This window comes from Leisingera sp. F5, assembly GCF_001593695.1.
The window spans coordinates 1-95,852 of record NZ_LUKH01000020.1 but is presented as its reverse complement, the minus strand read 5'-3'; the positions used below and the strand labels follow the sequence as shown (position 1 = coordinate 95,852).

At 62.7% G+C, this 95,852-nt stretch carries 92 protein-coding genes, 1 tRNA gene, 1 other RNA gene, 4 pseudogenes and 1 riboswitch; of the genes and pseudogenes, 39 read left to right on the top strand and 59 right to left on the bottom strand.

What is annotated here, in order from left to right:
* The 6 genes and pseudogenes from A2I95_RS15240 to ihfB all read right to left on the bottom strand — a co-directional run.
* A pseudogene (locus A2I95_RS15240) lies at positions 1–145 on the bottom strand (transposase); the annotation flags it as partial.
* Between the two features lie 297 nt (positions 146–442).
* Positions 443–595, bottom strand: a complete 153-nt coding sequence (locus A2I95_RS15235; protein ID WP_291730726.1) for a hypothetical protein — start codon at positions 593–595, stop codon at positions 443–445.
* Positions 596–619: 24 nt separating this feature from the next.
* Complete coding sequence (locus A2I95_RS15230; RefSeq protein ID WP_291730725.1) at positions 620–1,177, bottom strand: transposase; 558 nt, start codon at positions 1,175–1,177, stop codon at positions 620–622.
* A 372-nt stretch (positions 1,178–1,549) separates the two neighbouring features.
* On the bottom strand, positions 1,550–2,203 hold the full coding sequence (locus A2I95_RS15225) for a phosphoribosylanthranilate isomerase (RefSeq protein ID WP_291730724.1): 654 nt from the start codon (positions 2,201–2,203) through the stop codon (positions 1,550–1,552).
* 7 nt (positions 2,204–2,210) lie between these two features.
* Entirely contained in the window at positions 2,211–2,561 is a 351-nt protein-coding gene (locus A2I95_RS15220; RefSeq protein WP_291730723.1) for a LapA family protein, read from the bottom strand.
* Positions 2,561–2,845 (bottom strand): integration host factor subunit beta, encoded by a 285-nt coding sequence (gene ihfB / locus A2I95_RS15215; RefSeq protein ID WP_024091416.1) that lies wholly within the window; start codon positions 2,843–2,845, stop codon positions 2,561–2,563. The genes A2I95_RS15220 and ihfB overlap by 1 nt, the downstream gene beginning before the upstream one ends.
* A gap of 618 nt (positions 2,846–3,463) precedes the next feature.
* On the opposite strand from ihfB, the gene A2I95_RS15210 reads away from it, so the two are divergent.
* Positions 3,464–4,837: an ammonium transporter gene (locus A2I95_RS15210; RefSeq protein WP_291730722.1), complete on the top strand. Its 1,374-nt coding sequence runs from the start codon at positions 3,464–3,466 to the stop codon at positions 4,835–4,837.
* Positions 4,838–4,953: 116 nt separating this feature from the next.
* On the top strand, positions 4,954–5,151 hold the full coding sequence (locus A2I95_RS15205; protein WP_291730720.1) for a hypothetical protein: 198 nt from the start codon (positions 4,954–4,956) through the stop codon (positions 5,149–5,151).
* Between the two features lie 69 nt (positions 5,152–5,220).
* Here the strand turns inward: A2I95_RS15205 and A2I95_RS15200 are convergent.
* Positions 5,221–5,966, bottom strand: a pseudogene (locus A2I95_RS15200) (transposase); the annotation flags it as partial.
* A 154-nt stretch (positions 5,967–6,120) separates the two neighbouring features.
* On the opposite strand from A2I95_RS15200, the gene A2I95_RS15195 reads away from it, so the two are divergent.
* Positions 6,121–7,497 (top strand): tyrosine-type recombinase/integrase, encoded by a 1,377-nt coding sequence (locus tag A2I95_RS15195; RefSeq protein ID WP_291730719.1) that lies wholly within the window; start codon positions 6,121–6,123, stop codon positions 7,495–7,497.
* 272 nt (positions 7,498–7,769) lie between these two features.
* On the opposite strand, the gene A2I95_RS15190 is transcribed toward A2I95_RS15195, so the two are convergent.
* Positions 7,770–8,465 (bottom strand): Crp/Fnr family transcriptional regulator, encoded by a 696-nt coding sequence (locus A2I95_RS15190; protein ID WP_291730718.1) that lies wholly within the window; start codon positions 8,463–8,465, stop codon positions 7,770–7,772.
* 241 nt (positions 8,466–8,706) lie between these two features.
* Here A2I95_RS15190 and A2I95_RS15185 point away from each other — a divergent pair, with 241 nt between their 5' ends.
* From A2I95_RS15185 to A2I95_RS42565, 7 genes and pseudogenes are all read left to right on the top strand, one after another.
* The gene (locus tag A2I95_RS15185) at positions 8,707–9,915 is read left to right on the top strand and encodes an NnrS family protein (protein ID WP_291730717.1); all 1,209 of its coding nucleotides are present in this window, start codon (positions 8,707–8,709) and stop codon (positions 9,913–9,915) included.
* Positions 9,916–10,022: 107 nt separating this feature from the next.
* Positions 10,023–11,018 (top strand): cytochrome c peroxidase, encoded by a 996-nt coding sequence (locus A2I95_RS15180; RefSeq protein WP_291730715.1) that lies wholly within the window; start codon positions 10,023–10,025, stop codon positions 11,016–11,018.
* A gap of 25 nt (positions 11,019–11,043) precedes the next feature.
* On the top strand, positions 11,044–13,422 hold the full coding sequence (locus tag A2I95_RS15175; RefSeq protein ID WP_291730714.1) for a response regulator: 2,379 nt from the start codon (positions 11,044–11,046) through the stop codon (positions 13,420–13,422).
* Positions 13,423–13,658: 236 nt separating this feature from the next.
* Positions 13,659–15,743 carry a peroxidase family protein gene (locus tag A2I95_RS15170; protein WP_291730713.1) on the top strand — a complete coding sequence of 695 codons (2,085 nt, stop codon included), beginning with the start codon at positions 13,659–13,661 and terminating at the stop codon, positions 15,741–15,743.
* 240 nt (positions 15,744–15,983) lie between these two features.
* Positions 15,984–17,915, top strand: a complete 1,932-nt coding sequence (locus A2I95_RS15165) for an acyl CoA:acetate/3-ketoacid CoA transferase (RefSeq protein ID WP_291730712.1) — start codon at positions 15,984–15,986, stop codon at positions 17,913–17,915.
* 298 nt (positions 17,916–18,213) lie between these two features.
* Positions 18,214–18,288: transfer RNA gene (locus tag A2I95_RS15160), tRNA-Gln, on the top strand.
* A gap of 6 nt (positions 18,289–18,294) precedes the next feature.
* Positions 18,295–18,597 (top strand): annotated as a pseudogene (locus tag A2I95_RS42565) (DUF6538 domain-containing protein); the annotation flags it as partial.
* Here A2I95_RS42565 and A2I95_RS15155 read toward each other — a convergent pair.
* The 8 genes and pseudogenes from A2I95_RS15155 to clpS form a co-directional block, all read right to left on the bottom strand.
* On the bottom strand, positions 18,596–18,967 hold the full coding sequence (locus A2I95_RS15155) for a hypothetical protein (protein WP_291730728.1): 372 nt from the start codon (positions 18,965–18,967) through the stop codon (positions 18,596–18,598). The pseudogene A2I95_RS42565 and the gene A2I95_RS15155 overlap by 2 nt on opposite strands.
* A 112-nt stretch (positions 18,968–19,079) precedes the next feature.
* Positions 19,080–19,283 (bottom strand): annotated as a pseudogene (locus A2I95_RS15150) (tyrosine-type recombinase/integrase); the annotation flags it as partial.
* A gap of 146 nt (positions 19,284–19,429) precedes the next feature.
* On the bottom strand, positions 19,430–19,669 hold the full coding sequence (locus tag A2I95_RS15145) for a phage integrase N-terminal SAM-like domain-containing protein (protein ID WP_291730711.1): 240 nt from the start codon (positions 19,667–19,669) through the stop codon (positions 19,430–19,432).
* 684 nt (positions 19,670–20,353) lie between these two features.
* Positions 20,354–21,169 carry a GH25 family lysozyme gene (locus tag A2I95_RS15140; RefSeq protein WP_291730710.1) on the bottom strand — a complete coding sequence of 272 codons (816 nt, stop codon included), beginning with the start codon at positions 21,167–21,169 and terminating at the stop codon, positions 20,354–20,356.
* A gap of 179 nt (positions 21,170–21,348) precedes the next feature.
* On the bottom strand, positions 21,349–22,242 hold the full coding sequence (gene hemF / locus A2I95_RS15135) for an oxygen-dependent coproporphyrinogen oxidase (RefSeq protein WP_291730709.1): 894 nt from the start codon (positions 22,240–22,242) through the stop codon (positions 21,349–21,351).
* Between the two features lie 15 nt (positions 22,243–22,257).
* Positions 22,258–23,064, bottom strand: a complete 807-nt coding sequence (locus tag A2I95_RS15130) for an SDR family NAD(P)-dependent oxidoreductase (protein WP_291730707.1) — start codon at positions 23,062–23,064, stop codon at positions 22,258–22,260.
* Between the two features lie 114 nt (positions 23,065–23,178).
* Positions 23,179–24,168 carry a methyltransferase gene (locus A2I95_RS15125; RefSeq protein WP_291730706.1) on the bottom strand — a complete coding sequence of 330 codons (990 nt, stop codon included), beginning with the start codon at positions 24,166–24,168 and terminating at the stop codon, positions 23,179–23,181.
* Between the two features lie 12 nt (positions 24,169–24,180).
* A complete protein-coding gene (gene clpS, locus A2I95_RS15120; protein ID WP_035920320.1) occupies positions 24,181–24,504 on the bottom strand; it encodes an ATP-dependent Clp protease adapter ClpS in 324 nt (107 codons plus the stop codon).
* A 106-nt stretch (positions 24,505–24,610) separates the two neighbouring features.
* Here clpS and A2I95_RS15115 point away from each other — a divergent pair, with 106 nt between their 5' ends.
* From A2I95_RS15115 to A2I95_RS15105, 3 genes are all read left to right on the top strand, one after another.
* Positions 24,611–25,324 carry an HAD family hydrolase gene (locus tag A2I95_RS15115; protein ID WP_291730705.1) on the top strand — a complete coding sequence of 238 codons (714 nt, stop codon included), beginning with the start codon at positions 24,611–24,613 and terminating at the stop codon, positions 25,322–25,324.
* Between the two features lie 79 nt (positions 25,325–25,403).
* Positions 25,404–25,730, top strand: coding sequence for a hypothetical protein (locus A2I95_RS15110; protein ID WP_291730704.1), 327 nt, complete (start codon positions 25,404–25,406; stop codon positions 25,728–25,730).
* Between the two features lie 262 nt (positions 25,731–25,992).
* Positions 25,993–27,609 carry a D-alanyl-D-alanine carboxypeptidase family protein gene (locus A2I95_RS15105; RefSeq protein ID WP_291730703.1) on the top strand — a complete coding sequence of 539 codons (1,617 nt, stop codon included), beginning with the start codon at positions 25,993–25,995 and terminating at the stop codon, positions 27,607–27,609.
* 257 nt (positions 27,610–27,866) lie between these two features.
* On the opposite strand, the gene ccoS is transcribed toward A2I95_RS15105, so the two are convergent.
* The 4 genes from ccoS to ccoG are packed head-to-tail and all read right to left on the bottom strand — an operon-like array spanning position 27,867 to position 32,140.
* Positions 27,867–28,025 (bottom strand): cbb3-type cytochrome oxidase assembly protein CcoS, encoded by a 159-nt coding sequence (gene ccoS, locus A2I95_RS15100; protein ID WP_027257996.1) that lies wholly within the window; start codon positions 28,023–28,025, stop codon positions 27,867–27,869.
* A 30-nt stretch (positions 28,026–28,055) separates the two neighbouring features.
* The gene (locus tag A2I95_RS15095) at positions 28,056–30,233 is read right to left on the bottom strand and encodes a heavy metal translocating P-type ATPase (protein ID WP_291730702.1); all 2,178 of its coding nucleotides are present in this window, start codon (positions 30,231–30,233) and stop codon (positions 28,056–28,058) included.
* A 5-nt stretch (positions 30,234–30,238) separates the two neighbouring features.
* Positions 30,239–30,703: a FixH family protein gene (locus A2I95_RS15090; protein WP_291730701.1), complete on the bottom strand. Its 465-nt coding sequence runs from the start codon at positions 30,701–30,703 to the stop codon at positions 30,239–30,241.
* A gap of 3 nt (positions 30,704–30,706) precedes the next feature.
* A complete protein-coding gene (gene ccoG / locus A2I95_RS15085; protein ID WP_291730700.1) occupies positions 30,707–32,140 on the bottom strand; it encodes a cytochrome c oxidase accessory protein CcoG in 1,434 nt (477 codons plus the stop codon).
* Positions 32,141–32,453: 313 nt separating this feature from the next.
* Between ccoG and A2I95_RS15080 the strand changes: the two genes are divergently transcribed.
* Entirely contained in the window at positions 32,454–33,863 is a 1,410-nt protein-coding gene (locus A2I95_RS15080) for a calcium-binding protein (RefSeq protein ID WP_291730699.1), read from the top strand.
* A gap of 389 nt (positions 33,864–34,252) precedes the next feature.
* Positions 34,253–34,945 (top strand): DUF2270 domain-containing protein, encoded by a 693-nt coding sequence (locus tag A2I95_RS15075; protein WP_291730698.1) that lies wholly within the window; start codon positions 34,253–34,255, stop codon positions 34,943–34,945.
* 22 nt (positions 34,946–34,967) lie between these two features.
* On the opposite strand, the gene A2I95_RS15070 is transcribed toward A2I95_RS15075, so the two are convergent.
* The 5 genes from A2I95_RS15070 to ccoN all read right to left on the bottom strand — a co-directional run bounded on the left by A2I95_RS15070 (position 34,968) and on the right by ccoN (position 39,373).
* Complete coding sequence (locus tag A2I95_RS15070) at positions 34,968–35,786, bottom strand: class I SAM-dependent methyltransferase (protein WP_291730696.1); 819 nt, start codon at positions 35,784–35,786, stop codon at positions 34,968–34,970.
* A gap of 144 nt (positions 35,787–35,930) precedes the next feature.
* Complete coding sequence (ccoP, locus tag A2I95_RS15065; RefSeq protein WP_291730695.1) at positions 35,931–36,800, bottom strand: cytochrome-c oxidase, cbb3-type subunit III; 870 nt, start codon at positions 36,798–36,800, stop codon at positions 35,931–35,933.
* Positions 36,797–37,009, bottom strand: a complete 213-nt coding sequence (locus A2I95_RS15060) for a CcoQ/FixQ family Cbb3-type cytochrome c oxidase assembly chaperone (protein WP_027257987.1) — start codon at positions 37,007–37,009, stop codon at positions 36,797–36,799. Before A2I95_RS15060 ends, ccoP begins: the two co-directional genes overlap by 4 nt.
* Positions 37,010–37,019: 10 nt before the next feature.
* The gene (gene ccoO, locus A2I95_RS15055; protein WP_027257986.1) at positions 37,020–37,748 is read right to left on the bottom strand and encodes a cytochrome-c oxidase, cbb3-type subunit II; all 729 of its coding nucleotides are present in this window, start codon (positions 37,746–37,748) and stop codon (positions 37,020–37,022) included.
* A gap of 14 nt (positions 37,749–37,762) precedes the next feature.
* Complete coding sequence (gene ccoN / locus A2I95_RS15050; RefSeq protein WP_291730694.1) at positions 37,763–39,373, bottom strand: cytochrome-c oxidase, cbb3-type subunit I; 1,611 nt, start codon at positions 39,371–39,373, stop codon at positions 37,763–37,765.
* A 204-nt stretch (positions 39,374–39,577) separates the two neighbouring features.
* On the opposite strand from ccoN, the gene A2I95_RS15045 reads away from it, so the two are divergent.
* On the top strand, positions 39,578–40,417 hold the full coding sequence (locus A2I95_RS15045; RefSeq protein ID WP_291730693.1) for a universal stress protein: 840 nt from the start codon (positions 39,578–39,580) through the stop codon (positions 40,415–40,417).
* Between the two features lie 79 nt (positions 40,418–40,496).
* Here the strand turns inward: A2I95_RS15045 and A2I95_RS15040 are convergent, their stop codons facing one another.
* A complete protein-coding gene (locus tag A2I95_RS15040) occupies positions 40,497–40,754 on the bottom strand; it encodes a GlsB/YeaQ/YmgE family stress response membrane protein (protein ID WP_027257983.1) in 258 nt (85 codons plus the stop codon).
* A 189-nt stretch (positions 40,755–40,943) separates the two neighbouring features.
* Positions 40,944–42,269, bottom strand: coding sequence for an aminotransferase class I/II-fold pyridoxal phosphate-dependent enzyme (glyA, locus tag A2I95_RS15035; RefSeq protein ID WP_291730691.1), 1,326 nt, complete (start codon positions 42,267–42,269; stop codon positions 40,944–40,946).
* 116 nt (positions 42,270–42,385) lie between these two features.
* Here glyA and A2I95_RS15030 point away from each other — a divergent pair, with 116 nt between their 5' ends.
* Positions 42,386–43,258: a LysR family transcriptional regulator gene (locus A2I95_RS15030; protein WP_291730690.1), complete on the top strand. Its 873-nt coding sequence runs from the start codon at positions 42,386–42,388 to the stop codon at positions 43,256–43,258.
* A gap of 20 nt (positions 43,259–43,278) precedes the next feature.
* Here A2I95_RS15030 and fnrL read toward each other — a convergent pair whose 3' ends face one another.
* Positions 43,279–44,019, bottom strand: a complete 741-nt coding sequence (gene fnrL / locus A2I95_RS15025) for a transcriptional regulator FnrL (protein ID WP_291730689.1) — start codon at positions 44,017–44,019, stop codon at positions 43,279–43,281.
* A gap of 62 nt (positions 44,020–44,081) precedes the next feature.
* Here fnrL and hemN point away from each other — a divergent pair, with 62 nt between their 5' ends.
* A complete protein-coding gene (hemN, locus tag A2I95_RS15020) occupies positions 44,082–45,437 on the top strand; it encodes an oxygen-independent coproporphyrinogen III oxidase (RefSeq protein ID WP_291730688.1) in 1,356 nt (451 codons plus the stop codon).
* A 304-nt stretch (positions 45,438–45,741) separates the two neighbouring features.
* On the opposite strand, the gene A2I95_RS15015 is transcribed toward hemN, so the two are convergent.
* The 4 genes from A2I95_RS15015 to A2I95_RS15000 form a co-directional block, all read right to left on the bottom strand.
* Positions 45,742–47,337, bottom strand: coding sequence for an ABC transporter ATP-binding protein (locus A2I95_RS15015; RefSeq protein WP_291730687.1), 1,596 nt, complete (start codon positions 47,335–47,337; stop codon positions 45,742–45,744).
* A 133-nt stretch (positions 47,338–47,470) separates the two neighbouring features.
* Positions 47,471–48,577: an ABC transporter permease gene (locus A2I95_RS15010; protein ID WP_291730686.1), complete on the bottom strand. Its 1,107-nt coding sequence runs from the start codon at positions 48,575–48,577 to the stop codon at positions 47,471–47,473.
* A 3-nt stretch (positions 48,578–48,580) separates the two neighbouring features.
* On the bottom strand, positions 48,581–49,666 hold the full coding sequence (locus A2I95_RS15005; protein ID WP_291730685.1) for a microcin C ABC transporter permease YejB: 1,086 nt from the start codon (positions 49,664–49,666) through the stop codon (positions 48,581–48,583).
* A gap of 9 nt (positions 49,667–49,675) precedes the next feature.
* Entirely contained in the window at positions 49,676–51,589 is a 1,914-nt protein-coding gene (locus tag A2I95_RS15000) for an extracellular solute-binding protein (protein ID WP_291730684.1), read from the bottom strand.
* Between the two features lie 217 nt (positions 51,590–51,806).
* Between A2I95_RS15000 and A2I95_RS14995 the strand changes: the two genes are divergently transcribed.
* Complete coding sequence (locus A2I95_RS14995) at positions 51,807–52,043, top strand: DUF333 domain-containing protein (protein WP_291730683.1); 237 nt, start codon at positions 51,807–51,809, stop codon at positions 52,041–52,043.
* Positions 52,044–52,126: 83 nt separating this feature from the next.
* Here the strand turns inward: A2I95_RS14995 and A2I95_RS14990 are convergent, their stop codons facing one another.
* Positions 52,127–52,633: a cytochrome c family protein gene (locus tag A2I95_RS14990; protein ID WP_291730727.1), complete on the bottom strand. Its 507-nt coding sequence runs from the start codon at positions 52,631–52,633 to the stop codon at positions 52,127–52,129.
* A 119-nt stretch (positions 52,634–52,752) separates the two neighbouring features.
* Between A2I95_RS14990 and A2I95_RS14985 the strand changes: the two genes are divergently transcribed.
* A complete protein-coding gene (locus tag A2I95_RS14985; RefSeq protein WP_291730682.1) occupies positions 52,753–53,586 on the top strand; it encodes a prephenate dehydratase in 834 nt (277 codons plus the stop codon).
* A gap of 187 nt (positions 53,587–53,773) precedes the next feature.
* Here A2I95_RS14985 and ffs read toward each other — a convergent pair.
* Both ffs and A2I95_RS14975 read right to left on the bottom strand, forming a co-directional pair.
* Positions 53,774–53,872: signal recognition particle sRNA small type (gene ffs, locus A2I95_RS14980), an RNA gene on the bottom strand.
* Between the two features lie 63 nt (positions 53,873–53,935).
* Positions 53,936–55,795 carry a 5'-nucleotidase C-terminal domain-containing protein gene (locus A2I95_RS14975; protein WP_291730681.1) on the bottom strand — a complete coding sequence of 620 codons (1,860 nt, stop codon included), beginning with the start codon at positions 55,793–55,795 and terminating at the stop codon, positions 53,936–53,938.
* A 333-nt stretch (positions 55,796–56,128) separates the two neighbouring features.
* On the opposite strand from A2I95_RS14975, the gene nudC reads away from it, so the two are divergent.
* Both nudC and A2I95_RS14965 read left to right on the top strand, forming a co-directional pair.
* Positions 56,129–57,112 (top strand): NAD(+) diphosphatase, encoded by a 984-nt coding sequence (gene nudC, locus A2I95_RS14970; RefSeq protein ID WP_291730680.1) that lies wholly within the window; start codon positions 56,129–56,131, stop codon positions 57,110–57,112.
* 57 nt (positions 57,113–57,169) lie between these two features.
* Positions 57,170–57,637, top strand: coding sequence for an SRPBCC family protein (locus A2I95_RS14965; RefSeq protein WP_291730679.1), 468 nt, complete (start codon positions 57,170–57,172; stop codon positions 57,635–57,637).
* Between the two features lie 25 nt (positions 57,638–57,662).
* Here the strand turns inward: A2I95_RS14965 and A2I95_RS14960 are convergent, their stop codons facing one another.
* Entirely contained in the window at positions 57,663–58,541 is an 879-nt protein-coding gene (locus A2I95_RS14960; RefSeq protein WP_291730678.1) for an alpha/beta hydrolase, read from the bottom strand.
* A gap of 70 nt (positions 58,542–58,611) precedes the next feature.
* On the opposite strand from A2I95_RS14960, the gene A2I95_RS14955 reads away from it, so the two are divergent.
* Both A2I95_RS14955 and A2I95_RS14950 read left to right on the top strand, forming a co-directional pair.
* Positions 58,612–59,202, top strand: a complete 591-nt coding sequence (locus A2I95_RS14955) for a TetR/AcrR family transcriptional regulator (protein ID WP_291730677.1) — start codon at positions 58,612–58,614, stop codon at positions 59,200–59,202.
* Positions 59,203–59,220: 18 nt separating this feature from the next.
* Positions 59,221–59,443: riboswitch (cobalamin riboswitch) on the top strand.
* Positions 59,444–59,552: 109 nt separating this feature from the next.
* On the top strand, positions 59,553–59,957 hold the full coding sequence (locus A2I95_RS14950) for a hypothetical protein (protein WP_291730676.1): 405 nt from the start codon (positions 59,553–59,555) through the stop codon (positions 59,955–59,957).
* 106 nt (positions 59,958–60,063) lie between these two features.
* On the opposite strand, the gene A2I95_RS14945 is transcribed toward A2I95_RS14950, so the two are convergent.
* Entirely contained in the window at positions 60,064–60,609 is a 546-nt protein-coding gene (locus A2I95_RS14945) for a protein-tyrosine phosphatase family protein (protein ID WP_291730675.1), read from the bottom strand.
* 194 nt (positions 60,610–60,803) lie between these two features.
* On the opposite strand from A2I95_RS14945, the gene A2I95_RS14940 reads away from it, so the two are divergent.
* Both A2I95_RS14940 and A2I95_RS14935 read left to right on the top strand, forming a co-directional pair.
* Positions 60,804–62,612, top strand: a complete 1,809-nt coding sequence (locus A2I95_RS14940; protein WP_291730674.1) for a DNA polymerase III subunit gamma/tau — start codon at positions 60,804–60,806, stop codon at positions 62,610–62,612.
* Between the two features lie 192 nt (positions 62,613–62,804).
* Positions 62,805–63,149: a YbaB/EbfC family nucleoid-associated protein gene (locus tag A2I95_RS14935; RefSeq protein WP_291730673.1), complete on the top strand. Its 345-nt coding sequence runs from the start codon at positions 62,805–62,807 to the stop codon at positions 63,147–63,149.
* A gap of 78 nt (positions 63,150–63,227) precedes the next feature.
* Here A2I95_RS14935 and A2I95_RS14930 read toward each other — a convergent pair whose 3' ends face one another.
* The gene (locus A2I95_RS14930) at positions 63,228–63,719 is read right to left on the bottom strand and encodes a GNAT family N-acetyltransferase (RefSeq protein WP_291730672.1); all 492 of its coding nucleotides are present in this window, start codon (positions 63,717–63,719) and stop codon (positions 63,228–63,230) included.
* A 183-nt stretch (positions 63,720–63,902) separates the two neighbouring features.
* On the opposite strand from A2I95_RS14930, the gene recR reads away from it, so the two are divergent.
* The gene (gene recR, locus A2I95_RS14925; RefSeq protein ID WP_291730671.1) at positions 63,903–64,502 is read left to right on the top strand and encodes a recombination mediator RecR; all 600 of its coding nucleotides are present in this window, start codon (positions 63,903–63,905) and stop codon (positions 64,500–64,502) included.
* A gap of 103 nt (positions 64,503–64,605) precedes the next feature.
* Here the strand turns inward: recR and ltaE are convergent, their stop codons facing one another.
* The gene (ltaE, locus tag A2I95_RS14920) at positions 64,606–65,655 is read right to left on the bottom strand and encodes a low-specificity L-threonine aldolase (RefSeq protein ID WP_291730670.1); all 1,050 of its coding nucleotides are present in this window, start codon (positions 65,653–65,655) and stop codon (positions 64,606–64,608) included.
* A complete protein-coding gene (locus A2I95_RS14915; protein WP_291730669.1) occupies positions 65,652–66,329 on the bottom strand; it encodes a hypothetical protein in 678 nt (225 codons plus the stop codon). The genes ltaE and A2I95_RS14915 overlap by 4 nt, the downstream gene beginning before the upstream one ends.
* Before the next feature lie 138 nt (positions 66,330–66,467).
* Between A2I95_RS14915 and A2I95_RS14910 the strand changes: the two genes are divergently transcribed.
* Positions 66,468–67,364 carry a LysR substrate-binding domain-containing protein gene (locus A2I95_RS14910; RefSeq protein WP_291730667.1) on the top strand — a complete coding sequence of 299 codons (897 nt, stop codon included), beginning with the start codon at positions 66,468–66,470 and terminating at the stop codon, positions 67,362–67,364.
* A 149-nt stretch (positions 67,365–67,513) separates the two neighbouring features.
* Here A2I95_RS14910 and A2I95_RS14905 read toward each other — a convergent pair whose 3' ends face one another.
* Positions 67,514–69,661 (bottom strand): ATP-binding protein, encoded by a 2,148-nt coding sequence (locus A2I95_RS14905; protein ID WP_291730666.1) that lies wholly within the window; start codon positions 69,659–69,661, stop codon positions 67,514–67,516.
* Between the two features lie 309 nt (positions 69,662–69,970).
* A complete protein-coding gene (locus A2I95_RS14900) occupies positions 69,971–70,738 on the bottom strand; it encodes a DUF1013 domain-containing protein (RefSeq protein ID WP_291730664.1) in 768 nt (255 codons plus the stop codon).
* Between the two features lie 130 nt (positions 70,739–70,868).
* Between A2I95_RS14900 and A2I95_RS14895 the strand changes: the two genes are divergently transcribed.
* Together A2I95_RS14895 and A2I95_RS14890 are read left to right on the top strand one after the other, a co-directional pair.
* A complete protein-coding gene (locus A2I95_RS14895) occupies positions 70,869–71,513 on the top strand; it encodes a ribonuclease T2 (protein WP_291730662.1) in 645 nt (214 codons plus the stop codon).
* A 357-nt stretch (positions 71,514–71,870) separates the two neighbouring features.
* The gene (locus A2I95_RS14890; protein WP_291730661.1) at positions 71,871–72,728 is read left to right on the top strand and encodes a DUF2189 domain-containing protein; all 858 of its coding nucleotides are present in this window, start codon (positions 71,871–71,873) and stop codon (positions 72,726–72,728) included.
* A 68-nt stretch (positions 72,729–72,796) separates the two neighbouring features.
* On the opposite strand, the gene A2I95_RS14885 is transcribed toward A2I95_RS14890, so the two are convergent.
* Together A2I95_RS14885 and A2I95_RS14880 are read right to left on the bottom strand one after the other, a co-directional pair.
* Entirely contained in the window at positions 72,797–73,780 is a 984-nt protein-coding gene (locus tag A2I95_RS14885; protein WP_291730660.1) for an NAD(P)H-quinone oxidoreductase, read from the bottom strand.
* Positions 73,781–73,906: 126 nt separating this feature from the next.
* Positions 73,907–74,608: a COQ9 family protein gene (locus A2I95_RS14880; protein ID WP_291730659.1), complete on the bottom strand. Its 702-nt coding sequence runs from the start codon at positions 74,606–74,608 to the stop codon at positions 73,907–73,909.
* 118 nt (positions 74,609–74,726) lie between these two features.
* Here A2I95_RS14880 and rpsU point away from each other — a divergent pair, with 118 nt between their 5' ends.
* Both rpsU and A2I95_RS14870 read left to right on the top strand, forming a co-directional pair.
* Complete coding sequence (rpsU, locus tag A2I95_RS14875) at positions 74,727–74,933, top strand: 30S ribosomal protein S21 (RefSeq protein WP_024088814.1); 207 nt, start codon at positions 74,727–74,729, stop codon at positions 74,931–74,933.
* 723 nt (positions 74,934–75,656) lie between these two features.
* Positions 75,657–76,709 carry a CAP domain-containing protein gene (locus A2I95_RS14870; protein ID WP_291730656.1) on the top strand — a complete coding sequence of 351 codons (1,053 nt, stop codon included), beginning with the start codon at positions 75,657–75,659 and terminating at the stop codon, positions 76,707–76,709.
* An 85-nt stretch (positions 76,710–76,794) separates the two neighbouring features.
* Here A2I95_RS14870 and ppk2 read toward each other — a convergent pair whose 3' ends face one another.
* Together ppk2 and A2I95_RS14860 are read right to left on the bottom strand one after the other, a co-directional pair.
* Complete coding sequence (gene ppk2 / locus A2I95_RS14865; protein WP_291730655.1) at positions 76,795–77,712, bottom strand: polyphosphate kinase 2; 918 nt, start codon at positions 77,710–77,712, stop codon at positions 76,795–76,797.
* Between the two features lie 214 nt (positions 77,713–77,926).
* Positions 77,927–78,385 (bottom strand): Lrp/AsnC family transcriptional regulator, encoded by a 459-nt coding sequence (locus A2I95_RS14860; RefSeq protein WP_291730654.1) that lies wholly within the window; start codon positions 78,383–78,385, stop codon positions 77,927–77,929.
* A gap of 140 nt (positions 78,386–78,525) precedes the next feature.
* Between A2I95_RS14860 and ald the strand changes: the two genes are divergently transcribed.
* Complete coding sequence (gene ald, locus A2I95_RS14855; RefSeq protein WP_291730653.1) at positions 78,526–79,644, top strand: alanine dehydrogenase; 1,119 nt, start codon at positions 78,526–78,528, stop codon at positions 79,642–79,644.
* A gap of 127 nt (positions 79,645–79,771) precedes the next feature.
* Here the strand turns inward: ald and A2I95_RS14850 are convergent, their stop codons facing one another.
* A complete protein-coding gene (locus A2I95_RS14850; protein WP_291730652.1) occupies positions 79,772–80,176 on the bottom strand; it encodes a RidA family protein in 405 nt (134 codons plus the stop codon).
* A 65-nt stretch (positions 80,177–80,241) separates the two neighbouring features.
* On the opposite strand from A2I95_RS14850, the gene A2I95_RS14845 reads away from it, so the two are divergent.
* Entirely contained in the window at positions 80,242–81,039 is a 798-nt protein-coding gene (locus A2I95_RS14845; RefSeq protein ID WP_291730651.1) for a class I SAM-dependent methyltransferase, read from the top strand.
* A 197-nt stretch (positions 81,040–81,236) separates the two neighbouring features.
* Positions 81,237–82,043: a mechanosensitive ion channel domain-containing protein gene (locus tag A2I95_RS14840; protein WP_291730650.1), complete on the top strand. Its 807-nt coding sequence runs from the start codon at positions 81,237–81,239 to the stop codon at positions 82,041–82,043.
* A 33-nt stretch (positions 82,044–82,076) separates the two neighbouring features.
* Here A2I95_RS14840 and A2I95_RS14835 read toward each other — a convergent pair whose 3' ends face one another.
* The 5 genes from A2I95_RS14835 to A2I95_RS14815 form a co-directional block, all read right to left on the bottom strand.
* The gene (locus A2I95_RS14835; protein ID WP_291730648.1) at positions 82,077–82,676 is read right to left on the bottom strand and encodes a hypothetical protein; all 600 of its coding nucleotides are present in this window, start codon (positions 82,674–82,676) and stop codon (positions 82,077–82,079) included.
* A gap of 284 nt (positions 82,677–82,960) precedes the next feature.
* Positions 82,961–83,491, bottom strand: a complete 531-nt coding sequence (locus A2I95_RS14830; RefSeq protein WP_291730647.1) for a GNAT family N-acetyltransferase — start codon at positions 83,489–83,491, stop codon at positions 82,961–82,963.
* Positions 83,488–83,937 carry a YtoQ family protein gene (locus tag A2I95_RS14825; RefSeq protein ID WP_291730646.1) on the bottom strand — a complete coding sequence of 150 codons (450 nt, stop codon included), beginning with the start codon at positions 83,935–83,937 and terminating at the stop codon, positions 83,488–83,490. Before A2I95_RS14825 ends, A2I95_RS14830 begins: the two co-directional genes overlap by 4 nt.
* Entirely contained in the window at positions 83,928–84,590 is a 663-nt protein-coding gene (locus A2I95_RS14820; RefSeq protein ID WP_291730645.1) for a phosphoribosyltransferase, read from the bottom strand. Before A2I95_RS14820 ends, A2I95_RS14825 begins: the two co-directional genes overlap by 10 nt.
* A 48-nt stretch (positions 84,591–84,638) precedes the next feature.
* Positions 84,639–85,274, bottom strand: coding sequence for a class I SAM-dependent methyltransferase (locus A2I95_RS14815; RefSeq protein WP_291730644.1), 636 nt, complete (start codon positions 85,272–85,274; stop codon positions 84,639–84,641).
* Positions 85,275–85,361: 87 nt separating this feature from the next.
* Here A2I95_RS14815 and A2I95_RS14810 point away from each other — a divergent pair, with 87 nt between their 5' ends.
* Positions 85,362–86,240: a LysR family transcriptional regulator gene (locus A2I95_RS14810; protein ID WP_291730643.1), complete on the top strand. Its 879-nt coding sequence runs from the start codon at positions 85,362–85,364 to the stop codon at positions 86,238–86,240.
* A gap of 93 nt (positions 86,241–86,333) precedes the next feature.
* Here A2I95_RS14810 and pheT read toward each other — a convergent pair whose 3' ends face one another.
* The 4 genes from pheT to pheS form a co-directional block, all read right to left on the bottom strand.
* On the bottom strand, positions 86,334–88,730 hold the full coding sequence (pheT, locus tag A2I95_RS14805) for a phenylalanine--tRNA ligase subunit beta (RefSeq protein WP_291730641.1): 2,397 nt from the start codon (positions 88,728–88,730) through the stop codon (positions 86,334–86,336).
* An 87-nt stretch (positions 88,731–88,817) separates the two neighbouring features.
* A complete protein-coding gene (locus A2I95_RS14800) occupies positions 88,818–89,573 on the bottom strand; it encodes a polyhydroxybutyrate depolymerase (RefSeq protein WP_291730640.1) in 756 nt (251 codons plus the stop codon).
* 441 nt (positions 89,574–90,014) lie between these two features.
* Positions 90,015–90,464 (bottom strand): hypothetical protein, encoded by a 450-nt coding sequence (locus A2I95_RS14795; protein ID WP_291730639.1) that lies wholly within the window; start codon positions 90,462–90,464, stop codon positions 90,015–90,017.
* The gene (gene pheS / locus A2I95_RS14790; protein ID WP_291730638.1) at positions 90,461–91,534 is read right to left on the bottom strand and encodes a phenylalanine--tRNA ligase subunit alpha; all 1,074 of its coding nucleotides are present in this window, start codon (positions 91,532–91,534) and stop codon (positions 90,461–90,463) included. The genes A2I95_RS14795 and pheS overlap by 4 nt, the downstream gene beginning before the upstream one ends.
* Positions 91,535–91,708: 174 nt before the next feature.
* On the opposite strand from pheS, the gene A2I95_RS14785 reads away from it, so the two are divergent.
* Complete coding sequence (locus A2I95_RS14785) at positions 91,709–92,344, top strand: DUF1326 domain-containing protein (protein WP_291730637.1); 636 nt, start codon at positions 91,709–91,711, stop codon at positions 92,342–92,344.
* Here the strand turns inward: A2I95_RS14785 and A2I95_RS14780 are convergent.
* The 3 genes from A2I95_RS14780 to A2I95_RS14770 all read right to left on the bottom strand — a co-directional run bounded on the left by A2I95_RS14780 (position 92,341) and on the right by A2I95_RS14770 (position 94,918).
* On the bottom strand, positions 92,341–93,507 hold the full coding sequence (locus A2I95_RS14780; protein WP_291730636.1) for a sterol desaturase family protein: 1,167 nt from the start codon (positions 93,505–93,507) through the stop codon (positions 92,341–92,343). The genes A2I95_RS14785 and A2I95_RS14780 overlap by 4 nt on opposite strands.
* 154 nt (positions 93,508–93,661) lie before the next feature.
* A complete protein-coding gene (locus tag A2I95_RS14775; RefSeq protein WP_291730635.1) occupies positions 93,662–94,048 on the bottom strand; it encodes a hypothetical protein in 387 nt (128 codons plus the stop codon).
* Positions 94,049–94,201: 153 nt separating this feature from the next.
* The gene (locus A2I95_RS14770) at positions 94,202–94,918 is read right to left on the bottom strand and encodes a helix-turn-helix transcriptional regulator (protein ID WP_291730634.1); all 717 of its coding nucleotides are present in this window, start codon (positions 94,916–94,918) and stop codon (positions 94,202–94,204) included.
* Positions 94,919–95,036: 118 nt separating this feature from the next.
* Between A2I95_RS14770 and A2I95_RS14765 the strand changes: the two genes are divergently transcribed.
* Both A2I95_RS14765 and A2I95_RS14760 read left to right on the top strand, forming a co-directional pair.
* On the top strand, positions 95,037–95,639 hold the full coding sequence (locus A2I95_RS14765; protein WP_291730633.1) for a pyridoxamine 5'-phosphate oxidase family protein: 603 nt from the start codon (positions 95,037–95,039) through the stop codon (positions 95,637–95,639).
* Positions 95,640–95,657: 18 nt separating this feature from the next.
* A partial coding sequence (locus tag A2I95_RS14760) for a hypothetical protein (protein WP_291730632.1) occupies positions 95,658–95,852 on the top strand: 195 nt, incomplete at its 3' end.

Here is a 95,852-nt window from a genome sequence, read left to right as displayed (position 1 = left end):
TCTGGCCTGTTCGCTCCCGGAACCGGGCAACCTGCGCGGCACCGGGCTGGCAGCGCAGCCAGAGCCACGCCAGTTCGGCCATCGCCGTTCTAAGCCGCCTGTTTCCGGCTTTCCCGATCCCTTGCTCCCGTTCCACTCCGCCGCTGTTGCATGGCGCAGCCTATCCGCTCTGCGCCCCTAATCATGGGATCTGTTTGCGCGGTATTCGACCGCTGGCACTGATGGGGTCCGCAAACCAGGTCCCATTCGGCTTAGCGGGCAAGGGCGCCCGGGACATTCGGCGGGGTGTCCTGATTGTTGCGGCTGACCGTTGCACCATCATCTCGCAGGTCTTGCTAACTCGTGTTTCTCAATTGGGTTCAGACAGCCCTTGGCGAATAAGGCTCTTTCCTTGTCAGAACAGCCCGGACCTTGTCAGAACAGCCCGGACGATGCGGGCCGTCTAGTTCGCCATCGCCACGGCCGCCACGCGGGCTGGTTTACGCTCGAGCAGCGCTGTCAGCCACTTGCTGGCACGATTGGGATGGGACCGTGTCTGCCGGACCAGAGAGGCCATGCCAACAACCAGCAACTGCCGCAGATACTGGCCGCCCATTTTGGTGATCCTGCCCGATCGCTCCTATCCGCCGCTCGGCTTGCTGGCAAGCGTCAGGCCGAGCCACGCGGCGAATTCGCGGCCGTTTCTGAACTGATGGCCATCACCAATGGTTGCGGCAATCGCCGGTGCCGTCACCGCGCCGGCACCCGGGGCGGTCTGCAACAACTGAACCCGCGCATCGCGTTTGGCTTCCAGCCGCAGCCCTGCCTCCTGCCAGCGAACCTGACTATGAAGGATTCTCAATTCCCGGGACAGGTTACGGATCACACCCTGCGCGGCGGAAGGCAGCCCAAGGTCTGTACCTTCAACCACGCCTTCGGCAAAACTGATCACCCGCGCCAGTCCGCGCGCCCAGTGATGACTGGTGCCGCAGGCTTCGATTCCGATCAGGCATGGCTCCAAACGCTCAAAAAAGGACAGAACCTGCGGGCACCGAAGCGGCCGATTGAAGACCGTGTTCCCTTCTGAGGTAATCCCGTGAACCTGAAAGATGTTCTTGGCCAGATCAAGGCCGGCTGTTGCAACCTGCATTGGGCGGCCCCTCTTGTAGCAGTCAACGGCAACTGCATCATGGCGCATTGCGGCGCCGGTTGGAGCAGGGGCCATCAACCCCATCGGTTTGTTACTGCTTGCTGCCGGTCCTGAACATCAGGAGGAAAATATTGGCGGCGCCGCCAACAGGCGGGGGCGGGCGGGCGTATCCGCCCGCGTGCTAAACGTTGTCTCTGCACGGCACAAGGTGTCAGGGCCCTGTTCCAAAGTGCCGGGGGTGTCAGCCCCGGTGGTGACCGCGATCAGAGAGAACATTGGCAGTTCGGGTTTAATATGCGGTGAGACCCGCGTGCGCCGGCTGCGCAACACCTCTGGCGGTGCGTCCAGCGGCAACATCCGCGCAAATACTCAAATTGCGCGACTGCCGCCACACGCAGGCATGACCGGGATGCGCGCCTGTCAGCCCCGGGCGGCCAAAGCGGCCACTGTGAAACGTTCGATCAGCCCGGCGTCCTTTCTGCCTGGCGCGCTTTCGACCCCGGAAGATACATCAACCTGGCGCGCACCGGTCATGCGGATCGCCTCACCGACGTTGTCCGGGGTCAGACCGCCGGCCAGCATCCAGGGTTTCTGCCAGTATTTCCGGCCCGCCAGCAGCCGCCAGTCAAAGGCAAGGCCGTTGCCGCCGGGCAGCGCGGCCTCCTTGGGCGGTTTGGCGTCGATCAGCAGCTGATCGGCCACCTGTTCGTAGAGAGCAATCTGCGGCAGGTCGGCGGCATCGGCGATGCCCACCGCCTTCATCACCGGCAGGCCGTACCGTGCGCGCACCTCGGCCACCCGCTGCAGGCTTTCCTTGCCGTGAAGCTGCAACATATCTAGCGGCACCGCGGCTGTGATCGCATCAAGCTCTGCATCTGTGGCGTTTACTGTCAGCGCCACCTTGCACAGGCCGACGGGGGCCTCGACAGCCAAAGCTGCGGCTTGTTCGATGCTGACGTTGCGCGGGGATTTAGGGAAAAACACAAAACCGGCATAGGCCGCCCCTGCCCCGGCAACGGCCGCAACATCCTGCGGTGCGCTGAGCCCGCAGATCTTGACCCGGATCTCTGTCATGGCGGTGTCAGCCTGCGTCTTCCAAAAGCGCCAGAACTTCGTCTTTGCCTTCGTTCTTCTGCTTTTTCAGCTTGCTCACTTCGCGGTTCAGCCTGCGCGCCTCGCGCGTCTTCTGTGCGGCTTCGCTGCGGTGCTTGTGCTCGCGCAACCATTCCCACAGGAAGCCGATCACCAGCCCGGCGCCAACCCCGCCCAGCACCACCGCAAACAGCGGCAGCGCAATGGCGAAGTTAAAGCCGAACAGCTCGGCCAGGGCCGAGGGCATCAGTTTCAGCTCGACAACAGAGCGGTTTGCAAGGGCAACCGACACCAGCGCAATGGCCAGAGGTCCCAGAACCGCGTAGCGAATGTAACGCATCAGGCTTTCCCGTTCAGGCGGTCCCTCAAGAGCTTGCCAGTCTTGAAGAACGGCACATGTTTTTCCTCGACATGGACCGTTTCACCGGTGCGGGGATTGCGGCCGGTCCGCGAGTCCCGCTTTTTGACCGAAAAGGCGCCAAAGCCGCGCAGCTCAACCCGGTCACCGCGGGACATCGCATCGGTCACTTCCTCGAACACCGTGTTCACGATCCTCTCCACATCCCGCTGATACAGGTGCGGGTTTTCGTCTGCAATCATCTGAATCAACTCAGAGCGGATCATGTTCTTTTTCCTCCCAGGCTGCCGGTATGTTCTGGCTATTATTTTGAGAGTATAGGAAAAATTCTGGCATGGGGGAACAAAATGCCGCGGGTCCGACGGGTAAATCAGCGGGAGTTCACCGGAAATTCCGCCCCCAGGCTGTCATTTCGGGGCAGCAAACTGCCGCCGCAGCGCGGCATCTGCGCTGCCGCACGCGCCGCGCCGGTTTGATTCGGGGCGTCAGGCATCCCCCTGGAACACACAGACAGCCGGGCCGGCCCAGCGGCGCGAAAGCCGCGGCGGCGCAATTTTCCTGCGCCACGGCATCCGCTGGAACCGGTTGATTCCGCCCCCCGGCCGTTGAACGCCATACCGCGCATCTGCCCGGCAACGCGGGATGCGGCATGCAGCCGCCGCACATGCCGCAAATGAAACTTTATTTCCACAAGGTAAAATTTTTTATTGTAAAGCGCCCCGTATCCGCCATCCTTTCCTTGAACCAGACGCGTCAGAGGACCTGACCGGCCTGGTGTGTTTCGAACCGGCATGCTCAGCCCATTGGCGGCAGCATAGGCCGGCCTGTCAAAGCTGGTGGCAAACAACCGGCAGGAAGACAAACCAACTTGGAGAAAACTGGAAATGCCATTGGACGTGAGCACGATACACGCTCAGCAAGTTACGCTGAATTCACTGGTGCAGAATATTCTGTACGCTTCTGGGATCGTCGGAGCCATTCTGGTCGTCGTCGGCCTGCTGATGATAGACGCAGGCACTGCACGGCGCAGAAATCTGTTCAACTCGACGATTGAAAAGACGCTGGGGTTCTTCCTGGGGTTTGCGACCTATTACATCATCGGCTTTGGCCTGTGGGCCGGGCAGTATTACATCATGGAAGGCGCGACCATGATGGATTCCATCAAGGACTGGTGGCTGGGCGGCGCCTTGACCAATGCGATGGCGCATCATACGGATCCGGGGACCTTTCCGGGGCTGAACACCTTCCAGATCTTCATCTTTTTCCTGGCGGTGTTTGCCGGGATCATTAACATCCTGTTGCATTTCGCGGTGTCGGAACGGATGAAGGCCTCGGCCTATTTCATCACCTGCATCGTCGCCGCGGTGGTGTCCTCGGGCCTGAGCTGGGCAACCTGGGGGTCGGTCGGCCCGCTGACCAATGCCGGCTTCCACGATTTCTTCGGCGTCGGTTTCGTTTACCTGTTCCCGGCCGGCATGGCGCTGGTATTCACGCCCAAACTGGGCGCGCGCCCCGGCATGATGGCGCCGCATCCGCGGATCTCGGCCTATCTGGCGCCCAGCATCGGGTTGTGCGCGCCGGGCCTATTGCTGATCTTTGCCGGCCTGCCGATGGTGATCCTGTCCTGCCTGTTCTTCTTTGACCCTGAAGCGCTGGCCGTCAGTATCACCATGGCCGACACCAGCGTCGGCATCGCTATCAACAACTATGCGCTGGTCTGGGCCGGCGGCGCGGTCACCGGCCTGCTGATCGCCTATGCCACGGGCAAATACGCCTATACGCTGCTGGGGCCGCTGGCGGGCTATGTTGCAGGCGCGTCCGGCTTTGATGTCTACCTGCCCTGGCAGGCCTTTGTTGTCGGGCTGGTGGCGCCCTTTGCGGCCTATGCGGTTTATGAGTTCACGCTGAAGCGCGGCATCGACGAGCACAAGCTGTTCCCGCTGTTCCTGGGCTCCGGCATCTTCGGCCTGGTCATGCTGGGCCTGTTCAAGGCCGGCACCCCGCGCGGCGGCTATTTCGGCATCGAAGAAGGCGCCTATGCGTTCCAGCACGGGGAAATCTCGCTGGTGATGCAGTTGGCGGGCACCGCGGTCTGCATCGGCACCGGTGTTGTCACCGCGCTGGTTCTGTCCTTCATCCTGGAGCGGACCGTGGGGCTGCGGGTGCCGGAAGACGATCAGATCGACGGGCTGGACGGCAAGATCTGGGACCTGGAGCCGGATGTTGTCACCCACGCGGACAGCACGCAGCGCGCCTGATCGCACCTGGACCGAGAGAGAGGCCCTGGCGGAAGCCGGGGCCTTTTTCGTTCCGCGCAGGTCTGAGCAAGAAAGAATCGGTTATAGTCGAACTCACCAACAGAGAGGAGACCACCATGCTTTACCCGCTTGCCTCGCTTGAGGCCGATAAACTGGACGCGATCAAGAGCCTGGAAAAGGACATCGGCAGCCCGGTGGTGGCGCTGGCGGGTGTCGAGGCAAACACCGCCGCCCTGCCCGAAGACCAGCTGAAGAAACTTCAGGAGCTGGAAGAGGAACTGGGTGTCGTGCTGGTGGCCATGCGGCCGAACTAGGCGCCAATGGGCGTTGTTGCGTAACTCCCTCCTGAAACGTGACTGCCCCTTTTCCCGTTGATGCCAGACGACGCGTTCGATCTCGGCTTGGCCGCGCGCGTTGAAGCGGTTCATGAGTGCAATGCGGATGTGGATTTCGGCGGTTTGGCGGTCGGAGTCTCGCGATGCGGTCCTCTCGCCAGAGGATTTGAGACCGCGCATCCATTGCCCGGCAGTGCATTGCGCGGCAATGTCACGAGAGGGTTCGCCTCGACCCGGCGTCGGACGCAGCCGCCAGACCACCGCTTCCAAATTGGCCGCCCAAGCCGCCGGGCTGCCCGGAGGATGTCATTGCGGGCCATTGCGGCGGCGCAGTCCTCCTTCCAGAGGCGCCCGTTCTTACGGATGGGTATGATGGCTGGTGCCGCCACGCTCGAGGAGGGCTGCATGACAGGCGTGTGCCGCAGGCGCCATCGCCTGTTACGGTGCCGGTCATTTGATCCGGCGGGATTAGGGTCAGCAGGCCCGGAAAAACCGGGCTGTCCACTGCGCGGCAGCGGTTTGCTTACAAACCATGAGAGCGGCCCTCGCGGCTTGAGGTAAATTCCACCGCCCGGATGCCGCCGGTGCTGGTGCCTATCGCCAAATGGACCCTGCGGTACTGGCGTCTGCGATGGGTGCCATGCTCGCGAGACAGCCCTTCTCCATCGCCCAGGAACTTGATCCCCGTGCTGTCCTCTGCCCGGCAGGCGGCCATGCCGCCGGGAGGGGACCAGCAGATACAGGGGACCTGGCGCCTGGCGGCCCGATATTCTGACAGAGATGCTCTTTTGCCTGCGGTTCAAGGCGGAAAAGCCGAAAGGAGGAATCCGCTTGCGCGGCGGTGGCATTTGTTGCTGGCGTTCTGAACCGGCCTTTATGCTGCACGTTTTGCGGTTTTTGCGACCTGTCCGACGATTGGGGCTTTCTCAGCCGACAAAGGAGGTTGCAATGACAGAGGAGAGAACGGCCCCGCTTCGCGAGCGGATGATCGAAGACATGCGCATCCGTGGCATGGGTGCCAAGCCCCAGCAAGGTCATATCCGGGCGGTAAAGCACTTTGCATGGTTCATTGGCCGCTCACCGGACGCAGCGGCACCAGACGAGTTGCGGGCCTGCCAGCTTCACATGACCGGTACCGGGGTGACGACCGGCACCTTTAACGCTCGGATCGTCTCGCGAGGGTTCTTCTTCGGCGCGGCCTGCGGGCGGGAGGAGATGAAGCGGTATATGCAGTTCCGGCGCAAGCCGAAGAAGCTGCCGGCCGTATTGAGCGTGCAAGAAGCTGGGGATCTGCTGGCGGCTGTTCCAGGACCCGGGCTCAAATGCCGTGCGGCTCTGGGGATCAGCTATGGCGCGGAGCTCCGGGCATCCGAAGTTTGCAACCTCAAGATCGCAGATATCGACAGCGACCGGACGCGGCTGCATGCCGATGAAGGCAACAACAGCAAAGATCGCAAAGCGATGCTATCGCCGGGGCTGTTGGATCTGCTGCGGGATTATTGGCGTGAGCCGCGGCCTGAGGGTTGGTTGTTTCCGGGCAAGCCAAAGATCATGGCCCGGTCAGCACGCCAGTTGAACAGAGCATTCACCTCTGCCAAGCATATGGCGGGCATCAACAAACCCGCCACGCTGCATATCTTGCGCCGCAGCTTCGCCATGCACCTGCTCGAGGCCGGAACGGATGTTCGGATGATCCAGCTGCTTCCGGGGCATTCAAAGCTCGGCACGGCAGCGCGCTATACCCATGCCGCAACCAAGACCATTCGCGGCACCGTTGGCCCGTACGAGATGCTGGAGAAGCTGCAGGATCACACCGTCAGGCGGGGAGTGGAGCAGCAGCACGCGCACTTGGCGCGTCCACGGCTGGAGACCGCTGACATCTTTCGGAAGTATGCGCGGCTGTACCGGCGCCTGTTTCTGGATGGGCTGATGGATTTGCACCGCGCAGGCCAGCTCATTTTCTTCAGCGGTCTCGATCGCTTGGCACAGGCGAATGCCTTCGCGAAATGGCGCGCCTCGTTCCGCAGATCCGAATGGGTTGCCTATGCCAAACCGCCCTTCGGCGGGCCGGAGGCGGTTCTGGCCTGCCTGAGCCGTTACCCCCACCGGGCCGCCCTCTCGAACGCCCGTCTGATCACCGCCGATGCCGGTACCGTGGCCTTCCGCTGGAAGGGCTGCCGCATCAAATCCGGTGATCGCCAAAAGGTCAAAGGAGCAGGCCGCATGACACGATGCTTGCCCATCCAATCCAACGAGCACTGGCCGCTCCCGGCCGGCCCAAGCCCGCTGCGCCCGCCATTCCGGATGATCGCTGCAAATATCTGACGCTCCTTCACTCAATGAGATATCCGCTGCGAATGGCTGCTGCTGACGCACGCAAATAGATCAGCGGTGCGCCGGTGGCAGTGTGGCCATCAACCGCAATTCCTCTGCCCCATAGACAACGCCCAGCCCCCGCGGCTTCCTCCTTCCGAGGTTTGTCAACCCCGGCCGCAGGCCGCGCCAGAAAGCAATGCAGCACCCCGGCCCGCATCGAAAAACCTTCAGGAAAGCTGACCTTAACCGTTGTGCCGACGACCCGAGCCTTCACTATGTTTTTAGCCCTGCACCCCGCTCAGGACCACCAGCCGATGCGGGTCCGTGACCACGATGTGCTTGCGGGTGGAATGCACGATGCCGTCCTTCTCCCAGGCCGACAGCAGCCGGCTGACGGTGTGCAGCGTGGTGCCGGTCATCTCGGAGATATTGCGGCGGGTCACCGGGAAGGCGATCTCGATCCCCTCCTCCACCTTGCGGCCCGATTGGGTCACCATCCGCAACAGCGCCGCCGCCACCCGCTGCTCTACCGCTTGCGTCGCCAGTTCAGTGATCCGGGTCTGCATTTCGCCCAGCCGCTGGCCCAGCGTGTTATAGCTTTCCGTGGCGAAGCCTTCGTATTTCGCGGTGAACTCCGGCCACAACCGCACCGGCCAGGACAGTGCCAGCGATTCCGAAGCCGCCACAGCCGTCGCCGGATAGGTGTCGCGGTTCAGCGCCGGCGCGATGCCGAACAGTTGGCCCGGCGAGATATGCAGCGCGATGATCTGCTCGCCGCCCTCGGTGGTCTTTACCACCCGGATATAGCCGTCCAGCAGCAGGTGGAAGCGATCTGCGTCATGGCCCTCGTGAAAGACCTCATTGCCCTCGTCATACCGTTTGGGCAGCGCCTGATCGAGGATTTCGCGGATCTGGCCGCGTTCCAGGAGGCTGAAGGGCGGCAGCCCGGTCAGGAGGCTTTCGTCGAGCTTGGACAAGAATGCACCGCAAGTTTGCTGAAGGACAAAGAGATGACCCCGCCGTTATCGCATAGTGATACCAGAGGAAACAACCGTGCGGGAAAAACGGGAATCCGGAATTGGGGGAGCCTCCCTCTTCCCAGCCCGCCGGTGCTGATCCACGGGGTTCGGCGAAAGATTGCGTCCCTTGCGCCGGACCGGCGGGCGGCACCTGACCAGTGCCGCCCGCCATTCTTTGACTGGGCGCATGGAGGCCGGCATGGCTGCGCGAACCGAATATACCGGACCTGTTCTGTTTTCCTTCGGCTTCAGGCCGTTTTTTCTGGGCGCCTGCCTGTTTGCGCTGGCCGTGATCCCGGCCTGGCTGCTGATCTGGCGGGGCGATCTGGAATACAGCGGCCCGTTTCTGCCAACCGATTGGCACATCCACGAGATGATCTTTGGTTACGGTGCGGCTGTAGTTGCGGGTTTCCTGTTCACCGCGGTTCCCAACTGGACCGGGCGGATGCCCGCCCGCGGCTGGCCGCTGGCGCTGCTCTCGGGCCTTTGGCTGCTGGGCCGGATCGCCGCTGCCGGCTGGCTGGGGCTGCCGGCGCTTGGGGTGATGGCGGTGGATTGCGTCTTTCTGGCCGCTGTGGTTGTGATGATCGCACGCGAAATCATCGCGGGGGAAAACTGGCGCAACCTCAAGGTTCTGGTGCCGATCACCCTGCTGGGCCTGGCCAATGCCTGCTTCCATATTGAGGCAATGACCGAGGGGGCCGCTGATATCTCGCGCCGATTGGGAATTGCTGTGCTGATCTTTCTGATCATGCTGATCGGCGGGCGGATCATCCCCAGTTTCACCCGCAACTGGCTGGCCAAACAGGGTGCGGAGAAGATGCCGGTTCCATTTGGCAAATTCGATGCCGTGACCCTCGCGTCGGGTGCTGCTGCTTTACTCGCCTGGACCGCAGCGCCCTGGGCTGCTGTCAGCGGTGCGCTGCTATTGGCAGCCGGGTTGCTGCACGCCCTGCGGCTGGTGCGCTGGTGCGGGCTGGCCAGCCTGGGCGAGCCGCTGCTGTTCATGCTGCATGCGGCCTATGCGCTGGTGCCTGCAGGGCTGATTGCCGCTGCGGCAGTGCCATTTGGCTTGCTCGGCCCCGCCGCGGCCGCGCATATCCTGGGTATCGGCGCCGTTGGAGGCATGACACTGGCCGTCATGATGCGCGCCACCATGGGCCACAGCGGCCGCCCGCTGGTTGCAGGCCCGGCCCTGACCACGGCCTTTGCGCTGATCATTGCTTCTGCCGCGTTGCGGATTGCAGGCACCACCGAGCTCGCTGCGGGCTGGAACGGCATCACCGTTTCCGGAGGTTTATGGACCGCAGGATTTGCACTGATGGTGCTGAAAACCGGTCCCTGGCTGGCAACCCGGCGTGCGGGTCCCAAGAAAGTGTCAGGAGTGCAGGCCCAGCACCGGACCTAGTGCGCAAATGAGGCAGCAAGGAGGGTAAAGCTCACGCAATCTTAACGGCCTTCTCAGAGAGTGCTATTCCGGGTAACTAGGCTTTGGATAGTGCGAGGAGGTCAAAAATGCAGTGGAAAGCTGCTGCCGTAGTGCCGCTGCTTCTATGGGCCTTCCAAAGCCTGGCGCAACCCGCCGGGCTTGAAGCATTCAAACGGCCCGCTGCCGTGCCGTTCCCGGAGACTGCGCCCTACAGCCGCGAGATTGCCACCTTAGGCAAAATGCTGTTTTTCGATCCGCGCCTGTCCGGCGGCCAGAACATCAGCTGCTCAAGCTGCCACAACCCTTCTTTCGGCTGGGAAACCCCGGTTCCCAAAGCCATTGGGGCTGCAAATAAGCCGGTGCGCCGCCATGCGCCGACACTCCTGAACGCGGCCTGGATCACACCGCTGTTCTGGGACGGACGCGCGGACAGCCTGGAACAGCAGGCTATTGGACCGATTACCGCTCCGGATGAGATGAACGCGACCTTTGACGGCATCACCGCCCGCCTGACTGCGGTGCATGAATACAATTTCTGGTTCGAGCGCCTGTTCCCTGGGCGCGGGATCCGCAAGGAGACCGTCCTGACCGCACTCGCCACCTATCAGCGCACGATTGTCAGCGGCGTGGCCAGTTTCGACCGCTGGGTAAGCGGGGATGCAACTGCTGTGCCGGAGGCCGCCAAACGCGGCTTTGCACTGTTTAATGGGCGGGCGAATTGCGTGTCTTGTCATTCCGGCTGGATGTTCACGGACAACCAGCTGCATGACATCGGGATGCAAACAACCGATCTGGGCGGTGGCGGCGTAGCACCGGCGGACCCTGAGCAGAACTACCGCTTTAAAACCTCTGGACTGCGCAACATCGCTCTGCGGGCGCCGTACATGCACGACGGTTCGCTCACTTCGTTGCGGGAGGTGGTTCGCCATTATGCCGAAGGCGGCGCTGCCAAGGCAACCCGGACGCCGGATATCGAGGGTTTTGCGGCCACCGAAGCGGACATCACCGACCTGATCGCCTTTTTGCAAACGCTGACGGATACCGGAACCAATGTGCCAACCCCTATTCTGCCGGCGAACTGAAGCGCATGGCTGAGGGTTCCCGCTTATGAATATCAAACGCTCCACCGTGCTGCCGGTTCTGGTGATTGCGGTTGCGGCACTGCTCGCGGCAGTGCTGATCGGCAGCATGGCGATGTATGCCTCCAGCCGGAAAGACGCGGTGCTGGAAGCCTCGCTTGAGGTGACCCGGCGCGCCAGCGGCGTCAGCACTGGCATCACTGCCGCCGAAGTCTATGCCCAAGACGTTCTGGCGATGACGCGGTTGGTCCCGCAGGAAGAAGTGGCCAGCCGGTTTCAAAACCACCTTAAGGAAATCAACAACGATCTCGGCGCCTTGCTGAAGCAGCCGCTGCCCGGGCCATTGCGGGCCGAGGCTGAAGCCCTGAACCATGCGCTGTCGGAGTGGTGCGAGTTGGCGGTTGTGCTTTTGGGCATCAAACCTGCACAGGAAATCCCCACTTTAAGCACATTGATGATGAGCAGCGAGGCCGTTACCCGGCAAGCTGCCACCGTGACCGGCCTGGCGGCTGTGCATGCGGAACAGGCCGTCACGGCGGCGAACCGGGCGTTGTCCCGTATATTTGTTCTGGGGCTGACCGGCACTGCTCTGCTTATGCTTGCGGCACTGATTTTTGCCATTCGCAAGGCACATGCCATCTCCGGCGCAATGCAGATGGCGGCGTCCAAGCTGCGGCGCCTGGCGAGCCGGGAGCAATCCGCCCCGTCACAGGAAACGGATGAGATTTCCGCCGTATTCGCCGCATTGAACACGCTGGAGACCAGTCTGGAGGAAAAGAAACGGATCGCCGAGCGGCTGCAGCAGGAAAAAGCCCGGGCAGAAGCGGCCACCGAGACCAAATCCCGCTTCCTGGCAACGATGAGCCACGAAATCCGCACGCCTATCAACGGGGTTCTGGGGATGGCGGAAGTGCTGAATGAAACCAGCCTGACATCTGAACAGCAATCCTGCACCGGCACCATTCTGGCATCGTCCGAGGCACTGCTGCGCATCGTCAACGACATTCTCGACTTCTCCAAGCTGGAGGCCGGAAAAGAGCAGATGCTGGAGCAGCCCTTTAATCTGCGCGACGTGATTTATGACGTCGCCACGCTGATGTCGCCCAGCGCATCCGCCAAGGGGCTGGAAATCTGTATCGACATCCCGGAAAACACGCCTGCCGTCTTTACCGGCGACAGCGGCCGGGTGCGGCAGATTCTGATGAACCTGGTGGGCAACGCGGTAAAGTTCACCCTGGAAGGTTTTATCAGCATCACCCTTAACTACGACGCCAGCCACGCTATTCCACTGTGCATTGATGTGCGCGACACCGGGGTCGGTATCCCCGAAGACAGCATCGGCCTGATCTTTCATGCCTTCGAGCAGGTCGAAAGCACCACCGCCCGGCGTTTTGAGGGCACTGGTCTGGGCCTGGCCATCTCGTCGCGTCTGGCGCAGGCTATGGGCGGGCGGATCGATGTGGACTCGGAGGCCGGCACAGGGTCCTGCTTCACTGTTTGCCTGACGCTGCCGGTTGCCGCTCCAGTGCCGTCTCCTTCCCGGCCGCTTGCAGGCAAATCGGTGGCTGTGGCTGCGGATCTAGCCTTTGCCCGCGACGTGCGGCTGCGCCAGCTGGCTCTCTGGGGGGCAGACACAATCGCGCTTCACGGCATGGACGGCCTGCTGGAAAAAGTGGCCTCAATGGCTGCAGACCAGCAGCAACCGGATCTGGTGCTGGTTGAAACCAGCCTGCCGCTCGATCAAGCCAGAAGCCTGTGCAGGAACCTGCACAGCTTGCCCGGGTGCCGCAACATGCCGATCGTTTTCTGCACCGGCGGTCAGATGCTGGCAGAATATGAAGTTCTGAAGGAGTGCAAGACATTGCGTGTGCTGATGAAACCGGCGCGCAACAAACTGCTTCTGCAAACCCTGAAGGAGGTCCTGAACACCGGTGCCTCTGTGGCTGCCACCGCGATGCTGCCCAGCGCCGGACAAACAGCCGGCCAATTCAGCCACTTGCGCCTTCTGGCGGCTGAGGACAATCGCACCAACCAGCTGGTTTTACAGAAAATGCTGGCCCCTTCCGGCATTCAGCTGACCATTTGCAACAATGGGCAGGAGGCCGTGGACACCTATACCGCACAAGGTTTTGATCTGGTACTGATGGATATGTCGATGCCGGTGATGGATGGCCTTGAAGCCACCCGCCGCCTGCGGGCCTGGGAGCAGGAGAACGGCCGGGCGCCCTGCCCGGTCCTTGCGCTCACCGCCAATGTGCTGAGCACCGACGAAGCGGCCTGCCGCGCCGCAGGCATGGTTGAATTCCTGTCCAAGCCGATGCGGAAGCAGCAGCTGCTTGAGCAAATCGCCAAATGGACCAATACCCCGGCCGCCACCGGGACGGCGCCGCGGGCCCGTCAAGCCTGACACGCAGGGTCCCGGCCTTTTGCTTCACCTGTGACGCAATGGCGCTGATCCGCCATAAAAATCACGACAATACACAAAATCACACTAATTCGTGATGTAATGGGCGCCTGTTTGTGTCCCGGTTTGAGTGCGTTTCCGGAACTTGGGAAGGCGTTTGCCGGCACCGCGCGCACGGGGATTGCGAGCCGCACACAATGGCAGATTTGGTAAAAGTTAATGAGTGATTGGGGGATCACATGTCCAATTTACAGATCGGGGCCGCACGCCCCGCCGATGGCTATGCCGCACATTCCGAAAATCCGGATTGGGGGGCAACCGGTACCGGATTGCTGCATCTGGCGCCCAGCGGCCTGACCTCTGATGGCGGCATGGCCGGGGCAGACCGGCCCAACCCGCGTGAGATTTCCAATATCCTTTCCGCGCAAGACGGCAGCACTCTGAACGCTGCCGGCGCATCGGATTTCCTGTGGATCTGGGGGCAGTTCCTGGACCATGACCTGTCGCTGACCGGAGCCGAAAGCGAGACCGGGGCAGATATCGAAGTACCGGCGGGAGATCCGTTTTTCGATCCTTTCGGCACCGGTGACGCCGTCATTCCCTTTACCCGCGTGGCACAGCAGGACGGTGAGTACCTCAATGAGATCACCGCATTTATCGATGCCTCCATGATCTATGGCTCGACGGTGGAAACTGTCGCAGCAATGCGGGACGAAGGCGGCAGGCTGCAGATGACCAAGGACGGGTATCTGGACCGGGATGGCGACGGTTTCCTGACCGGGGACGTCCGCGCCGCAGAAAATGTGGCCCTGTCCTCGATGCACACGATTTTCACCCGCGAGCACAACCGGCTGGTTGAGGAACTGGCCGCAAGGGATCCCGATCTGACAGATGACCAGTTGTTTGAGGCCGCCCGCGCCAGGGTCGAAGCGCTGGTGCAGAGTGTCACCTTCAAGGAGTTTCTCCCCATTTTGATCGGCCAGGACGCGCTTGGGGCCTATCAGCGCTATGACCCGGACGTGAACCCTGGCATTGCAATCGAATTTTCTACCGCCGTGTTCCGGCTGGGGCATACGCTTTTGCCGGCCAACCTGCAGCTGGTGGCAGCTGACGGAGCCGCCGGCCTGCTGGCATTGCGGGACGCTTTCTTTCAGCCGCACCTGCTGAAGGAACCGGACATGATCGAAAACGTCATGCGCGGTGCAGCAACCCAAGCGTCCGAAGCAGTTGACACCCTGGTCGTCGAGGATGTGCGTTCGTTCCTGTTCGGGCCGCCCGGCGCGGGCGGGCTTGACCTGGCGGCGCTGAACATTCAACGCGGGCGCGATCTGGGGGTTGCCAGCTATAACGGCCTGCGGGAAGCGCTTGGCCTTGACCGGGCAGAAAGCTTTACTGATATCACGCAGGATGCCGGTCTGGCAGCCAGGCTGGAAGAGGCCTACGGCGAGACCGATCTGGTCGACGCTTGGGTTGGCGGGCTGGCCGAAGACCCGTCCGGCGGCGGGCTGCTTGGGGAAACCTTTACCACGGTGATGGTGGACCAGTTCACCCGCCTGCGCGACGGCGATCCATTCTGGAGTGAAGGACGCGAAGGCATTCCACCCAGCGAGTTGAAAGCATTATGGGAAACAAACCTGTCCGAAGTCATTTTGCGCAACACCGATATCAGCGCCATTCAAAAAGACATCTTTACGGCCATGGACAGAACTGCCGGCACAAAGGGCGATGACACCCTTGAAGGCGGTGCCGGACGCGATTTCCTGTTCGGCAACGATGGCGCAGACAGCCTGGCTGGCCGGGCCGGCGGCGATGACCTTCAGGGGGGCCGCGGCAAGGACACGCTTGCTGGCAACCAAGGAGATGATTGCCTGAACGGCGGCGCTGGCCGGGACTATTTGAATGGCGGATCCGGGGAAGACTTCATCTTTGGCGGCACTGGCAAAGATCATCTCACAGGGGGGCAGGACAACGACGACCTGTCAGGCGGGCGCGGCATGGACAGGCTGTCCGGGAACAAAGGCAACGACACGCTTGACGGCGGCCTGCACGCCGACACTGTGACCGGCGGCACTGGTAATGATCTGCTGACCGGCGGCGCAGGCGGCGACTGTTTTCTGTTCAGGACCCGGCACCACGGAGAGGACACCATTACGGATTTTGAACTTGGCCTTGATGAAATCAAAGTGACGGGTCCAATGCGCCGTGCATTGTTTATTGAGGACACAGAAGACGGTCTGAAGTTCTCGGATGGTGCAAACTGGTCCGTGTTGCTGGAGGGCATCAGCATGGGCGACTGGTTTCAATCCGGCGACAGCCTGCTCTGACTGCAACCGGGCTGATGCACGGCCACCTGGATGAGACACGCCGCCCGCCGCATCGGCAACAGCCGGCCGCCGATCGGAAACTTCGCCCCAGCCCGCGGGGCGTGATGTCGTATGTCCCCCATCCGCTGACGCAATCAAAGGACAGGCGCCGCCCGGCCCGCGGCTAGAATGCCCGATCAGTTTCCGCAAGGCCGCAAAGCCCTGGCGGAAGGCGACAGGCATCGGGGAGGACGCGCCGCCATGAAAGACAAGACAACCACCACCGAACAGGCCATGGCACTGATCCGGGACGGGGATGTCGTGACCACCACCGGGTTTGTGCAAAGCTGCATCCCGGAAATGCTGCACGCGGCCTTGGAAAAGCGGTTCATCGAGGAGGGCGCGCCCCGCGACCTGACCCTGATCATGTGCGCAGGCGCCGGTGACAGCAAGGGTTTGGGAACCGGACGGCTGCACCACGACGGACTGCTGCGCAGGGTGATTGCCGGCAACTTCGGACGGATGCCCAAGGTTGCGCAGGCAGCACAAGAAAACAAGATCTGCGGCTACAACCTGCCGCAGGGGGTGATCTCGCAGCTTTACCGCGCCTGTGCTGCGGGCCAGCCGGGGCTGTTCTCCAAGGTCGGCCTGCACACCTATGTCGATCCCCGCCACGGCGGCGGCAAGGTCAACAAAGTGACCGAGGAAGACATCGTCCGCTACCACGAAGTCGATGGCGAGGAATGGCTGTTCTACAAGGCCACCAAGATCGACGTCGCCTTCATCCGCGGCACCAGCGCCGACCGCTCCGGCAATATCAGCATGGAGCGCGAGGCGCTGACACTGGACTGTCTGGCCCAGGCGATGGCCGCGCATAACAATGGCGGCATCGTCATCGCCCAGGTCGAGCGCATCGTCGAAGACGGCTCGATCAAACCCAAGGACGTCAAGATCCCCGGCCTGCTGGTGGACTGCGTCTGCTTGGCCGATGACCCCGAGATGCACCGGATGAACTATGGCGTGCAGCATAACCCTGCCCTGTCCGGTGAAATCCGGGTGCCGGTGGAAGGCATCGCCAAGATGCCGCTGGACCAGCGCAAGATCATCGCCCGCCGCGCCGCCTTTGAACTGCCGCCCAACGGGGCTGTCAATCTGGGCGTCGGCGCCCCCGACGGCGTCGGCGCCGTTGCAAACGAAGAAAAGGCCACCCCCTATATCACCCTCACAACCGAGGCCGGCGCGGTTGGCGGTGTGCTGGCAGGCGGCTCCAGCTTCGGCTCCTCCGCCAACGCCGACGCCATCATCGACCAGAACCAGATGTTCGATTTCTACGACGGCGGCGGGTTGGACCTCACCTGCCTCGGCATGGCCGAATGCGACGCCGAGGGCAGCGTCAACGCCTCCCGCTTCGGCGGCCGCCTGAATGGCTGCGGCGGCTTCATCAACATCTCGCAAAATTCCCGCGCCGTGGTCTTTGCCGGCACCTTCACCGCGGGCGGCCTGAAGGTCGCGGTTGAAGATGGCAACCTGCGCATCGTCCAGGAGGGCCGCAACAAGAAGTTCGTCCGCCTGATTGAACAGATCACCTTCTCAGGCCCTTACGCGTCCAAACGTTCACAGCCGGTGCTCTACGTCACCGAACGCTGCGTGCTGCAGCTGACGCCCAAGGGGCTGGAACTGATCGAGATTGCGCCCGGCATCGACCTGCAGCGCGATATTCTGGACCAGATGGAGTTCAAGCCGATCATCGAGAATGTCACCCAGATGGACCCGCGCATCTTCCGGGATGAGCAGATGGGACTGATGAACGACCTGCTGAACCTGAACCTGTCGGAGCGGGTCACTTATGATGCCGCGCGGCACACCATGTTCCTCAACCTCGAAGGCTGGAGCGTCAAGAAGAAGCGCGACATCGAGGATCTGACCCGGGTCCTTCAAGATGCCTTTGCCAAAAGCGGCCAGGATGTGAACATGGTGATGAACCAGAACGGCTTCCGCATTGCCGAGGATCTGCAGGATGCCTATGCGGCGGCAGTCGGGCAGACACTGGAGCGCCACAGCGCCTCGATTGCCCACTACACCACCAGCGCCTTCATGCGCCTGAAGATGCAAGGCACCCTCGCCAGCCGCAGTGTGCAGCCGCATATTTTCGAGAGCGGTGAAGAGGCGCATCAGGCCATTTGGGGGTCCTGAAGCGGACACAAACCCGCGCCAGCCCGTTTCGGGCTGGCCACATCCTCCGCACCCGTCGGCGCGCGCCGGAAAAGGGGCTGCCCCCTCTTTTCTGAACTTGGCAGGCGCTCAAACCGTTTCATGCAAAAGATCCGTAAACCCTTAAGGTGAATACGGTTTCCAAGGGCACCGGCTTGCAGTCAGCTGATGAAAGCTCGGGCCCATGCAGATTTCCTAACGAGAGCGGGACAGGAACTGAATTTTTTTTAAATACCCTCTTGCACCCTTCTGCAACAAACTTTAGACAGCGCCTCACCGATGGGGTGTAGCCAAGTGGTAAGGCAGCAGTTTTTGGTACTGTGTATCGTAGGTTCGAATCCTACCACCCCAGCCACTTTCCATGAAAAGCCGAGAAAATAAGAGCTCTCCCAAGCTCATCTTAGACAATGTGTCTCAGAAGACCGAAACTGTGACACAGAGTGTAGCACAATCCGTTGCTCGCTATGCGCGCAAGCGTTCCGACTCGTCCCACCAGAAGCCAAAACCCTGCGCCGGCCCTTACCTCATGCGAAGGGGCCGGGTTTTCTATTTCCGCAAACGCCTCCCCAGGGCACTATCAATCTTACAATTAAACTCATTTCTCTGCCTTTCCCTGCGTACCGACCTCCCGCTCGACGCCGTGAAACGAGCCGCCAGGCTCCTCACGGTCTACGAGCGAATGGAGAAAGAAATCGTGGACGCCTTGAACTCTCAAGACCTGAGCCCTGCTGACACCAAAGCCCTGCTGACCGAAGCTTTCCGAGTGGAACTGGCACGGATCCTGGCAGAACAAAGCAGCATCGGTAGCCTGACCGATAAAGACGCTGACAAGCGTATTGAAGAGCTCGAAGCAGAGAACAACAGGCTACGCCGTGCTGCCCGGCGCGAGAACTGGCAGGAGGTTCGGGAACTGCTGGAAAAGGCCAGCAGCATGATCGGCCTGGTGTGTCCGAGCAGTGCTTGAATGACCGGACGTCGACGCCGCGCTCCAGCAGGTGTGTCGCAAAACTGTGCCGCAACGTGTGCAGCGTCACAGGCTTGGTGACCCCCGCGGCCCGCGCCGCCTGCTTGAACAGACGCGAGATCTTGACGGGCAGGCAGGTGCTTGCCGCGATAGCCGGGGAAAATGACCCGTTCAGGCCCGGGCACGCCTGTGTCCTGACCGGCGGGACGTTCTTTCCACCAGTCCCGCAATAATCCCAGAATGCCGGCGGGCAGCATCACGTTGCGATCCTTGCGGCCCTTGGATTGCACGATGCGGATGATGCTCTGGGCGCCGTCAATGTCGCCAACCCGCAACCGGACCACTTCGCCCGCACGCAGGCCGCAGCCATAGGCCGGCGACAGCATCACCCGCGCCTTCAAGCTCGGTGCCATGACCAGGATACGCTTGACCTCGTTGCCGCTCAGCACCAGCGGCACCTTCACCGGCTCCTTGAGGCTGAAAACCTCCGCGGCCAGGTCATGCCGCCGCAGCGTCACCCGGAACAGAAACTTCACCCGGTCATGGTCTGATTGCGCGTACAGATGCTGGTGCCGCTTTCCATCAGATGCCGCTGGAAGTCCCGCACATCATCGGGTGCCGCGGTCTCGGGGGATCGTCCGAGCCAGGCTGCAAACCGCTTGCAGGCCCGCAAGTGGCTGGTTTGAGAAGCCGGTCCCAGATTGCGCGCCGACATATCGGTAATCATCCGGGCGCGAAGGGGAGTCATCGGTGTGGACTGCTGAACCGTCATGGGAAAACCCTCTGTCAACCGAGGCAAAATCACCTCGGCCAACAGCACACACCCGTCATCGAAATCCGCGAAGCAAATCCCGGTTCCGCGCAACGCCAGCCACAGGCGCCCATATCGCGGAGCGATTTAGTGCATGGGCCGTTCGTGGAACTTTGCAAAGTCTGCTCTCGGCGTATCGCGGCCGTTCCTAGCTGTCAATGCCGCGAGAGCGGCCAAGGTCCGCACGGTCGCGCAACCCGCGAATTGCCAACACCTGTCTCGCTGCATCCTGACCGAACGGCATGGTGTGTTTGCGGCGGCCGCTCTCCCAGGGCGAACCAGGTTCGATAAGATCGGCCTCAGAAAAACCAGCCGTGAAGGAGAACGACCCTGCCGCATTATGCTGGTCTGGACGTGCCCGTCAAATCCGTGCCGATCTGTGTTGTTGATGGAGAGGGTGCATTGGGCACTTCGTCGGCATTCTCCGCGCAAGAGACGAACGACAGCTCTACAGAAATCACCTGGACAAAGAGCATTCCGATGTCTGAGGTCTTCACGCTCCTTGCCAAGGCTCAAGATGTGCAAGGTATTGACCGAAGCAACACGGTAGATATTAGTAGCCAGAAGAAGCCGACTTCTTCTGGCTACTAATACTCTGGGGGTGAGCGCCCAAGGCGAGGGGGCAAAGCCCCATTCCTTCCTGCTCTAGATCTGCCCCGACCACCTCAGCCAGCTCTCCGGGCTGCCGCGGAAGGTATTGAGGTCCACGTCGCCCGAAACCCCCGGCACCTCTCCGGTGCCGGAGTATTGCCAGAGGCTCCAGTTTTCGCCCGGGTAGACCTTGCGCGGATGGCCCGCCACGGAGCGCAGCCAAAACTCGGTGCCGCTGAGACGGCCGATGCCGGTGTCACGGTAGAAATCCACCGTCGTATAGACCACCGGGCGCATGCCGTAGTGGCGTTCCAGAATGTTCAGGAACTTGCGCGCCTCCGCCCGCACCGTGGCGCCGTCGGGCCGCAGCCTGCAGGTGCGGGAGCGGTGGTTCCATTCCATGTCCAGCACCGGCGGCAGCGCATTTGCATCTCGCGGCACGTGGCGGATGAACCAGCGCGCCTGTTCCGCTGCCGGGCGGCAGAAATAGTAATAGTGATAGGCACCGCGCCGGATCCCGGCGGCACCTGCGCCGCGCCAGTTGTCGCGGAATTTCATATCGGTGTGGTCGCCGCCTTCGGTCGCCTTGATATAGGCAAAGGAGACGCCGGAGCGGCGCACCTTGCGCCAATCGATATCGCCCTGGTAGCGCGAGACATCGATGCCGTGGACCGGATAGGACCACGGTTTGCGCCCGACCCAGTCATGCGGATCACGGTCGCCGAACCGGGGGTAAGTCCGCAACCCGGACAGCCGCGCGTTGGCAGGCTCGGTGCGGGTGACGTCCGGCGCGCTGACGACCCTATCCGGCGGGCGCCCGCACCCTGTTGCCAGTGCCAGTGCCAATACCCCCAAAACCAGTCTGCGCATGTGATGTGCTCCCTGCCTCAACGTGTAAAAATCTGCTCGTCTTTGTTGTTGCTTTTCACTTTAGCGCAGACCGGCGCAAAGTCGCGCCTGACGGCAGGATATCAGCATAATTCCGCCGCAAGAAAAAACGCGCCGCTTTGGGGGGGCGGCGCGTTCAGGGTGCCACGTTTACGGGCGGCTCAGACCCATTTGGCCAGCGGTGGCAGGCTCATCAGCACCGCGTTGGCGTCGTGGCCGGTCTCCAGGCCGAATTTGGTGCCGCGGTCATAGACCAGATTGTATTCCGCATAGAGCCCCCGGTGGATCAGCTGGGCGTCCTTGTCGGCCTCATCGAAGTTTTGCACCCGGCGCTTTTCGACCAGCGGCACAAAGGCCGGCAGGAAGGCACGGCCAATACCCTGAGTCAGGGCAAAATCCGCCGCCCAGTCGCCGGAGTTCCGGTCATCCATGAAAATGCCCCCCACCCCGCGGGCGCGCTTGCGGTGGGGGATGTAGAAATACTCATCCGCCCATTCCTTGAGCCGCGGGTACTGGTCCGCGCCATGCGGGTCGAGATGCTGTTTCTGGACGCCATGAAAATGCGCGGTGTCCTCATCGTACTCAATACAAGGGTTCAGGTCGGAACCGCCGCCGAACCACCACGCGTGCGGGGTCCAGAACATCCGGGTGTTCATATGCACCGCCGGCACATGCGGGTTGCGCATATGCGCCACCAGAGAGATGCCGGAGGCCCAGAACCGCGGATCATCCTTCATCCCCGGAATGCCCTTGCGCGCCGCCATCGCGTTTTGCGCCCGTTCGCCCAGAGTGCCGTAGACCTCGGAGATATTGACCCCGACCTTCTCAAACACCCGGCCGCCGCGCATCACGCTCATCAGCCCGCCGCCCGCGTCGGAACCGTCCTCCGAGTAGCGCGTGGTCTCTGTCACCTCGAACCGGCCTGGCGCCATATCCGCAAACGGGCCTTCGCTGTGGCTGTCCTCAAGCCCTTCAAAGGCCGCAACGATCTGGTTGCGCAGGTCCCGGAACCAGGCGGCAGCCTGGGCCTTCTCAGTCTTCATCTCAGCAGTCATGCGGGGTCTTTCTGATCAGTGGACCGGTGCCGCCACCGGGTCCAGCAGCGTGCGGCCGCCGTCCAGCGTCAGAACCTGGCCGGTCATGAAACCCGAGGCGTCGGAGGCCAGATACTGCGCCGTCTCGGTCAGTTCAGTGGGCGATGCAATGCGGCCCAGCGGGGTATGCGCCTCGATGTCCTGGCGGTAGCTGCGGTTGTCCTTGAGGGTGGTCCGCATCGACGCGCTCATCACCGAGCCGAAGGCAATCGAGTTCACCCGGATCTTGTGCGGCGCCAGCGCCACCGACAGCGAGCGGGTGGCCTGATCCAGCGCGGCAGAGGTGACCGAATAGGCCATCAGCTCGGGGTGGGTGCGGCGTGCCGCAATGGAGGACAGGTTGATGATGCTGCCCAGCGGGCCGCTGCTGTCCTCATCTTCCTCGCCCTGCCGGATCATCCGCTTGGCCACTTGCTGCGACAGGCGCACGGCAGGCAGCAGGCTTTGCATCAGCAGCTGGTCCAGTGTGTCGTCCGCGGGATCCAGCGGATCGGTTACCACCATCTGGCGCGCGCCGTTTACCAGGATGTCGACCCCGTCAAAGGCATCAATGGTGGCCGACAGCAGATTTGCGATGGTCAGCCGCTCGCGCAGGTCGCCGGCGAAATAGCGGATATTGCTTTCCTCGGCCTGCTCGCCCAGCTCGGCAACCAGCTGCGCCTCATGGGTGTCGGCAAACATCACATTGGCGCCGGCATCGGCAAACTGCTTGCCGATCGCCAGCCCGATGCCGCTGGCGGCACCGGTCACAATGGCGGTTTTGCCGGAAATCGAAAAAGACATGTTAGGGCACTCCCCTGCAACAATCTGGCCTGCAACAATTTGGCCTGTGGCAATCTGGGCCGCACGTTAGACCGCGCCTGCCGGTTTGGAAACCGGCATTGCACCTGTCCGCGGTTACTTGCGCCGGCGCTTTGGCCGGGACGCATGCAGGATCTTAAAGCGGTTGTCGCCGCCCTCCGCGCGCACCTGGGCAAAGCGTTCGCCCAGCGCCACCTCATAAGGCAGATGCCGGTTGGCCACCATCCACAGGCTGCCCGACGGCGCCAGCATTGCCGCCGCCGCACCGATGAACGCCTGGCCCAGCGACGGTTCCGCCGTGCGGGTGGTGTGAAACGGCGGGTTCATCACCACGGTATTCACAGTGCCCGGCGCCTTCCAGGTCCGGGCGTCCGCCCAATGAAACTGCGCCCGGGCATCCGCAACATTCTGCCGCGCGCAGGCCAGCGCGTGATAATCGGCCTCGGCCAGATGCACCTGCTCAACGCTCTCGCGTTTCAGCACCTCCGCCGACAGATACCCCCAGCCCGCCCCCAGATCGGCGACGCAACGGCCCAGCTTCTGCGGCAGCGCCGCCGCCAGCATCCGGGACGCCGGGTCAATTCCATCCGCCGAGAACACGCCCGGCGCAGTGGTGAAGCCTTCAACCTGCTGCGGCTGCGCGGGCAGCCACTCGGACAGATCGGTGCCGCCGTCGATCCAGAACACCTTGCCATGCGCCTTGGAGACCGGCTCCGAGGGATCACAGCGCTTGCGCAGGTCCTTCAGAACCGAATCAATGCCCTCGACCTTGGCGCCATCAATCAGCACCTGCCCCTGCGTTGCAGCTGCTGCCTGTGCGATCAGCATCCGCGCCAGCGCCTTGGCCCGCGGGATAAACACTACGGCTGCGGCCGGCGCCTCATCCGCCTGCAGTGCCGGGGTGCAGGCATAGCCCTGCGCGGCAAAGTGATCGTGGTCGGGGCGCAGCGGCTGGACAATCAGCAGCTGGTCCTTGGGCAGGGCCGAAAGATCGTGATCGGCGCGCGGATGAAACACCGCAATGCGGCCCTCTGACGGAACAGCAAAGCCGCCCGATTGGGCGGCCAATGACAGGCGAACAGACATCTAAGAGCCTCTTTATTCTTCTTTTTCCATGGTGCATTGCAGCGGGTGCTGCTGGCGGCGGGCGAAGTCCATCACCTGTCCCACCTTGGTCTCAGCCACCTCATGGCTGAACACGCCGACCACAGCAACGCCTTTTTTATGCACCGTCAGCATGATCTCAAACGCCTGCGCGTGGGTCATGCCAAAGAACCGCTCCAGCACCATGACGACAAATTCCATCGGCGTGTAGTCATCATTCAGCAGCAGCACCTTATAGCGCGGCGGGCGCTTGGTTTTCGGCCGTGTCTTGGTCAGGACGCCAGATTCGATATCGTCGTCTGAATGGTCGGTCATCATGATGTGCTGCAGCGGCATAAGCAATTTGATCCGTTGATACGTGGAATTATCTGTGAGGCTTATATAGCCTCTATACAGTTTAGGAAAAGAGACTGAGACCCGCAGATTGATACGTAATTTGACAACAATCGGCTTTGATGCCGACGATACCCTTTGGCACAACGAACGGTTCTTCCGCGTCACCCAGGAAAGATTCGCCGAATTGCTGATGGATCACACTCCCGCCGACATCGGATCGGAGCAGCTGGAACGGCGGCTGCTGGATGCCGAAAAGCGCAATCTGGGGCGCTATGGCTACGGGGTGAAGGGCTTCACCCTCTCGATGATCGAAACCGCAATTGAGGTGACACAGGAACACGTGCCGGCCGCCGTGATTAAGGAACTGATCACCGCTGGCCAGATGATGCTGTCCTATCCCATCGAACTGCTGCCCCATGCGCGCGCGGCGGTGGAGGCGGTTGCCGGCCGTTATAAGGTGGTGCTGATCACCAAGGGCGATCTCTTGGATCAGGAGCGCAAGCTGGCGCAATCGGGCCTGGGAGAGCTGTTCGACGGGGTCGAGGTGGTCTCGGAAAAGTCACCGGAAGTCTACCTGGACATCTTCACCCGCCACGGCGACGGGGCGGCGCACGCGATGATGGTCGGCAACTCGATGCGCTCTGACGTGGTCGCAGCCATCGGCGCCGGCGCCTGGGGCACCTATGTGCCGCACGGGCTGGTCTGGGAGGTCGAGCACGCCGAAGCCCCCAAGCACAGCCCCCGCTATACCGAGATTGCCGATCTGAGCGGGCTGGCAGACTTAGTGAACAGCCTCAACTGACGGTCGCCGTGAACCGATGCTGGACGGACCTGTTCCGGCCAGCTATCCCTTTGCCGACCCAAAGCGGAGACGCCGGAAGATGCCGCACGCCGAACTGAAATACTCCAGCGACCTGGAAATTGATGCCAAGGCCATTCTGGCTGAAATTGAGGCCGTTATCCTGGAACACGACAGCGGCGCCGGGGCCTGTAAGGGCCGGGCCTATCCCGCAGAGCAGTTTCACCACAGTCACATTGCCATCACCGTAACCCTGCTGACCAAGCCGCACCGGGACGAGGCGTTCTCCATTGCTTTGCTCACGGACCTCGAATCCCGCATCAAGGCACGGTTGATCCAGCCGTGCGAATTTTCACTTGGCCTCAGCTACTCCGCCCCTTTCTACGTGACCAATTTTCACGCAGGTTAACGGTCCGGACCCCGCGTCAGCGGCCTGCAGGGCTGAAAATCAACCGCCCGGCACTCCGGGAAATGCAACTTTTTTCGGTAACCTTCTATTAGCACTTACCGCATCTAGAGGGACCGCCGGGTGTCCCCACAAGATGCCGGCAGGATGGCGCGCATAGCGCTTAACACCCCTTTTCGCCGCTGTTTATTCCTCATCAACCCTGTGTTAGGCTTTTGCTCACAGGCAAAAACGTCAGCCGGAAAACCGGCGGCATGAGGCAAACATGGCAGTAATCACGCAGGTCAATCCGGCGTCAGGCCGGTATTTCCGTACCCGGTTCCTGAGGGCAGCCGCAGTATTTCTTATCGCCGCAATTGTGCTGGCGCTTCAGCCGCAGCGGGGTGCTGCGGCGCCCTATGCTGCGATGGTCATCGATTCCCGCACCGGCGAGGTGCTGCATTCACGCAATGCCGACACCCGGCTGCACCCGGCCTCGCTGACCAAGATGATGACCCTTTACATCGCGTTTGAGGCTGTGCGGAACGGTGAAATCTCGCTTGAGACCAAGGTCAAGATCAGCCGCAACGCTGCTGCCGAGCCGCCCTCGAAACTGGGCCTGCGCTCCGGCCAGCGGATTGCCTTCCGCTATCTGATCCGCGCCGCGGCAGTGAAATCCGCCAATGACGCGGCCACCGCCATCGGCGAGACGCTGTCGGGCTCCGAGGCCGCCTTTGCCCGCCGCATGAACCGCACCGCCAAGGCGCTGGGGATGAGCCGCACCACCTTCAAGAACGCCCATGGCCTGACGGCCAGCGGACATCTGTCGACGGCACGCGATATGACCACCCTGGGCCGCCATCTGCTTTATGACTACCCGGAATACTACAACCTGTTCTCGCGCCGCACGACCCATGCCGGCGTGCGCGAAGTGCCCAACACCAACCGCCGCCTGCTGGCCAGTTACCGCGGCGCCGACGGCATCAAGACCGGTTATACCCGCGCGGCAGGCTCCAACCTGGTGGCCTCGGCCAAGCGCGGCAATGAACGCATCATCGCCACGGTGTTCGGCGGAAAATCCTCTACCGCACGCAATGCCAAGGTGGCGGAACTGCTGGATCTCGGCTTCCGCCGCGCCCCGTCGCGTGCCGCCCTGCGCAAACCGCGCCGGCCCGCATACCAAGGCGCCGGCGTCGTGATAGCGGACGCCGGGGACAGCGGCAGCAGCGCAGGTGCTGCAGGCAAGACCATCCGGGTCAGCGGCCAGGTGAACACCAGCCTGCTGCCCAAATCGCGCCCCGGCCGCAGCGAGTCGCCGGTGCTGGTGGCCGCGCTTGAGGAAGCACTGCAGACACCGCCCGCCGAAGCTGCTGAGGACACTGCACAAACCGCACCGCAAGCGGAGCAGATCGAAAATGTCCAGACCCTCAGTGCCGAAGGTGCGCTGCAGGGGGATGCCATCCGCAACAGCATAGCCGTCGCCCTCGCCGAAGCCGAGGCGGAACCCGCGCCAGCAGCACAGACCGCAACAGCCACGGTCATCGCTGCAGTGCAAAAGGTGCCCTTCACCGGTCTGAGGCCCGTTGCCCGCCCGGCCAGCCTGGCCCTTGCGAACGCTTCACCCGAACCGGAACCAGTGGTTGTGACCCGGCTCTCCACTTCCGGCGGGCGTTACTGGGGTGTCAATGTCGGCCTCTACACCAGCCGTTACCAGGCCGAAAAGGTTCTGTTGCGCACGGCCCTGTCGGAGCTGGAAACGCTGGACGGCTCCTTGCGCAAGGTGGCCAAGACCCGGCGCGGGTTCGAAGCCAATTTCCTCGGCATGAGCCAAGATCAGGCGGAACTGGCCTGCCGCCGCCTGAACGCCCGCAACGTGACCTGCAAGCCGATCGGCCCATCCTGAGCCCAGTGTTTCCCGAACCAGAACAAAAGGCGCCCCAGCGGCGCCTTTTTCATGACCGCCCCCCAGGATCCGGCCAGGACCCGATCAAACGCTCCCGCCCGTCGTCATCCTGTTCTGCGAAAAGGCTTCCTCCCGTTGGGCGTGGCACCGCGCAAAGCGCGGTGCCACGCCCAACGCTGCCAAGGGGCTCTGGCGTCAGCCAGGGCAACTGCAGGGGCGGGAGGGATTGGCTTTTCACACAGGCCAGGCCGCCCACATCACGGCTTGGGCTTGTCGTCCCACTCATCGCTCAGGATCCGGCGGGAATCGCCTTCCGGATCGTCGTACTGGTTGCTGCGCAGCGTATAGAAAAACGCTGCCAGCCCGACCGAGCCGAGGATCAGTGAAATCGGGATCAGATAGGCAAGGACACTCATAGTTTCAGATCCGGCATAGCTGGCGCGGGCTTAGCGCAGCCGCAGCGCATTCAGAGAGACTGTAATGGAAGAGGTAGACATCGCCAGCGCCGCAATCAAGGGCGTTACCAGCCCGGCAATCGCCAGGGGCACTGCAATCACGTTGTACAGCGTGGCAATGCGGAAGTTTTCACGGATCCGGCGGGTTGCCTTCTGCGCCACGGTACAGGCCTCTGCAATCGGGGAAAGATCCCGCCCCAGCAGCACGATATCCGACGCCACCCGCGCCGCATCCAGTGCTGAGGCCGGGGAGATCGACACATGGGCCGCCGCCAGCGCCGCAGTGTCGTTCAACCCATCGCCCACCATCAAAACCTTCTTGCCCTGACCGGCCAGCATCTGCACCCGGGCGGATTTGTCTGCAGGCAGCGCTTCGGCCGCCCATTTGGCGATGCCCAGCCGCACGGCCAGGTCCTCGACCGCGCCGGCGGTATCGCCGGAAATCAAGAGCACGTCCTTGCCGGCTTCCTTCAACGACCGCACCGCTTCGGCAGCACCAGGGCGCAGGGCATCGGTAAACAGGAACGCCTTCGCCTCCCCTGCCCCGCTGTCCAGCCAGGCCGCCGTCTGGCTGCCCTGCTCGGCCCCCACCCAGGCCGCCCGGCCCAGCCGCACAGGGGTGCCGCGGAACACCCCTTCGGCGCCATAACCTGGAACCTCGGTGATCTGCTGCACGCTGGCGGGTTTGATCCCGGCGTTCCGTGCTGCGCGGGTCAGAGCCACCGACAGGGGATGGGAGGAGCCTTCCGCCAGCGCCAATGCAATCTCCAGGTCTGAGCGCGCATGCGCCCCCAGATTGGTCACCTCCGGCGTGCCGGCAGTCAACGTGCCGGTCTTGTCGAAGACCACGGTATCGATCTCCGCCAGCCGCTCCAGCGCGGTGGCGTGTTTGATCAGCATGCCCTTCTTGAACAGCCGCCCGGATGCAGCGGTGGTCACCGCAGGCACCGCAAGACCCAGCGCACAGGGGCAAGTGATGATCAGAACCGCAGCGGCAATGTTCAGCGCCGTGCGGATATCGAAGGTCCACAGATACCAGCCTGCAAAAGCGAGCGCCGACAGGATATGCACGCCCGGCGCATAAAGCTTGGCCGCACTGTCCGCCAGCGAGGTATAGCGGGAGCGGCCCGACTCGGCGATGGCCACCAGATCGGTCATGCGGTGCAGCGAGGTGTCCTCGCCCACGGCAGTGGCCCGGATGGTCAGCGGGCCGGTCAGGTTCACTTCGCCGGCCGACACCGCCAGCCCCGGCGCGGCAAAGACCGGCAGCGTCTCGCCGGTCAGCAGCGAGCGGTCCAGTTCCGATTGACCTTCGGTGATTTCACCGTCCACCGGCATCCGGCCGCCGGGGCGCACCAAGATCAGATCGCCAATCGCCAGATCCGCCACCGGCACCTCGTATTCATTTCCGTCCAGCAGCCTGATCGCGCGGGGCACCTCCAATGCGGCCAGCTCCTCGGCGGCCGAGCGCGCCACGGCGCGGGTTCGGTAGTCCAGATAACGGCCTGCCAGCAGGAAGAAGGTCAGCGTCAGCGCCGCATCGAAATAGGCGTGTTCGCCGGACAGAAAGGTCTCCCACAGCGAGGTGGCCAGCGCCAGCACCAGCGCCAGCACAATCGGCACGTCCATGTTCAGGCGCTTGACCCGCAAGGCGCTCCAGGCGTTGGCAAAGAACGGCTGCGCTGAAAACAGGATCGCCGGAAAGGTGATGGCTGCAGAGATCCAATGGAACATGTCCCGCGTCGCATCCGACGCCCCGGACCAGACCGAGACCGACAGCAGCATCACATTCATCGAGGCAAAAAATGCAACCGCCAGCCGCATCAGGAGATCGCGGCCCGCCTTGTCGTTCTGAGTGGCAGCCAACGCCGCCAGATCCAGCTCATGCGCCTCATATCCGATGCCTTCCAGCACCCGGATCAGGTCGGCTGCTCGCAGATCCGGCTCCGCTTCGATCAGCGCCCGCTTCAGTGTCAGGTTGACCCGCGCGGAATGAATGCCGGGGTGCGCGTTCAGCTCCCGCTCCACCGCTGAAATACAGGCCTGGCAGTGAATGCCCGGCAAGGACAGCGCCAGCCGTGCCTCTGCCGGGGCCTGCTCCCCGCTGTCATGCGGTGCGGCAACGCAGGCCGGACAGGCCGCAAGCGAGGGGCGGATCTGGGCAGTCATGAAGGTCAGCCTTTCACATGCAGGATCACGCGCTGGGTGAACTCGGTGCCGTCCTTGGCCCGCGCAACCATGCGGATGTTCCAATTGCCCGGCCCCAGCTCGGCCGGCGCCACATAGGCCTGGCCGTCAAAGGTGAACGCCGGCTGCTGGTCATCCTGCACATGGGTCGCCCGGCCCAGCGTTGCGCTCAGCTTGGCGACCTCCACCGGGGCGCCGCCGGCATCGGTGATCTCCAGCTTGACCTGATCGCCTTGCGAAGACGCATAGACCGACCAGCCCAGGGCCTCCTGCGCAGAACGGCGCAGATCGAACTCCTGGCTGGCAACATAGGAGTTCTTCACCTCCAGCCCCGGAAAGGTCTTTACTGCATTGACCGCCAGGGCGATGTTCACCCCGATGATCACCGCAAAGGCGCCGCAGAACAGCATCAAGGCATGCTTACCGGTGAATTCGCGTTCGCGCTTGGCCATGGCTCAATTCCCCTTGCCGTTAAAGCTGGTGTCCTTGTGGGCCCTTTCCCCGTTTATCAGATCCTCGGCCCAGATGCGAACCGGGGTGCTGCCGGTCTGCGACGGTGCGGATCCCTTGGCAGAGACGATATAGACCCGCTGCAAGAGCGCGGTATCCGCAGGCACGTTGACCGAGTGATACACCGTGCCTTCCAGCTGCAGCCGCATCGCCGGATCGCCCTTGATCGACAGTTTGAACACCCTGTCCTCGCCGTGCTTGTTGCGCAGGCGCACGTCATAGGTGTTGCGGATGGCACCATCGGACAGTGTCACAAAGGTCGGGTTGCGTTCCGGCGCCACAGTCAATTCAATGTCCGAGCGGATGAACAGGGCAAACAGCAGCCCCACACCGACCAGCGACCACAGGCTGGTGTACATGATGGTGCGCGGCCGCAGGATATGTTTCCAGATGTTCTTTGGCGGTTTGCCTGCGCGCTCCTCTGCCTCATCCGATAGCGCCATATAGTCGATCAGCCCGCGCGGCTTGCCGATCTTGGCCATCACGTCGTCGCAGGCGTCGATGCACAGGGCGCAGGTGATGCATTCCATCTGCTGGCCGTCGCGGATGTCGATCCCCATCGGGCAGACATTGACGCAGGCCATGCAGTCGATGCAATCGCCATGCACGGTGCCCGCCTCGTCGGTCTTGCGCGGCTTGCCGCGCGGCTCGCCCCGCCACTCGCGGTAGCCGACGGTCAGCGTGTCCTCATCCATCATCGCGGCCTGGATGCGCGGCCAGGGGCAGGCGTAGATGCAGATCTGCTCGCGTGCGAAACCGCCAAACAGAAAGGTGGTGCCGGTCAGCACCAGCATGGTGGAATAGGCAACGGGGTGCGCGTTCAGCGTCACCAGATCATAGGCCAGCGTCGGCGCATCGGCGAAATAGAACACCCAGGCACCGCCGGTGGCGAGACCGATCAGCAACCAGGACACCCATTTGGTCAGCCGCAGCCGCGCCTTGCGGAAATCCATTTTTTTCTGCCGGTGCAGGCGCAGGCGGGCGTTGCGGTCGCCCTCGATCCAGCGCTCCACCAGAATGAACAGATCGGTCCACACCGTCTGCGGGCAGGTGTATCCGCACCAGACCCGGCCCAGCGCCGAGGTGAACAGGAACAGCCCCAGCCCCGCCATGATCAGCAATCCGGCGACGAAATAAAACTCATGCGGCCAGATCTCGATCCAGAAGAAATAGAACCGGCGGCCCGCCAGATCCAAAAGCACGGCCTGATCCGGCAAGCTTGGCCCGCGGTCCCAGCGGATCCACGGCGTCAGATAGTAGATCCCCAGCGTCACCGCCATGATGTACCATTTCAGGTTCCGGAACGGGCCGGACACGCGCCGCGGGTAGATCGGCTCCTGGGCGGCGTACAGGCTCGGGGCTGGTTTGGAATCGCTCACGGACACTCTCCGTCTTGTGGCTGTCTCGCGCCGTTGTCACAGATGCATAATGCCAGAACATTGACGTGGATCAAAAAGCGCATCGCACAATCATGTTTTCAGGCACCTTCTCCGCGTACTGTGAAGGCAAAACGCCACCTATGCCTGCCCGCCCGGCGCCGCCAGGGGCAAGTTGCCGCAGCGCAGCGATTGCGGAAACTTCTGGGCGGGTTTTCGGAATAGTACAATCTTTATAATGCTGTTCCTCTTCTTGAAATCAATCATAGGGCGTGATTATTCTGCGGCTGAATATCAACACTTTGAAGGCCGTTAAATGAACACCATCGACGCCGCACCCCTAATTTTGAACGGAACCGCCGCCAGCGAGCTTCTTACTGGAGAGAGTGGAAACGATTACATCAATGGCCAGGGCGGGGAAGATACGCTTCGGGGAGGTGACGGAAATGACACTCTGGCAGGCGATGGCAGTTTCGATGGGGGTAACGGAAATGACCTGTTCATCTGGAACCATGCCGACATAAGCTACACAAGAGCAGATGGTGGGAATGGAATCGACACCTTCCGCTTTGCAACTAGCAACTTGGTCAGCAACTGGCCTTCGCTGCAGAACATCGAAATCCTCGACTTCTCCGGGACGCTGACCGGAACTGATGAAACTGACTATATTTGGATTTCCGCTATTCAAAGCTACGCTGACAGCAACGTTTTTGACCTCGGCGGCGGAGACGATTCCTTCATCGGATCACAAGCTGCTGACTTTGTGGATGGCGGCTCCGGCAACGACGGTATTTCCGGCGGGCTAGGCAAGGACAAGCTAGTAGGCGGTGATGGAGCGGATATCCTAAATGGCGGTGATGGTAGCGACACCCTGATGGGCGGTGCCGACGGCGACAACCTTTACGGCGGTAAGGGGGCGGATCTGCTCATAGGCGGCTCCGGTAACGATACTCTTAACGGCACATCCGGCGCCGACACATTGAGAGGCGGTTCGGGGATCGACACACTTCGCATTCAGGACAAAAAGGGCGTCACGTTTGACCTTAAAAACCTTGACAGAAACACAGGTTCGGCAGCGGGAGACGTCATCAAAGGCATTGAAGCTATCACCACTACAGAATCTGACGACGCTTTGTTTGGAAATAAAAAAAATAACATTCTCGACAGTAACGACGGGAATGACAAAGTATACGGGCGCGGCGGGGCCGACAGAATTGACGGCGGCAATGGAAGCGACCGTTTGTTTGGAGGTGCTGGCGACGACACCGTGGACGGAGGCGGCGGCAACAATGTCCTAAAAGGCGGAACAGGCAATGACTATCTGCATGCCCGCGACTCTTTTGGCGCCAATAGAATGCACGGCAACAAGGGCAACGACGTCCTGGAAGGCGGCCTTGGCAGGGATACACTGTCAGGTGGCGAAGGCGATGACACTCTTGACGGAGGTCAACTGGCCTTTGGCAGAACTGAAAACGGCCGGGACACTTTTGTTTTCACAAGCGGCCATGACGTTGTTTATGCCGATCACAAGGACAAGCTGAAATTTGATGACGCTTTGTGGGGAGAAACGGATTTTAGCGCATTTGAAGTGATGGAATTCGCGGAATTCCGGCCGAATGGCGACCTGAAGTTCACCTTTGGCAACGGCAACACGCTGACATTAAAGGACGAGGGCTACGACTCCTTTGACGTCGCTACAATTGAAGATCAGATCGTGATCTTTTGATACGCGAATGAGGGGCTTCAACGGCCCCCAAGCCCTTGCCCCGCCCTGCAGGCAGGTTCACCCGGCTGCTGCGCTGGCTGGCTTCTAAGCCGCCGAAAACGCGCTGCATTCATCCGCAGAACATCTGACCTGAGATCCTGACATTGGGAAAGAAAGAAAAAGCGCCGGTTTTCCAGGAAACGCGCGAACAGATCGGAAAACCGGCGCATGACCCGTTCAGCCTGCACGTCGGCCTTGCGGGATATCATGCTGCCCAGGAGGGCTGTTAAGCCAAGCAGCAATCTCTTTCATCTGCGGTTTTAACCGATTTGCGGCCGTCAGAGTTTGACACGGATCAAAAAGGCGCAAATTAATTGCCCGGTTCCGGGAAAAAATCTACGCTCGTTTTTATGGCAAAAAACGAGACCGAGCAGACAGCCGCCAAAGACCGCGCACCGTTGACGGCAGCCGAAATCGGCGCCCTGGCGCATTTGTACCGGGGCGAGATCTACCGCAGCACCGTCTGGCGCACCCGGCTGGACACCACCACCAACTGGTCGGTGGTCACGCTGGGCGTGGCACTGTCGATTTCCTTCTCCTCGCCCGGCGCCTCGCCCCTGCCGCTGATCCTGGTGGGGGTGCTGATCATTTTCTTCCTGATGCTTGAGGCACGCCGCTACCGTTATTTCAACGTGTTCCGCGCCCGCGCCCGTTGGATGGAGACGCATTTTTACACCCCCATGCTGAAAGAGGGCGACCTGCATCTGGAGGAGCACTGGCAGGATGTGCTGGCCGCCGACTATTTGCGGCCGGAATACCACGTCAGCGTGATGACCGCGATCGGGCGGCGGATCCGGCGAAACTACTTTTGGATCCTGCTGATCCAATCCCTCGCCTATGCGGGCAAGATCGCGGTGCACCCCACAGGCGTCACCTCATTGCAGCAAGCGGTCGCCCGCGCCGACATCGGCCCCTTCCCGGGCGAGCTGGTGCTTGGAACCGGTCTTTTCTATGTGCTGCTTTGGGGCGGTATCGCCTGGTGGAGCACCAGAACCGACGCCGCCCGCGCCCGCAAACGCAGTTCGATGACTTCGATGGGCTAGGCCTGCCCCCTCCTCCGGCACGTCATTCTGCTGCCTTGCCTGCCACCACTGTATAGCTCATCGGCAATTGCGCCCGCTGGTCTTTATAAACATCGAAACAGGTTTCCCGGTTGGAATGCGGGTGTTCCTCAAACCTCGAGATTATCATGCCGGCATGGATCAGCCCCATGAACACATCGCTCATCTTGTGACTGTACCAATAGGAGGGCGGCGCCGCCTGTTTGGCACTGCCGTCATAGGTGATCGCCTGCTCCTCAACGGCGGGACCTTCGCTGAAATAGGAATAGGCCGGCAAATGCGGCTGCTTTGACGCTGGCTCGAACATTTCCAGCACCGGATGCGTTTCATAGATCACCAGCCGCCCGCCCGGCCGCAACAGCCTGGCCACCGCCTGAAAAAACCGGCCCAGGTCCGGCATCCAGTTCAGCACGCCGATGGTGATCACCGCAAAATCGAAATCGCGGCGGGTGCCGAATGGCAGGCTATAGATGTCAGCGCACAGAAATTCACAGTCCGATCCGGCGATGCCCTTCAGGATCTCCGCCTGCTTCAGGAACTCCGCCGACTGATCAATTCCCAGGCAACGCTCCGCACCGAAGGCAGCCAGCGACAGCGTCTCGCGTCCATTGTTGCAGCCGATTTGAACCCCGAAAAGCCCCTGCAGTTCGAACCCTTCCAGCGTCTGGGTCATTGTGGCGTCAAACGTCGAAAAACCAGGCTGGGCAAAGCCGGCGGTCAGCTCCTGCCACAGGGCATTGTCCTTGTGCAGCCGGGCCGAGTCATCCCAGGCAAGACGGTTAGCGGCAACCGCCTGCTCCAATTCAATAGGCGCATCACTCACGGCAGGTTCTCCCGGGTTAATTTGATCAAATTTCAGGCGCGATGCCGGAGCTTCAATCAGCAATCACCCCCCGGAAGAAATGCAGTCACGAAAAAGGGCCGCCCGCAGGCAGCCCTCTCATCACTCTGACCAACCGGATCCGGCTTATTCGCCGCCGCCCAGCTGGTGGACATAGGACGAAACCGCGCGGATCTGCGCCTCGGTCAGGCGGGTGTTCCAGGCCGGCATCACACCATAGCGCGAATTGGTCACCGTCTCGGTCAGCGTCGCGTAATCGCCGCCATACAGCCAGATCGCATCGGCCAGGTTCGGCGCGCCCTGGGCGCGGTCGCCGGTGCTGTCCTCAGCGTGGCAGGAGGCGCAGTTGTCGGCAAAGACCACGGACCCCGCTTCAACCTGTGAGGCATCCTGCGCCTCGCCCGACAGCGACATCACGTAGTTGACCACTTGGGAAATTTCTTCCTTCTCAAGCAGCTCGTCGCGGCCGAAGGCTGGCATCTCGGAATAGCGCGCATCGTCGCTGTCCTCGTTACGGATGCCGTGGGCGACAGTGGCGTGGATATCCTCCACCGAGCCGCCCCACAGCCAATCGTCATCCAGCAGGTTCGGATAGCCCTTGGCCCCCGCCGCACCCGAGCCGTGGCACTGGGCGCACCAGGTCTTGAATACCGCGGACCCGGCGGACACCGCGTAGGAGTTCAGCTCAGGATCTGCCGCAATTGCAGTCAGCTCGGTTGCCTCCAGCTTGGCGTTAACCGGCGCATTGGCTTCTTCGACGGCTGCGATTTCCACCGCAATATCAGCACGGGTCGACCATCCCAGCACCCCGGCGGTGGCGCCGTTGATCAACGGCCAGGCCGGATAGGCGACGGTGTAGAGCACGCCCCAGATGATGGTGGCGTAGAATGTCCACAGCCACCAGCGCGGCATCGGGTTGTCGAATTCCTCGATCCCGTCCCACTCATGGCCGGTGGTGTTCGGATCGCCTTCGAACTTTTGCGATTTCTTGCTCATGCCCTCGCCTCCTTGGTCTCGGCGGGTTCGTCAGCACCTGCGGCAGGCGCCGGTGCATCATCATGCCGGAACGGGATGTCTGCGGTGTCCTTGTAAACCTTGGTGCTGCCCGGGCGGAACGCCCAGACCACAACACCGATGAAGAAGGTGAACAGGAACAGCAGCATCCAGCTGTCCGCGAATTGCCTGAGGAGTGTGTAGAATTCCATTTTTCCCTCCTTAGCGGCTCGCGTCCGGGGTGAAGGTCGAGAAGTCGACCAGCGTGCCCATCATCTGCAAGTAGGCGATCAGCGCATCGGCCTCGGACACACCCGGCTGGCCGTCGAAGTTGCGCACATTGACCTTCTCGCCGTAACGCTCCAGCAGCCCGTCAAAATCGCTGTCGGGATCCGCCTGGGCGCGGAAGTCGGCCTGCGCGGCCTCGATCATCCCGTCCGTATAGGGGGTGCCCAGCATCGCGTTGGTGGCCATCACGTCGCCGATGTATTTGCCGTCGACGCGCTTCTCCTCAAGGAAGCCGTATTTCGGCATCACCGATTCCGGCACGACGGCCTGCGGGTTGCGCAGGTGATCGACGTGCCACTCGTCCGAGTAGCGGCCGCCGACGCGGGCCAGATCCGGCCCGGTCCGCTTGGAGCCCCACTGGAACGGACGGTCGTACATCGACTCCGCCGCCAGCGAGTAGTGGCCGTAGCGTTCGACCTCATCGCGCATCGGGCGGATCATCTGGCTGTGGCAGACATAGCAGCCTTCACGGATATAGATGTCCCGGCCCGCCAGTTCGAGAGGCGTGTAAGGGCGCATGCCCTCCACCTTCTCGATGGTGTTTTCCAGGTAGAACAGCGGTGCGATCTGCACCAGGCCGCCGATGGTCACAACCAGGAAGCTGCACACCAGCAACAGGGTCGCGTTGGTCTCGAGGATCTTATGTTTGTCGAGAATGGACATAGCTGCCTGGCTCCTTATTCAGCCGGGACCGGAACCGTCAGGCTGGCTTCTTTAGCCGGGGCCTTACGGACAGTCATCCACAGGTTGTAGCACATGATGATCGAACCGGTGAGGAACATAACCCCGCCCAGACCGCGCACCACATACATCGGGAACTTCGCTGCCACGGTGTCAGCAAAGGAGTTCACCAGGAAGCCGTTGGCGTCCACTTCGCGCCACATCAGGCCTTCCATGATCCCGGTCACCCACATCGAGGCGGCATAGAGAACGATGCCGATGGTGGCGAGCCAGAAGTGCCAGGAGACCAGGCTGAGGCTATACAAACGCTCACGCTTCCACAGCACCGGCACCAGATAATAGAGGGCGCCAAAGGTGATCATGCCGTTCCATCCCAGCGCGCCGGAGTGCACGTGGCCAATGGTCCAGTCGGTGTAATGCGACAGCGAGTTCACCGCGCGGATCGACATCATCGGGCCCTCGAATGTGGACATGCCGTAGAAGCCAACCGAGATCACCATCATCCGGATCACCGGATCGGTGCGCAGCTTGTCCCAGGCGCCCGAGAGCGTCATCAGACCGTTGATCATGCCGCCCCAGCTGGGCATCCACAGGATGATCGACATTACCATGCCCAGGGTCGATGCCCAATCCGGCAGCGCGGTGTAATGCAGGTGGTGCGGACCGGCCCAGATATAAAGGAAGATCAAGGCCCAGAAGTGGATGATCGACAGCTTGTAGGAGAACACCGGACGCTCAGCCTGCTTTGGAATGAAGTAGTACATCATCCCCAGGAAGCCCGCGGTCAGGAAGAAGCCCACGGCGTTGTGGCCGTACCACCACTGGATCATCGCATCCTGCACGCCCGGCCAGACGATGACCGATTTGGAGCCCCAGATCGAGACCGGAATGGTCATGTTGTTGACCAGATGCAGCATCGCCACGGTGACGATGAAGGCCAGGTAGAACCAGTTCGCCACATAGATATGCGGCTCCTTGCGCTTGATCACGGTGCCCAGGAACACGGCCAGATAGGCGACCCAGACCACGGTCAGCCACAGGTCAACATGCCATTCGGGTTCCGCGTATTCCTTGGACTGGGTCGAGCCGAACAGATAGCCGGTCGCCGCCAGCACGATGAACAGCTGATAGCCCCAGAACACGAACCACGCCAGATTGCCGCCCCACAGCCGCGCCGCAGAGGTCCGCTGCACCACGTAAAAGGAGGTGGCGATCAGCGCGTTGCCGCCAAAGGCGAAAATCACTGCCGAAGTGTGCAGCGGGCGCAGGCGGCCGAAATTGGCAAACCCTTGCGCCCACTCGAAATTCAGTGCCGGAAAAGCCAGCTGGAACGCAATGAAAGTCCCGGCCAGAAATCCGACCACGCCCCAAAAGGCGGTTGCGATTGTGCCAGCGCGCACGACGCTGTCGAAATACTCATTTTCCAAACCAACAACTGCCGGTTTCGGCTCGTTGGTGTGGCGCAAAGTATAGAGAAACAGGCCGCCAGCCACGATCATCACGATGATCGCATGCACCTGGTAAGCCAGATCCCGCGCGTAATTGGAACCGATCATCGCAAACAGCGTGACCAGACCAAGCGCTATCAGCTTGATATAGTTAGACATCTTGCGTCCCTTTGCCATGCCCCCGCGAATCCTGCGGATACGGGGACGTTATTAGACCGCGCCCTTCATGCAAAAGGCGCATCTTTGCTGCCTTGATCTGCATCAAGACATTTCCAAGCAACATGTGACACATCTGCCCGTGTCACGAAATTCTTCGCACCGCAGCTATCCGGGCTGCGCCGCATCATCCGCCGAGAGGTGCCAATGTCCTATAAGTCCTTGCTTACGATCCTCACAGCTGCAGAAACCGCAGCGGCGCCTTTGGCGCAGATTACGGCCCTGGCCGAAGACTTTGGCGCCCACGCCAATGCGCTATGCCTGGGTGTCGACCGCACCCAGACAGGATACTACTACGCAGGCGCCAATGCGATGGTGCTGCAGGAAACCCTGGCCCGCGCCCAGGAAGAAGCAGAACAGGTCGAAGCCCTGGCCGAAACCGCGCTGCAGCAGGCCGGCGTGCCGTTTGCCACCGACAGCGGTGTGGCCCAAATCGCGGACCTTGGCCGCCATGTGGCGCGCCAGGCGCGGTTTTCCGATCTGGTGGTGCTGGGCAAACCTTACGGGCCGGGCACGCGTGCCGAGGCTGAACCGATAGTCGAGGCTGCCCTGTTCGAGGGCCGTGCGCCGGTGCTGGTCGTGCCCGGCAAGGCCGCGCCGATGCGCCAGCCCAAAACTGTTCTGGTGGCCTGGAACGAAAGCATCGAGGCAATGACCGCGATCCGCAGGGCGCTGCCGTTTATGAAGGGCGCCGATCTGGTCCGCATCGCAGTGATCGACCCGCCGCAGCACGGCCCCGAACGCTCCGACCCCGGCGGCCTTTTGGCGCAGATGCTGTCACGGCACGGGGTCGCTTGTGAAATCGATGTGCTCAGCAAGACGCTGACCCGGGTGTCGGATGTGCTGAACCGCCACGCGGCAGACACCGCCGCCGATCTGATCGTGATGGGCGCCTACGGTCATTCCCGCTTCCGCGAAGCAATCCTGGGCGGTGCCACCCGCAATATGCTGGAACAGGCTGCGGTGCCGGTGCTGATGGCGCACTAAGACCGCGTCCGGACTGACATTCAAACCGGAAAGGCGCCCTGCGTGCGGGGCGCCTCCTTCGTGTGCTGTCTTTTGCGCTTTAACCAGCCTTGCGGATCAAGCCGATCAGGAACAGCAGGATCACTGCGCCGATGGTGGCATGGATCAGCGACCAGAAGAAGCCGCCCCCCGCGGCAAACCCCAGCGCCGGAAAGATTGTGCCCGCCAGAAAGGCACCAACCACGCCGACGATGATATTGCCGAGGATGCCAAAGCCGCGCCCTTGCATGATCTTGCCTGACAGCCAGCCGGCCAGCGCCCCGACGATCAGCATCCCGATCAAGCTTCCAAACTGCATTTCCGCCTCCGTTTGTTGTGGTTGCGCCAGTAGACCACAACCGCGGCACCGGGTCACCTGCAAGCCCCAAGGGACCTGACGGCAAGCGTTGCAAACCGGCGCTGCTCCCGCCCGTCGTCGGCCCTTCCTGCTGAAGGGCGTCCTCCCGTTGGGCGTGGCACCGCAAAGCGGTGCCCCTGCTTTCCACTCTTAAATCTGGCGAACGTAGTGCGTCCCTTGGAAAGTTGAGCGGAATTCTGCGGTTTCCGCCGCCAGCGCCGCCGGATCTTCTGCCCGCAGGCCACGGGCAATCAGCTCCGCAAGCCGCGGTGCATGCTTAAGCTCCACCCCGCGGCGCACCAGTTCCGGGGTGCCGATGCGCAGCCCGTTCATGTCGCCAGGCACTTGCGCCAGCGGCAGGCCGATGCCGCAGGTCAGGAACCCGGCCTGGCGCAGATGTTTTGAGGCCGCCTGACCACCGCCGAACGCCGCCGCCTCCAGCGCAAACTGATGCGATTGTGTCATGCCGCGCTCAGCTGCAAAGACAGGCAGGCCCAGCCTTGCCAGTTCCTGCGCCAGCACCAGCGAAAGCTCCGCCATCGCGCGGGCATACTGCGCGCCGTGCTCCCCCCAGTCCAGCAGGCTCAATGCCAGCGCTGCCGCTTTGGCGGCGTCAAAATTCGCCGTCATGCCGGGAAAGGCGATGGCATCCAGCCGTTCGGCAATTTCCGCGTCATTGGTGACGATCAGCCCGCCTGCGGGGCCGCCCAGGCTCTTGTAGGTGCTCATCGTCATTACATGCGCCCCCTGCTCCAACGGATTGGCCCAATGGCCGCCCGCGATCATGCCGCATTGGTGGGCGGCATCGAACAGCACCTTGGCACCAACCTCATCGGCAATTTCCCGGATTTCCGGCACCGGATGCGGGAACAGGTTGAGGCTGCCGCCAATGGTGATCAGTTTGGGACGCACCTCCTGCGCCAATACACGAAGCGCGCCTAAATCCACCGTATAGCCATCCGCATCAACCGGCGCCGCTTGGGTCTGCAGCCCATAAAGCCCGGCACAGCCATCCGCGTGATGGGTGACATGGCCGCCCACCGCAGCTGGCGGCGCGATGATCGCATCACCCGGCCTAGTCAGCGCCATGAAACCATAAAGGTTGGCCAGCGCGCCGGACCCGACCCGGATCTCGGCATAACGTGCCTTGAACACCTGCGCGGCCAGCTCGGCGGCGATGACCTCGATCTCTTCGACCGCTTCCAGCCCCATCTCGTATTTATCACCGGGATAGCCCAGCGACGGGCGGCTGCCGAGGCCGCTTGCCAGCAGCGCTTCCGCCGCCGGGTTCATCACATTGGTGGCGGGGTTCAGGTTGAAGCAGTCGCGGTCGTGGATCTCTGCATTGCGTGCAGCCAGCGCTCTCAGCCGCGCGGCGGTCTCTGCGCGGCTGGCCGCGGCGGTTTCGGCGGCCACCGTTTGCACGTAATCCTCGCAAGCGGCGGGCACCCAATTGCGGCGGGCAAGCTCTGTCATCTCTGTCTCCTTCACGCTGAGGCGGGTTAGTCTCTGCCCCTATCAAAGCGTCCCTGCCCCCTTGCCCGCAAATCAGTTTTACAGAAAACTAGGGCTAGAAAAATTGAGGCTAAGCCATGGCAGTTTCCCCGCCCCGCGCCAAATCCCTGCCGCTGACCGCTCTGCGTGCCTTTGAGGCAGCAGCACGGCTGGGTGGCTTTTCTGCCGCTGCACAAGAGCTGGGTGTGACCCCCGGCGCGGTCTCGGCCCATATCAAGGCGCTGGAGGACGCGCTGCAGGCGCCGCTGTTCGACCGCCGCCCCAAGCAGGTGACGCTGACCGCCCTGGGCGCGCGGGTGCTGCCGGAGTTCACAGCCGCATTTGACCAGCTCAACGCCGCTGTCCGTCATCTGCGGGCAGAGGCACAGCCCGGCACCGTGCATATCGCCACCCTGCCCGCGATTGCGCAGTTCTGGCTGTCGCCGCGGCTGCCCGCCCTGCGCGCCGCGATGCCGGACATGGCAGTATCGGTCACCGCCATTGAGGCCCCCCCGAACCTTAAACGCGCGCCTTATGACCTCTGTCTGTTCTATGGCGGTGATCAGGGGACGGTGATCGAACAGGATACAATCTTTCCGGTTTGTGCGCCCATAGTAGCCGAGAAGCTGCACTCCCCCGCGGATTTGCTCAACGTGCCCTGCCTGTCAGATGCGGTCTGGTCGCAGGACTGGGGTACGTGGCTGCAGGCAGCCTGTCCGGGCAAAACCCTGCACATTAGGGGGCCGGAGTATTCGCTCTATTCCTTGGCGGTAGAAGAGGCCGTCAATGGCGCCGGAGTGCTGATCGGCCATCAGGCATTGGTGGCGCCGCTGCTGGCCAGCGGCAAGCTGGTGGCGCCGTTTGACATCAGGGCCAGCCTGCCGCACGCCTTGCGGCTGTGGCACCTGCGTCAATCCAGCCCCCGCAGCCCGGCGGCGCGGGTCGCACGCTGGCTGGTTGAAAACGGTTAGAAAATTCCGGGAAAGCGGCCTCAGCCCAAGAAGCCGCCGTCACTGTCGTCGCCGGCCTCTTCCATCAGCAGGCGCATGTCGGGCACGGTCACATGCCGCTTGCCTTCCAGTTCGATGATACCGTCCCGCTTGAGCGCCGAGATCTGACGGCTCACAGTTTCCAGCGTCAGGCCAAGATAGTCCGCCATCGCCTCGCGGGTCAGCGGCAGGTCAAACACCATCCGGTTGGTGGCGCCGCCCGGTGTCAGCGTGGCGTCACGGCGGGCGATGATAGCCAGCAGGCTGGCGATCTTCTCGCGCGCGGTCTTGCGGCCCAGCACCAGCATCCATTCGCGGGCCGCGTCCAGCTCGTCCAGGGTCATTTCCAGCAGGCGGTGCGCGATATGCGGGGTGCGCTCCATCAGCTCTTCAAACGGTTTCTTGCGAAAACAGCACATCACCACATCCGTGGTCGCTGCCACATCATAGGCTGCCCCTTCACGCCCCGGACGGCCGACAAAGTCGCTGGGCAGCAGCAGGCCCACCATCTGGGTGCGCCCGTCCTCCATCGTCTGGGTCAGCGAGGCGATGCCCGACACAACCGAGCCGACAAAGGTCATCACATCGCCGGACCAGATGATCGGCTGGCCCGCCTCATAGGTGCGGTAGTATTTGATACCGTCCAGCTCATCCAGCTCATCCGCGTTGCACCGCGCGCAAACGGCGCGGTGGCGGATCGGGCAGTCGCCGCATCTGGACTGTGACAGTATTGGAGCGTTCATCAGGGGATCCCGGTTGATCTGGGTCAAGGCTTGCCTAAGCTGGCGTGCTTAAAACTAAAGGAATGGATCAGAAACCTCAATTGGCCGAACTCGGATTATTCGACGCCAAAGTGCCGCGCTATACAAGTTACCCGACCGCGCCGCATTTCGGAGACGCGGTGGATCCCGCCCGGTTTTCCAGCTGGGTGTCAAAGGTTGCCCCCGGCAGCAGTATCTCATTGTACGTGCATGTGCCGTTCTGCCGCAGATTGTGCTGGTTCTGCGCCTGCCGCACCCAGGGCACCCATTCGGACGCGCCGGTCGAAGCCTACGTTCAAGTGCTGAAGGCCGAAATAGCGCTGCTGCGGCAGCAGCTGCCGGAGGGCGTGACCCTGTCGCGCCTGCATTGGGGCGGCGGCACCCCGACGATTCTGAGCGCTGAGCTGATCCGCGACCTGGCAGGCACGATCGCAGAGGCCCTTCCACTGGCGCCCCGGGCAGAGTTCTCGGTTGAAATCGACCCGAACGAGATCGGGGGCCGGCGACTGGAGGCCCTGGCGGAGACGGGCATGACACGGGCCTCGGTCGGTGTGCAGGATTTCGACACGGCCATTCAGCAGGCGATTGGCCGTATCCAAAGTTTTGAGTCGACCCGGACTGCCATCGAACAGCTGCGCGCCCATGGGATTACCAGCCTCAGCGCCGATATCCTGTTCGGACTGCCACATCAGACACCAGCGCGGATGACCGAAAGCGTGCAAAAGCTCGTCTCCCTGACCCCCGGCCGGGTGGCGGTCTATGGCTATGCCCATGTGCCCTGGATGGCGGGGCGGCAATGCATGATCCGCTCCGACGCGCTGCCAACGCCCGAGGCACGGCTGGAGCTGTTTGAAACCGCCCGCCGGCTGTTCCTGTGGGACGGCTACCGGGAAATCGGCATTGATCACTTTGCACGGCCCGGTGACGGGTTGGCGGCGGCACAGCGGACAGGCCGGCTGCGGCGCAATTTCCAGGGCTGCACCGACGATCCCGCAGAGGTGCTGATCGGCATCGGTGCTTCAGCGGTCTCGCGCTTTCCGCAGGGCTATGCGCAGAATGCGCCGGGCACTTCGGCCTATATCCGCAGCATCCGCGAGGGCCGCTTTGCCACCGCCCGCGGCCATGCTTTTGGCGGTGAGGACCTGTTGCGGGCCCGGCTCATTGAGGCGCTGATGTGCGATTTCAGCATCAGCCGGGAGGAGATCCTGTCCCGCTTTGCCGTGACCGATGCAGGGCTGGACAGGATGTTTGCAGAGGCAGAGGCCGCCTTTCCCGGCATGCTGTCGGTCACCGCCAAAGGCCTTGCCATCCACGACGAGGCCCGCCCCCTGACCCGGATGATTGCGCGCAGTTTCGACACCTATGACCTCAGCAAGGCCACCCACAGCGCAGCGTTCTGAGCCTTTCTCCTAACCCTTGGAAGTTCTCCCGCCCGTCGCTGCAGCACCAAGGCGCAGCGCTCCCGTTGGGCCAGGCTCAGCGCCTTTGGCGCTGAGCCTGGCCCAAGGCCGCCAAGGCCCGTCCGGCATCAGCCGGGCGGGCCTGCGGGCGCGGGAGTTTTCCGCCTGTTCCAGGGTGCTTCAGATAAGTCAGGACTTCTGCCGAAATGTTTCGCGCGCGAAACATTTGGTCAAACCTGCTGCCGCAACTTATGGGCGTTGCGCAGGCCGTGCGCGCATAGATGCAGCAAAGTCTGCCAGAGTATTAACCCGCCGCCGCCAGCAGCCTGCGGGTGTAGTCCGCCCGAGGATTGGTGAATAAGTCCTCGGCCGATCCGGTCTCCACCACGTCGCCTTGGTTCATCACAACCACATTGTGCGACATAGCCCGCACCACATTCAGGTCGTGGCTGATGAACAGATAGGCCAGCCCATAACGGGTCTGCAGATCGCGCAGCAGCTCGACGATCTGAACCTGCACCGTCATGTCCAGCGCCGAGGTCGGCTCGTCCAGCACCACCAGTTTGGGGCGCAGCACCATAGCGCGGGCAATGGCGATGCGCTGGCGCTGGCCGCCGGAGAACTCATGAGGGTAGCGGTCCATCGCTGCCGGGTCCAACCCCACCTCCTGCATCACCTCCGCCACCAGCTCACGCGGCTTGCGGTGCTGGTCGACCTTGTGGATCGCAAGGCCTTCGGAGATGATCTGGGCGCAGGTCATCCGCGGACTGAGCGAGCCGAAGGGATCCTGGAACACGATCTGCATGTCCTTGCGCAGTTTGCGCAGATCACGGGTGGACCATTTGCGCAAATCCTGGCCCTGGAAGGTCACCGCACCCTCGGATGCAATCAGCCGCATGATCGCCAGCGCCAGAGTGGTCTTGCCTGAGCCGCTCTCGCCGACGATGCCAAGCGTCTCGCCTGCGCGCACCGCAACCGACATCGGGTTCACTGCCTTCACATGGCCCACGGTGCGTTTCAAGAGGCCCCGCTGGATCGGGAACCAGACCTTGAGGTCCTTGGCCGCCACCAATTCCTGCGCATCCGGGGCAACCGGCTGCGGCTGGCCCGAAGGCTCTGCTGCCAGCAGTTTCTGCGTGTAAGCGTGCTGCGGATTGGCGAAGATCTCTGCCGCCAGGCCTTCCTCGACGATCTCGCCGTCCTTCATCACGCAGACCCGGTCAGCTATGCGGCGCACAATGCCGAGGTCATGGGTTATGAACAGCAGCCCCATGCCCTCGCTTTTCTTCAAGTCCGCTAAGAGGTCGAGGATCTGCGCCTGGATGGTCACATCCAGCGCCGTTGTGGGTTCGTCCGCGATCAGGATGTCGGGCTTGTTGGCCAGCGCCATGGCGATCATCACCCTCTGGCGCTGCCCGCCCGAGAGCTGATGCGGATAGGCGCTGAGCCGGCTTTCCGCGTCGCGGATGCCGACCTTGTTCAACAGCTCCAGAATACGGTCCCGCGCGGCGCGGCCCGTCAGACCCTGGTGCAGGGCGATGGATTCCTCCAGCTGGCGTTCGATGGGGTGCAAGGGGTTGAGCGAGGTCATCGGCTCTTGAAAGATGAAGCTGATGTCATTGCCGCGCACATCCATCAGGTGCTTCTCATCGGCGCCGACCATTTCGGTGCCGTCATAGGTGACCGAGCCCTCGACCATGGCGCTGTCGCCCAAGAGAGACACGGTGGAGAGCGCCGAGACGGATTTGCCTGAGCCGCTCTCGCCCACCAGCGCCACGGTCTCGCCGCGATCCACCGAGAAGGAGACGCCGCGCACGGCTTCGGTGATCTTGCCGTCTTGGCGGAAGGAAACGCGGAGGTTCTGGACGTTCAGGAGGGGGGAGTTGTTTTCGTTGCCCATTAATCTGCGCCTCCATTGCCCCAGTTCCTGCCCGGGTCGCTCGCGGCCCGGGCTGCGCCTGCCTGCCCCCCGGCAGGCGCATTCGCGCCCGCCCAGGCAGGCTTCGCCCTATTGCAGCGCTCTGAATGCAGCCTCATGAAAATGTCTTCCGTGGATCAAAAGCATCGCGCACGCCTTCAAAGATGAAGACCAGCAGCGACAGCATGATCGCGAAGGTGAAGAAGGCGGTGAAGGCCAGCCAGGGCGCTTCAAGATTCTGCTTGGCCTGCAGGGTCAGCTCTCCCAGTGACGGCGCCGAGGACGGCAGGCCGAAGCCGAGGAAGTCAAGCCCCGCCAGCGCCGAGATGGTGCCGGTCACGATGAAGGGCAGCATAGTCAGCGTCGCCACCATCGCGTTGGGCAGCATGTGGCGGAACATGATGGTCATATTGCCCACCCCGAGCGCTTTGGCGGCGCGGACGTATTCCAGATTGCGGGCGCGCAGGAATTCGGCCCTGACCACACCCACCAGCGCAGTCCAGCCGAACAGCACCATCAGGAAGACCAAGAGCCAGAAGCTGCGGCCCAGGATCGCAAACATGATGATGATCACATAGAGCGTCGGGGTCGAGCTCCAGATCTCGATCACCCGCTGAAACACCAGGTCCAGCCAGCCGCCGAAAAAACCCTGCACCGCGCCGGCCAGGATGCCCAGCACCGTGGCAGCGCCGGTCACGATCAGGGTGAACAGGATGGACAGGCGGAAACCGTGGATCACCCGCGCCAGCACGTCGCGTTTGGTATCATCGGTGCCCAGCAGGTTCTGCCCGTTCGGCGGCAGCGGCGCCGCGCCGGGGCGGTCAACGGTGGTGTTGAAGCTGTAGGGGATCGGCGGCCAAAGGGTCCAGCCCTGCTTGAACCCCTCCGCGGCGTAAGTCCCCGCGGCAATCTCTTCCAGGATCGTCCCGGGCTCGTCGAAGCAATCCTCGATGCCGCCGGAGCGGATCAGGCATTCGACCTCCGGGTCGCTGTAGATCGCCTCGGTCTGAAAGTCGCCGCCGAACCGGGTTTCCGGGTAAAACTTGAACACCGGCGTGTGAAGTTCACCACGGTAGCTCACCAGAATCGGTTTATCGTTGGCGATGAACTCGGCAAACAGTGACAGTGTGAACAGCACGGTGAAAAGGATCAGCGACCAGAAGGCGCGCTTGTTCTTGCGGAAATTGCTCCAGCGGCGCTGGTTCAGGGGGGAAAGCGCCATAGGTCAGCCCTCCCGCTTTTCAAAGTCGATGCGCGGGTCGACCAGCACATACATCAAGTCCGAAACGATGCCGACAACCAGGCTCATCAGGCCGAAGATGAACAGGGTGCCGAAGATCACCGGGTAATCGCGCGCCACTGCAGCCTCAAACCCCAGGCGGCCAAGGCCGTCCAGCGAGAAGATCGTCTCGATGATCAGCGAGCCGGAGAAGAACACCCCGATGAAGACCGAAGGAAAGCCGGCAATCACGATCAGCATCGCGTTGCGGAACACATGACCATAGAGTACCCGGTTCTCGCTGAGGCCCTTGGCGCGGGCGGTCATCACGTATTGCTTCTTGATCTCATCCAGGAAGGAGTTCTTGGTCAAGAGCGTCAGCGTGGCAAAGGCGCCGATCGTCGAGGCCAGCACTGGCAGCGCGATGTGCCAGAAGTAATCGCCGATCTTGCCCAGGAGGCTTAGCTGCTCCCAGTTGTCCGAGGTCAGGCCGCGCAAGGGGAAGATCTGCCAGTAGGAGCCGCCGGCAAACAGCACCAAGAGCATGATGGCAAACAGGAAAGACGGGATCGCATAGGCGGCGATGATGAAACCGCTGGTCCAGGTGTCAAAGCGCGAGCCGTCCCGCAGCGCCTTGCGGATGCCCATCGGGATTGAAATCAGATAGGCGATCAGCGTTGACCACAGGCCGAGCGAGATCGAGACAGGCATTTTTTCCAGCACCAGGTCGGTCACGTCGATCTTGCGGAAATAGCTTTCGCCGAAATCAAAGCGCGCATAGTTGCCGAGCATCGTCAGGAAGCGTTCCAGCGGCGGCTTGTCGAGGCCGAACTGCTGCTGCAGCTCCTCGATCAGCTCGGGCGGCAGGCCCTGGCGGCCGGCGTAGTTTTCATTGGCGCTGATCGCCTCGGTGCCGGTATCGCCACCCCCGCCGGCGAAGCCCTCGAACACGTCGCCGCCGCCTTCGAGCTGGGCGATGATCTGCTCTACCGGGCCGCCGGGCACAAACTGCACCAGAGCAAAATTCACCAGCAGGATGCCGAACAGCGTCGGGATCACCAAAAGCAGGCGTCTGAAGATATAGGCTGCCATGTCCCTGTCTTACCGTAGCGCGCCGGCGGCTTTGAGATCCGCCTCGCGCTCAGCATCGATCCACCACAGATCCAGCATGCCGGTGTTATAGGGCGGCAGGGTTTCCGGCTGGCGGTACATGTCCCAATAGGCGATCCAGCTGACATCCAGATACCAGGCCGGCACCATGAACCGCTTGGCGCGCAGCACCCGGTCCAGCGCGCGGGCATTGGCGCGCAGTTCATCTTGCGTCCTGGCGTTGACGATGTTGCCAATCAGCGCATCCACCGCCGGATCGGCCAGCCCGGCCGGATTGAACACCGAATATTCATGCGCCTCGGAGCCGAAATACTGATAGAGGCCGGTCGAAGGCTCCAGCGACATCCGGTAGGCCGAGGAGATCATGTCGAACTCCTTCTCGCGGCGGCGGCTGGTGTATTGGGCGTAATCGACCCGGTTCACCACCGCATCGATGCCCATGGTGCGCAGGTTGGTGACATAGGGCTGCACGATGCGCTCAATAGTCGGGCTGTCGGCCAGAAACTCCAGCTTCAGCAGCGTGCCATCCGCATTGCGGCGCAGCCCGTCATCACCGACGGCCCAGCCCGCCGCATCCAACAGTTTCATCGCCCGGCGCAGGTTCTTGCGATCGCCGGGACGCGACGCCTTAGAGCTATGTGCCATTACCGGTTCGGAGGTCAGCAGCGCGGGGTCGATCTGATCGCCCAGCGCCTCCAGCACCTCTTTCTCGCGCCCTTCCGGCAACCCTTCCGCCTGCAACGGCGAGTCTTGCCAGAAGGAGGAGCGATGGCGGAACAGCCCGTATTGCAGGCTTTCGTTGGTCCACTCGAAATTGAAGGCGAGCTGCAGCGCTTCGCGGACACGGATATCCTGGAACTTGGGACGCAACAGGTTCATCACAAAGCCATTGGCGGCAGGCACGTTGCCGTCGGGGATTTCGCCCTTGATCACTTGACCCTTATCCACCGCGGCAAAGTCATAAGACGTGGCCCAGCTTTTCGAATTATTCTCGGGGCGCAGAGTGTAAACGCCGGCCTTGAAGCCCTCCATCGCGGCAATGGCATCGCCGAAATATTCAACCCGGATGCGGTCATAGTTGTGGCGGCCAATGTTCACGTTCAGACCTGCACCCCAGTAATCCGGGTTGCGGCGGTAGACGATGCGCTGGTTCACATCAGCACGTTCCAGCACATAGGGGCCGGAGCCGATACCGGGATCCAGCCGCGGCTCATCCAGGCGGCGGTTTTCCGGGTCGGCCTCGAACCAGGCCTTGGAGAACACCGGCGTGCCGCCGACCTGGGTGATCATCGCCCGGCGCGGAAAATCCGGGCTGAAATGGAATTTGACCCGGTGCGGGTCCAGTGCCTCGGCCTTGGGGATGCGCTTGCGCACCGCCTCGGCGTAGGACTTCAGTCCCTGATCCAGCAGGATGTTGTGGGAAAACACCACGTCGTCAGCGGTGACCGGGGTGCCATCGGAAAACTTTGCCTCGGGGCGCAGGTTGAAGATCACCCAATCCTGGTTTTCGGGATATTCCAGGCTTTCGGCGATCAGCCCGTAGTAAGAGCCGGGCTCATCGTAGGATTCCACCAGCAGGCTTTCGAACTGGTCCGAGGACAGCGCCCCGGCGCGGCCGTTACGGGTGTAGGGGTTCATGCTGTCAAAGGTGCCGACGGCAGAGATCGACAATTCACCGCCCTTGGGCGCCTCCGGGTTCACGTAATCAAAATGGGCAAAGCCTTGCAGGTATTTCAGCTCGCCGAATTCGGCAAAGCCATGCGCCTTGATGACCGCGTCATCCGCCCGCGCCAGTGTTGCTGCTGCCAGCGCCAGGATCAGTCCGAAAGCCAGCGCCGCCGCGGCCTGCAGCGGGGTCACTCTGTCTCTCGCGCGCACGCGCGCCGCAGCTCGAGCGGTGTTCATCTGCCATGACCTCCTTTGTCCGGAATTCGGGCCCGGATTTCTGCTGCCAAGCTAATGGCCGGGGGCGGTAACATTCAAGTTGAGATTAAGTGATATCCCCGGCTCTCTTGGCACAAAGCAGCCGAAAACCATGCTTTTACAAGGCGGCGCTTGCCCGCAATAAAATTGCCTGCCAGCCTCGCATCACGATTACGTTATATAACGAGGGAGTTTGCCGATGCCGACGTCTATGAAACTTGCCGCCCTTGCGGTTGCCGGGGCCGCCGCGCTTGGGGCCTGCGCCCAGCAGGAAGAGGAAGTGGTCTACAGCAGCCCGGAAGAGGCCTATTGCGTGCAGACCGGCGGCAGTTACGTGCTGCGCAGCGGCAAGGCCGGCACCATCGGCGTCTGCATCCTGCCCGACGGCACAGAGCGCGATGCGCTGGCCTATTACCGGGAAAACAACCCGGCCTGAGCCGGCATCACGCATGCGAGCATCAAAAAAGCCGCTGCAATTCGCAGCGGCTTTTCTTTGGATTGCCGGGACAGCGGTCCGGATCAGCCGTCCAGGCTGTCCAGATAGGCGATGAGGTTCACCCGGTCTTTTTGCTTTTTCAGGCCGGAGAACGACATGGTGGTGCCCGACGCATAGGCCGACGGCTTGGCCAGGAAGGCGTCCAGCGCCTCGGCGGTCCAGTCGCCGTCCAGGCCGGTGAGGGCGCCGGAATAGCCAAAGCCCGGGGCCGCTGCGATGTCGCGGCCGACAACGCCGTACAGATACGGGCCGGTCGAATTGGCGCCGTCTTCCAGCTTGTGGCAGGCAGAGCATTTCTTGAAGACCTTGGCGCCTTTGGCAACGTCGGCGGCGGCCATCAGCTCTTCAAAGCTGACTTCCGGCTCGTCGCTGGCTGCGGCATCGGCAGAAGCGACTTCGATCACATAGGACGCCTCACCGTGGCTGTCCATGTGATACAGGCCGCTGGCAGCCCATTTGCCCAGCAGGAGAACCAGGAACGCGCCGCAGACGCCTGCGGTCGCTTTGGTGAGGGTCATCGTGTCAAACATGAATCGCGTGTCCATTTAGCTGTCTGCGTGGGTGTCTAAGGCTTCCCCTTCAAAGTGGCAAGGTATAGACAACGCGACGAAACGCCCATTTATTGAAGTTTTGCACGGGGAACACACCCATGAGCCGCAAAATCGCCATTCAGGGGGAGCTTGGCTCCTACAGCCATGAGGCCTGCCGCAGTACCCGGCGCGACCTGGAGGTGCTGCCGTGCCGCACCTTCGAGGACGCCATTGAAGCGGTCAAAAGCGGCGAAGCCGAGCAGGCGATGCTGCCGGTGGAGAATTCCACCTATGGCCGGGTCGCCGATATTCACCGGCTGCTGCCGCACAGCGGGCTGCACATCATCGACGAGGCCTTTGTGCGGGTGCATATCAATGTGCTGGGGGTGCCGGGCGCCAGGCTGGAAGACATCCGCGAGGCGAAATCGCATCTGGTGCTGCTGCCGCAATGCGGGACCTTCCTGCGCGAACACGGTATTACCGGCCGGGTCAGCCCCGACAACGCCCGCGCGGCGCGGGATGTGGCGGAAGCCGGCGACAAGCGCGTGGCGGCGCTGGCCAGTGAGCTGGCGGGCGAGATCTACGGGCTGGAGGTGCTGGCCCGCCATATCGAGGACAACGGCGACAACACCACCCGTTTTGTGATCATGTCGCCGGAGCCGGACTACCGCCGCCGCGGCGCCCACAGCATGATCACCAGCTTTGTGTTCCAGGTCCGCAACATTCCGGCCGCGCTGTATAAGGCAATGGGCGGTTTTGCCACCAATGGCATCAACATGACCAAGCTGGAAAGCTATATGGTGGACGGCTCCTTCACAGCGACCCAGTTCTATGCCGATATCGAAGGCCACCCGGAAGATCCGAATGTGCAGCTGGCAATGGATGAGCTGAGCTATTTCACCACCAATGTGGAAATCCTCGGCGTCTATCCCGCGAACAACGGCAGGTTTTGAAAGGCTTTGCAGGCAGGGGCTTTGCCCCTCTTGGCCTAACGGCCAATTTCCCCCAGGATATTTTCAGCCAGAAGAAGAAGCGGATCCCGCCGCGCGGCAGCGCGGCGCCCGGCCCAACGGCGTGGGGCAATCTTTGATTGCGCCGGAGCGGGCGGGAGAACCACCCTGCAGTTTTGCTGTGCGGGTAAAGTGAGAGGCTGGACATCGACCCAAGCGGGGCTCGTTGTGGCTGCTTCCTTCCGGACCTGACCAGGTTGGCGAGGCGCCTGCCCGCGCCAACCTCTCGAATCCCGATATAAGCGCCGCCGCCGGGATTGGCAAGTGCCCCACTAGCCCTGCCTTCGACGTTCTAAAGCTGCAGCTCCAGCTCCAGAAAGCCGCCGCTGCTGTGCCCTCGCGGCTGAGCCAGCCCGGCAGGCAGTTCCTCCAGGTATCCGACGGCTCCCGGCCCGGTAACGGCAACCGCGCTGGTGCCGGGCATCGGCGCCAGCTGCCAGGGATAAGGCGCCTCTGCCAGCGGATCACAGGGCAGCCGCCCGGCGATGTAGTCGCGGATTGCCTGGCGGATCCGCATCGGAGGCAATGGCAGTTCTTTGGCCTCGCGCAGCATGCTGAAGCTGCCGCCGCCGCTGACCCGGTAGCTGTTGGCCGCAACCGCAAAATGCTGGGCAGGGTCCACCGGCCGGCCGTTCCAGCACAGGTTCCGGATCCGCCGGGCACCGGGATTGATCATCACCCCCGCCGCCGAGAACCGCGGCGGCGGGGCTGGATCAATCTGATAGCTCAGCCCGAAGATCACATCGAAATTATGCCCCGCCCGCTGCGGATCGGCCAGCGGCTGTCCGGAGCTGCCCGGCACGATCCGGCTGAACAGCCCTGCCGACATTTCCAGCCAGTCCAGAAGCTGTGCGCCGGCAACCTCGACCACCCGCAATTCATTGGGGAAGACCTGCAGATCAGAAATATTGCGGGCACAAAGATCCCCGGCCGCAATGTCGGTATAATAATGCGGCCCGGAGCGGCCGCCGAATTTGCACGGTGCAACAGCCGACAACAACGGCAGGCCTTGCCTTCCGGCCCCCTCAAGCAAAGGCCGCACCGCAGCGGCCTGGGCACTGCCCACCAGTGCCAGGCCGCGATCAGGCGCGAAGAAAGTGAAGTACGAATGCATCGCCACCGAACTGTAGCCCGCGGGCTGGCGCATACGTTGCAAAGTGCGGGCATGGTCTTCTGCCAGTGCCTGTGTGAAACCAGGGTCCTCCGGCACCAGCGGCTGGGCTGCCCCGGTTGCACCATGCCGGCCCACCGGCTGCAGGCTGGCAGAGCCGCCGGCAGGATGCCAAGCCCCGCTGCGATGCTCCAGATCCAGCCTCAGAACACCCAGATGCGAGCCATGCGCACCAGGCATCACGACGGGCTTGTCAAAGGGGTGCGCGGGATCCGGCAGCGTCAGATGCGTGTGGCCGCCCACAACGGCGTCAATCTCCGGGAGGCTCGCAAGCTGCTCCAGTTCATTTTCACCGCGGCCTGCCCTGGTCTTGCCGTCAATTCCGGTATGAGCCAGCGCCAGCACCAGATCGCAGCCCTGCGCCTTCAGCCGCCGGGCTTGGGCCGCGGCGGTTTCAACGATGGCACCTGCGGCCAGTTGTGCCTGCAGCGCCTTGCCGCACCAGATCAGGGTCTGCGGCGGCAGCACCGAAAACAGGCCGATCCGGACCGGCGGTAAACCGGGGCAGCCAGGCACCGCCCGCTCCAGCACCGCCGAGGGCACGAAGGGCAGCCGGAGATCAGGCTGCCGCGCCGTCAGGCTTGAGCACAGCACCGGGCATGCCACGTCTTTCAGAACGCCCGCCAGCGCCTCCAGGCCGAAATCGAAATCATGATTGCCAAGACCGACGGCATCATATTTCAAGAACCGGAATGCGCGCGCAAGGGGGTGAGGGCCTTTGGCACCCGCCACGATGTCACCCAGCGGCGACCCCTGGAAGCCATCGCCATTGTCGACCAGCAGACAGGCCGCGCCCAGACGGTCAGCCTCTGCGCGCGCGCGGCTGATCAAAGTGGCAGCGCGGGACAGGCCGATGGCCCCGCCGGGGCGGTCGGCATAATAGTCGTGGCTCAGCAGATTGCAGTGCAGGTCCGTAGTGGCCAGCACGTGCAACTGCCCGGTTGTGGTCCGGGATTGCGAGGCGCGCGCCCCGCTTGTCATGTCCGAAATTCCGCTGACACCGACTGCCGCTGCTCCTTTCGCACCCTTCGGTGCCGCTCTTGTTTTGCGGCTATTTGAATCAGCGTTTTAACGATTTGCAAAGAACCCTTTTTGCTGCATTTGATTTTTTCCTGCTGCCGGCGCAGCAAAGGGGCGGACGCCCCCTGTCCTGCAGTGAAAAGCCGCCATTCCCGCCCGGCAGGTGTGGCGGTGCAGTGACAGGCAAGCGCAGATCGCCGCCGATTGCTGGCAACGCCTGCGGCACACTGCCATGGATGGCGCTATTCCATCCGTTGCGCCCAGTGAAACCGCAGCAGCCAGAGGAGAGCCGCAATGAAACACGCAGAACAAGTGACATTCGGCGGCGGCGGGCTGGAGCGGGCGGCCCATCTGCGCACGGATCCCGCAGCGCTGGAAGCGGCCTGGAACAGCCCGGAAGCCCAAGTTCTGCTGATGTGGCGCGGCAAACCGCTGACCCGCCGCGAAACGGATGCGGATCTGCCCGGCGGGCTGGCCTGGACCAGTCCGGCGCATCCGCTGGCCGCTGATTGCAAGGATGCCGCATTGTTTCTTGGCCTGGCACCCGGCGGCGCGCCGTGCTTTGCCTGCGATATCAGCGGCTGGCAGCCCGAAGACCTGGATCAGGAGGCGCTCAACAGTTTTGCCGATGCCAGCGAGCAGCAGCACCCGGATCTGCCTGCATCCCACGCCTTTGCCGAGCTGCGCCGGGTCATGACCTGCCTCACGCCGCTGGAGGCGGAACTGGCCGCCACTGCCAAGGCGCTTCTGGCCTGGCACCGCAGCCACGGGTTCTGCGCAGCTTGCGGCGCCCCCAGCGACATGGCGCAGGCGGGCTGGCAGCGGATCTGCCCCGCCTGCAAGACACCGCATTTCCCGCGCACCGACCCGGTGGTGATCATGCTGATCACCCATGGCGATGCTGTGCTGATGGGCCGCTCGCCCGGCTGGCCCGAAGGGATGTATTCGCTGCTCGCAGGTTTTGTCGAACCGGGTGAGACGCTGGAAGCTGCCGTGCGCCGCGAAACATTTGAAGAAACCGGCGTGCAGGTCGGGCCCGTCAGTTACCTGTCCAGCCAGCCCTGGGCCTTTCCGATGTCGCTGATGTTCGGCTGCGCGGGCGAGGCGCTGAGCACGGACATCGCCATCGACCCGGCTGAGATCGAAGACGCTCTGTGGGTCAGCCGCCAGGACATGATGACGGTCTTTGCCGGCGAACACCCGGTCCTAAGGCCGTCACGTCAGGGGGCAATTGCGCATTTTCTGCTCAAGAACTGGCTTGCGGACACCCTGGACTAAATAGCATATTGCCGAAAACGGCGCGCCGGCACGGCAGCGCAACCAAGGCAGGCGCGCATGGAATTTCAAAGCAAAGAAGATATCGAAGCACCGATTGCCGACGTCTTTGGCGCGATCTCTGATTTCGGCCTGCTGGAGCGCTCGGCTCTGCGGCGCGGCATCGACGTGCAGCGGACCGGCGATACCGCCCATCCGGAAAACGGCCTGGCCTGGGACATCGGCTTTCGGTTTCGCGGCAAACAGCGCGACATCCGGCTGACGCTGGCGTCCTATACCCCGGTCACCGGGCTGTCGCTGACGGGCGGCGGCAGCGGCCTGGACGGCCAATTGGAGGTTGAGCTGCTGGCGCTGTCGCCGCGGCGGACCAGGATGTCGGTGCAGCTGAAACTGACCCCCACCACCCTGACCGGCCGGCTGCTGGTACAATCGCTGAAACTGGCCCGCAGCAACCTCACCCGCCGGTTCAAGCTGCGGCTGGCCGACTATGCCCGGATCACCGAGGAACGGCTGAACCGCACCGCCTGACCCCAAGATTTGGCGGGGCGCCGCACTATTGCTGCGGCAGCAGCCGCGGCCACAGGGCTGCATTGGCGCGGGCAAAGGCGCCCAGGTGGCCGATCTTCTGCACACCAGTCTCCTGCGGTACCAGCACCGTCCGGCGCTGCCTGCTGCCGCCAAAGACGTCTCCCAAACGCCAGACGGCCGCTGGCGGCACAACATCGTCATCCGCCATCGCAAACAGATCCACCGGCGCACCGGTGTCTTCCCATTTGGGCAACGGCAAAGCCGAGCCGGTTTCCGGCAGGTAGCTGCCGGGCGTGGTGCACCAGCGCCGCCATTGCCAGTAAACCCCGGCGGGCAAATCGGCCCCGAACCCCACCGCGCGCCCGGGCAGATAGCCCAAGGCACGGACCAATGGCGGCACATGGCCGAACCAGAAAGCCAGCGCCAGCGCGCGGTAGGGCCAGGGATGATCGTGGTGATGCACCAAGCCGCCCGCAACCACGATCATGCGGGCGACGTCCTTCAGGCCATCCTGCAGGGGCATCAGCATTGCCCCCAGCGAGTGGCCGATAACCCACAACGGCACGCCCGCATAGTGCCGCTGCATTTCAACCCGGGCAGCTGGCTGATCTTCCAGCGTCCATTGGGCCATTGTCGCATCGGAATGGCGCGGATGTCCCTGCGCCGAGTCTCCGAAATCCCGGTAATCATAGGTCAGGCAGGCCACGTGCTGCTCGGCTGCCAGCCAGCGCGCGAAATGCCGGTAATAGCGCTGCGGCACGCCGGTTGCGCCATTCAGCACCACCGCCGCCCGCGCCTGCCCCGCCGGATGATACAGCCGCCCCGCAAGCATGTGGCCGCCCGAGGCAAACCGCAGGGCTTCCTCGCGGATAACCGCGGTATGTTCTGCACTTTTGTCCAGCATGGCAGCCTCCTAGACCGATTGGTCTAACCCGTGTCTGGACCAATCGGTCTAATGCTGTCAAGCTGCCGCCATGACTGACGTAACGACAGCTGAGACAGGCGGGACCGGCCCGCCGCCGACCCGCGAGCGGCTGATCCGCGCCGCTGCCGGCCTGTTCCGCAACAAGGGCTACAGCGGCACCGGGCTGGCGGAACTGCTGGCAGAGGCAGGGGCACCCAAGGGCTCGCTTTATCACCATTTCCCAAACGGTAAATCCGACCTTGCGCTGGCCGCGGCGGACTGGGCGTCAGGGCAGATGCTGCTGCTGATCGAGGCGTCTTTTGCTCCGGCGCCAACCTTCCGGGAGGGTGCCAAGACGGTCTGCTACAAGCTGGCCAAGCTGTTCGACAAACAGGGTAAATGGAGCGGCTGCCCGGTTTCTGCCACCCTGTTCGAAGGGCCGGAAAACGACGCCTTCCACCAGCACGCCGCGCATCTGTTCGAGGGCTGGATTACTGAAACCACCCGCCATGGCCAGCGCTTGGGCCTGGCAGAAAAAGAAGCCCGCGCGGCGGCGGAGAATTTCTATATCCTGCTGCAGGGCGGCTGGCAGCTGGCACGGGTGCGGCGCGACTCGGATGTGATCCGCGGGCTGTATTTGCAGATGCAGAAAAACGATTGACGACTCGCGGAAGAAACCGCTACCGCTTGTAGTGATGGTTCCCGTGCCACAGAATCTTGTGTCCGGGATGAAAAGGGAACACGGTGCGGCCTGCGCAAAAACAGGCCAATTCCGCGGCTGCCCCCGCAACTGTAAGCGGCGAGCGACCCCGATAGAGCCACTGGCCCGTAACAAGGCCGGGAAGGATCGGGAAAGCGACGACCCGCAAGTCAGGAGACCTGCCATCAGACGTGTAACTCGAACCCGGGCGGGGTGTCCGGACAGGGTCTGATGGCTGCGGCGGCTTCGATCCGCCTTTCATCCGAGCTCTTGTCCCCATGACCCCCGTGCCACGCGCGGAGGGCGCAGATATGATGTGGACCGACCAGACGCATTTCTATGCGGCAACAGATTGCAAATACCTGGGGCGCCCCTGCCCCGCGGCGGAACGGATGATCACCAAACTGGCCGAAGCGATGACCAAGGCCAAGCCGCTGACACAAGAGGATTTCGAGATCACCGGCACCACCGCTCTGGACGGCTGCCCGCGCAACTGCCCGGCGCAATTTGCCGCCAGCCACGACCGGATCCGGCTCTATTGCGGCGTCGGTGAAGAGGCGCCGCGTGACGGGCTGGACCGCTTTGCCGATGCCATCCTCAGCCGCGACGGCACCGGGTTTGCCGCCTCCAAGCTGGACACCCGCCCCTGCGCGCTGATGGAGGCGCTGCCGAAAACCACGGAGGCATTGCAGGCGGAACAGATGCTGGCGCTGTAACACGCACCTCAACAGACTGAAACGCCCCGCCTTCCCGTCACACCAGAGGTTTACCGCTGGCCAAACAGGAGGGCGCTTCGCATCCGCTCGGGGTCAGGCGCTGCCTTCAGCGCTTTGAAATTTGTCCCGCGCAGGCCCAGTCCAGCTGCGCCTCAGTTTCAACCGCGCAGGGCCGCACTGCGCGCAGCCGCGCCAGCGCCTGCGCCGGTTCCTCGCCGCATTCGATCATCAGCCGCAGCACCGCCATGCCGGAGCGCCCGCAGCCGCCCTTGCAATGCACCAGAACCCGGCCGCCGCCGCCCAATGCCTGGCGCGCAGACCGGCTGGCAGCCGCCCATTTCGCTGCCACGCCCGGCGGCGGGACGCCGAAATCCGGCACCGGCAGGTGCAGCCAGCGGCAGGCCATGCTTTGAACATCAATCCCCAGCCGCGGCACGCCTGCGGCTGCGTGCTCTGCCTCCGTGGTCATCGAGATCACCAGCCCCGGCTTCCATTGATAGATCTGGATCAGGTCGCCGCGGTAATCGCCGCCCGCCCCGGGCAGCGGGCATAGCGCCAGAATGCCGCCGCCTGCTGACAGCGCGTGGATAGTAAGACCTGCCGACGCTGCACCGTCCTGCGCCGCAAGTTCCGGGATGTCTTCAGATCGCATACCGCCTCCTTAGCCGCTGCGTTCCTGCATTTCCCCCGCAGTCCCCTGCCTTTGCAGCCTAAGCGTTAAGCGCGCAATCCCAAAGCCCTTTTGCGCCTCCGCGGCGGCCCTATCACCGGTGGACGAATGCAGCGCGCTTCAATACCCTGCGCGGAACGCGGACGCCCCGCATCCCGAATCCGGCACGAGACATCATGAACGATACCCCCAGCGGCACCCCCGGCGCATCCGGCCAATCCCAATACCAGGTTCTGGCCCGCAAATACCGGCCCGAGACCTTTGCCGATCTGGTGGGGCAGGACGCCATGGTGCGGACGCTGAAAAACGCCTTTGCCGCCGACCGCATTGCCCAGGCCTTTATCATGACCGGCATCCGCGGCACCGGTAAAACCACCACCGCGCGGATCATCGCCAAGGGGATGAACTGCATCGGCGCCGACGGCCAGGGCGGCCCCACCACCGACCCTTGCGGCACATGCGAGCATTGTACTGCGATCATGGAAGGCCGCCATGTCGACGTGATGGAGATGGACGCGGCCTCGCGCACCGGCGTGAACGACATCCGCGAGATTATCGATAGCGTGCAGTACCGCGCCGCTTCGGCCCGCTACAAGATCTACATCATCGACGAAGTCCACATGCTGTCGACCAGCGCCTTCAACGCGCTCTTGAAGACGCTGGAGGAGCCGCCCGCGCATGTGAAGTTCATCTTCGCCACCACCGAGATCCGCAAAGTGCCGGTGACGGTGCTGTCGCGTTGCCAGCGGTTTGATCTGCGCCGGATCGAACCGGAAGTGATGATTGCCCTGCTGCAAAAGATCGCCGGGGCTGAAAACGCGCAGATTGCCGAGGACGCGCTGGCCCTGATCACCCGCGCCGCCGAAGGTTCGGCCCGTGATGCGACTTCGCTGCTGGATCAGGCGATTTCCCATGGCGCAGGGGAGACCACCGCCGACCAGGTCCGCGCCATGCTGGGGCTTGCTGACCGGGGCCGGGTGCTGGACCTGATGGACATGATCCTGCGCGGTGATGCGGCGGCGGCCCTCACAGAACTCAGCGGCCAATACGCCGAAGGCGCCGACCCGCTGGCGGTGCTGCGCGATTTGGCTGAAATCACCCATTGGGTCTCGGTTGTGAAGATCACGCCCGATGCCGCCAAGGACCCCACTGTCAGCCCGGATGAACGCGCCCGCGGCAAGGCGATGGCGGATGCGCTGGCGATGCGCGTTCTCACCCGTATGTGGCAGATGCTGCTGAAAGCGCTTGAGGAAGTCGCCGCAGCCCCCAACGCGATGATGGCTGCCGAGATGGCGGTGATCCGGCTCACCCATGTGGCCGATCTGCCCAGCCCGGAGGAGCTGATCCGCAAACTGCAGGACACGCCCCCACCGCCACCCCCCGGCCCCGGCGGGCCAGGCGGCGGTGGAGCAATGCAGGGGATGGGCGGCCAGGCGCTCGGCGGCAGCGCACCCGCCGGCGCCCAAGGCGCCCCCGCTGGCAGCGCGCCTGTGGCCCATGGCGGCGGCGGCACTGTGACAGCCCTGGCACCGCAGGTCAGCTCTGCGCTGGCCCGCTTTCCGACATTTGAGCATGTGGTCGAATTGATCCGCACCAACCGCGACGTGAAACTGCTGGTCGAGGTCGAAGGCGGTGTACGTCTGGTTTCCTACCAGCCAGGCCGCATCGAATTCACCCCGTCAGCCCAGGCGCCCCGTGATCTGGCTGCCCGGCTTGGCACCGCTTTGCAAAACTGGACCGGTGCGCGCTGGGTGGTGTCGATCGCACCGGACGGTGACGCAGCCACCATTGCCGAGGTCCGCGACGCCGCCGAGAACGCCCTGCGCGAGAAAGCCGCTGCCCATCCGCTGGTGCAGGCGGTGCTGGAGAGCTTCCCCAAGGCGAAGATCAAGCGTATCCGCACGCCGGAGGAACTGGCGGCGGAGGTCGCCGCCGAGGCTCTGCCCGAGGTGGAGGACGAATGGGACCCGTTTGAGGATGGATGACCTAAAAATCCAGGGCATCGCCTGACCTTGACTGGGAGCGATAGCGCCTTCCTCAGGGGGAAGGTCAGGCGCTGCCCGGCCTGCCGGCCGGACGGAAGGGGGCTAAACTCTTGCACCGAAGCAATCCTCCCCTTGTTTCACGCCCTCACGGCCCGTATCTGTGCCCCGAACCGGAATCTCAGGAGATGACAGATGCTCAAAGGCCTCGGCGGTCTTGGCGACATGGCCAAGATGATGAAATCGGCACAGGAACTGCAGGGTAAAATGGCCCAGATGCAGGAAGAGCTGCACAATGTGATGGTGACCGGCGAGGCCGGCGCCGGCCTGGTCAAGGCCACCGCGTCCGCCAAGGGCGACCTCAAAGGCCTGGATATCGACCCGTCGATCTTCAATGGCGACGACAAGGAAGTGGTCGAGGATCTGATCCTGGCCGCCATCAAGGACGCCCAGGCCAAGGCGGCCGAAAAAGCGCAGGAAGAGATGACCAAGCTGACCGAAAGCATGGGCCTGCCGAAGGACATCAAGCTGCCGTTCTAAGCTGTGCCAGCAATGCCAGACCAAAGGCGGCCCGTCAGGAGCCGCCTTATTCTTTGCATCTCGTTTGCTTCGGGTACCTCAGCGCGTCTCCAGCCGGAATTTCAAGAAGCGCTGCCCGCCGCACAGTGCCTCTCCCGCCTGCACCGCGCCCAGCCGTGCCAACGGGCGCAGATGACGCCGCGTCGGCGGCAACAGGAAAGTCACAAGAGGGATACGCGGATCGCCGCGGGCAAACTCCAGCGCTTGCCGGGCAATGGCAGGCCCCAGGCCAAAACAGCCGGGCCTTAGGACCAATCCGAAATCCCACTCGCTCTCCTCTTTCTGAAACCCGCCCCAGCCAAGATATTGACCCTGCTGCAAAAACGCCCAATGACCCAGGCCATCCTTTTGCCAAAAGCTCTCCTTGGCGGCGACAAAGGCCCTCGCAGCCTCTTCGTCCCAAGTGCCTGTCAGCAGCGGCATATGCTCAGCCATCCGCGGGTCTGACATGTGGCGGGCAATCTCCAGCGGCGCGATCTCGGTCAGCCGGACGAAGCGCACTGAGTTTTGGGTTTTGTCCTGCCGTTCCATTGCCGCCCCTTTTCTTTCCCGCGCAAGATGTGCTGCTACAGATACGCCCTGCCGTCCGTCAGCTCAATTGCCCACACCCTGGCAGTTGCCGCTGCAAAACAAACCCCGAACATTTTGCTGCCCTGCCCTTGCGCTTTCCTGCTGCAATCAGCCTATATAGCACGGCGCACAAAGGCCCGAGCCATGATCAGAAACTCCACCAGCGATATCGAAGACCTGATTGCCCTGATGGCCAAGCTGCCGGGGCTCGGCCCGCGCTCTGCCCGCCGTGCGGTGCTGCATCTGATCCGCAAGCGGGCGCTGCTGCTGACGCCCCTGGCCGATGTGATGACCGAGGTCGCCGCAACCGCGCGCGAATGCCTCAACTGCGGCAATATCGGCACCAGCGAGATCTGCCCGCTTTGCACCGACCCCGAGCGCGCCAATGGCGAGCTGTGCGTGGTTGAGGATGTCGCCGACCTCTGGGCTATGGAACGGGCGGCGGTGTTCAAGGGCCGCTACCATGTTCTGGGCGGCACCCTGTCGGCGCTGGATGCGGTGGGTCCGGAAGATCTGCGCATTCCCCGGCTCGTGGACCGGGTGGCAACCGAAGGTGTCAGCGAGGTGATCCTGGCGCTGAACGCCACCATCGACGGCCAGACAACTGCCCATTACATCGCCGACCAGCTGCAGGGGCAGGTCAGGCTTACCTCGCTGGCGCAAGGCGTGCCGATCGGCGGCGAGCTGGACTATCTGGATGACGGCACCATTTCTGCGGCGCTCAGGGCGCGGAAGGACATCTGACGGCGCGTCCGGGCGCATAAAATTCTTCGAAGAATTTTGGCCGGAAAATTCGAATTTTCTGGGACCGCGCCCGCCATGGGCGGGCGCGGTCTGCCTCTGCATGTCAGCCGTAGAAGCTTATCAGCCCCTGCACCGCGCGGTCCAAAGCATCGTCACCGACGCCCTTGTGCAGCACCATGCGGATCGCGCCGGAACTGCCGCCGCCAATCACCACACCCTCTGCTGCCAGATGCCTGCGCAATTCATCATTGCGCCCGTCCCCTGGCGTGAAGAAAACCATATTAGTGGCCTGGCTCACCTCGCCCGCCTCCAGGCTGTGCAGTACCCCCGCCAATTCCCCGGCCCGCGCGTGATCCTCCGCCAGCCGGGCCACGTTGTGGTCCAGCGCATAAAGCCCAGCCGCGGCCAGCACCCCGGCCTGCCGCATGCCGCCGCCCAGCATCTTGCGCCAGCGCCGCGCCTTGGCGATCAAGTCCTGCGGCCCTGCCAGGACAGACCCCGCAGGCGCGCCCAGCCCTTTGGACAGGCAGATCGAAACGCTGTCCGCCAAACCGGCCAGATCCGCTTCGGCACAGCCTAGCGCAATGGCCGCATTGAAAAACCGCGCTCCGTCCAGATGCACCGCCAGCCCTGCGTTGCGTCCGGCATTAGCTGCCGCAGCCATATCCGCCAGCGGCACTGCCAGCCCGTTGTGGGTATTCTCCAATGACAGCAGTCGGCTCACGGCCAAATGGCTGTCATCTTCCTTGACCGCCCCGGCAATCACTACCGGGTCGAGCGCGCCGTCCGCGCGCACCGGCACCGGGCACAGTGAAATCCCGCCCAGAACCGAAGCGCCCGCTGCCTCGTAGGCACAGACGTGATAATCCGCGCCCAGGATGATTTCCTCGCCGCGCTGGCAATGGGCCAGAAGGCCCGCCAGGTTGCTCATGGTGCCGGTCGGCAGGAACAGTGCCGCTTCCTTGCCCAGCCGCTCGGCCAGCACAGACTCCAACCGGTTCACTTGCGGGTCTTCGCCATAGACGTCATCGCCCAGCTCTGCCGCCTGGATCGCCTGCATCATGCCCGCATCGGGCCGCGTCAGCGTATCGCTGCGCAGGTCGCAGACGGCAGAAGTCTGCCCTGCACCCGCCAATCCTGCGTATTGGCTCATTCCGTCACCTGATCATAGGCCAGCGCCGCCACGATATGAACGCGCCGGGTTTCCCCCCCGTTCAGAGCGGTGTGATAGCCGCGGGTGTCCGTAAAGTACACCGAACCATCGGCGGGCAAATGCGTGACGTGATGATTCACGATGAACAATGACCCGGGATTGGAGACAACCGGGATATGCAGCCGCGGCTCCGGATCCCGGTGCCAGGAGTTGCAATTGTACAGCCCCTTGGACAGCACCCGCGTCCGCCCGATCGGAAACCGATTGGCCAGCTCTTTATGCACATGCTCGAAATAGGTGCCCGCGAACTTCGGATTGAATTCGGAAAAATCCACCTCCGGCACAAGATCCTCGCGCGGTTCTTCGACATAGCGGCCATCGGCGCGCAGCCAGTAGCGGCCCGACAGGTCATTGGCGGTCCATTCGGTCTGGCCCGGCCGCCGGGTCAGCGGCAGCGCGGCAAAGCCCTGGTCCTGCAGGCCGCCCATGAAAGCCTCGCGCTTCAGGCACTCCTCCAGCGCCTCCTGCAGCTTTTCAATGTCGAATTTCAACTCCAGCCGCTGGATGCCAGGTCCGGGCACAAACTCTGCCACCCTGGCTGAATCCGGCATGCGGCCCATGGCCTGGGCAACAGCCTGCACATCGGCGTCGTTGATTTGCGGTTCAAAACTCATGTCGCGCGCTCCCATTCTTTGTGCTGATCGCGAGGGGTGATGCTTTGAATGCTATGCTGACAGGCAAGGAGACCAGGAAAAAGCCGGGCTTTTGCAATCTTTATTGCAAAAATTGCAACATATGGCAGGGTGCAGGCCATGCGCCGCAAGATCCCGCCCACCTCTGCCCTCCTGTGTTTCGAGGCCGCCGCCCGGGCCGGCAGCTTTGCCGGAGGCGCGCGGGAGATGAACCTGTCGCAAAGCGCCTTCAGCCGCCAGATCCAAAGCCTGGAGGCGCTGACCGGCCAAACCCTGTTCAAGCGCGAACGCCAGCGGGTGCAGCTCAGCGGTGCCGGACGGATGCTGCTGGAGGAGCTGGCACCGCAACTGGAAGCGCTGGAGGCCACCTTTTACCGGTTGCGCACCCGCGATAACCCTTATGGCGCGCTGAATATCGGCACCTACCCGACACTGGGCAGCCGCTGGCTGATGCCGCGGCTGGCAGACCTGGCCCAGACGCAGCCGCGGCTGACGGTCAACACCATAACCTATCTGGACAATGCTCAGGTAGATGCCAGCCTGGTCGATCTGGCTATCGTGCAAGGCGATCCGCCCTGGCCGGGCTTTCGCGCGGATCTGCTGATGCCGGAAACCCTGATCGCCGTGGCTGCCCGCGACCTGCTGGATGCCCCCGTGCCGTCAGCAGCCGGTCTGTTGGACCTCCCGGCGCTGCAGCATTCCACCCGGCTGCTCAGCTGGCAGATCTGGTTCGAGGATCTGGGTGAAACCCTGCCTGCCCGTCCCGCCGGGCCGCTGTTCAGCCAGTTCGAGATGCTGATCGACGCCGTGAAATACGGCCATGGCGTTGCCATTCTGCCGGAACTTCTGGTGCGCCGGGAGCTGGCCGAGGGCACGCTGATTCAGGCCCATCCCCACCGCTGCACACCGGCCAGCGCCTATTACCTGCTGACACCGCAGGCCAAGGCGGGCACCAGCCGGATCGAACGGGTCCGCCGCTGGCTCCTGCGTGACGCCAGCGACCAGGATGGCGGTTGACCAGCTTTTTGCCCGCAATGAGATGTTGGATTTCATCCGGGTGCACCGCGCCGCGCGCCAGCGCGGCGCCGGGCCCAAGGCGGCCAATGGGCCCCGCCAGGGGCACATGCGGGCGCGGGAGCCTTCCGGCAGCGACAATGCCCCCGCCCTTAGGTGAAAACCGCCTTGTACAGCTTTTCCTTGGTGAACGGCTTGTCCAGCACTTGAACCTCGGACAGATCAGGAAATCCTGCCTCAACCGCGCTGATGGCAAACCCGCTCATCATCACCGCATTCAGCCCGGGCTGGATTTTGCGCAGACCCGCCAGAGTCTCCCAGCCGCCGCGGCCCGGCATGCTCATGTCGATCACCGCGCCGTCAAACGGCCCCTCCGCCTGCAACTGCGCCAGCGCCGCGTCATAACCATCAGCCTGCTGCACTTCGCAGCCGCGCAGCTGCAACAGCCCCGCCACCGCCCGGCGCACGGTTTCCTCGTCATCCACCACCAGGATCCGCCGGATCTCCGCACCGCGCCGCTGCGCCGGCGGCGCTGCCGCGCACGCTTTCGCCACCGGCGCAGCGGCGCAGGCAGGAAAGTAGAAGCGGAAGGCACTGCCTTCGCCTTCGCGGCTTTCCACCGCCAGACCGCCCTGATGGCGGCTGATGATCCCCAGCGCCGCTGCCATACCGAGGCCGCGGCCGCCGGGCTTGGTGGTAAAGAAGGGGTCAAAAATCCGGGTCACGGTTTCACGGCCCATGCCGCTGCCGGTATCGCGCACCTCCAGCAGCAGGCAGGCGCCGGCCGGCATGTTCCGCCCCTTCAGCAGCTTGCGCCGCTCAGCATCGCTAAGGCTGGTCCTTCGGGTGGTCACCGTGACAGTGCCCGCGCCCGATCCGATCGCTTCGACCGCATTGAAGAGCAGGTTCAGCAAAAGCTGACTCACCTGCGACGGATCCATCTGCGCCGTCAGCGCCGCCTCCTCCAGGTCAAGCACCACTTGCTTGCCGGTTTTGCGCTCCACCGGGACCAGCGCCATGGTCTCTTGCACGATCCCGTTCAAATCGCACGGCCCGTGCTCCCGGCTGCCGCCGCCCTTGGCATAATTCAGCAGCTGCCGCACCAGCAAGGCAGAGGCTTGCAGCCCCTGTTCCACCACCTGCAAATGCTCTTTTGCCGGATGCGCGGTTTCAAGATGCGCCAGCGCCAGTTCGGCGCGGCCCTGCATTGAGGCCAGGAGGTTGTTGAAATCATGCGCAATGGTGCCTGCCAGCAGTCCCAGGCTCTCGGTCTTGCGCTTGATCAGCAGCGCCTCTTCCGCCCGGGCGCGGCGCTTCTCCGCCTTGCGGCGGCGCAGCTCCAGCCCGATCCGGGCGGCAAACAGCGCAATAAGATCGGTCTCCAGCTTGCGCTGTTTGATTTCCCGGTCATGCTGCAGCGCAAAGTGGCCGATCACGGTGCCCTCTGCGTCAGTCAGCGGAATGCCCAGATAGGAATGCAGGTTCCGGGTCCGGAAATGGACCTGCCCCGGAAACGCCTCCTGCAACCCCTCCGGCACCAGGAATTTCTCCCGGCCTTTCAAAAACGCGCAAGGGGTGCCGTCATAGGGGACCTCCGCGTCTTCGGCCTCCTCCATCTGCCGCCCTTCAAAGCAACAGGCCAGCACCCGGAAAAATTCCGGTTTGCCGTCCACGCATTCGGCAATAAAGGCCGAGCGCACCTTAAGCGCGCCCTGCAGCTGCCTAGCCAGCTGCCGGAAAGCCTCGCGCGGTGAAATGCCGCCCGGGCCCTCGGCCAGCACCGCCAGGGTCGTCAGCGTCTGCACTCCGGCGATCTCCGCCCCTAGCCGGGGCGCGAAATGCTGCATGACATTCGCGATATGCTGCGCCAGTGCGTCGTCGATTTCATAACGCCAGGAAGCCTGGACCAGTCCGATAGCCTCGCCATCGGCGTTTTTCAGGGCGATGCCAACGTAGCTTTGGATGCCCTCCTCGATGAACATCTCGTCATCCGGATACAGCTCCTGCACCCGGCAGGGAAAGACATGCGGATCGCCGCTGAGCACCACATCATGGCACGGCGTCACGCAAGACTCGTATTCGAAATCCCCCAGCTGCAGCCCGTCAAACCAGCTTGCCAGCACCTTGATGCGCTCGGTCTCCATGACCTTCAGCTCACCCACGGTGACCAGATCGGCCCCATAGGCCTGCGCCAGCTGATCCACAAATTCCTGGCAGAACTCCAGACCGCGGAAACGGGCCAGTGCCTCCAGATCCAAACGGCTGCTTTCCCCAAGCACCGCTGCCCCTGCTGCGTCCATTGCTTGTACTCCTGCCAACCCTGTGCGGACAGGCCTGCAAGGCCGGACCGCTGGCAATACTCTGTAACTCCCCGTTCCTTACACTTTGGAAAACCACCCTGAAACAAAAGGCGTTTCCCGCGCCCCGGTCATTGCGGGCAATCTGGAACACAACTGCCCCGCAACATCATGCTGCGCAAAACAGGGACACTTAGTCAACATATTGTAACGTAGAGAGTCAATTCTATCAGAAAAAGCCGCAAACCCGGAGCGTCGGATCTGCGGCATTTTAATTAATTCCTTCAATCACCCGCGCCGGGCCGGACGGGATCAGAAGCGGGGATCTTCGTCTTCGTCCTCGTCATCCCCGCCTGAGGGCAGGTTGAAGAAGCTGTCCGCGTCGGGGATTTCCTCTTCCTTCTTCTCGTCTTCACTGCTCAAGCCGCCGCCCAGGGTAAAGGTTTCCAGCCCTTCGATCGCGCTTGGGATCTTCGGCTCGGCGTCCATCTCCAGCGATTGTTCGGTGGAAACCAGCTTGCGGCGCTCGTCATCGCTCATCACGCCGCCTTCGGCGGCTTTCTTGGCCGCGGCCTTCTGCACGACGGCATCCAGCTCGGACTGCCGGCACAGGCCCAGCGCCACCGGGTCGATCGGCTGCATGCTGGAGATATTCCAATGGGTGCGCTCGCGGATCGACTGGATGGTCGGTTTGGTGGTGCCGACCAGCTTGGCGATCTGGCCATCGCTGAGTTCCGGGTGGAACTTGACCAGCCACAGGATCGAATTCGGACGGTCCTGGCGTTTGGACAGCGGCGTGTAGCGCGGGCCGCGGCGCTTTTCCTCGCCGGCGGCGGCCGGGTTGAACTTGAGCTTCAGCTTGTGCAGCGGATTGGCTTGCGCCTTGTCGATCTCATCCTGGGTCAGCTGGTTGTTGGCCATCGGGTCGAACCCTTTGACGCCCGCGGCCACTTCGCCATCAGCGATGCCCTGGATTTCCAGCTCGTGCATGCCGACGAAATCGGCGATCTGCTTGAAGCTGATCGTGGTATTGTCCACCAGCCACACGGCGGTTGCCTTGGCCATCAACGGTTTTGCCATGCGCTCATCTCCTTAAAACACATCTTCCCCGCCGCCTGGATCAAGGCTGCCCCGCATTCGGGGTCTGGTTTCCGTTGTCGGGGAACTTCAGGTCTATATAGTCGGCTTCATTGCATAAGGAAAGAGGCCAATGCGCAAGTTGTTGCTGGGGTTCGCGGCTGTATTGACCTGTTGTGCCGCCTTTGCCGCGGCAGAGGGCGAGCCGGCCGGGGAATTCGACTATTACGTGCTGGCGCTCAGCTGGTCGCCGAACTGGTGCGAGCAGGAAGGCGGCGCGCGCGGCGCAGAGCAATGCGCGGCGCGCCAGGATTACGGCTGGACTCTGCACGGGCTATGGCCGCAGTTCCACCGCGGCTGGCCCAGCTATTGCCGCACCGCCGCGGCGCCGCCCAGCCGCCGCATGAGCCGGGACATGGCGGATATCACGGGCAGCCCTGGCCTGGCCTGGCACCAGTGGAAGAAACACGGCACCTGTTCCGGTCTCAGCGCGCGCGCCTATTACGGGCTGATGCGCGAAGCCTATTGGCGCGTGACCCGTCCCGCTGTCTTCCGCAAGCTGGACAAGCCCGTCACCCTGCCCGCTGCGCTGGTGGAAGAGGCCTTCCTGAAGGAAAACCCATCGCTGTCGCGCAACTCGCTGACCATCACCTGCCGGGACGGCGCCATACAGGAGGCCCGCATCTGCCTGTCGAAAACACTGCAACCGGTGCCTTGCGGACAGGATGCGATCCGGGACTGCACGTTGAAAAACGCCCGCCTCGCGCCGGTACGCTGAGGCGGAGACGGGCGCAGGGGCGCTGCCCCGCGGGCTGAAGAAGAGAAGGGGCGCTGCCCCTCTTGGCCTCACGGCCAATTCACCCCGGGGTATTTGGGACCAGAAAGGGTATTTGGGACCAGAAAGAAGACAGTGGCGCGCACTTGTCAGCCCCTGTGAGCCCGGGGCCGGCTCTTATTCCTCTTCCTCAAACAAACCTGCCTGCGGCCGCAGTCGCAGGGCGCTTTGCTGCTCACGCGGCAATAAATGGCCTGTGACGCACACTTCGCCAGGATTTGTGCTAGTATTATGTTACGTGCCGCACCCGGCCCTGCCTGAACGGCACTTCCGTTATGGTCAGCGAGGAGGAGGAAGCGCATGGCAAAAACAATAGGCAACCCGCTGAGCTGGCTTCTGCAAAGTGCAGAGACAACCGGTCAGCATATCGGCCAGACGGTCGAAGAGATGGGCAGCGACGGCGTCAAGGAACTGCCGAAAGCACGCACGCTCACCATGGACGATATCATTCATTCACTGGCTGCCGGACTGGAGGATTTTGCCGCCTGCCGCAGCGATGCCATGTTTCTGGTGCTGTTTTATCCGCTGATCGGCATCACGCTGATCGTGATGAGTCTGTCAATGAATCTATTGCCCCTGATCGTGCCCATGATCATGGGGTTTGCGATCCTTGGACCGGTGGCAGCAGTCGGGCTTTATGAAATGTCTTCGCGCCGTGAGGCCGGGTTCGAGCCGCGCTGGATGGATGCATTCGGCGTCATCCGCTCGCCTGCCTTTGGCGGCATTCTGGTGCTGGGGCTGTACCTGGCGGTGCTGTTCATTGTCTGGCTGGTGGCTGCTGACATGATCTACAGCCGCACCCTGGGGCCGGAGCCGCCGGCCTCGATGCTGGGCTTTGCCGCGGAAGTGGTGACCACCCGCGAGGGCTGGATCATGGCCATCAGCGGCGGCATCGTGGGCGCGGTCTTTGCCTTTGCCGCGCTGGCAATGAGCCTGGTGTCCTTCCCGCTCTTGCTGGACCGCCATGTGGGTCTGCCGGTGGCGGTGGCCACCTCGATCAAGGTGCTGCGCAAAAACCCTGTGATTTGCATGACCTGGGGGGTGATCGTCGGCACCGCGCTGGTGGTTGGCGCAATTCCCTTCCTGGCCGGGCTGATCATTGTGGTGCCGGTGCTGGGGCACGCGACCTGGCATCTGTACCGGCGCGCTGTCGATTGAATCGGACGCTGATCAACAAAAAAGGGCCGGCAAAAGCGCCGGCCCTTCTGTGTGCACCCCCCAAAGCGTCATCCCACCTTCAGAACAATCTTGCCGATATGGCCAGAGCTTTCCATCCGGGTATGCGCTGCTGCCGCTTCCTCCAGCGCAAACTCGCTGTCCATCACCGGCGCCACCTTGCCTGATTCGATCAGCGGCCACACCGCCTCGCGCAGGTCCTGGGCGATCTGCGCCTTGGCCAGGTCGCTTTGCGGGCGCAGCGTCGAGCCGGTCAGCGTCAGCCGCTTCACCATCATCAGGGCAAAGTTCAGCTCCACCTTGGGCCCTTGCAGGAAGGCGATCTGCACCAGGCGGCCGTCCTCAGCCATCGCCTTGACGTTGCGCGGGATGTAATCGCCGCCGACCATGTCGAGCACCAGATCGGCACCGCCCTCGTCGCGCAGAACCTTGACGAAATCCTCGTCGCGGTAGTTGATCGCACGCTCGGCGCCGAGATCCAGGCAGGCCTGGCATTTCTCCGCCGAGCCGGCGGTGGCAAAGACCCGCGCGCCAAATTCCTTGGCCAGCTGGATGGCGGTGGTGCCGATGCCGGACGAGCCGCCATGCACCAGGAACCGCTCCCCCGCTTTCAAGCCGCCGCGGGTAAAGACATTGGACCAAACGGTAAAGAATGTCTCCGGCAGGCAGGCCGCCTGTTTCAGGTCCAAGCCTGCGGGAACCGGCAGGCAGTGTGCTGCCGGGGTAGCCACATATTCCGCATAACCGCCGCCGGGCAGCAGCGCGCAAACCTGATCGCCCGCGCTGATGCCGCTGACGCCTGCGCCCACCGCCACCACCTCGCCCGAGGCCTCCAGCCCCGGCAGGTCGCTGGCGCCCTTGGGCGGATCATAGGCGCCCGCACGCTGCAGCGCATCGGGCCGGTTCACCCCGGCATAGGTCACCTTGATCACCACCTCGCCGTGACCCGGTTGCGGCACCGGGCGCTGGCAAAGCTTCAGCACCTCCGGCCCGCCGGGTTTGCTGATCTCCACCGCGCGCATCATCTCTGTCATGGGAATATCTCCTCCTGATCCTTGCCCCTTGCCTAGCACCCGTCCGGATGAGCGCAAACAGCAAAGGCGCCGCAGTCTGGCGCCTTTGCGGAGCACTGCCGCCCCAAAGTTCAGTCCTGGCTTGTTTTAGCGGCGCGGGTTCGGCGTGCCTGGCAGGTCATCGCGGCCTTTCGGCGGCTTGATTTGCCCGGCCAGCCAGTTGGGCCCCACGAGGAACGGTTTCAGCAAGGGATTTTTCTGCAGGCCCGCCTTCAGCTTCTCAAAATCCATCACATTGCCGATGCGCCGATCGAGAAACTCCCAGGTCGCCTGATGCTCAAGACTGTCGTCACCCAGCCAAAACAGCACCGTGGCGGAGTAGACCCCGGCCAGCGAGGCGCGCTTTGTATACCAGTTCAGATCATCCGAGCCGTCGCCCAGCGCCTCCCAGATCAGATCACAAGTGCCCCAGATCGCCTTGACGCCGTCGCCGGCATATTGCGGCAATGTCAGCAGCGTTGTGCCGCGGCGCACCGCTTCCTTGTCGTCCACGGCTTCCAGCCGGAACCGCACCGCTGCTGCCACTTTGTCGCGGAACCGCAGGCCCGACAGATCCTCGGCTTCCAGCCGCGCCAGCATCCGCGAATCGCCACGCGCATGATAGGCTAGAGCCAGATCCACCCCGCCGCGCGGGCAAACCGCATGGGCCAGCACTTCGGGCACATCCGCATCCTGGCAGGCGGCGCGGAATGTCACCTCGGACCAACCGTCAAAGGGCACGTGATTCAACGCCGCATTCAGCAGCTTTTCCTTGATATCGTCCTGCGCGTGATCCTGGTTTTCGGTCATGTCACCCTCCCGCTTTCAGCGTCCTGATACCCTACTAGACAAAATAGACGGCCTTTGCTATACGGCCACTTCCTGCAATTTCCTTGCAACTCAAACTTAGAAAGGTGGTGAAAACCACATGCAGGTTAGTGTTCGCGACAACAACGTCGATCAGGCGCTTCGTGCCCTGAAGAAAAAGCTGCAGCGTGAAGGCGTATTCCGCGAAATGAAGCTCAAGCAACATTTCGAGAAGCCGTCCGAGAAAAAAGCGCGCGAGAAAGCTGAAGCGATCCGCCGTGCCCGTAAACTGGCACGTAAGAAGCTCCAGCGCGAAGGTTTGCTCTAAGCGGCAGGCCGTCCAGCTTTGGACAGCACTGGGCCGGTCTTGCGACCAGCCGGAACTTAAGTTCAGACGACCCCCGCGGCCCCGCCCCGGGGGTTTGTCATTTCTACCCCCAAGGGAAAAATCCCGTTTCTTAAGGGGGTGCACATAAATATCGCAATTTTGCCCGAATTACATCTTTAGGGTGTATTTAAAGATACACCTCTGCTATACAGAGAGTGCGGCAGGGCAAATCTGATGCGTTTCCCTAAACACTGCCCCGCCGGCCGGGATTGGAACACCCGGTTCATTGAAACCCGGGGCAGGCCGCGTCTTCCCCCCAAACGAAACCGGCGCCTGTCTTGGTCCCTGCAAACAAGGCATAGCCTCTCCGGGGTTTCAATATTGCCGGGCGCCGACAGCTTCCCCCCGACGGCGCCCGGCCCGCTTCCCCTTCTTCGGCTGACTCTGCGGCGCAAACCTGTCTTCTGACGGCAGCTGCCCCCCGAATCCTGCGCCGCCCGGCCCGTTGCCCCGCAGCGGGATTGCGCCGGTGCCCTGCCAGCAGTTGCACAGCACTGTCCGCGGCCGCCGCGCGCGCAGGAATCCGCGTATCCGCTCCTATGCTACGGGCAGAGCTTTGCCGCATTTCCACCTTTGCACTGCCCCGCCCTTTCGGCGCTTTAAATTTCCGTTAACCGAGGGAAGCACCGCCGCACAGTCGGCACACTCACGGAGCAGTTACTGATGTCACAGGCAAGCCAACTCGAGCGCCAGATGCTCGACCTGATCAACGCCGAGCGCACGTCGCGCGGGCTCAACCCGGTCCAGCTGGAGCTGCGCCTGAACGATTCGTCAGAAGACCATAGCGAATGGATGCTGCAGCAGGATGTCTTCTCCCACACCGGCTCCGGCGGCTCCAGTGCCGGCGACCGGATGAAAGATGCCGGCTTTCAGTTCTCCGGCAGCTGGACCTGGGCCGAGAACATCGCCTGGCAAAGCGAACGCGGCGCCGCCGGGCTGGCCGACGACGTCGTCAACCTGCACGAATCGCTGATGAACAGCCCCGGCCACCGCGCCAACATCCTCAACGCCAATGTCGAGGTGATCGGCATCGGTATCGAGCAGGGCAATTTCAACGGCTGGGATGCGGTGATGGTCACCCAGAACTTTGCCCGCACCAGCGCCGACCTGCAGCTGGATTCCGGGTCCGGAGGCGGCAATGGCGGCGGCTCGGGCGGCAATACCGGCACTGGCGCCACCGCCGGGAACGATGCCCTGACCCTCAAAAACGCAGGCAGCCTGGACGGTCTCGGCGGCAATGACACGCTGACCGGCAGCAGCGGCCAGGACCGGCTCGACGGAAGCGAAGGCCGTGACAAGCTGCACGGCAAGGCCGGCGGCGACGAATTGAACGGCGGCTCGGGCAACGACACGCTGCGCGGCAACAACGGCGCGGATGAGCTGAATGGCGGCGGCGGCAATGACAAGCTGTTCGGCGGTCGCGGCAAAGACACGCTCGACGGCGGCAGCGGCAACGACAAGCTGACCGGCAAGGGCGGCGGCGACCTGTTCATCTTCGGCGACGGCGATGACACCGTGACCGATTTCAACCCGGATGCCCGCGGCGAGCGCATTGACCTGAGCGCCGCAACAGGCATCACCGGTTTCAGCGACCTGGTGAACAATCACACCAGCCAGACCAACGCCGGCCTGCTGATCAGCGACAACGACGGCGACAGCCTGCTGCTCAGCGGTATCACAGAGCAGGAACTTCAGACCAGCGACTTCCTGTTCTGATCCTCACCGGGCAAACGTGCAAAAGGGCGCGCCTTGGCGTGCCCTTTTACAATTTCAACACCGGGCGCCAGGCCCCGTACAGGTCTCAATAGATCTTGGGCACATACAGTTCATCCGGCAGCACCTGGCGCTCGTAGTCGGGGTTGTACTTGCGGTCCGGCAGATCCACCTTCTCGTGCTGCACCTCGTCATAGGGGATCTTGGTCAGCAGATGCTCGATGCAATTCAGCCGCTCGCGTTTTTTGTCATTTCCTTCAACGATGTACCATGGCGCCTCGGGAATGTTGGTACGCTTGAACATCTCCTCCTTGGCCTTGGTGTACTGTTCCCAGCGAATCCGGCTTTCCAGATCCATCGGTGACAGTTTCCACTGCTTCATCGGATCGTGAATGCGCATCATGAACCGAAGCTGCTGCTCCTCGTCGGTGATCGAGAACCAGTATTTCAGCAGGATAATGCCTGAGCGCACCAGCATCCGTTCAAATTCCGGAATATCCTGAAAGAACTGCTCCACCTGGTCATCGCTGGCAAAGCCCATCACCCGCTCGACGCCGGCCCGATTGTACCAGGACCGGTCAAACAGCACGATCTCGCCGCCCGCCGGCAGATGCGGCACATAGCGCTGAAAATACCATTGGCTTTGCTCGCGGCGGTTCGGTGCCGGCAGCGCCACCACCCGCGCCACCCGCGGGTCCAGCCGCTGGGTGATCCGCTTGATCACCCCGCCCTTGCCCGCCGCATCGCGGCCTTCAAACAGGATACAGACCTTGGCGCCCGAGTTCTGCACCCAGTCTTGCACCTTGATCAGCTCCGCTTGCAGCCGCAGAAGATTGCGGAAATAGATCTGCCGGTCGAGCATCTCCGGGTGCTGTTCGCGGTAGATCTTGCGGATCTCCTGGCTCAGCATCGGCTCCGAGAATTCAATCTCGATATCCTCGTCCAGCGTGTCCTGCAGCTCCGCTTCCAGCCAATCGAGGGATGCGGTTTCAAATTCGCGGGTCACGGGCAGGGTTCCTTCCTTGTCAAGTCGTGCAAACGCCGTCTTATACGGGCGGCATGTGACTGTTTGATGTCACTGCGCCGAGGCAACAGACAGCAGCCATTGCGGTACGGGGTCCATCCTGCGTCCTGGCTGCGCCTTTCCCCAAGGCAACCGGAATTTCCAGCGCGGTTCAAGCGCAAAAGCCCCCGGCCGGGCCACAAGCATCAGCGCCGCATCAAACCGGCAGCGCCGTGGTCTTGAACACGGTGCGCAGCGCAAAACTCGATTGCATCTGCGCCACTCCCGGCAACCGCGCCAGATGCTGGCGGTGGATGCGGGCGAAATCCTCGGTGTTCTCCGACACCACCTTAAGGATGTAATCCGCCGTCCCCGCCATCAGGTGGCACTCCAGCACATCCGGGATCCGTGACACAGCCTTCTCGAACGCGTCCAGCACCTCATCCGCCTGGCCGGACAGGGTGATCTCGACAAACACCGTCGATGGCACGTTCATCTTGCGCGCGTCCAAAAGTGCTACATAATCCCGGATATACCCGTCCGCCTCCAGCCGCTGCACCCGGCGGTGGCAGGCCGAGGCCGACAGGTTCACCCGCTCCGACAGGTCGGCGTTGGAGATACGGCCCTGCTTTTGCAGCACCGAGAGAATGCGACGATCTGTTTCGTCCAGCGACATTTTTGCGAAGATCCTTGCTATACTTCACCAGTATACGCGAAGAATCTTCGAAAGGTATGTTTTTCTTTCGCCCAAAAAAGAAGCACATTTTGCTGGTGCTGCGGCAAAATGACCTCAGAGAGTTTTGAGGAGATACTCACATGAAAATCGGCTGCCCCACCGAGATTAAACCGCAGGAATTCCGCGTTGGCATGACCCCGGATGCTGCCCGCGAAGCCGTGTTCCACGGCCACGGCGTTGTGATCCAGAAAGGCGCCGGCCTGGGCGCCGGCTTCACCGACGAGGACTATGTGTCCGCCGGTGCGGTGATCCTGGACACCGCCGAGGAAATCTTTGCCACTGCCGACATGATCGTCAAGGTGAAGGAACCCCAGGCGGTTGAGCGCAAGATGCTGCGCGAAGGCCAGCTGCTGTTCACCTACCTGCACTTGGCGCCCGATCCGGAACAAACCCACGACCTGCTGGCGTCTGGCTGCACCGCGATTGCCTATGAAACCGTGACCGACGGCCGCGGCGGCCTGCCGCTGCTGGCGCCGATGTCCGAAGTGGCCGGCCGTCTGGCACCGCAAGTGGGTGCCTATACATTGCAAAAGGCCAACGGCGGCCGCGGCGTGCTGATGGGCGGCGTCCCCGGCGTGGCCCCGGCCAAAGTTGTTGTGATCGGCGGCGGCGTCGTCGGCACACACGCCGCCAAGATCGCAGCCGGCATGGGCGCGGATGTGACCATCCTGGACCGTTCGCTGACCCGCCTGAAATATCTCGATGACGTCTTTGGCCGCACCTTCAAGAACCAGTACTCCACCGCCGGCGCCACTGCCGAGCTGGTGCGCGACGCCGACATGGTGATCGGCGCGGTGCTGATCCCGGGCGCTGCGGCGCCGAAACTGGTGTCCCGTGCCCAGCTTGGCGAAATGAAGCCGGGTGCAGTGCTGGTGGACGTCGCCATCGACCAGGGCGGCTGCTTTGAAACCTCCAAGGCTACCACCCACGCCGACCCGATCTATGAAGTTGACGGCATCATGCACTATTGCGTGGCCAACATGCCCGGCGCCGTGGCCCGCACCTCGACCCAGGCTTTGGGCAACGCGACCCTGCCCTTCATGCTGAACCTGGCCAACAAGGGCTGGCGCAAGGCGTGCGAGGACGACCCGCACCTGCTGAACGGCCTGAACGTGCACGCAGGCCAGCTGACCTATTACGCGGTTGGCGAAGCCCTCGGCCTCGATGTGCTGTCACCAAAACTGGCGCTGAAGGCGTAATCCAGCGCTGCAAGTTGCATAATTTGAGAAAAGCCCCGTCTAGCTGGCGGGGCTTTTCAATTGCGGACATCGGGCAACTTTGAGCCATTCCACACATTGGATTGCCTGCAGCGAGCAGCCGCTTTGCTCAGGCGTTCCACGCGCTGATTATTGCATCAGCTTCCAGCTCAACCAGCCATTCCGGGTTCACAAACCGGTCTATGGCCATGATCGTGTCAACTGGCCGAACGTCACAAAAGTACTCTTTGCGCACATCAATCGCAGCTTTCCAGTTGTCGATATCTGTTAGAATAACTCTGGTGCGCACGACGTGCTGCAAACCGGAGCCTGCCTGTTCCAGTGCCGTCTTGATAACCTCAATACACTGGCGGGTCTGGGCGGCAACATCGCCAACCCCAACTGTGTTTCCATCCACGTCGACCGGCGCGGTGCCACCGATTGAGATGAACGGCCCGACCCTGACCGCGCGCGAGAATCCAACGACAGCCTCCATGGGGTTGCCATTTGAAATCAACTCCCGATCGAATTCCATGCTACGCTCCTTCTTGGATGCGGGCAGCCTAGCACAAGTTTCGCCCAAAACGGCAGGAGACGGGGATGGTCAAGACATCAGATTTCGACGCGTGGAGTGCAGGGCAAAGCTACGAACACTACATGGGAAGGTGGAGCCGCAAAATTGCGGAGGAGTTTGTTGATTGGATTGCACCTCCAGCAGACTCCGAGTGGCTTGAAATCGGATGCGGCACCGGCGCATTGACACAGACCATACTGTCGCCCGCTGCCCCCCGGTCAATTTTAGCCACTGACCAATCTGCAGATTTCGTGTCACATGCCGCTGCAGATAACAGGGATAGCCGGGCGCGTTTCGCGGTGGCAAATGCTGTGCAGATCCCGGTCACCGATGCCTCCGTGGATGTTGCCGTCTCTGCACTCGTTATGAATTTCATTTCGGACAAGAAACTGGCGCTCGCAGAAATGCGCCGCGTTTTGCGCCCGGATGGCTTGCTGGCCTTCTATGTCTGGGATTATCCCGGCAGGGGGATGGGTTTCATTGATGCTTTTTGGAAAGCGGCCGCTGAAATCGACCCCAGTGCGGCTGAGATGGATGAAGGTGCTCGGTTTCCATTTTGCCAGAAAGACGGCCTGGCGGAGATCTGCCAGGATGCCGCGATTGTTTGCACGGATATCGCTGCAATTGAGGTTGAAACCCGCTTTCCTGACTTTGAATCATTCTGGCATCCGTTCACGCTCGGCGCAGGCCCGGCGCCGGGCTATTGCAGCAACCTGCCAGAGAAGCGGCGGCAGCAGTTGAAAGAACTCCTTGCCGCCAAGCTCGGGGAGGATGGGCCAATCACCCTTCCAGCTCGTGCCTGGGCGGTAAAGGCCAACGTTTGACACAATCCGTTTTATCAGTGCCGGCTTTGTGACCAACGGATAGCCGGCATCTGCAATCGGCTGCCCCCCGCAATCCAGCCCCTCCCCTTCAGGTTGAGCCTTGACCGCCGGAACTTTCCCCGCTGCGCGCTATTGCCACAACGCTCCGTTTCCGGGACATTCGGGCACATTTATAGAAACCGGTTGGGACTGCGGGTATGGAACAGATGATTGAACAGGCGGGCGCCTATTGGCCTCTGATTGTAAACGGCGCCAAAGCGCTGGTGGTCTTGATCCTCGGCTGGATAGCGGCCGGCTGGATCAGCGGTGCGGTGCGCCGCCGCATCAACAAGACGCCGCAGATCGACCCGACATTGGGCAATTTTGCCGCCAGCGTCGTGCGCTGGGTGCTGCTGCTGGTGGTGCTGGTCGCGGTGCTTGGCATCTTCGGGATCGAGGCCACCAGTCTGGTCGCAATGCTGGGTGCGGCGACCCTGGCGATCGGCCTGGCGCTGCAGGGCACGCTCAGCGATCTGGCTGCTGGATTTATGCTGATCCTGTTCCGCCCCTACAAAATCGGCCAGTTTGTTGATATCGGCGGCACCTCCGGCACGGTGAAGGATCTGAACCTGTTCATTACTGAACTGGCCACGCCGGACAACGTGCAAATCATCGTACCGAACGGCCAGGCCTGGGGCGCAATCATCACCAATTTTTCGCATCACGACACCCGCCGTGTCGACATGGTGTTCGGCATCGATTACGGCGACAGCGCTGATACTGCCAAGTCGATTATACTCGAACAGGCCAACGCCGACGTGCGGGTGCTGAAAGATCCGGAACCTTGGGTGCGGGTGACCAATCTGGGGGACAGTTCCGTCGATCTGACGGCCCGTGTCTGGTGTGATGCGGCGGATTACTGGGAAGTGAAATTTGCTCTGACTCAAGGTGTGAAAGAGGCTTTCGACGCCAAGGATATTTCAATCCCCTATCCGCATTCTGTGGAAATAAAGAAGGAGGGCTGAGGCGCTCCCGCCCGTCTTCGGCCCTGGCGGACCTCAGCCCGTTGGGCCGGGCGCCCCGCCTTTGGCGCGGCGATCCTGCGCTGCGGCCTGGGAGGCTTGGCCTGTCCGCGCCGCCTGCGCGGCCCGTGCCGCGGCCAGCTGGGCCCGCGCGGCGCGGGCGCGGTCCTGCAATCTGTCTTCCGGCTCGGCAGGCGGCCAGCCGCACAGAACAGTATAGCCATCGGCATCGGCAAAGGCCCATTGCGCGGCCAGCAGCTGATAGCTCTTGACCTCCCAGCCGGATGCATCGCGATCGAAACGCAACCGCCAGGTGCCGCGCACCTGGACCGGCAGCCGCAGGCGCCGGATATTGTTCATCGCCTCGTGGCCGTTCATCGCTGTACGCACCCCCTGCACCCGCAGCTTCTTCATTTGCGCCACCAGCCCCGCGGCCTCGCGCATGCGGCGTCCGGCAAAGACCACCTCGATCTCCGCATCCGGCTGAACAATCCCCTTCACCACCAGATCGCCGCGGTTGTTCCGGCTGATCACCGGCACCAGCTCCAACGGCACATCCCGCACCTCGCGCTTGAACAGGCCCGCGTCCTCGATCAGCGGAGTGATTTGCAAAACAGGTCTGCGGCGGTTCGTCATGCAGTCTTCCCAAGCACTGCACCCGATGGGCACACAGCGCATTACGTAAAGTCATCGTGCGTTAAGAGACCAGTTAGGCCGCTCTACGTTAATGAACCGTTGAAGCGCGCCGCAAACCGCAAAACCGGCGCAAATAAAATCCAGCAAGGTTCAGCCGGTTTCTGCAAAGGACGCTGACACCGGCAGCTCCCGGCCCGCGCCGCGCATCGCGCGGCGCTGCGCCCAACGCTGTAACGCGCTTCCTCTGGTAGCGCCTTCTGGGGCGGGAACCTGCCGCTGCCCCGCTAAGGCTGCCCAACGGTACGCGCCATCACCAGCGACTTTCCGCCCCGGTACTGCACCTCCTGGCGCAGCTTGTAACCTGCCTTCGCCGCCAGCCTGCGCGACGCGGCATTCTCTGGGCTCAGCAGGCAAACAGTTTCCGGCCAAAGCCCGGCCGCATCCGCCCAGGCATGGGTTCGCAGCACCGCCTCCGCCGCGATCCCCCTGCCCTGTGCCTCCGGCGCCAGCACCCAGCTTGCCTCAATCGCATCGCCCAACAGCGGGTCGCACTGGCGCGGCGTGACGAAAAAACCCGTTTCGCCCAGATACCGCCCGCTGCTGCGCCCGGTGATCACCCAGACCCCGAACCCCATCGCCAGCCAGTGGCCGTGATGAAACATCAGCTTGGCCCAGGCACCCTCCGGCGTCTCAGTTTCAGGCTGGATAAACCGCACTGTATCGGGATTAGCCCACAAGGCCGCTACATCGGCAAAATCCTGCACCCGGTGCGGGCGCAGGATCAGCCGTTCCGTCTCCAGAACCGGCGGCGTCATGCAGGCAGTTTGCCCGTCAGCACATAAGCGAGGATTTCAACAACCTGGCGCGGTTCTTCCGCCACCGCCAGCGCTGCTGCGTGGACCTCTTTCAATGCATGCTGGTGTTCCGGCGGGCTGAGAACGATGACCGACTTGCCAAGGGCTGCGGCATAACCCGCATCAAAGGCCGCATTCCACTGTTTGTATTTATCGCCAAAGCGCACAACCACCACATCGGCATCGGCAATCCCCTTGCGGGTGCGGATCGCGTTGACCATCGCACCCTTGTGGTCATGCCAGTATTTATTGTCCTCGGCGCCCAGAACCGCCACGCCGCAATCGTCGCTGGCACCGTGATCTGTGACCGGCGCATTAAAGCTCACTTCCAGCCCTTTTGCGCCTTCGATGACCTGCTCCCGCCAATCGGTGTGAATCTCGCCCGAGAGATAAACCTTCAATGCCACGTTCTGTCCTTTCCTGCGCCAGCCTGCGGGGCCGCGGCCAGGGCGGCCATGACCTCTGCGTCGCTGGTTTGTGTAAAATCCCTGTAATGCACGCCGACGGCCTGGAATTCCTCCGGGCTCAGCAAGCAGAGCAGAGTATCCACCAGCGGGCGCAATTCGTCCACCGCTTCCGGCGGGGCGACGGGCACCGCTAGTATCACTTCAGCAGCACCACGCCCCTTTAGCCAGATATGCGCCGCCATGAAAGTCGCCCCGGTGGCTATTCCGTCATCCACCACAACCACCGTGCGCCCCGCCAGATCCACCGGCGCGCGCCCTTGAAGATACCGGGCGCGGCGGGCGGCGTTCTCCTCCCGCGCTTGCGCAACCTGGGATGCAAAATCCTCCGGCCTCAGGCCCGCAATCTGCAGCAGTGCATTGTTAAATATGGGATTGCTGCCCTCCGCCAGCGCGCCGGCCGCAAGCTCGGGATTTGACGGCATGCCGATCTTGCGCACCAGAAGCAGGTCCATGGGCGCCTGCAAAGCCTGCGCAACCGGCAGCGCAACAGGCGCCCCGCCCCGCGGCAGCGCCAGCACCACAGGGTCTCTCACTGGCAGTTCAGCCAATTGCCCGGCCAGCTGGAGCCCGGCGGAAATCCGGTCCTCGAACATCAAAGCCTCCGCCCTGTAAGCTAGGGCTGGCAAGCAAAAAGCAAATGCTCAGCGCCGCCGCGCCACCAGATAGCGGCCTGGCGTGTCCGCCGGGTAATTGCCGGCCTCAATGATGTCGAACCCGGCCCGCTGCACCGCCGCTTCCAGCGTTCGTATATCGATGAAATCAACATAGCTGGGCGCATAGCGCGCCAGCCGCATCAGCGGGATGGCGACCTGAAACATCCGGTACTTCCAACTGCCCCGCATCTCTCCCAGACAGGGGGTTTTGGAGATGAACAGCCCGCCGGGCGCCAGCCGCGCCGCCACACCGTCCAGTACCGCGTCCAGATCCGGCAGCAAATGCAGCAGGTTATGCGCCAACACCGCATCAAACGGGCCCTTCGGCGCCTCGCCAGCGCTGCTGCATTGAAACTCCACATTTCTGGCACCAGCGTCCCAAGCCCGCTCGCGGCCGACCTCCAGCATCGCCTCCGACAGATCGGTTGCAGTGATTTTGGAGACGCTGCGCGCCAGCTCAATCGCGGTGGAACCGGTGCCGCAACCCAGTTCAAGCACATTGTCTTCGGCTTTCAGATAGGACCGGGTCCGCTCCAGCGCATAGCGGTATGCGTCTTCGTCGCGGATCGCTGACTTGGCGTACTTCGGGGCGATCTTGTTCCAAAATCGGGCGTCGGCTGTCATCGCGGATCTCCTTGGTTGCCGGAACCCTACCCATGCAGGAACCACAGATAAATTGCCGAAATCCGCAGGGTTGTTATACGTATTTGCATGAAGAGCCCCGACTGGAACCATATCCGCGCCTTTCTGGCCACGGCTGAGGCCGGCTCGCTATCGGCAGCGGCACGCCAGCTGGGCCTTACCCAGCCTACTCTGTCACGCCAGGTGGCCGCCCTTGAAGGTGAGCTGGGCGTGCTGCTGTTCGAGCGCCTTGGCCGCACCCTGGCCCTGACCGAGGCAGGGCATGAGCTGCTCTCCCACAGCCGCAAGATGGGAGCGGCCGCCGACGGGCTGTGTCTTGCTGCAACCGGCCAGGCGCAATCCATTGATGGCACGGTGCGGATCACCGCCTCGGATGTGATGTCCGCCCATGTGCTGCCGCCGGTGCTGCAGCAACTGCGCCAGCGCGCGCCAAGGCTTACCATCGATGTGGTTGCCGCCAATGATATCCGCGACCTGATGCGGCGCGAGGCCGATATCGCCATCCGCCATGTCCGCCCCGAACAGCCCGAGCTGATCGCCCGCCTGGTGCAGGAAGCCTCCGGCCATTTCTATGCCGCCAATAGCTATTTGAACCGGCGCGGCCGCCCGTCTTCCTATCAGGAACTGGCGGGTCATGATTTCGTCAGCTTCGGCGATACGGAACGGATGATCGGCTACCTTGATCCGATGGGCATACCTGTCACTCCAGATAATTTCCGCATCGGATCCAACAGCGGCCTGGTCGCTTGGGAGCTGGTTCGGCAGGGGTTTGGCATCACCCCGATGTCAGATGAAGTTGCCGCCGCCACACCGGAGGTCGAGCGCCTGCTGCCCGGAAGCGGTGCGATCACTTTTCCGGTCTGGCTCACCACCCACCGCGAACTGCATACCAGCCGCCGGATCCGGCTGGTGTTCGACCTGCTGGCCGAGTTCTTCTCCGGCAGGTGACGCAAAGAAAAGGCAGCGCCCCAACGGGTGCGCTGCCCAAAAGTTTTTCGAAAACTTTTGCCAAGACTTTTCTCAAAAGTCTTGCTCCCTGCGTTAGCCCCGCAAGGTGCCACCGGTGGCCTTGGTCACCTTGGCAATGATTTTGCCGCTCACCGCTTCAATGTCCTTTTCCTTCAGCGTCTTGTCGCTGGGCTGCAGCCGCACAGTGATCGCCAGCGACTTCTTGCCCTCGCCCAGGGAACCGCCGATGAATTCGTCAAAGACGCGCACATCTGCAATCAGCGTTTTATCAGCTCCAGCCGCGGCATTGACCAGGGTCAGCGCCTCAACCTCAGCATCAACAACAAAGGCAAAGTCCCGTTCCACCGCTTGCAGGTCGCTGATGCCCAGCGCCGGGCGGCTGGCGCCGGAGTTGCGCGGCATCGGGATCTCATCCGGCCAGATGGTAAAACCCACAGCCGCACCTTTGATCCCCATCTCTTTCAGCACCTTGGGATGCAGTTCGCCAAACACGCCAAGCGTCTTCTTCGGACCCAGGCAGATGCGTCCATGACGGCCCGGATGCCACCAGGACTGCGCCCCGCGCAGGATCTGCACTTTGGCCGGCGCGCCGATGGCAGCCAGAACCGCCTCGATGTCAGCCTTGGCATCATAGAGATCAACGGCGCGCGACGCGCCATGCACGTCCTTCGGGCCGGTGCGGCCGACCAGCAGGCCGGAAATCAGGTTGTGCTGCTCGCCCGGCTCTCCGCCGTGGAAGGCGGGACCTGCCTCAAACAGGGCCAGATCCATGTATCCGCGCGCCTGATTGCGGGCCGCCGCCTGCAACAGGCCCGGCAACAGCGCCGGGCGCATATGCGACATCTCGGTTGAGATCGGGTTCGCCAGCATGGTGGCATCCCCGCCGCCGCCGAACAGCGCAGCGGATGCCTTGTCGATGAAGGTGTAGCTGACCACCTCGTTATAGCCGAGGCTGGCGCAAGTGCGGCGCGCCATCTGCTGGCGGCGCTGCTGCGGGGTCATCACCGGTTTCGGAATGCCGTCGGTCAGGCGCGGCAGCGGCTTCCCTTGCAGCTTGGTCAGCGAAGCAATCCGCGCCACCTCTTCCACCAAGTCGGCTTCGCCCTGCACATCCGGGCGCCAGCTCGGCACATGCGCCATGCTGCCCTCCAGGCGGAAGCCCAGGCGGGTCAGGGTCTGGCGCTGGTCGCTTTCCGGGATCTCCATCCCGACCAGCGACTGCACCCGGCCGGAATCCAGCTTGTAGGCCCGCGAATGATCCGGCACGTCACCGGCGATCACCACCTCGGACGGCTCCCCGCCGCAGAGGTCCAGAATCATCTGGGTCGCCCGGTGCAGGCCTTCGATGGTGTATTCCGGATCCACGCCGCGCTCAAAGCGGTAGCGCGCATCCGAATTGATTTTCAGTGCCCGGCCCGCCATGGCAATCTGCACGTGATCCCAGAACGCGCTCTCCAGGAACACATCCACGGTTTCCTCGGTGCAGCCGGTTTCTTCGCCGCCCATGATGCCGCCAATGCTTTCGGAGCCATTGGCATCCGAAATCACCATCTGGCCCGCGCCGAATGTGTATTCCTTCTCATCAAGCGCCTTCAGCGTCTCGCCGCCCTGCGCGCGGTGAACCCGCAGGTCGCCCGAGACCTTGGCGGCATCAAACACATGCAGCGGGCGGTTCTGATCGAAGGTGAAGAAGTTGGTGATATCCACCAGCGCCGAAATCGGGCGCAGGCCGATTGCCTTCAGCCGGTCCTGCAGCCACTGCGGGCTGGGGCCGTTCTTCACGCCCTTGATCACCCGGCCGGCAAACAGCGGGCAGCCATCCAGCGTGTCGGCATCGATGGTCACCTTGATCGGGCTTGCAAAATCACCCGGCACCGCCTCAAACGCGCGGGTTTTCAATGTGCCGAGGCCGCGCGCCGCCAGGTCACGGGCGATGCCGTAGACACCCAGCGCATCGGGGCGGTTCGGGGTGATGGCGATCTCGATCACCGGATCGACCTTGGCCGGATCGTTTTCCGCCAGCCAGTCCACGAACCTGTCGCCCACCGCGCCCGAAGGCAGCTCGATGATGCCGTCATGCTCGTCCGACAGCTCCAGCTCACGCTCAGACGCCATCATTCCGAAGCTTTCGACGCCGCGGATCTTGCCGACACCGATGGTGATGTCGAGGCCGGGGATGTACATGCCCGGCTTGCAGACCACCACGGTGATGCCTTCCCGCGCGTTGGGCGCGCCGCAGATGATCTGCAGCTCGCCTTCGTCGGTGTCCACCTTGCAAACCCGCAGCTTGTCGGCGTCGGGGTGCTTCTCGGCGTGTGTCACATAGCCAAGCTTGAAATCCTTCAGCGCGTCGCCCGGATTGACGACCCCTTCGACCTCAAGACCCAGATCGGTCAGGGCATCAGTGATCTCTTCCACCGAGGCGTCGGTGTCGAGGTGGTCTTTCAGCCAGGAAAGCGTGAATTTCATCGGTCGGGGACCCCTTGGCAGACATGCAGTTTGCCAGAGGCAATGGCAAAGAATGGCGCAAGGTTCAAGGGTTCAGCACGCCCGCACTCAAGGATAGCTGGGAGTGAGGTTCAAAAGCTCATCCAATTGCCGCCCGATCCAGCCATGCGGGATGAAATGGCCGCCGGGATGGGTGTCCAGCACTACCTGCCCTCCGGCGCAATCGCGCCATTCGGTGCGCGACAGCGTCAGGAACTCCACCACCTGCCAATTGCCAGCGTCCTGTCCGGTACCGCATTCCAGCTTGGCCCGCCACAGCCCCATGGGCGCTGCCTGCCCGCCCAGCCTGTCGTTTGGAAAGGGCATCACCGTGTCGCTCACCCCATGCACATGTCGCACTTCGCGCGGCGCTTGCGGGCAGGTTTCGCCCGGCGGGAACGCCCCAGAAACCCCCAAGAGCGCCGCCACCTGGTTACCGCTTTGACAGGCATAGCGCCAAGCCATGGCCGAGCCATAGGAGTAGCCCGAGACATAGATGTTTTTCCTATCAACCGGATAACGTTTGGCGACATCCTCCAGCACCTGATTGGCAAAGGCGACATCCTCCGTCCCGGCAGACCAGAAATCCCAGGTCTTGCGCCGCCCGTTCGGCGTCACCAGCAAGATACCGCGCCGCTTGGTCGAGGCCCCCACCCGGCCGCTGCGCTGCGCATTGACCCCGGTCCGCGCCCAGCTGTGGAAATGCAACAGCACCGGCAAGGGCGAGCCCCCATCCCAGCCCTGCGGCTCCATCACGTGATAAGAGCGTTCACCCAGCGGGCAGGCGGTTTCGCCATGGCAGTCAGAGGCTTGCGACGGCCCCATCGCCGCAACGGCGGAGGGCAGCGGGGAAAGAAAGTACTGCTCGGATCATCTACACGAGATTAACCAAGGAAGGCCAAGTGTCACGTCACATGTTTGTGGGATCAACACGAGCCTGCAAGCCGCGCCATCGCCTGACCGCGGGCTGGCGATTCAACGCTGGTGTTTGGCTGTTTATGCCAGCCAAGTCCTTAGAACATCAAGCTTTGCGCTGGCGGCCCCAAATCGCCTGCCCGTGCGGGCGGTCAGGCGATGGCGCGGCGGCCTCTCGGCCTTGATTCCGCGCTCGGCGCTACGTTCAACCAGTGCAAAAATTCACGGAGCATCGCGCCGGACCCGAGGGTGGGCGCAATCGCGCCCGCCTTGGGGGCGGGTCGGGCGCGATGCGGGGCTGCGCCCCGCGAAACATTGTAGAGTATTAGTTGAATACCGTTCAGTTCGAACTCATCCGTCCTTTGGCAATCTCGTCTTCCCACTATACCCAAACATTGACCACCCCAGAGCATCTCGCCGCATCTCCAAGATAATGTCGTTATGCGCTTTCGCAGCTTCCTGAAAAGCTGGGTGCAGCGCCTCACTATTGGGAGAAAGTAATTTATCGGCTTCGTCTAGGAGCACCAAATATCTGTTAACTGCCTGCATGACGGGAGGGGCGGCATAGAGGCAGAGCTTTCCGTAAAACGCTTGGAACGTATCCGCTCGCTCGATTTCACGCTCTGGCGTCCAATCTTTGCAAGCTTCATTTGGTCCAGGGCAAGCTACAAGAAACTCTTCGTAAACACGTCTTTTGTCAGCCAGTACAGCTTCTGATTGGCTGAACATACGCCCAAATAAAAAACTAAAAGCCGCGAGAAGTAGCCCGCCGAAGCCGAGGGCTACCTCTATGATACTCACCGCGACAAACCGCCATGCAGCGCCGGCATGTCCAGGCTCTGGAAACCATAGTGGCGCAGCCAGCGCAGGTCGCTGTCGAAGAAGGCGCGCAGGTCGGGGATGCCGTATTTCAGCATCGCCAGACGGTCGATGCCAATGCCGAAGGCAAAGCCCTGATAGATCTCCGGATCAATGCCGCCGGCCGCGATGACCTTGGGGTGCACCATGCCGGAGCCGAGGATTTCCATCCAGTCGTCGCCCTCGCCGATCTTCAGCGCACCGCCCTCCCAGGAACAGCGGATATCGACTTCGGCGGACGGTTCGGTGAAGGGGAAATGCGAGGCGCGGAAGCGCAGCTCGACGTCGTCCACCTCAAAGAAGGATTTGACAAACTCCTCCAGCACCCACTTGAGGTTCGCCATCGAGATGTCCTTGTCCAGCGCCAGGCCTTCGACCTGGTGGAACATCGGCGTGTGGGTCTGATCGTAATCGGCGCGGTAGACACCGCCCGGACAGATGATGCGCAGCGGCGCGCCCATCTTCTCCATCGAGCGGATCTGCACCGGCGACGTGTGGGTGCGCAGCACATGCGGCGGGCGGTCGTCGCCCTCGGCGCGGTGCATGTAGAACGTGTCCATCTCGGCGCGCGCCGGGTGGTGGCCGGGGATGTTCAGAGCATCGAAGTTGTACCAGTCGGTGTCGATCCGCGGGCCTTCGGCCACGGAAAAGCCCAGCTCGGCAAAGATCGCGGTGATCTCTTCCTGCACCTGGCTGATCGGATGCAGGCTGCCTTGGCGCGACGGGCGCGACGGCAGAGTGACGTCCAGCCACTCGGTGCGCAGGCGCTCATCCAGAGCGGCATCTTCCAGCCCGGATTTCTTGGCCGCCAGGGCCGAGTTGATCTCATCCTTCAGCGCGTTCAGCGCCGGGCCTGCGACCTGACGTTCTTCCGGGGTCATCTTACCCAGCTCGCGCATCTTCAGCGCCACTTCGCCCTTCTTGCCCACGGCGGCAAGGCGGATCGCTTCCAGTGCGGACTCGTCCGCGGCCTCTGCAATCTGACCCAGGTATTTGGCTTTAAGATCGTCCATAACGGCCCCTCGAATTCTGCTTGTGCTCTGCTACCACAAGGGCGGGCGAAAGCAAGAGGGCCAGGGTGCATGCCGGCCGGATGTGGCACTGCGGCGTGCCCGGCCCTGAAATCACGCCCGTTTTATGGTATGCTCCGCCTGCATCATTTCAGCTGCAGCAACCGGAGGACAGTCATGGCACATGTGGATTGGTACATCGAGGGGCGCAGCTTCGGGAACTGCAACTGCAACTACGGCTGCCCCTGCCAGTTCGAGGATCTTCCCACCCACGGAAATTGCACCGGGTTCGAGGTGATCCATATCGACAAGGGCCATTTCGGCGACATCGACCTGACCGGCACCCGCGCCGCCGTTCTTTACGCTTGGCCAGGCCCGATCTTCGAGGGCAAGGGTGCATTGCAGCTGATTGTCGACGACCGTGCCAGCAATGCTCAGCGCGAAGCGCTCTCCACCGTGATGCTCGGCGGCGAAACGGATGAAGAAGCCACCCACTGGTGGGTGTTCCGCGCCATGTGCGACACTGTGCACGAAACGCTGATCAAGCGGATCGACTATCAGGCCGACATTGAAAGCCGCACCGCCAAAGTGGACATCGAGAGCTTGTTGCACGCGACCGGCCGCCCGATCCAGGCCCCGCATGGCGGTGGCGAACACCGGGTCCGCATCGACATCCCCGGCGGCATTGAGTTCACCCTGGCCGAGGTGGGCAGCGGCTCCACCAAATCCACCGCGGCGATCAAGCTGGAATTGGATGACAGCTATGGCCAATGGGCCATTATCCGCCACGGCCCCCACGGGGTTGCCGCCTAGGCTTCCCGGCCCTTCTTTGGCTGCTTCTTCCAGCGTTTGCGGTTTAACGGATACAGGAACTGCCGCCAGTATCCGTTTGGCACCGTATCGCCCGCCACGCCGTATTTGGCGGGCCAGGCTTCCTCCGGCAGGTGATGGGTGCCGAACAACCAGTCATACAGCGGAAAATGCGAGGCATAGTTGATGTCGATCGCCGCCCGCTCGCTGCCGTGATGCCAGTGGTGATAGCGCGGCGTGACCAGAAACCGTTCCAGAAAGCCCAGCTTCCAGCCGATGTTGGCGTGGATGAAGCTGGAGTAGAAATAAACGATCAGCAGATAGGCCTGGATCGCTTCCGGTTTGAAGCCCAGGGTGAACATCGGCACCGCTGTCAGCCCGCGCAGCACCGCGATCTCGATGAAGTGCATCCGCGCGCCGGCCAGCCAGTCAATCTTCTTGGCGGAATGGTGGATGGCATGGAAATGCCACAGCGCCGGGAACGTATGGAATGCCCGGTGCACCCAGTACTGAACGAAATCCGTTGCCGCCATGACGATCAGCACCTGCACCGCAAACGGCAGATTGGTGATATGGGCGCGGATGCCCTCCAGATCCGCGTTTGCATTGACATAGCTTGCAGGTGCCAGTGTCAGGAATGTCAGCACTTGCACCAGCATTGAGCTGACCAGGTAATAGAACATGTCCTCACGCCATTCGGTGCGGAAAACCGTCTGTTCCGGCCGCGCCGCAAAATACCGCTCCAGCGGCACAAACAGAAAGCCGACAAGCAGAACGTTGACGATAAAGTAATCAAGCCCGAAATACAGGCTCTGCGATGTGTCATCTGCGTGCTGCGGCTGCGCGGCCGCCATCAGCGAGGCAACAACCGACAGCCCCAGCGCCGCCCAGCCCAGGCTTTTCTGGCGGCTCAGGATCAGGCTCAGCAGCGACAACGCATACCCCGCCAGCAGCACAAACCGGAGAAAGGCGGTGACATAGCCGCTGGAATGCACAAAGGCGATCTGCGGATAGGAGAAGGTCTCCGGGTACCAGCGCAGCAGCACCAGCAGCAGCCCGGTGACTGCCGCCAGCAGCGCCATCGATCCCGACAGCCAGCCGCTGCCCAACGGCCGCGCCTCGCGCGGGGTTTCCAGTTGCGCAATCACATCGCGGATGAATTTCATGGCTGCCTCAATCATCTCAAATCCGGCGCAACCTGCCACATCGCCGCCCGCAGTGCGATTATGGAAATCAATACGGGAAACCGCCGCCCTTCCGGGCAGCGGTTCCATAAAATCCATGCCAGCGCGTCAGCATCCTGATGCCGCTGCCTTTGCGTCAGTAGCTGAGCTTGACCGCAGTGCCGCTGGCCGCCCGGCAGCCCCAGCTGAGCGGGCAGATGCCGACGTCGCCGATCTCTGCATTGATCACCGCGTCTGCCCCCAGCTTTGCCGCCTCAATACGCAGTTTCTGCTCCGCATCGGCAACAGTCGGCGCCGGGTGGAAGGCGGTTGGCTTGCCCACCGATGTCTTCACCGGGCCAAGCACCTGGAAGCTGCCGCCATTGATGCTTGCTCCGCGTTCAAGGAGGATCTGGTCAACCGGGGTGGCGGTGGCTTGCGCTGCCGCCTGCGACTGCTTTTCCAGCTGCGACGGGTAGCTGAATTCGTCACCGCAGGCAGCCAGGGCCAGCAAGGGCAACAGAAGGAAAGTCTTTTTCATCATGTAACTCCGCGGATTTCATGCTTGACGGCCTGGATCCGGAGCCAAGCCAAAAATAAACGGCCAGCAGGTGAATTGCGCCGCTTCAGGCTCCGGAAAAGGCCATTCTCGCCCATATCCCGCAAAAGCTGTGAAAAGGCAACCGGCCGGTTCTGCTTACACCAGCCGCCGCATCATCGACTGGAGCGCGTAGCGGCTGGCATAGCCAAGATCGCGGGCGACCCGGTCCATCCCCTCGCCCCGCGCCTGCGCCCGTAAAGCGATCTGGCAACGCAGCCGCTCCCGCCACTGGCCGAAGCTGCGGCCGGTCTGCCGGTGAAATGCCCGGGTGAACGAGCGGCGGCTCATTCCTGCCAGCGCCGCCCAATGGTCAATTGTCCGGACACTGCCCGGATCCGCCATCAGCGCATCGCACACCCGGCGCAACCGCATGTCAGGCGGGTACGGCAAGGCCAGCGGCGTGTCTGGCGCCGCCCCCAGTTCGATCAGGATCAGCTGGCTCAGGTGATGCGCCCGGGGCGGCAGCGGCCAGGGATTGCCCATCGCGCAAAGCGCCTCGATCAGCCCCGACAGCAGCGGCGGGACCGTCACCGCACGGCAAACCGCCATCGCCCCAGCGCCGGTTTCCGCCGGATCAATGTACAAGGATTGCAGCTGCACCTCTCCCACCATCCGGATTTCGTGCAGCATGGCCGCTGGCACGATCAGCCCGGACCCCGCAGGCACCGCCCAGCTGGTCCCATCGGCCTCAGCCATCATCAGCCCGGCCACGGCATAAACCAACTGGTGGCGCGGATGATCATGCCAGCTGGAGACATAGCCGTCTTTGTAGCAGCGCGCATAAGACGCCGCCCCATGCGGCAGCAACTGCACCGCATCGGACGAAGACCACCCCCTACGTAGGATATCCGCATTCTGGCCCATTTGAGCCGAAACTGACCCCATTGGCGCAGAAGGGCAAGATATCCTGCGCCCAAAAGGAGGCCAGAGCATGCAGAAAATCACCGATACCGAAACACTTGAGCACATCTACGGCACCCCGGTGCCGCGGTCGCTGAGCAAAGTCGCGCCCCGCCTGACGCCGCTGTACCAGCGCTGGATTGAGACCTCCCGCTTCCTGGTGCTGTCCACCGTCGGCCCCGAAGGCACCGACGCCAGCCCGCGTGGCGATGACGGCCCGGTGGTGCATATTGCGGACACCCGCACCCTCTGGCTGCCGGACTGGCGCGGCAACAACCGGCTCGATTCGCTGCGCAACATCGTGCGCGACCGCCGTGTCAGCCTGATGTTCATGGTGCCAGGCAGCAACAATGTGGTGCGGGTGAACGGCACCGCCTTCCTGACGGCGGATGACACCGCCCGCGCCGCCTTTGAGCGCAAGAGCCTGCGGCCTGCGACAGTGGCGGTGATCACCGTCGAAGAGCTGTACTTTCAATGCGCCAAGGCCATTATGCGCGCGCGCCTGTGGGATACGGATGCAGGCCGCCCTGACGTGCCAACCGCAGGCCAGTTCCTGAAAGAGCAGGAAGCAGGGTTCGAAGCCGAGGCCTATGACGCCGGCTATACGGAGTATGCGAAAAGCCGGATATGGTAGGGGGGCCTGCGGTGCCCAATGCTGATCGTGCTACATGAAGCAGCGAATATCTTGTGTGGATGTATATGGACCCCGCCTGATTGCAACGGTCTGGCTGGCTCTGGTCTGGAGATCACGATTGCTGATGTATATCCGGCTTCTTTGAGCGGCCCGGCATTTCGTCGCCGCGAGCCCCGATGGGTTTCCGCTCGCTTCTTCCTCAATGGCTCCCAG

What these genes read in the sequence shown, in the direction of transcription:
- A2I95_RS15235 (WP_291730726.1), bottom strand. Translation starts at nt 595, where the DNA reads ATGGGCGGCCAGTATCTGCGGCAGTTGCTGGTTGTTGGCATGGCCTCT.
- A2I95_RS15230 (WP_291730725.1), bottom strand. Translation starts at nt 1,177, where the DNA reads ATGCGCCATGATGCAGTTGCCGTTGACTGCTACAAGAGGGGCCGCCCA.
- A2I95_RS15225 (WP_291730724.1), bottom strand. Translation starts at nt 2,203, where the DNA reads ATGACAGAGATCCGGGTCAAGATCTGCGGGCTCAGCGCACCGCAGGAT.
- A2I95_RS15220 (WP_291730723.1), bottom strand. Translation starts at nt 2,561, where the DNA reads ATGCGTTACATTCGCTACGCGGTTCTGGGACCTCTGGCCATTGCGCTG.
- ihfB (WP_024091416.1), bottom strand. Translation starts at nt 2,845, where the DNA reads ATGATCCGCTCTGAGTTGATTCAGATGATTGCAGACGAAAACCCGCAC.
- A2I95_RS15210 (WP_291730722.1), top strand. Translation starts at nt 3,464, where the DNA reads ATGCCATTGGACGTGAGCACGATACACGCTCAGCAAGTTACGCTGAAT.
- A2I95_RS15205 (WP_291730720.1), top strand. Translation starts at nt 4,954, where the DNA reads ATGCTTTACCCGCTTGCCTCGCTTGAGGCCGATAAACTGGACGCGATC.
- A2I95_RS15195 (WP_291730719.1), top strand. Translation starts at nt 6,121, where the DNA reads ATGACAGAGGAGAGAACGGCCCCGCTTCGCGAGCGGATGATCGAAGAC.
- A2I95_RS15185 (WP_291730717.1), top strand. Translation starts at nt 8,707, where the DNA reads ATGGCTGCGCGAACCGAATATACCGGACCTGTTCTGTTTTCCTTCGGC.
- A2I95_RS15180 (WP_291730715.1), top strand. Translation starts at nt 10,023, where the DNA reads ATGCAGTGGAAAGCTGCTGCCGTAGTGCCGCTGCTTCTATGGGCCTTC.
- A2I95_RS15175 (WP_291730714.1), top strand. Translation starts at nt 11,044, where the DNA reads ATGAATATCAAACGCTCCACCGTGCTGCCGGTTCTGGTGATTGCGGTT.
- A2I95_RS15170 (WP_291730713.1), top strand. Translation starts at nt 13,659, where the DNA reads ATGTCCAATTTACAGATCGGGGCCGCACGCCCCGCCGATGGCTATGCC.
- A2I95_RS15165 (WP_291730712.1), top strand. Translation starts at nt 15,984, where the DNA reads ATGAAAGACAAGACAACCACCACCGAACAGGCCATGGCACTGATCCGG.
- A2I95_RS15145 (WP_291730711.1), bottom strand. Translation starts at nt 19,669, where the DNA reads ATGACGGTTCAGCAGTCCACACCGATGACTCCCCTTCGCGCCCGGATG.
- A2I95_RS15140 (WP_291730710.1), bottom strand. Translation starts at nt 21,169, where the DNA reads ATGCGCAGACTGGTTTTGGGGGTATTGGCACTGGCACTGGCAACAGGG.
- hemF (WP_291730709.1), bottom strand. Translation starts at nt 22,242, where the DNA reads ATGACTGCTGAGATGAAGACTGAGAAGGCCCAGGCTGCCGCCTGGTTC.
- A2I95_RS15130 (WP_291730707.1), bottom strand. Translation starts at nt 23,064, where the DNA reads ATGTCTTTTTCGATTTCCGGCAAAACCGCCATTGTGACCGGTGCCGCC.
- A2I95_RS15125 (WP_291730706.1), bottom strand. Translation starts at nt 24,168, where the DNA reads ATGTCTGTTCGCCTGTCATTGGCCGCCCAATCGGGCGGCTTTGCTGTT.
- clpS (WP_035920320.1), bottom strand. Translation starts at nt 24,504, where the DNA reads ATGATGACCGACCATTCAGACGACGATATCGAATCTGGCGTCCTGACC.
- A2I95_RS15110 (WP_291730704.1), top strand. Translation starts at nt 25,404, where the DNA reads ATGCCGCACGCCGAACTGAAATACTCCAGCGACCTGGAAATTGATGCC.
- A2I95_RS15105 (WP_291730703.1), top strand. Translation starts at nt 25,993, where the DNA reads ATGGCAGTAATCACGCAGGTCAATCCGGCGTCAGGCCGGTATTTCCGT.
- ccoS (WP_027257996.1), bottom strand. Translation starts at nt 28,025, where the DNA reads ATGAGTGTCCTTGCCTATCTGATCCCGATTTCACTGATCCTCGGCTCG.
- A2I95_RS15095 (WP_291730702.1), bottom strand. Translation starts at nt 30,233, where the DNA reads ATGACTGCCCAGATCCGCCCCTCGCTTGCGGCCTGTCCGGCCTGCGTT.
- A2I95_RS15090 (WP_291730701.1), bottom strand. Translation starts at nt 30,703, where the DNA reads ATGGCCAAGCGCGAACGCGAATTCACCGGTAAGCATGCCTTGATGCTG.
- A2I95_RS15080 (WP_291730699.1), top strand. Translation starts at nt 32,454, where the DNA reads ATGAACACCATCGACGCCGCACCCCTAATTTTGAACGGAACCGCCGCC.
- A2I95_RS15075 (WP_291730698.1), top strand. Translation starts at nt 34,253, where the DNA reads ATGGCAAAAAACGAGACCGAGCAGACAGCCGCCAAAGACCGCGCACCG.
- ccoP (WP_291730695.1), bottom strand. Translation starts at nt 36,800, where the DNA reads ATGAGCAAGAAATCGCAAAAGTTCGAAGGCGATCCGAACACCACCGGC.
- A2I95_RS15060 (WP_027257987.1), bottom strand. Translation starts at nt 37,009, where the DNA reads ATGGAATTCTACACACTCCTCAGGCAATTCGCGGACAGCTGGATGCTG.
- ccoO (WP_027257986.1), bottom strand. Translation starts at nt 37,748, where the DNA reads ATGTCCATTCTCGACAAACATAAGATCCTCGAGACCAACGCGACCCTG.
- ccoN (WP_291730694.1), bottom strand. Translation starts at nt 39,373, where the DNA reads ATGTCTAACTATATCAAGCTGATAGCGCTTGGTCTGGTCACGCTGTTT.
- A2I95_RS15045 (WP_291730693.1), top strand. Translation starts at nt 39,578, where the DNA reads ATGTCCTATAAGTCCTTGCTTACGATCCTCACAGCTGCAGAAACCGCA.
- A2I95_RS15040 (WP_027257983.1), bottom strand. Translation starts at nt 40,754, where the DNA reads ATGCAGTTTGGAAGCTTGATCGGGATGCTGATCGTCGGGGCGCTGGCC.
- glyA (WP_291730691.1), bottom strand. Translation starts at nt 42,269, where the DNA reads ATGACAGAGCTTGCCCGCCGCAATTGGGTGCCCGCCGCTTGCGAGGAT.
- A2I95_RS15030 (WP_291730690.1), top strand. Translation starts at nt 42,386, where the DNA reads ATGGCAGTTTCCCCGCCCCGCGCCAAATCCCTGCCGCTGACCGCTCTG.
- fnrL (WP_291730689.1), bottom strand. Translation starts at nt 44,019, where the DNA reads ATGAACGCTCCAATACTGTCACAGTCCAGATGCGGCGACTGCCCGATC.
- hemN (WP_291730688.1), top strand. Translation starts at nt 44,082, where the DNA reads ATGGATCAGAAACCTCAATTGGCCGAACTCGGATTATTCGACGCCAAA.
- A2I95_RS15015 (WP_291730687.1), bottom strand. Translation starts at nt 47,337, where the DNA reads ATGGGCAACGAAAACAACTCCCCCCTCCTGAACGTCCAGAACCTCCGC.
- A2I95_RS15010 (WP_291730686.1), bottom strand. Translation starts at nt 48,577, where the DNA reads ATGGCGCTTTCCCCCCTGAACCAGCGCCGCTGGAGCAATTTCCGCAAG.
- A2I95_RS15005 (WP_291730685.1), bottom strand. Translation starts at nt 49,666, where the DNA reads ATGGCAGCCTATATCTTCAGACGCCTGCTTTTGGTGATCCCGACGCTG.
- A2I95_RS15000 (WP_291730684.1), bottom strand. Translation starts at nt 51,589, where the DNA reads ATGAACACCGCTCGAGCTGCGGCGCGCGTGCGCGCGAGAGACAGAGTG.
- A2I95_RS14995 (WP_291730683.1), top strand. Translation starts at nt 51,807, where the DNA reads ATGCCGACGTCTATGAAACTTGCCGCCCTTGCGGTTGCCGGGGCCGCC.
- A2I95_RS14990 (WP_291730727.1), bottom strand. Translation starts at nt 52,633, where the DNA reads ATGTTTGACACGATGACCCTCACCAAAGCGACCGCAGGCGTCTGCGGC.
- A2I95_RS14985 (WP_291730682.1), top strand. Translation starts at nt 52,753, where the DNA reads ATGAGCCGCAAAATCGCCATTCAGGGGGAGCTTGGCTCCTACAGCCAT.
- A2I95_RS14975 (WP_291730681.1), bottom strand. Translation starts at nt 55,795, where the DNA reads ATGACAAGCGGGGCGCGCGCCTCGCAATCCCGGACCACAACCGGGCAG.
- nudC (WP_291730680.1), top strand. Translation starts at nt 56,129, where the DNA reads ATGAAACACGCAGAACAAGTGACATTCGGCGGCGGCGGGCTGGAGCGG.
- A2I95_RS14965 (WP_291730679.1), top strand. Translation starts at nt 57,170, where the DNA reads ATGGAATTTCAAAGCAAAGAAGATATCGAAGCACCGATTGCCGACGTC.
- A2I95_RS14960 (WP_291730678.1), bottom strand. Translation starts at nt 58,541, where the DNA reads ATGCTGGACAAAAGTGCAGAACATACCGCGGTTATCCGCGAGGAAGCC.
- A2I95_RS14955 (WP_291730677.1), top strand. Translation starts at nt 58,612, where the DNA reads ATGACTGACGTAACGACAGCTGAGACAGGCGGGACCGGCCCGCCGCCG.
- A2I95_RS14950 (WP_291730676.1), top strand. Translation starts at nt 59,553, where the DNA reads ATGATGTGGACCGACCAGACGCATTTCTATGCGGCAACAGATTGCAAA.
- A2I95_RS14945 (WP_291730675.1), bottom strand. Translation starts at nt 60,609, where the DNA reads ATGCGATCTGAAGACATCCCGGAACTTGCGGCGCAGGACGGTGCAGCG.
- A2I95_RS14940 (WP_291730674.1), top strand. Translation starts at nt 60,804, where the DNA reads ATGAACGATACCCCCAGCGGCACCCCCGGCGCATCCGGCCAATCCCAA.
- A2I95_RS14935 (WP_291730673.1), top strand. Translation starts at nt 62,805, where the DNA reads ATGCTCAAAGGCCTCGGCGGTCTTGGCGACATGGCCAAGATGATGAAA.
- A2I95_RS14930 (WP_291730672.1), bottom strand. Translation starts at nt 63,719, where the DNA reads ATGGAACGGCAGGACAAAACCCAAAACTCAGTGCGCTTCGTCCGGCTG.
- recR (WP_291730671.1), top strand. Translation starts at nt 63,903, where the DNA reads ATGATCAGAAACTCCACCAGCGATATCGAAGACCTGATTGCCCTGATG.
- ltaE (WP_291730670.1), bottom strand. Translation starts at nt 65,655, where the DNA reads ATGAGCCAATACGCAGGATTGGCGGGTGCAGGGCAGACTTCTGCCGTC.
- A2I95_RS14915 (WP_291730669.1), bottom strand. Translation starts at nt 66,329, where the DNA reads ATGAGTTTTGAACCGCAAATCAACGACGCCGATGTGCAGGCTGTTGCC.
- A2I95_RS14910 (WP_291730667.1), top strand. Translation starts at nt 66,468, where the DNA reads ATGCGCCGCAAGATCCCGCCCACCTCTGCCCTCCTGTGTTTCGAGGCC.
- A2I95_RS14905 (WP_291730666.1), bottom strand. Translation starts at nt 69,661, where the DNA reads ATGGACGCAGCAGGGGCAGCGGTGCTTGGGGAAAGCAGCCGTTTGGAT.
- A2I95_RS14900 (WP_291730664.1), bottom strand. Translation starts at nt 70,738, where the DNA reads ATGGCAAAACCGTTGATGGCCAAGGCAACCGCCGTGTGGCTGGTGGAC.
- A2I95_RS14895 (WP_291730662.1), top strand. Translation starts at nt 70,869, where the DNA reads ATGCGCAAGTTGTTGCTGGGGTTCGCGGCTGTATTGACCTGTTGTGCC.
- A2I95_RS14890 (WP_291730661.1), top strand. Translation starts at nt 71,871, where the DNA reads ATGGCAAAAACAATAGGCAACCCGCTGAGCTGGCTTCTGCAAAGTGCA.
- A2I95_RS14885 (WP_291730660.1), bottom strand. Translation starts at nt 73,780, where the DNA reads ATGACAGAGATGATGCGCGCGGTGGAGATCAGCAAACCCGGCGGGCCG.
- A2I95_RS14880 (WP_291730659.1), bottom strand. Translation starts at nt 74,608, where the DNA reads ATGACCGAAAACCAGGATCACGCGCAGGACGATATCAAGGAAAAGCTG.
- rpsU (WP_024088814.1), top strand. Translation starts at nt 74,727, where the DNA reads ATGCAGGTTAGTGTTCGCGACAACAACGTCGATCAGGCGCTTCGTGCC.
- A2I95_RS14870 (WP_291730656.1), top strand. Translation starts at nt 75,657, where the DNA reads ATGTCACAGGCAAGCCAACTCGAGCGCCAGATGCTCGACCTGATCAAC.
- A2I95_RS14860 (WP_291730654.1), bottom strand. Translation starts at nt 78,385, where the DNA reads ATGTCGCTGGACGAAACAGATCGTCGCATTCTCTCGGTGCTGCAAAAG.
- ald (WP_291730653.1), top strand. Translation starts at nt 78,526, where the DNA reads ATGAAAATCGGCTGCCCCACCGAGATTAAACCGCAGGAATTCCGCGTT.
- A2I95_RS14850 (WP_291730652.1), bottom strand. Translation starts at nt 80,176, where the DNA reads ATGGAATTCGATCGGGAGTTGATTTCAAATGGCAACCCCATGGAGGCT.
- A2I95_RS14845 (WP_291730651.1), top strand. Translation starts at nt 80,242, where the DNA reads ATGGTCAAGACATCAGATTTCGACGCGTGGAGTGCAGGGCAAAGCTAC.
- A2I95_RS14840 (WP_291730650.1), top strand. Translation starts at nt 81,237, where the DNA reads ATGGAACAGATGATTGAACAGGCGGGCGCCTATTGGCCTCTGATTGTA.
- A2I95_RS14835 (WP_291730648.1), bottom strand. Translation starts at nt 82,676, where the DNA reads ATGACGAACCGCCGCAGACCTGTTTTGCAAATCACTCCGCTGATCGAG.
- A2I95_RS14830 (WP_291730647.1), bottom strand. Translation starts at nt 83,491, where the DNA reads ATGACGCCGCCGGTTCTGGAGACGGAACGGCTGATCCTGCGCCCGCAC.
- A2I95_RS14820 (WP_291730645.1), bottom strand. Translation starts at nt 84,590, where the DNA reads ATGTTCGAGGACCGGATTTCCGCCGGGCTCCAGCTGGCCGGGCAATTG.
- A2I95_RS14815 (WP_291730644.1), bottom strand. Translation starts at nt 85,274, where the DNA reads ATGACAGCCGACGCCCGATTTTGGAACAAGATCGCCCCGAAGTACGCC.
- A2I95_RS14810 (WP_291730643.1), top strand. Translation starts at nt 85,362, where the DNA reads ATGAAGAGCCCCGACTGGAACCATATCCGCGCCTTTCTGGCCACGGCT.
- pheT (WP_291730641.1), bottom strand. Translation starts at nt 88,730, where the DNA reads ATGAAATTCACGCTTTCCTGGCTGAAAGACCACCTCGACACCGACGCC.
- A2I95_RS14800 (WP_291730640.1), bottom strand. Translation starts at nt 89,573, where the DNA reads ATGGGGCCGTCGCAAGCCTCTGACTGCCATGGCGAAACCGCCTGCCCG.
- pheS (WP_291730638.1), bottom strand. Translation starts at nt 91,534, where the DNA reads ATGGACGATCTTAAAGCCAAATACCTGGGTCAGATTGCAGAGGCCGCG.
- A2I95_RS14785 (WP_291730637.1), top strand. Translation starts at nt 91,709, where the DNA reads ATGGCACATGTGGATTGGTACATCGAGGGGCGCAGCTTCGGGAACTGC.
- A2I95_RS14780 (WP_291730636.1), bottom strand. Translation starts at nt 93,507, where the DNA reads ATGAAATTCATCCGCGATGTGATTGCGCAACTGGAAACCCCGCGCGAG.
- A2I95_RS14775 (WP_291730635.1), bottom strand. Translation starts at nt 94,048, where the DNA reads ATGATGAAAAAGACTTTCCTTCTGTTGCCCTTGCTGGCCCTGGCTGCC.
- A2I95_RS14765 (WP_291730633.1), top strand. Translation starts at nt 95,037, where the DNA reads ATGCAGAAAATCACCGATACCGAAACACTTGAGCACATCTACGGCACC.